95 protein-coding genes, 5 tRNA genes and 1 pseudogene (2 of these 101 cut by a window edge) are annotated in these 115,343 nt (G+C 70.3%); 73 read left to right on the forward strand and 28 right to left on the reverse strand.

Annotation, left to right across the window (positions count from 1 at the left end; translation table 11 throughout):
* Positions 1 to 2,065, forward strand: partial view of a beta-galactosidase gene (locus ACFRMN_RS20670; protein WP_383021525.1) — the 3' portion only. It extends 533 nt beyond the left edge of the window; only the last 2,065 of its 2,598 coding nucleotides appear in the window; its start codon lies off the left edge, out of view; it ends in the stop codon at positions 2,063 to 2,065.
* A 97-nt stretch (positions 2,066 to 2,162) separates the two neighbouring features.
* On the opposite strand, the gene ACFRMN_RS20675 is transcribed toward ACFRMN_RS20670, so the two are convergent.
* From ACFRMN_RS20675 to ACFRMN_RS20685, 3 genes are all read right to left on the reverse strand, one after another.
* Positions 2,163 to 3,770, reverse strand: a complete 1,608-nt coding sequence (locus ACFRMN_RS20675) for an N-acetylmuramoyl-L-alanine amidase (RefSeq protein WP_383021528.1) — start codon at positions 3,768 to 3,770, stop codon at positions 2,163 to 2,165.
* 252 nt (positions 3,771 to 4,022) lie between these two features.
* Positions 4,023 to 4,799: an alpha/beta fold hydrolase gene (locus tag ACFRMN_RS20680; protein ID WP_383021731.1), complete on the reverse strand. Its 777-nt coding sequence runs from the start codon at positions 4,797 to 4,799 to the stop codon at positions 4,023 to 4,025.
* Between the two features lie 64 nt (positions 4,800 to 4,863).
* The gene (locus ACFRMN_RS20685) at positions 4,864 to 5,241 is read right to left on the reverse strand and encodes a DUF427 domain-containing protein (protein WP_383021531.1); all 378 of its coding nucleotides are present in this window, start codon (positions 5,239 to 5,241) and stop codon (positions 4,864 to 4,866) included.
* Between the two features lie 115 nt (positions 5,242 to 5,356).
* On the opposite strand from ACFRMN_RS20685, the gene ACFRMN_RS20690 reads away from it, so the two are divergent.
* From ACFRMN_RS20690 to ACFRMN_RS20750, 13 genes are all read left to right on the forward strand, one after another.
* Complete coding sequence (locus tag ACFRMN_RS20690; RefSeq protein WP_383021534.1) at positions 5,357 to 5,896, forward strand: TIGR00730 family Rossman fold protein; 540 nt, start codon at positions 5,357 to 5,359, stop codon at positions 5,894 to 5,896.
* A gap of 29 nt (positions 5,897 to 5,925) precedes the next feature.
* Complete coding sequence (locus ACFRMN_RS20695) at positions 5,926 to 6,615, forward strand: SDR family oxidoreductase (RefSeq protein ID WP_383021537.1); 690 nt, start codon at positions 5,926 to 5,928, stop codon at positions 6,613 to 6,615.
* Entirely contained in the window at positions 6,612 to 7,676 is a 1,065-nt protein-coding gene (locus tag ACFRMN_RS20700) for a methionine synthase (protein ID WP_383021539.1), read from the forward strand. Before ACFRMN_RS20695 ends, ACFRMN_RS20700 begins: the two co-directional genes overlap by 4 nt.
* 8 nt (positions 7,677 to 7,684) lie before the next feature.
* A complete protein-coding gene (gene ligA / locus ACFRMN_RS20705; RefSeq protein ID WP_383021733.1) occupies positions 7,685 to 9,922 on the forward strand; it encodes an NAD-dependent DNA ligase LigA in 2,238 nt (745 codons plus the stop codon).
* Between the two features lie 262 nt (positions 9,923 to 10,184).
* A complete protein-coding gene (locus ACFRMN_RS20710) occupies positions 10,185 to 12,320 on the forward strand; it encodes a putative bifunctional diguanylate cyclase/phosphodiesterase (protein WP_383021542.1) in 2,136 nt (711 codons plus the stop codon).
* Positions 12,321 to 12,536: 216 nt separating this feature from the next.
* Positions 12,537 to 12,833: an Asp-tRNA(Asn)/Glu-tRNA(Gln) amidotransferase subunit GatC gene (gatC, locus tag ACFRMN_RS20715; RefSeq protein WP_010984178.1), complete on the forward strand. Its 297-nt coding sequence runs from the start codon at positions 12,537 to 12,539 to the stop codon at positions 12,831 to 12,833.
* 5 nt (positions 12,834 to 12,838) lie between these two features.
* The gene (gene gatA, locus ACFRMN_RS20720; RefSeq protein ID WP_383021545.1) at positions 12,839 to 14,350 is read left to right on the forward strand and encodes an Asp-tRNA(Asn)/Glu-tRNA(Gln) amidotransferase subunit GatA; all 1,512 of its coding nucleotides are present in this window, start codon (positions 12,839 to 12,841) and stop codon (positions 14,348 to 14,350) included.
* On the forward strand, positions 14,347 to 14,589 hold the full coding sequence (locus ACFRMN_RS20725) for a hypothetical protein (RefSeq protein ID WP_383021548.1): 243 nt from the start codon (positions 14,347 to 14,349) through the stop codon (positions 14,587 to 14,589). The genes gatA and ACFRMN_RS20725 overlap by 4 nt, the downstream gene beginning before the upstream one ends.
* A 98-nt stretch (positions 14,590 to 14,687) precedes the next feature.
* Positions 14,688 to 15,959 (forward strand): AAA family ATPase, encoded by a 1,272-nt coding sequence (locus ACFRMN_RS20730; protein WP_383021550.1) that lies wholly within the window; start codon positions 14,688 to 14,690, stop codon positions 15,957 to 15,959.
* Positions 15,956 to 16,597, forward strand: a complete 642-nt coding sequence (locus ACFRMN_RS20735; protein WP_383021553.1) for a hypothetical protein — start codon at positions 15,956 to 15,958, stop codon at positions 16,595 to 16,597. Before ACFRMN_RS20730 ends, ACFRMN_RS20735 begins: the two co-directional genes overlap by 4 nt.
* Positions 16,594 to 18,102: an Asp-tRNA(Asn)/Glu-tRNA(Gln) amidotransferase subunit GatB gene (gatB, locus tag ACFRMN_RS20740; protein WP_383021554.1), complete on the forward strand. Its 1,509-nt coding sequence runs from the start codon at positions 16,594 to 16,596 to the stop codon at positions 18,100 to 18,102. Before ACFRMN_RS20735 ends, gatB begins: the two co-directional genes overlap by 4 nt.
* Before the next feature lie 173 nt (positions 18,103 to 18,275).
* On the forward strand, positions 18,276 to 19,532 hold the full coding sequence (locus tag ACFRMN_RS20745; RefSeq protein ID WP_383021557.1) for an SLC13 family permease: 1,257 nt from the start codon (positions 18,276 to 18,278) through the stop codon (positions 19,530 to 19,532).
* A gap of 5 nt (positions 19,533 to 19,537) precedes the next feature.
* Positions 19,538 to 20,014, forward strand: a complete 477-nt coding sequence (locus tag ACFRMN_RS20750) for a universal stress protein (protein ID WP_383021560.1) — start codon at positions 19,538 to 19,540, stop codon at positions 20,012 to 20,014.
* Between the two features lie 143 nt (positions 20,015 to 20,157).
* Here ACFRMN_RS20750 and ACFRMN_RS20755 read toward each other — a convergent pair whose 3' ends face one another.
* Positions 20,158 to 20,763: a TetR/AcrR family transcriptional regulator gene (locus ACFRMN_RS20755; RefSeq protein ID WP_383021563.1), complete on the reverse strand. Its 606-nt coding sequence runs from the start codon at positions 20,761 to 20,763 to the stop codon at positions 20,158 to 20,160.
* Between the two features lie 118 nt (positions 20,764 to 20,881).
* On the opposite strand from ACFRMN_RS20755, the pseudogene ACFRMN_RS20760 reads away from it, so the two are divergent.
* The 7 genes and pseudogenes from ACFRMN_RS20760 to ACFRMN_RS20790 all read left to right on the forward strand — a co-directional run bounded on the left by ACFRMN_RS20760 (position 20,882) and on the right by ACFRMN_RS20790 (position 31,402).
* Positions 20,882 to 21,794: pseudogene (locus tag ACFRMN_RS20760) on the forward strand (alpha/beta fold hydrolase).
* Positions 21,795 to 22,045: 251 nt separating this feature from the next.
* Entirely contained in the window at positions 22,046 to 24,229 is a 2,184-nt protein-coding gene (locus ACFRMN_RS20765; RefSeq protein ID WP_383021565.1) for a phosphocholine-specific phospholipase C, read from the forward strand.
* A 118-nt stretch (positions 24,230 to 24,347) separates the two neighbouring features.
* A complete protein-coding gene (locus ACFRMN_RS20770) occupies positions 24,348 to 26,576 on the forward strand; it encodes an MMPL family transporter (protein ID WP_383021568.1) in 2,229 nt (742 codons plus the stop codon).
* A gap of 40 nt (positions 26,577 to 26,616) precedes the next feature.
* Positions 26,617 to 27,177, forward strand: coding sequence for a GNAT family N-acetyltransferase (locus ACFRMN_RS20775; RefSeq protein WP_383021571.1), 561 nt, complete (start codon positions 26,617 to 26,619; stop codon positions 27,175 to 27,177).
* 96 nt (positions 27,178 to 27,273) lie between these two features.
* Positions 27,274 to 27,912 (forward strand): hypothetical protein, encoded by a 639-nt coding sequence (locus tag ACFRMN_RS20780; RefSeq protein WP_383021574.1) that lies wholly within the window; start codon positions 27,274 to 27,276, stop codon positions 27,910 to 27,912.
* 206 nt (positions 27,913 to 28,118) lie between these two features.
* On the forward strand, positions 28,119 to 28,292 hold the full coding sequence (locus ACFRMN_RS20785) for a hypothetical protein (RefSeq protein ID WP_383021577.1): 174 nt from the start codon (positions 28,119 to 28,121) through the stop codon (positions 28,290 to 28,292).
* A 62-nt stretch (positions 28,293 to 28,354) separates the two neighbouring features.
* A complete protein-coding gene (locus ACFRMN_RS20790) occupies positions 28,355 to 31,402 on the forward strand; it encodes an AAA family ATPase (protein ID WP_383021579.1) in 3,048 nt (1,015 codons plus the stop codon).
* A gap of 83 nt (positions 31,403 to 31,485) precedes the next feature.
* On the opposite strand, the gene ACFRMN_RS20795 is transcribed toward ACFRMN_RS20790, so the two are convergent.
* Together ACFRMN_RS20795 and ACFRMN_RS20800 are read right to left on the reverse strand one after the other, a co-directional pair.
* Positions 31,486 to 32,631 carry a PQQ-dependent sugar dehydrogenase gene (locus ACFRMN_RS20795; protein ID WP_383021582.1) on the reverse strand — a complete coding sequence of 382 codons (1,146 nt, stop codon included), beginning with the start codon at positions 32,629 to 32,631 and terminating at the stop codon, positions 31,486 to 31,488.
* A 105-nt stretch (positions 32,632 to 32,736) separates the two neighbouring features.
* Entirely contained in the window at positions 32,737 to 33,732 is a 996-nt protein-coding gene (locus ACFRMN_RS20800; RefSeq protein ID WP_383021585.1) for an aldo/keto reductase, read from the reverse strand.
* A 72-nt stretch (positions 33,733 to 33,804) separates the two neighbouring features.
* Here ACFRMN_RS20800 and ACFRMN_RS20805 point away from each other — a divergent pair, with 72 nt between their 5' ends.
* The 6 genes from ACFRMN_RS20805 to serA all read left to right on the forward strand — a co-directional run bounded on the left by ACFRMN_RS20805 (position 33,805) and on the right by serA (position 43,634).
* Positions 33,805 to 34,743 (forward strand): 2-hydroxyacid dehydrogenase, encoded by a 939-nt coding sequence (locus tag ACFRMN_RS20805; RefSeq protein WP_383021588.1) that lies wholly within the window; start codon positions 33,805 to 33,807, stop codon positions 34,741 to 34,743.
* Positions 34,744 to 35,141: 398 nt separating this feature from the next.
* A complete protein-coding gene (locus ACFRMN_RS20810; RefSeq protein ID WP_383021736.1) occupies positions 35,142 to 37,979 on the forward strand; it encodes a putative bifunctional diguanylate cyclase/phosphodiesterase in 2,838 nt (945 codons plus the stop codon).
* 238 nt (positions 37,980 to 38,217) lie between these two features.
* A complete protein-coding gene (locus tag ACFRMN_RS20815) occupies positions 38,218 to 40,068 on the forward strand; it encodes an acetolactate synthase large subunit (RefSeq protein WP_383021591.1) in 1,851 nt (616 codons plus the stop codon).
* Between the two features lie 44 nt (positions 40,069 to 40,112).
* On the forward strand, positions 40,113 to 40,637 hold the full coding sequence (ilvN, locus tag ACFRMN_RS20820) for an acetolactate synthase small subunit (RefSeq protein ID WP_030351817.1): 525 nt from the start codon (positions 40,113 to 40,115) through the stop codon (positions 40,635 to 40,637).
* Between the two features lie 162 nt (positions 40,638 to 40,799).
* Positions 40,800 to 41,801 (forward strand): ketol-acid reductoisomerase, encoded by a 1,002-nt coding sequence (ilvC, locus tag ACFRMN_RS20825; RefSeq protein ID WP_383021594.1) that lies wholly within the window; start codon positions 40,800 to 40,802, stop codon positions 41,799 to 41,801.
* Positions 41,802 to 42,041: 240 nt separating this feature from the next.
* Complete coding sequence (serA, locus tag ACFRMN_RS20830) at positions 42,042 to 43,634, forward strand: phosphoglycerate dehydrogenase (RefSeq protein ID WP_383021597.1); 1,593 nt, start codon at positions 42,042 to 42,044, stop codon at positions 43,632 to 43,634.
* Positions 43,635 to 43,712: 78 nt separating this feature from the next.
* On the opposite strand, the gene ACFRMN_RS20835 is transcribed toward serA, so the two are convergent.
* Entirely contained in the window at positions 43,713 to 44,972 is a 1,260-nt protein-coding gene (locus ACFRMN_RS20835; RefSeq protein ID WP_383021599.1) for a PucR family transcriptional regulator, read from the reverse strand.
* A gap of 190 nt (positions 44,973 to 45,162) precedes the next feature.
* Here ACFRMN_RS20835 and ACFRMN_RS20840 point away from each other — a divergent pair, with 190 nt between their 5' ends.
* From ACFRMN_RS20840 to ACFRMN_RS20855, 4 genes are all read left to right on the forward strand, one after another.
* Complete coding sequence (locus ACFRMN_RS20840; protein ID WP_383021602.1) at positions 45,163 to 46,089, forward strand: proline dehydrogenase family protein; 927 nt, start codon at positions 45,163 to 45,165, stop codon at positions 46,087 to 46,089.
* Between the two features lie 56 nt (positions 46,090 to 46,145).
* On the forward strand, positions 46,146 to 47,777 hold the full coding sequence (gene pruA / locus ACFRMN_RS20845) for an L-glutamate gamma-semialdehyde dehydrogenase (RefSeq protein WP_383021605.1): 1,632 nt from the start codon (positions 46,146 to 46,148) through the stop codon (positions 47,775 to 47,777).
* 133 nt (positions 47,778 to 47,910) lie between these two features.
* On the forward strand, positions 47,911 to 48,471 hold the full coding sequence (locus tag ACFRMN_RS20850) for a GNAT family N-acetyltransferase (RefSeq protein ID WP_383021607.1): 561 nt from the start codon (positions 47,911 to 47,913) through the stop codon (positions 48,469 to 48,471).
* A gap of 298 nt (positions 48,472 to 48,769) precedes the next feature.
* Positions 48,770 to 48,901 (forward strand): hypothetical protein, encoded by a 132-nt coding sequence (locus tag ACFRMN_RS20855; protein ID WP_106979167.1) that lies wholly within the window; start codon positions 48,770 to 48,772, stop codon positions 48,899 to 48,901.
* 66 nt (positions 48,902 to 48,967) lie between these two features.
* On the opposite strand, the gene ACFRMN_RS20860 is transcribed toward ACFRMN_RS20855, so the two are convergent.
* Complete coding sequence (locus tag ACFRMN_RS20860) at positions 48,968 to 50,545, reverse strand: purple acid phosphatase family protein (protein ID WP_383021611.1); 1,578 nt, start codon at positions 50,543 to 50,545, stop codon at positions 48,968 to 48,970.
* Positions 50,546 to 50,673: 128 nt separating this feature from the next.
* Here ACFRMN_RS20860 and ACFRMN_RS20865 point away from each other — a divergent pair, with 128 nt between their 5' ends.
* The 3 genes from ACFRMN_RS20865 (at position 50,674) to cimA (ending at position 55,099) form a co-directional block, all read left to right on the forward strand.
* Entirely contained in the window at positions 50,674 to 51,723 is a 1,050-nt protein-coding gene (locus ACFRMN_RS20865) for a 3-isopropylmalate dehydrogenase (RefSeq protein WP_326610248.1), read from the forward strand.
* 225 nt (positions 51,724 to 51,948) lie between these two features.
* Positions 51,949 to 53,037: a branched-chain amino acid aminotransferase gene (locus ACFRMN_RS20870; protein WP_383021614.1), complete on the forward strand. Its 1,089-nt coding sequence runs from the start codon at positions 51,949 to 51,951 to the stop codon at positions 53,035 to 53,037.
* A gap of 445 nt (positions 53,038 to 53,482) precedes the next feature.
* Complete coding sequence (gene cimA, locus ACFRMN_RS20875) at positions 53,483 to 55,099, forward strand: citramalate synthase (RefSeq protein ID WP_383021616.1); 1,617 nt, start codon at positions 53,483 to 53,485, stop codon at positions 55,097 to 55,099.
* 41 nt (positions 55,100 to 55,140) lie between these two features.
* Here the strand turns inward: cimA and ACFRMN_RS20880 are convergent, their stop codons facing one another.
* Positions 55,141 to 57,027, reverse strand: a complete 1,887-nt coding sequence (locus ACFRMN_RS20880; RefSeq protein WP_383021619.1) for an RICIN domain-containing protein — start codon at positions 57,025 to 57,027, stop codon at positions 55,141 to 55,143.
* Between the two features lie 301 nt (positions 57,028 to 57,328).
* Between ACFRMN_RS20880 and ACFRMN_RS20885 the strand changes: the two genes are divergently transcribed.
* Positions 57,329 to 58,351, forward strand: coding sequence for a LacI family DNA-binding transcriptional regulator (locus tag ACFRMN_RS20885; RefSeq protein WP_383021621.1), 1,023 nt, complete (start codon positions 57,329 to 57,331; stop codon positions 58,349 to 58,351).
* Between the two features lie 69 nt (positions 58,352 to 58,420).
* On the forward strand, positions 58,421 to 59,809 hold the full coding sequence (locus tag ACFRMN_RS20890) for a hypothetical protein (RefSeq protein WP_383021624.1): 1,389 nt from the start codon (positions 58,421 to 58,423) through the stop codon (positions 59,807 to 59,809).
* A 37-nt stretch (positions 59,810 to 59,846) separates the two neighbouring features.
* Here the strand turns inward: ACFRMN_RS20890 and ACFRMN_RS20895 are convergent, their stop codons facing one another.
* Positions 59,847 to 60,479, reverse strand: coding sequence for a YceI family protein (locus ACFRMN_RS20895; RefSeq protein ID WP_383021627.1), 633 nt, complete (start codon positions 60,477 to 60,479; stop codon positions 59,847 to 59,849).
* A 251-nt stretch (positions 60,480 to 60,730) separates the two neighbouring features.
* Here ACFRMN_RS20895 and ACFRMN_RS20900 point away from each other — a divergent pair, with 251 nt between their 5' ends.
* The 4 genes from ACFRMN_RS20900 to ACFRMN_RS20915 all read left to right on the forward strand — a co-directional run bounded on the left by ACFRMN_RS20900 (position 60,731) and on the right by ACFRMN_RS20915 (position 65,896).
* Positions 60,731 to 61,240 (forward strand): hypothetical protein, encoded by a 510-nt coding sequence (locus ACFRMN_RS20900; RefSeq protein WP_383021630.1) that lies wholly within the window; start codon positions 60,731 to 60,733, stop codon positions 61,238 to 61,240.
* Positions 61,241 to 61,568: 328 nt separating this feature from the next.
* Entirely contained in the window at positions 61,569 to 63,911 is a 2,343-nt protein-coding gene (locus ACFRMN_RS20905; protein WP_383021739.1) for a polysaccharide lyase 8 family protein, read from the forward strand.
* Positions 63,912 to 64,062: 151 nt separating this feature from the next.
* Entirely contained in the window at positions 64,063 to 65,646 is a 1,584-nt protein-coding gene (locus tag ACFRMN_RS20910) for an acyl-CoA carboxylase subunit beta (RefSeq protein WP_383021633.1), read from the forward strand.
* 46 nt (positions 65,647 to 65,692) lie between these two features.
* The gene (locus tag ACFRMN_RS20915; RefSeq protein ID WP_383021635.1) at positions 65,693 to 65,896 is read left to right on the forward strand and encodes an acyl-CoA carboxylase subunit epsilon; all 204 of its coding nucleotides are present in this window, start codon (positions 65,693 to 65,695) and stop codon (positions 65,894 to 65,896) included.
* A gap of 90 nt (positions 65,897 to 65,986) precedes the next feature.
* Here ACFRMN_RS20915 and ACFRMN_RS20920 read toward each other — a convergent pair whose 3' ends face one another.
* From ACFRMN_RS20920 to ACFRMN_RS20955, 8 genes are all read right to left on the reverse strand, one after another.
* Positions 65,987 to 66,568 carry an ATP/GTP-binding protein gene (locus ACFRMN_RS20920; protein WP_031229389.1) on the reverse strand — a complete coding sequence of 194 codons (582 nt, stop codon included), beginning with the start codon at positions 66,566 to 66,568 and terminating at the stop codon, positions 65,987 to 65,989.
* Positions 66,549 to 67,148: a DUF742 domain-containing protein gene (locus ACFRMN_RS20925; RefSeq protein WP_383021638.1), complete on the reverse strand. Its 600-nt coding sequence runs from the start codon at positions 67,146 to 67,148 to the stop codon at positions 66,549 to 66,551. The genes ACFRMN_RS20920 and ACFRMN_RS20925 overlap by 20 nt, the downstream gene beginning before the upstream one ends.
* Before the next feature lie 102 nt (positions 67,149 to 67,250).
* Positions 67,251 to 67,664, reverse strand: a complete 414-nt coding sequence (locus ACFRMN_RS20930; RefSeq protein ID WP_010984131.1) for a roadblock/LC7 domain-containing protein — start codon at positions 67,662 to 67,664, stop codon at positions 67,251 to 67,253.
* Between the two features lie 10 nt (positions 67,665 to 67,674).
* The gene (locus ACFRMN_RS20935) at positions 67,675 to 71,031 is read right to left on the reverse strand and encodes a nitrate- and nitrite sensing domain-containing protein (protein ID WP_383021639.1); all 3,357 of its coding nucleotides are present in this window, start codon (positions 71,029 to 71,031) and stop codon (positions 67,675 to 67,677) included.
* 339 nt (positions 71,032 to 71,370) lie between these two features.
* Positions 71,371 to 71,952, reverse strand: coding sequence for an ATP/GTP-binding protein (locus tag ACFRMN_RS20940; RefSeq protein ID WP_189282429.1), 582 nt, complete (start codon positions 71,950 to 71,952; stop codon positions 71,371 to 71,373).
* The gene (locus tag ACFRMN_RS20945; protein ID WP_030351795.1) at positions 71,933 to 72,340 is read right to left on the reverse strand and encodes a DUF742 domain-containing protein; all 408 of its coding nucleotides are present in this window, start codon (positions 72,338 to 72,340) and stop codon (positions 71,933 to 71,935) included. The genes ACFRMN_RS20940 and ACFRMN_RS20945 overlap by 20 nt, the downstream gene beginning before the upstream one ends.
* Before the next feature lie 107 nt (positions 72,341 to 72,447).
* Complete coding sequence (locus ACFRMN_RS20950; RefSeq protein WP_030351794.1) at positions 72,448 to 72,861, reverse strand: roadblock/LC7 domain-containing protein; 414 nt, start codon at positions 72,859 to 72,861, stop codon at positions 72,448 to 72,450.
* A 9-nt stretch (positions 72,862 to 72,870) separates the two neighbouring features.
* Entirely contained in the window at positions 72,871 to 76,776 is a 3,906-nt protein-coding gene (locus ACFRMN_RS20955) for a nitrate- and nitrite sensing domain-containing protein (RefSeq protein WP_383021642.1), read from the reverse strand.
* Positions 76,777 to 77,353: 577 nt separating this feature from the next.
* On the opposite strand from ACFRMN_RS20955, the gene ACFRMN_RS20960 reads away from it, so the two are divergent.
* From ACFRMN_RS20960 to ACFRMN_RS21000, 9 genes are all read left to right on the forward strand, one after another.
* Positions 77,354 to 77,530, forward strand: a complete 177-nt coding sequence (locus tag ACFRMN_RS20960) for a hypothetical protein (RefSeq protein WP_383021644.1) — start codon at positions 77,354 to 77,356, stop codon at positions 77,528 to 77,530.
* 158 nt (positions 77,531 to 77,688) lie between these two features.
* Positions 77,689 to 78,474, forward strand: a complete 786-nt coding sequence (locus ACFRMN_RS20965) for a fumarylacetoacetate hydrolase family protein (protein ID WP_383021647.1) — start codon at positions 77,689 to 77,691, stop codon at positions 78,472 to 78,474.
* A complete protein-coding gene (gene gltX / locus ACFRMN_RS20970) occupies positions 78,467 to 79,939 on the forward strand; it encodes a glutamate--tRNA ligase (protein WP_383021650.1) in 1,473 nt (490 codons plus the stop codon). Before ACFRMN_RS20965 ends, gltX begins: the two co-directional genes overlap by 8 nt.
* 122 nt (positions 79,940 to 80,061) lie before the next feature.
* The gene (locus ACFRMN_RS20975; RefSeq protein ID WP_383021652.1) at positions 80,062 to 80,781 is read left to right on the forward strand and encodes an HAD family hydrolase; all 720 of its coding nucleotides are present in this window, start codon (positions 80,062 to 80,064) and stop codon (positions 80,779 to 80,781) included.
* A gap of 87 nt (positions 80,782 to 80,868) precedes the next feature.
* Positions 80,869 to 80,940: transfer RNA gene (locus ACFRMN_RS20980), tRNA-Gln, on the forward strand.
* A 20-nt stretch (positions 80,941 to 80,960) separates the two neighbouring features.
* A tRNA-Glu gene (locus tag ACFRMN_RS20985) sits at positions 80,961 to 81,033 on the forward strand.
* Between the two features lie 61 nt (positions 81,034 to 81,094).
* Positions 81,095 to 81,167, forward strand: a tRNA-Glu gene (locus tag ACFRMN_RS20990).
* A 17-nt stretch (positions 81,168 to 81,184) separates the two neighbouring features.
* Positions 81,185 to 81,256 (forward strand) — tRNA-Gln (locus tag ACFRMN_RS20995).
* Between the two features lie 16 nt (positions 81,257 to 81,272).
* A tRNA-Glu gene (locus tag ACFRMN_RS21000) sits at positions 81,273 to 81,345 on the forward strand.
* Positions 81,346 to 81,599: 254 nt separating this feature from the next.
* Here the strand turns inward: ACFRMN_RS21000 and ndgR are convergent.
* Complete coding sequence (gene ndgR, locus ACFRMN_RS21005; RefSeq protein WP_030351789.1) at positions 81,600 to 82,316, reverse strand: IclR family transcriptional regulator NdgR; 717 nt, start codon at positions 82,314 to 82,316, stop codon at positions 81,600 to 81,602.
* A 181-nt stretch (positions 82,317 to 82,497) separates the two neighbouring features.
* Between ndgR and leuC the strand changes: the two genes are divergently transcribed.
* The 4 genes from leuC (at position 82,498) to ACFRMN_RS21025 (ending at position 85,665) form a co-directional block, all read left to right on the forward strand.
* Entirely contained in the window at positions 82,498 to 83,937 is a 1,440-nt protein-coding gene (gene leuC / locus ACFRMN_RS21010) for a 3-isopropylmalate dehydratase large subunit (protein ID WP_383021655.1), read from the forward strand.
* Positions 83,938 to 83,939: 2 nt separating this feature from the next.
* A complete protein-coding gene (gene leuD, locus ACFRMN_RS21015) occupies positions 83,940 to 84,548 on the forward strand; it encodes a 3-isopropylmalate dehydratase small subunit (RefSeq protein WP_383021657.1) in 609 nt (202 codons plus the stop codon).
* Positions 84,549 to 84,652: 104 nt separating this feature from the next.
* Positions 84,653 to 84,880 carry a hypothetical protein gene (locus tag ACFRMN_RS21020; RefSeq protein WP_030351786.1) on the forward strand — a complete coding sequence of 76 codons (228 nt, stop codon included), beginning with the start codon at positions 84,653 to 84,655 and terminating at the stop codon, positions 84,878 to 84,880.
* A gap of 143 nt (positions 84,881 to 85,023) precedes the next feature.
* On the forward strand, positions 85,024 to 85,665 hold the full coding sequence (locus ACFRMN_RS21025) for an HU family DNA-binding protein (RefSeq protein ID WP_383021660.1): 642 nt from the start codon (positions 85,024 to 85,026) through the stop codon (positions 85,663 to 85,665).
* Positions 85,666 to 85,792: 127 nt separating this feature from the next.
* On the opposite strand, the gene ACFRMN_RS21030 is transcribed toward ACFRMN_RS21025, so the two are convergent.
* Positions 85,793 to 85,996, reverse strand: a complete 204-nt coding sequence (locus tag ACFRMN_RS21030) for a hypothetical protein (RefSeq protein ID WP_249953755.1) — start codon at positions 85,994 to 85,996, stop codon at positions 85,793 to 85,795.
* A gap of 43 nt (positions 85,997 to 86,039) precedes the next feature.
* Entirely contained in the window at positions 86,040 to 86,729 is a 690-nt protein-coding gene (gene cofC, locus ACFRMN_RS21035) for a 2-phospho-L-lactate guanylyltransferase (protein WP_383021663.1), read from the reverse strand.
* A 172-nt stretch (positions 86,730 to 86,901) separates the two neighbouring features.
* Here cofC and ACFRMN_RS21040 point away from each other — a divergent pair, with 172 nt between their 5' ends.
* The 3 genes from ACFRMN_RS21040 (at position 86,902) to ACFRMN_RS21050 (ending at position 89,919) form a co-directional block, all read left to right on the forward strand.
* Positions 86,902 to 87,648 carry a lysophospholipid acyltransferase family protein gene (locus ACFRMN_RS21040; RefSeq protein ID WP_383021666.1) on the forward strand — a complete coding sequence of 249 codons (747 nt, stop codon included), beginning with the start codon at positions 86,902 to 86,904 and terminating at the stop codon, positions 87,646 to 87,648.
* The gene (locus tag ACFRMN_RS21045) at positions 87,645 to 88,646 is read left to right on the forward strand and encodes an NAD(P)H-dependent glycerol-3-phosphate dehydrogenase (RefSeq protein ID WP_383021669.1); all 1,002 of its coding nucleotides are present in this window, start codon (positions 87,645 to 87,647) and stop codon (positions 88,644 to 88,646) included. Before ACFRMN_RS21040 ends, ACFRMN_RS21045 begins: the two co-directional genes overlap by 4 nt.
* A gap of 100 nt (positions 88,647 to 88,746) precedes the next feature.
* On the forward strand, positions 88,747 to 89,919 hold the full coding sequence (locus tag ACFRMN_RS21050) for a D-alanine--D-alanine ligase family protein (RefSeq protein WP_365911353.1): 1,173 nt from the start codon (positions 88,747 to 88,749) through the stop codon (positions 89,917 to 89,919).
* A 60-nt stretch (positions 89,920 to 89,979) separates the two neighbouring features.
* Here the strand turns inward: ACFRMN_RS21050 and ACFRMN_RS21055 are convergent, their stop codons facing one another.
* Positions 89,980 to 90,474: a DUF3515 domain-containing protein gene (locus ACFRMN_RS21055; RefSeq protein WP_383021742.1), complete on the reverse strand. Its 495-nt coding sequence runs from the start codon at positions 90,472 to 90,474 to the stop codon at positions 89,980 to 89,982.
* A gap of 26 nt (positions 90,475 to 90,500) precedes the next feature.
* Positions 90,501 to 90,734 carry an Lrp/AsnC family transcriptional regulator gene (locus ACFRMN_RS21060; protein WP_030351778.1) on the reverse strand — a complete coding sequence of 78 codons (234 nt, stop codon included), beginning with the start codon at positions 90,732 to 90,734 and terminating at the stop codon, positions 90,501 to 90,503.
* A 216-nt stretch (positions 90,735 to 90,950) separates the two neighbouring features.
* On the opposite strand from ACFRMN_RS21060, the gene ACFRMN_RS21065 reads away from it, so the two are divergent.
* Together ACFRMN_RS21065 and thiD are read left to right on the forward strand one after the other, a co-directional pair.
* Positions 90,951 to 91,922, forward strand: a complete 972-nt coding sequence (locus ACFRMN_RS21065) for a thiamine-phosphate kinase (protein ID WP_383021671.1) — start codon at positions 90,951 to 90,953, stop codon at positions 91,920 to 91,922.
* 10 nt (positions 91,923 to 91,932) lie between these two features.
* On the forward strand, positions 91,933 to 92,748 hold the full coding sequence (gene thiD, locus ACFRMN_RS21070; RefSeq protein WP_383021674.1) for a bifunctional hydroxymethylpyrimidine kinase/phosphomethylpyrimidine kinase: 816 nt from the start codon (positions 91,933 to 91,935) through the stop codon (positions 92,746 to 92,748).
* A 101-nt stretch (positions 92,749 to 92,849) separates the two neighbouring features.
* Here the strand turns inward: thiD and rpmB are convergent, their stop codons facing one another.
* On the reverse strand, positions 92,850 to 93,035 hold the full coding sequence (gene rpmB, locus ACFRMN_RS21075) for a 50S ribosomal protein L28 (protein ID WP_003957616.1): 186 nt from the start codon (positions 93,033 to 93,035) through the stop codon (positions 92,850 to 92,852).
* A 256-nt stretch (positions 93,036 to 93,291) separates the two neighbouring features.
* On the opposite strand from rpmB, the gene ACFRMN_RS21080 reads away from it, so the two are divergent.
* The 9 genes from ACFRMN_RS21080 (at position 93,292) to mutM (ending at position 102,584) form a co-directional block, all read left to right on the forward strand.
* On the forward strand, positions 93,292 to 94,938 hold the full coding sequence (locus tag ACFRMN_RS21080) for a DAK2 domain-containing protein (RefSeq protein ID WP_383021677.1): 1,647 nt from the start codon (positions 93,292 to 93,294) through the stop codon (positions 94,936 to 94,938).
* 25 nt (positions 94,939 to 94,963) lie between these two features.
* Positions 94,964 to 97,186, forward strand: coding sequence for an ATP-dependent DNA helicase RecG (gene recG / locus ACFRMN_RS21085; RefSeq protein ID WP_383021679.1), 2,223 nt, complete (start codon positions 94,964 to 94,966; stop codon positions 97,184 to 97,186).
* Between the two features lie 159 nt (positions 97,187 to 97,345).
* Positions 97,346 to 97,930, forward strand: a complete 585-nt coding sequence (rsmD, locus tag ACFRMN_RS21090; RefSeq protein WP_383021682.1) for a 16S rRNA (guanine(966)-N(2))-methyltransferase RsmD — start codon at positions 97,346 to 97,348, stop codon at positions 97,928 to 97,930.
* A gap of 26 nt (positions 97,931 to 97,956) precedes the next feature.
* Complete coding sequence (gene coaD, locus ACFRMN_RS21095) at positions 97,957 to 98,436, forward strand: pantetheine-phosphate adenylyltransferase (RefSeq protein WP_383021745.1); 480 nt, start codon at positions 97,957 to 97,959, stop codon at positions 98,434 to 98,436.
* A 98-nt stretch (positions 98,437 to 98,534) separates the two neighbouring features.
* A complete protein-coding gene (locus ACFRMN_RS21100) occupies positions 98,535 to 99,695 on the forward strand; it encodes an ATP synthase F0 subunit B (RefSeq protein ID WP_383021685.1) in 1,161 nt (386 codons plus the stop codon).
* A gap of 160 nt (positions 99,696 to 99,855) precedes the next feature.
* Complete coding sequence (locus ACFRMN_RS21105) at positions 99,856 to 100,563, forward strand: YceD family protein (protein WP_383021688.1); 708 nt, start codon at positions 99,856 to 99,858, stop codon at positions 100,561 to 100,563.
* Positions 100,564 to 100,565: 2 nt separating this feature from the next.
* Complete coding sequence (rpmF, locus tag ACFRMN_RS21110) at positions 100,566 to 100,739, forward strand: 50S ribosomal protein L32 (protein WP_003965982.1); 174 nt, start codon at positions 100,566 to 100,568, stop codon at positions 100,737 to 100,739.
* Positions 100,740 to 100,758: 19 nt separating this feature from the next.
* On the forward strand, positions 100,759 to 101,628 hold the full coding sequence (gene rnc / locus ACFRMN_RS21115; RefSeq protein WP_383021690.1) for a ribonuclease III: 870 nt from the start codon (positions 100,759 to 100,761) through the stop codon (positions 101,626 to 101,628).
* Positions 101,629 to 101,723: 95 nt separating this feature from the next.
* Positions 101,724 to 102,584, forward strand: a complete 861-nt coding sequence (mutM, locus tag ACFRMN_RS21120; protein WP_383021693.1) for a bifunctional DNA-formamidopyrimidine glycosylase/DNA-(apurinic or apyrimidinic site) lyase — start codon at positions 101,724 to 101,726, stop codon at positions 102,582 to 102,584.
* Here mutM and ACFRMN_RS21125 read toward each other — a convergent pair.
* Together ACFRMN_RS21125 and ACFRMN_RS21130 are read right to left on the reverse strand one after the other, a co-directional pair.
* Positions 102,557 to 102,925, reverse strand: a complete 369-nt coding sequence (locus ACFRMN_RS21125; protein ID WP_383021696.1) for a winged helix-turn-helix transcriptional regulator — start codon at positions 102,923 to 102,925, stop codon at positions 102,557 to 102,559. The genes mutM and ACFRMN_RS21125 overlap by 28 nt on opposite strands.
* Positions 102,926 to 103,007: 82 nt before the next feature.
* Complete coding sequence (locus tag ACFRMN_RS21130; protein ID WP_383021699.1) at positions 103,008 to 103,913, reverse strand: CAP domain-containing protein; 906 nt, start codon at positions 103,911 to 103,913, stop codon at positions 103,008 to 103,010.
* Positions 103,914 to 104,047: 134 nt separating this feature from the next.
* On the opposite strand from ACFRMN_RS21130, the gene ACFRMN_RS21135 reads away from it, so the two are divergent.
* The 4 genes from ACFRMN_RS21135 (at position 104,048) to ACFRMN_RS21150 (ending at position 110,336) form a co-directional block, all read left to right on the forward strand.
* Entirely contained in the window at positions 104,048 to 104,329 is a 282-nt protein-coding gene (locus ACFRMN_RS21135; RefSeq protein WP_383021702.1) for an acylphosphatase, read from the forward strand.
* 381 nt (positions 104,330 to 104,710) lie between these two features.
* Entirely contained in the window at positions 104,711 to 104,929 is a 219-nt protein-coding gene (locus ACFRMN_RS21140; RefSeq protein WP_030351764.1) for a hypothetical protein, read from the forward strand.
* Between the two features lie 199 nt (positions 104,930 to 105,128).
* Positions 105,129 to 108,779: a chromosome segregation protein SMC gene (smc, locus tag ACFRMN_RS21145; protein WP_383021704.1), complete on the forward strand. Its 3,651-nt coding sequence runs from the start codon at positions 105,129 to 105,131 to the stop codon at positions 108,777 to 108,779.
* A 138-nt stretch (positions 108,780 to 108,917) separates the two neighbouring features.
* The gene (locus tag ACFRMN_RS21150; RefSeq protein WP_383021707.1) at positions 108,918 to 110,336 is read left to right on the forward strand and encodes a sugar porter family MFS transporter; all 1,419 of its coding nucleotides are present in this window, start codon (positions 108,918 to 108,920) and stop codon (positions 110,334 to 110,336) included.
* Positions 110,337 to 110,406: 70 nt separating this feature from the next.
* Here the strand turns inward: ACFRMN_RS21150 and ACFRMN_RS21155 are convergent, their stop codons facing one another.
* Complete coding sequence (locus ACFRMN_RS21155) at positions 110,407 to 111,840, reverse strand: cytosine permease (protein ID WP_383021710.1); 1,434 nt, start codon at positions 111,838 to 111,840, stop codon at positions 110,407 to 110,409.
* 166 nt (positions 111,841 to 112,006) lie between these two features.
* Here ACFRMN_RS21155 and ftsY point away from each other — a divergent pair, with 166 nt between their 5' ends.
* Entirely contained in the window at positions 112,007 to 113,209 is a 1,203-nt protein-coding gene (gene ftsY, locus ACFRMN_RS21160) for a signal recognition particle-docking protein FtsY (protein WP_383021713.1), read from the forward strand.
* 373 nt (positions 113,210 to 113,582) lie between these two features.
* On the opposite strand, the gene ACFRMN_RS21165 is transcribed toward ftsY, so the two are convergent.
* Complete coding sequence (locus tag ACFRMN_RS21165) at positions 113,583 to 114,245, reverse strand: bifunctional DNA primase/polymerase (RefSeq protein WP_383021715.1); 663 nt, start codon at positions 114,243 to 114,245, stop codon at positions 113,583 to 113,585.
* Positions 114,246 to 114,673: 428 nt separating this feature from the next.
* Here ACFRMN_RS21165 and ACFRMN_RS21170 point away from each other — a divergent pair, with 428 nt between their 5' ends.
* Positions 114,674 to 115,343 carry the 5' portion of a hypothetical protein gene (locus tag ACFRMN_RS21170; RefSeq protein ID WP_383021718.1) on the forward strand. Its footprint extends 812 nt past the window's final position, so 670 of the gene's 1,482 nt are visible here — the first part of the coding sequence; it begins with the start codon at positions 114,674 to 114,676; its stop codon lies off the right edge, out of view.

Consider the following 115,343-nt stretch of genomic DNA (forward strand, 5'->3'; position numbering starts at 1 on the left):
CGCCACCACCCCCACCGTCGACTATCTCGCGCCCGCCTTCCTCCAGGAGGCGCGCCGCTGGTACGCGGGGGTGATGCCGGTGCTCGCGGAACGGCTGCGCGGCAGAGGCGGCCCCGTCGTCTCCGTGCAACTGGACAACGAGATCGGCATGCTGGCCTGGGTCAGCAACTCGCCCGATCTGACGGACCATCTGACGGCCGACTTCGACGGCTGGCTGCGCGAGGAGTACGGGGACGGTCTGGCGGACCGCTACCCGTTCGCCGGCGCGGACCCGGCCGGGCGGCGCAAGGCCATCCGCAACCCCGAGGACGCGTACGGCGCGGCCCTGATGCACGATCTGGGCCGGTTCATGCGGGGACGCTTCGCGCGGTACGTCACCGAGCTGCGCCGGGCCGCCGAGACGCACGGTGTCACGGGCGTCCCGTTCGTCATCAACATCCACGGCACCTCCGACAGCCGCGCCGAGCCGTTCCCCATCGGAATCAGCCAGCTGATGGAGACCTACGCGGGGGTCGAGGGGACGATCTCCGGCGCGGACTTCTATCTGGGTGATCTGACCTTGCGCAACGTCACCGACCTGTATCTGATCAATGCGTTCATGGACGCGGTCAACGACAAGGATCAACCCGTCACGGCGCTGGAGTTCGACGCGGGGCACGCCGACTACGGGCAGAACATGGACAGTCAGACCAGCCCGTCCGGCGTCGATCTGAAGACCCGGCTCTGTGTCGCACAGGGCGCGAAAATGATCAACTACTACCTGTTCGCGGGCGGGTTCAACCCGAAGCTCGACAAGCCGGCGGGCGACGGGAACGACCGCATCGGCATCACCGGCGAGCGGCACGGCTTCGCGGCACCGGTCGATCCGGAGGGCCGACCCGGGGTCAGCTACGCGGCCACGCGGCGTACGGTACGTGCCATGGGCGGGCCGGCCGAAGTGCTCGCGCCGATGCGGACGACCTACGACGACGTGGCGCTCGGGTTCGTACCCGATCACTATCTGACCGAATACCACCCGCCGAAGCTCGCATCGGTCCAGCGCGTGCTGGACGAAGCGGTGAACACGCGCGGCGCCGGTCCCCGGGGCTCGCTGGCCCGCGCGATGCTCCTCGGCGGCTTCCGCTACCGGAGCGTGAACCTCCAGGCGGGCGACCTCGATCCGGCGCGCGTACCGGTGCTCGCGCTGGCGACGGGCGAGCATCTGGGGGCGGAGCTCCAGCGCCGACTGGTCCGCTATCTCGAAGCGGGCGGGAAGCTGCTGCTGTCCGGCAGGCTCCCGGTCAAGGACATGGCCGACCGGCGGTGCACGGTGCTCGCGGAGGCGCTGGGGCTCACGGCCGGCGAAACGATGACGGACGCGAACCGCTTCTGGCTCTCGGTCACCGCCCACGGCTGGGCGGCGCCCCTCCCGGAAGTACGGCTCTCACGCGCCCAGTTGTGCGCGCCCGCGCGCGGTACGACGGTGCTGCGCGAGCTCTCCACGGGCAAGGGCTGCGGCTTCGACATCCCCGTGGGCCGGGGCCGGGCGGTGGTGATCACCACGGACTACCAGTGCGATCTGACCTTCTGGGGCCGCGCCTTCCGCGCGCTGGACGCCGCCCCCGCCCTCCGGCACAGCGCGACCGACCCGGGAGTCTTCCTGCTGACGACGGCGGACGGCGAGCGCGGACGGCTGCTGCACGCCTTCAACGTCTCCTCCGGCTACGGCCAGGACTTCACGGTCACCGAACACGGCAAACCCCTCTTCGGCGGGGAGAGGCTGCGTCTGCCCGGGCGTACGGCGGCGATGCTGCCGCTCGGACTCACGGCGGGTGGGCTCCGGATCGCGTACGCGACGGCGGAACTGACCGGCGTCGCCGATGGCCGGGCGACCTTCCGCGCGCTCGGCGCGCTCGGCGGGGATGGCGGTGACGGCGGGGAGCCGGTGGCCGGGGAGTCGGTGGTCGGGGAGTCCGTGGTCGCGGTGGAGGGCAGAGCGGTGTGCGACGGCGCGCGCGTGTCGACGGAGGGCGGGCGGACCGTCCTGCGCGTACGGCGCGCCGAGTTCACCGTCCGCCGCGCCTGACGCACCGCGCGGCCCCGGGGAAAGCCCGGGGCCGCGCGGTCGGAGCGGTCGGAGCGGTCGGCGCGGACGTCGCGGCCGGATTCGGGGGAGGCGGCGCCTACCGGCCCGCCTGAAGGGCCGACCACGTCGCGGGACCGGCGATGCCGTCTACGGTCAGACCACGGCCGCCCTGGTAGTCGCGGACGGCCTGCGTCGTGTTCGGCCCGAACTGGCCGTCGATGGACACGGTCCGGCCGAGGGCCGCCGTCAACGCGCGCTGAAGACGCTCCACTACGGCGCCCGTGCTTCCCTCCCGCACCACGGAGGCGGTCCCCGCGGCGAGCAGGGCCGTCCAGGTGCGGGCGCCGACGACGCCGTCCGAGGGCAGCCCGCGGCCGGTCTGGAAGGAGGTGACCGCGCTCGTGGTCCGGGTGCCGAAGACACCGTCCGCGGTGCCGGCGTCGTGGCCCTGCTGGTTCAGCAGGGTCTGAGCGGCCTTCACCTGGGCGCCGGTGGAACCGGAGCGCAGCGTGTCGTACGAGGGGAAGCCGAGCTGGACGCTTCCGCCGCCCCCGCCGCCGGTGCTGCCTCCCACCAGCTGCATGAAGTAGGTCCAGTTCCAGTTCGGTCCCGGATCGGTGTGGTCGTTGCCCGGCACCTCCGCGTGGCCGACTATGTGCGCCCGGTCCTTGGGTATGCCGTACCGGTCGCAGAGGTACTTGGTGAGGGCGGCCGACGACCGGTACATCGAGTCGGTGAACCAGCTCGGGTTGTCGACGAAGCCTTCGTGCTCGATCCCCAGGCTGGAGGAGTTGGCCGAGCGGGCGTGGTAGGCGGTGTCGCTGTCGCGGACCATCTGGGTGACGGCGCCGTCCGAGGAGCGGACCACGTAGTGCGAGCTGACCTGCGAGGACGGGTTCTGGAACCAGCTGATGGTCCCGGCGTACGAGCCCTGTGTGACATGCATGACCACGCTGGTGATCGACGCGGACCGGCCGGCCGCGTAATTGGCCGAGTTGGCCGGCACCCACGCCGCGTCCGGATAGTCCGGGGAGAGTGCGGCGCGACGCGGATCCGCGTCCGCGTACGGGCCGCGCTCGGGCTCGACGGCGCGGGGCCGTACGGTGACGCTCTCGCCACCCGCGACGTCCGCGTCGATGCCCCGCGCGAGGAGCGTGTAGACGGTGTCGGCGTAGAGCCGCGCGGTGCGGACGTCGCTCGCCCCGCCGTACCGCGCGACCACCGGGTACCACTCGTCGAGGCTGCCGCGCTCCGTGCTGTCCAGCCCCAGCCCGTCGGCGTAGGCGCGCAGTACGGCCGCGCCGCCGCGGATGTTCGCCGCCGTGTCCTCGCGCAGCTCGGTGCTCCGCTCGCCGGTCAGCTCGGCGGCCTTCTCCAGGGTGCGGTTCGTGGGGTTGCTCACCAGGTGCATCACCCCGTAGCCGTTGGCCTGGCTGGGTTCGCCCCGGTGCCCGTCGAGGTGTGTCTCGCCGTACCCGACGGCCACCAACAGGTCCCGGGGGACCTCGAATTCGGCCGCGGCCCGGGTGAAGGCCCGGCTCATGCCGTCCCGGTCCGACGGGGTGACGGGCGCGGGCGCGGCGCCCGCGGACTGGGCCGTGGCGAGGAGCACCGTGGTGACCAGGCCACCGAGTGCGGACAGCGCCGTTCTTTTCGACGGCGTTCTCCGCCACGGCCTGTTCCCCGGCGTCGATCGTCGGTACATGCTTCCTCCTGGCCGTTTCGCGGTCTCCGCCTGAGCGGATCCGTGGGGCGCGAGTGGGGGTCTACGCGAGTTGAACGCACTACTCCTATCGAGTGGTCATGCCCACGTCAAGTACCACCCGTCGGGTGGGCTACCCCAGTGACCCATTGGCCGGGAATCACGTTTTTGCCGGAAAGCCGCCGGTGAAAAGCCGCCGGCGAACAGCCGCCGGCCAGAAGCCTTGGAGACCGCGCGGATAGGCGGGGCGGCCTCTTACGCCGCGAAGAACTCCTCCAGGACCGGTGCCAGCACATGGGGCGCCACCTCATGCGTCTGACCCGTCAGCGTGCGGTGCCGGCCACGGGGGAGGGCCTGGGCCACCGCGCGGGCGGCGTCGCGCAGCGGCAGCGGGCTGGCGCCGCCGTCCACCACCATCGCGCGCGTCCTGATCGTCGCCAGCCGGTCGGCCGGGATGAGCCCCGGTCCCAGTACGGCGCTGTCGTACGCCAGGGTGTGCGCCAGCGCGGCCAGATCCGGCCACATCGGGGACTGGCGCAGGCGGGCGATCATCTCGGGCACCGTCCCCACCAGCGAGAGGAACAGCTCCACCGCCTCGCCACGCCGCCCACGCGCCAGCAGGTCCACGAGCCGATCGCGGTAGGCCCTGTTGCCCGGCAGCTCGGCCGGATCGGTGGCGTACGGGGGCTCGTACACGGCGAATTGGGTGATCGGCAGGCCCGCGGCCGTCGCCTCCAGGACCAGGGCGGCGCCCGAGGAAGCGCCGTACACGGACGCGCTCCCGCCCGCCACCTCAAGGAGCGCGGCCAGATCCTCGGTCTCCCGCTCCACGGCGTACGGACCGCTCTCGCCGCTGGCGCCGCGCCCGCGCCGGTCGTAGGTGATCACGCCGAAGCGCGGCGCGAGCAGCTTGGCCAGCGGGGCATCGGATTCGGCGGTGTTGAGCGCGCCCCCCACCAGAATCACCGGCGGGCCGTCCCCCGACCGCCGGTACGCGATCGGGGTGCCGTCCCCCGATGTCACCGTGCACACATTGTTCATACCGACTCAGACCGGCGTGCCCGGCGCAACTCATCGCTCGCGGAGGAAGTTTTTCTCAGGCCCCGACGACCTCCGTGTCCCCGACGACCTCCGTGTCGTAGAAGCAGAAGTGGTCCTTGATCCGTGCGACCTCGGCCTTGGGCGTGGGGTACGCCCAGACCAGATCCGGCGCGCCGGGCAGCGACCAGTACGAGGCGTCGCCCTTGAACGGGCAGTGGGTGGAGGTGTCGGAGGGCGTCAGCAGATCGGTGCGCACGTCCTCGGGCGGGAGGTAGTAGCGGACCGGAGAGCCGGTCTCGCGCAGGAGCAGCGGGCGCCGGCTCTCCGCGATGATCCGGCCGTCACGTACGACCCGTACATGCTCCGTGCCCTGTTCGATCGTGATGCGGTGTCCAGTGCCAGTGCCAGTGCCAGTGCCAGTGCCAGTGCTCATGGTGCTCCGCCCCTTCGCTGGTGCGGGTCATCACCCGCTCGGTCCCGCTGTTCGGTCCCTCCGTACCTTCAGCAACGATCCATGGCGCGCTCTTCCCGCCCGTACCGTTTACCTCATGAATATCTGTGTCTTCCTCTCCGCCGCCGATCTCCCCGAGCGCTACACCCGCCCCGCCCGAGAATTCGCCGAACTGATCGGCAAGGGCGGCCACACCCTCGTATGGGGCGGTTCCGACAGCGGACTGATGAAAGTGGTCGCCGACGGGGTGCAGGAGGCGGGCGGGCGACTCGTCGGAGTCTCCGTGGACTTCCTCAGCGAGGTGGCCCGCCCGAACGCCGACGAGATGGTGATCGCCAAGGACCTCGCCGAACGCAAGGCCCTGCTGCTCGCCAAGTCCGACGCGGTCGTGATCATGGTCGGTGGTGCGGGGACGCTGGACGAGGCCACCGAGATCCTGGAGCTCAAGAAGCACGCCCTGCACACCAAGCCCGTGGTGCTGCTCAACACGGCCGGCTTCTACGACGGACTCAAGCAGCAGTTCCGGCGGATGGACGAGGACGGCTTCCTGCCGCTTCCCCTCACCGACCTGGTGTTCTTCGCCGAGGACGGGGTGAGTGCGCTCGCCTATCTTGAGGAGTCCGCGGGCGTTCAGTGATCGGGGCGCGGTGATGCGACCATGACCGCATGGCTACCCATCTGATCACCGGTGCGGGCTCCGGCATCGGCGCCGCTGTCGCGCGCCGGCTGCACGAGCGCGGCGACGACCTGATTCTCTTCGCCCGTGACGCCGGCCGCGCCAAGGACCTCGGATCCGCCTTCCCCGGCGCCCGTACCCTCGTCGGCGACCTCGCCAACCCGGACCGGCTCTCCTGGGCGCTCGCTCAGCAGTCGCCGCCGGACCGGCTCGACTCGCTGCTGCACATCGCGGGCGTCGTCGACCTGGGGCCTGTCGGGGACCTGACCCCCAAGACCTGGCACCACCAGCTGAATGTGAACCTGGTCGCCCCCGCCGAGCTGACCCGGCTCCTGCTGCCCCAACTCCGGGTCTCCCACGGCCAGGTGATCTTCGTCAACTCGGGAGCCGGGCTCAGCGCGCACGCCGAGTGGGGGGCGTACGCCGCGTCCAAGCACGGCCTCAAGGCGCTCGCCGACGCGCTGCGCGAGGAGGAGCGGGCGAGCGGTCTGCGGGTGACCTCCGTCTATCCGGGCCGTACGGCGAGCCCCATGCAGGCCAAGGTCCACCAGCAGGAGGGCAAGGAGTACGACCCCGGCCGCTGGATCGACCCCGGGTCCGTGGCGACGACGATCCTCGCGGCGCTCGACCTGCCGCGCGACGCGCGGATCGACGACGTGACCGTACGGCCGGGCCGGTGAGCGCGCTGATGGACGACTCGCGGAACGAGCCTGTGACCGGGCCTGCGACCGGGCCTGTGGCCGAGCCGGCCAGGGCGGTCTGGGGAGCCGCCACGGGGATCGGTTCCCTGCCCGGCGGCGACGCCCGGGAGACCGCCAAGGCCGTCACCGGTAGCTTCGAGGACTTCCCGCATCTGCCCGAGCTGCCCGCACGCGGCCCCGGCGCCGACATGATCGGCCGCACGGCGGGGCTGCTCGTCGAGGTCTACGCGCGTGTGGAGCCCAGCGGCTGGCGGATCGGTGACCGGCCGGGCCGTGACACCAAACGGGCCTGGTCCTGGATGGGCGAGGACCTCGACGCGCTGGAGGAGTTCACCCAGGGGTACGAGGGCCCGCTCAAGGTCCAGGCCGTCGGGCCGTGGACGCTGGCCGCCTCGCTGGAGCTGCGCAACGGCGAGTCGGCGCTCGGCGACCCCGGAGCCTGCCGGGATCTGACCGGCTCGCTGGTGGAGGGGCTGACCGCGCATCTCGCGGAGGTACGGCGCCGGGTGCCCGGCGCCGTACCGGTGCTCCAGATCGACGAGCCGTCCCTCACCGCCGTACTGCGCGGACACGTCAGGACGGCCAGTGGCTACCGCACGCACCGCGCGGTGGACCGCCAGATCGTGGAGAGCGCGCTGCGCGAGGTGACCGCGCTCAGCGCCGGGACGGCGGTCGTGCACTCCTGCGCGCCCGACGTTCCGTTCGCCCTGCTGAGGCGGGCGGGCGCGGCGGCGGTCTCGTTCGATTTCGGTCTGCTCACCGAGCGTGACGAGGAGACCATCGGTGAGGCGGTCGAGGGCGGAACGAAACTCTTCGCCGGAATCGTCCCGGGCACCGACGGCCCGTTGTCAGACCCTGCCGGTAGCGTCATGGGTGTCAGGACGCTGTGGCGCAGGCTGGGGCTGAATCCGGGGACTCTCGCGGAGTCCGTGGTGCTCACCCCGTCGTGCGGGCTCGCGGGGGCCTCTCCCGCGTACGCGCGCGCCGCCATGGCGCACTGCGTCAGGGCCGCGAGATCCCTCGTGGACAACCCTGAGTGACGATCCGGATGACGGGTCATGGTGAACGGGAGGACGAAACGGTGGCTGGCGAACAGCGGACGGCGGTGCCCGCCGAGGCACGGGAGCGGCATGCCCAACTCGCCGAGCGGATCGAGGAGCACCGCTTCCGGTATTACGTGAAGGACCAGCCGGTCATCAGCGACGGCGAGTTCGACACACTGCTGCGGTCGCTGGAGGCGCTGGAGGAGGAGTATCCGGAGCTGCGCACGCCCGACTCGCCGACCCAGAAGGTCGCGGGGGCGTACGAGACGGACTTCACCGCGGTCCAGCACCGCGAGCGGATGCTCTCCCTGGACAACGCGTTCGACGACGAGGAGCTGGCGACCTGGGCCGACCGGGTCGCCAGGGATGTGGGCACGCCCGGCTTCCACTACCTGTGCGAGCTGAAGGTCGACGGGCTCGCGGTCAATCTCACCTATGAGCACGGCAGACTGACCCGCGCCGCCACCCGCGGCGACGGCCGTACGGGCGAGGACATCACGCCCAACGTCCGTACGATCGCCGAGATCCCGCACCGGCTGACGGGCGAGCGCGTGCCGGATCTGGTGGAGATCCGCGGCGAGGTGTACTTCCCGATGGAGGCGTTCCAGGAGCTGAACGCGCGTCTGGTGGCGGCCGGTGACAAGCCGTTCGCCAACCCGCGCAACGCGGCGGCGGGCTCACTGCGCCAGAAGGATCCCAAGATCACCGCGACGCGCCCGCTGCACATGGTGGTGCACGGCATCGGGGCCCGCGAGGGCTTCGACATCGACTGCCTCTCGCACGCGTACGACCTGCTGCGCGGGTGGGGGCTGCCGACCGCCCGGCACAACAAGGTGGTCGGATCGATCGGGGAGGTACGGGAGTTCATCGCGTACTTCGGCGAGCACCGCCACTCCGTGGAGCACGAGATCGACGGTGTGGTCGTCAAGCTCGACGAGATCCCCCTCCAGGGCCGGCTGGGCTCCACCTCGCGCGCCCCGCGCTGGGCGATCGCCTGGAAGTACGCGCCCGAGGAGGTCAACACCAAGCTGGTGAACATCCGGGTGGGTGTCGGCCGCACCGGGCGCGTCACGCCGTACGCGCAGGTCGAGCCGGTCACGGTCGCCGGGTCCGAGGTCGAGTTCGCCACACTGCACAACCAGGACGTGGTGAAGGCCAAGGGCGTCTGGATCGGTGACACGGTCGTGATCCGCAAGGCCGGCGATGTCATCCCGGAGATTCTCGGCCCGGTCATCGATCTGCGGCCCGAGGACGCGTACGAGTTCGAGATGCCGGCGGTGTGTCCCGAGTGCGGTACGGAGCTGCGGGCCATGAAGGAGGGCGATATCGACCTCCGCTGCCCCAACGCCCGCACCTGCCCGGCCCAGTTGCGCGAGCGGCTGTTCTATCTCGCCGGCCGTAAGTGCCTGGACATCGAGAACTTCGGTTATGTGGCCGCCGCCGCCCTGACCAGACCGCTGGAGCCGGACACACCGCCGTTGGTGGACGAGGGCGATCTCTTCGATCTGACGGTCGAACAGCTGCTGCCCATCAAGGCGTATGTCCTCGACCAGGACAGCGGGTTGCCCAAGCGCGACCCGAAGTCCGGTGAGGAGAAGGTCGTCACGGTCTTCGCCAATCAGGAGGGCGAGCCGAAGAAGAACGCCCTGGCGATGCTTCAGAACATCGCGGCGGCCAAGGAACGCCCACTGGCGCGGATCATCGCCGGGCTCTCCATCCGCCATGTCGGGCCGGTCGCCGCGGAGGCGCTGGCCAGGGAGTTCCGCTCGATCGACCGGATCGAGCAGGCCACGGAAAAGGAGCTGGCCGACGTCGACGGAGTGGGGGCGATCATCGCCACCTCCGTCAAGGAATGGTTCGAGGTCGACTGGCACCGCGAGATTCTGCGCAAGTGGCGGACTGCCGGGGTACGTATGGAGGAGGAGGGCACCGGCGAGGACGAGGCACCACGGCCGTTGGAGGGCCTGACGGTTGTCGTCACGGGCACGCTGGAGCGATACACGAGGGATGGCGCGAAAGAGGCGCTTCAAACCCGTGGCGCGAAGGTGACCGGGGCCGTCTCGAAGAAGACCGGCTTCGTGGTGGTCGGGGAGAACCCCGGTTCGAAGTACGACAAAGCGATGCAGCTGAAGGTTCCGGTCCTGGACGAACAGGCGTTCACCATCCTGCTCGAACAGGGTCCGGACGCGGCCAGGGAGGCCGCGATCAGGCCGGAAGAGGCATCGGCCACCCCCGAGGAGTAGCGCGACAATCCCCCGGAAAGCGGAGTCCAACGCCGTCTAATTCGGGCCGCAAAGCTCACCCGTTCGGCGCATACCAGATGGATACGGATGGGCAGGTCGCATTCGGGCAACAGCTGTAGAGCGCTGCCCGTCGGAGCGTTCCGCGGCCTACTGTTGAGAGGTGCGCCTGTCGTGAACGGCTGAGTGGTGTGATTCCGGCCGTGTGTGCATGACAACGTGACATCGCGTGGCATCGGCTTCGCCGGCTGTGAGAGGGACGGGAATGAAACCGACCGAGAGCGCCGCCCCGGTCTCACCCCCGCGCGGATTCGCGCGAATTGCGGGCCTTGCGGCCAGGACGCCCGCTCTTGTGGTGGGATTCGCCGTCGTCGTACTGGCGACGGGACTGTTCCATACGGTGCGCGACGGCCACGCGCTCTTCCCCGGTGGCACATCGGGATGGGCGCTGGCCGTGCTGACCGGCATCATCGTGGGCCATCTGGTTGCCCTCGGCCGGGACCGCTGGTGGGGCGGCACGGGCTCCGGCGCCGCCCTCACCCTGGCCGTCCTGCTGCTCTACGGCTGGGTGGCGGCCGGACTGGTCTCGCTGGCCGTCGTGGTGCTGGTCGGGGTGGCCCGCAGACACCGCTGGCGGCTGGGCGTCCTGCACGGCGCGGCGGACATGCTGGGAATCGGCGCCGCCGCGCTCGTCCTCGCGCTGTTCGGTGTGGTCCCCACCGTCGAGCACCCCTGGCAGCCGCTCGACTGGGGGTTCGCCAGCGTCGTGGAAATCGTGCTGGCCGCCGCCGCCCATCTCGTGGTCACCCGGATGCTGCTCTGGTACGCGCTCTCCCCGCAGAGCGGCGGGCTGCCGACCGTCGCCCGAACGGCCCTGTACCGGCAGGGTCTGGTCGCGGTCGCCCTGCTCGGTATCGCGCCGCTGATCTGTGTGGTCGCGGTGTCCCTGCCGGTCCTGCTGCCGCTCTTCGCGATCCCGCTGATCGCCCTCGACTCCACACTCTGGATCGCCCGGGCACGGGCCGAGGAGCAGCTGCGCGACCCGCTCACCAAACTGCCCAACCGGCAGTGGCTGCTGGAGCGCACCTGGTCGGCGCTGGAGGAGGCGGAGGGACTGGGCGCCAGGGCCGGACTGGTCCTGATCGACCTCGACCGCTTCCGTTCGGTCAATGACACGCTCGGTCATCTCGCGGGAGACCGGCTGCTGTTGCAGATAGCCGATCGGCTCCGGCTGGCCCTGCCACGCGGCGCCGAGGCCGCGCGGCTCGGCGGCGACGAGTTCGCGGTGCTGCTGCCGACCTGCGACTCCACGACCAGCGCCCAGCGGGTCGCCCGCCATCTGGTGGCCGAGCTGTCCTCGCCGCTGGACCTCGACGGGCTGACGCTCGTCCTGGAGGCGAGCGCCGGAGTCGCCGTCTATCCCGAGCACGCGATGGACGCCGAAGGGCTGCTGCGGCGCGCGGACGTCGCGATGTACCAGGCGAAGCGGGACCGTACGGGCGTGGAGGTCTACGAGTCCAAGCGGGACTCCAACACCCCGGACCGCCTCGGCCTGCTGGGCGATCTGCGCCGCGCGCTGGACGCGGGCGAGGTGGAGCTGCACTACCAGCCCAAGGTCCGGTTCGACGGCCAGGTCGCCGGGCTGGAGGCGCTGGTGCGCTGGGTGCACCCGGAGCGCGGCCGGGTCCCTCCCGACGACTTCATCGCGATCGCCGAGTCCTCCGGTCTGATGCCTCATCTCACCGAATACGTACTGGAGATGGCGCTCGCCCAGGTCGCCCGCTGGCGGTCCCAGGGCCTGATGGTGCCGGTGGCGGTCAATGTCTCCCCGCGAGACGTGCACACCCCCGGTTTCGCCGGCGCGGTGGCGGCGAGGCTGGCCCGGCACGGCGTACCGGCCGGCTCCCTCCAGCTGGAGATAACGGAACACGTCCTGCTGGAGGACCCCCAGCGGGCGGCCGACACCCTCGCGGGGCTGACCGGGCACGGTGTGAAGATGTCCCTCGACGACTTCGGCACGGGGTACTCCTCCCTGGTGCATCTGCGGCGGCTGCCGGTCAGCGAGCTGAAGATCGACCGCTCCTTCGTGGCCAGGCTCGCCGTCGACACCGAGGACGCGGAGATCGTCCGCTGCACGGTCGATCTGGCGCACTCACTGGGCCTGCTGGTCGTCGCGGAGGGCGTCGAGGACGACGAGACCTGGGAGCGGCTGCGGGATCTGGGCTGTGACGCGGTACAGGGCTGGCTGGTGGCCGCCGCGATGCCGCCGCACGAGGCGACGGCCTGGCTGCTGGCCAGGGGCGAGCGCGGCTGGCAGCGCCCGGCGGAGGTGGAGGCGGCGCGCGCCCGCCGGCTCGCCGTCGAGCGCGCCCGGGAGCAGTCGGGCCAGGTGGTCCAGTGACGGCTGCCGGGCCGGCCGCCCGCTGAGGAGAGCGGGCGAGGAGAGCGGGTGCGGTGAGGGCGGGCCGGGGGCCCTCGGGACGGGTTCCCGTGGCCTGCGGGACGGGGTTCCCGGGGCCCCTGAAACGGGGCGAGGGCAAACCGTTTCGTGGCCAGGGGGCCCGGCCCCATAGGATTGGGCCAAAACCAATCACACTCACCCCCTGAGGATCGCTGCATGCCTGGCATTACGCGCGAGGAGGTCGCCCACCTCGCCCGGCTGGCGCGTCTGGAGCTGAAGGCCGAAGAGCTCGATCACTTCGCCGGACAGCTCGACGACATCATCGGCGCGGTCGCCCGCGTATCCGAGGTAGCCGACCAAGACGTACCGCCGACCTCCCACCCGCTGCCGCTGACCAATGTCATGCGCGCGGACGAGGTCCGTCCTTCGCTCACCCCCGAGCAGGCGCTCTCCGGCGCCCCCGCCCAGGAGCAGCAGCGTTTCAAGGTGCCGCAGATCCTGGGGGAGGACTAACAGCCATGACGGACAACAGCAAGATCGAGAACTGCGTCAAGCTCACCGCCGCCGAGATCGCCGCGAAGATCGCCTCCGGCGAACTCACGGCCGTCGAGGTCACCGAGGCCCATCTCGCCAGGATCGAGGCCGTCGACGAGAAGGTCCACGCCTTCCTCCATGTCGACCGCGAGGGCGCGCTGGCCCAGGCCCGCGCCGTGGACGCGAAGCGGGCGGCGGGCGAGAAGCTCGGACCGCTGGCCGGTGTCCCGCTCGCGCTCAAGGACATCTTCACCACCGAGGGCGTGCCGACCACCGTCGGTTCCAAGATCCTCGAAGGCTGGATCCCGCCCTACGACGCGACGCTCACGAAGAAGCTCAAGGCGGCCGACGTCATCATCCTGGGCAAGACCAACATGGACGAGTTCGCCATGGGGTCCTCCACGGAGAACAGCGCGTACGGCCCCACCGGCAACCCCTGGGACCTGACCCGGGTGCCCGGCGGCTCCGGCGGCGGCTCGTCCGCCTCGCTCGCCTCGTACCAGGCGCCGCTGGCCATCGGCACGGACACCGGCGGCTCCATCCGCCAGCCCGCCGCGCTGACCGGCACGGTCGGCGTCAAGCCGACGTACGGCGTGGTCTCCCGCTACGGCATGGTCGCCTTCTCGTCCTCCCTCGACCAGGGCGGCCCCTGCGCCCGTACGGTCCTGGACGCCGCCCTGCTGCACGAGGCGATCGCCGGCCACGACCCGCTCGACTCGACCTCCATCGACGCCCCGGTCCCGCCGGTCGTCGAGGCGGCCCGCAACGGCTCGGTCGCCGGGATGCGCGTCGGGGTCGTCAAGCAGTTCCGCGGCGAGGGCTACCAGGCCGGTGTCGTCCAGCGCTTCGACGAGTCCGTCGAACTGCTCAAGGGGCTCGGCGCCGAGATCGTCGAGCTGGACTGCCCGTCCTTCGACCTCGGCCTCGCCGCGTACTACCTGATCGCGCCGTCCGAGTGCTCCTCGAACCTCGCCCGCTTCGACGCCATGCGCTACGGCCTGCGGGTCGGCGACGACGGTACGAGGTCCGCCGAGGACGTCACGGCCCTGACCCGTGAGGCCGGCTTCGGCGACGAGGTCAAGCGCCGCATCATGCTCGGTACGTACGCGCTCAGCTCCGGTTACTACGACGCGTACTACGGCTCGGCGCAGAAGGTCCGCACACTCATCACCCGGGACTTCGAGAAGGCGTTCGAACAGGTCGATGTGATCGTCTCCCCGACGACCCCGACCACCGCCTTCCCGATCGGCGAGCGCGCCGACGACCCGATGGCGATGTATCTCGCGGATCTGTGCACGATCCCGACCAACCTGGCCGGCAACGCCGCCATGTCGCTGCCCTGCGGCCTCGCACCGGAGGACGGCCTCCCGGTCGGACTGCAGATCATCGCCCCCGCCATGAAGGACGACCGGCTCTACAAGGTCGGTGCCGCCGTCGAGGCGGCCTTCGTGGAAAAGTGGGGCCACCCGCTGCTTGAGGAGGCTCCGTCACTATGACCAGTGCAATGAGCAAGGCCAAGGGCTTCAAGAAGTCCAAGGCCGGCACGTATCTGTCGATCGGGTCCAGCGCGTTCGGCGCGATCAGCGTCGTCAAGCAGGCCAGAACGGCTCGCAAGGACAATGACACGCTCCGGCTGGTCGACGCGGTCGTCTCCGCCGCCGCCATCGTCACAGGCGTCGCTCTGCTCCTGCGCGAGCTGAAGCGCCTGGGCGACGACGACGTTCTGCTGGGCTGACCGGCTGCCGGGGACCCGCTCAGGGCGGGCTCCCCGGCACCACACCGCGGCGTACCGCCGCCGCTGTTGTCACCGTTGCGACGGAAGGAGGTGACCCGGTGATCACCCGCATCGAGATCGACGGCTTCAAGTCGTTCGTCGGCTTCGCCCTGGACGTACGGCCCTGCACCGTGCTGATGGGCGTCAACGGCGCGGGCAAGTCGAACCTCCTGGACGCCCTGGACTTCGTCCGGCGCACGGTCACCATGGGTCTCCCGAGGGTCTTCGACGGCGATAATCCCCGGCTCGCGGCGCGGGATCTCTTTCATCACGCCGACGGGCCGCGCGGTGCCTACACGGCGTCCGAGCTGACCATCAAGATCGGCATGATCACGCCGGGCGTCCACGGGCCGCTCCCGCTGGTCGTACGGCTGGTGGTGGACCGCGAGGGCGAACCGTCAGGACCCGTGAGGGCCACGGTTCGCCGTGGGCGCAGCGGGGTGTGGGTGAGCAGCCTCGCACGCACGGACTGGATGGACCGCCTGGAGCTTCCGCAGCCGTTGCGCGCGGCTCTTCTCACCGCGAGGAAGTCGTTCGTGGAGAGCACCGGGATCGACTGGGTGTCTCTCAAGGACAAGGTGCCCTCCACCGAGGGGGCGACGGCGCTGCTCTCGCATCTCCTCCGCGAAATCGAGACCTGGGAGCGGATCGCGCTCGATCCTGCCGCCATGCGCAGGCCGTTCGGCGGTAGCGACGAGCTGACGCTCCTGCCGGACGGGAGCAATCTGGCGGCCGTGCTGGGGCGACTCGGTCCCGGGGAACTCCGCGACATGGAGGCCGATCTGGCCGCGCTGATCCCGGAGGCGTCCGGGATCAGGCCACTGTTCGACGACCGGCGCGGCGAGTACGACTTCGACGTACGGTTCCGGCACACCGGCTGGACGTCCCCGCCGATGCTGTCCGACGGCACGATGCGCGTCCTCGCACTGCTGGCCGCCTGGTACGACGACCGGCGGGCCGGACTGCTGGCCGTCGAGGAGATCGAGAACGGCCTGCATCCGACCCGGATCGCCGAGTTGGTGAGGCGGTTGCGCAGGGATGTGGACGACTTCCCCGGCCTCGCCGACCGGGCCACCCGGACGTACGGTTTCCGCCAACTGATCGCGACCACGCACTCTCCCGTGCTGCTCTCCGCCCTGCGCGACGACGTTTCGGGAAGCCTGGTCCTCCTGGAGCAGGCGTCGCACGTCGACCCGGCACGCACGGGCGTCTCGACCGTGACCCGAGCCCGTCCCGTTCGTACGCCCACGGCGGACGAGGAGCCGGGCGACACGGTCACGGCCGAGCAGGTGAAACGCCTGCTGGAGTCCATGGGGCAGGTGATCGCGTGAGCCGCGTACGCCTGCTCAGGTTCGGGCTGCTCGTCGAGGGTCCGAGCGATCTGCTCTTCCTCGAACGGCTGATCATCCGACAACTGGAGGAGACGCTGCACGCCAGGGCGCTGAAGGCCACCGAGGTGCTCACTCCCTGCGAGACGAGTCCGGTCTACAGCACAGCCGAGCCGAAGGCTCTCCTCCGGGCGGCCACGGAACTCGCCGACCGGTGCGACGTACTCTTCGTGCACCGGGACCACAAGGAGATTCCGGATGCCCAGGGGCTGCTGGAGGCGCTTTCCGCGCTGTCGAAGCGGGCGGCGGCGCCCGTGCTGCTCGGTCCCCGGATGATGACCGAATCGTGGGTACTGGCGGACCGGGCCGCGCTGACCCGGGTGCAGCCGGCCGCCGACCTGTCGGCGCATCCGCATCCACACCCCGCCGATGTGGAACAGGGAAACCCGGCGCCCGGCCATCCCGCTCACCCGAAGCGTGTGCTGGCGAACGTACTGAAGAAGGCACGGCGGTCCGACCCCGGCGATTACTTCGCCCGCCTCGCCGACGAAGTGGATCTCTCCGTACTCGGAAAGCTGTCCTCCTACCAGCGCTGGCTGGCCGACACCGATGAAGCATTGATGAGGAAGAAGTACCTGTGACCGTCACTGAACTCGTGCCGTACGAGGACGCCCTCGCGACGTACGACCCCGTCATGGGCCTGGAGGTCCATGTCGAGCTCGGCACCAGGACCAAGATGTTCTGCGGCTGCTCGACCGAGCTGGGCGCCCAGCCCAACTCGCAGACCTGCCCGACCTGTCTGGGCATGCCGGGCTCGCTCCCGGTCGTCAACGCGATCGGTGTCGAGTCGGCCGTCAAGATCGGCCTCGCGCTCAACTGCGAGATCGCCGAGTGGTGCCGCTTCGCCCGGAAGAACTACTTCTATCCGGACATGCCGAAGAACTTCCAGACCTCCCAGTACGACGAGCCGATCGCCTTCAACGGTTATCTGGACGTCCAGCTGGAGGACGGCGAGATCTTCCGCGTCGAGATCGAGCGCGCCCACATGGAGGAGGACACCGGCAAGTCGCTGCACGTCGGCGGCGCCACCGGCCGGATCCACGGCGCGTCCCACTCCCTGCTCGACTACAACCGCGCGGGCATCCCGCTCATCGAGATCGTCACCAAGCCCATCGAGGGCGCGGGTGAGCGCGCCCCCGAGGTCGCCAAGGCGTACGTCGCCGAGCTGCGCGAGCTGATCAAGGCGCTCGACGTCTCCGAGGCCCGGATGGAGATGGGCCAGATGCGGTGCGACGTGAACCTCTCGCTGCGCCCCCACGGGCGGGAGAAGTTCGGTACGCGCTCCGAGACGAAGAACGTCAACTCGCTGCGCAGCGTGGAGCGCGCGGCCCGCTACGAGATCCAGCGCCACGCCGCGGTGCTGAACTCCGGCGGCACGATCATCCAGGAGACCCGCCACTTCCACGAGGAGGACGGCTCCACCACCTCGGGACGGGTGAAGGAGGAGGCCGAGGACTACCGGTACTTCCCGGAGCCCGACCTCGTGCCCATCGCCCCGCCCCGTGACTGGGTCGAGGAGCTCAGGCAGGGGCTGCCCGAGCTGCCGCGGGTGCGGCGCAACCGGCTCCGCGAGGAGTGGGGAGTCTCCGAGCACGACATGCAGTCGATCCTGAACGCGGGGGCGATCGAGCCGATCGTCGCCACGATCGACGCGGGCGCCCCGGCCGACCAGGCCCGTAAGTGGTGGATGGGCGAGCTGGCCAGGAACGCCAACGAGTCGGGCCGCGCGCTGGACGAACTGCCCATCACCCCGGGGCAGGTCGCACGGGTCGCGGAGCTCGTCACCTCCGGCGATCTCAACGACAAGCTGGCCCGCCAGGTGCTGGAGGGCGTGCTCGCCGGCGAGGGCGACCCGGACACCGTCGTGGAGAAGCGCGGGCTCAAGGTCGTCTCCGACGAGGGCGCGCTCGGCGCGGCCGTGGACGAGGCCATCGCGGGCAACGCGGCCATCGCCGACAAGATCCGCGCGGGCAAGGTCGCCGCGGCGGGCGCGCTGGTCGGCGCGGTCATGAAGGCCACGCGCGGCCAGGCGGACGCGGCACGGGTACGTGAGCTGATCCTTGAGCGGCTCGCCCCGGCGGAATGACCGGGCGCGGCGCGGAGAATCCGGACGTCGAGGGCTGACGCCGGTTCGTATGGACGCCACTGGGGGCGGCGCACTCGTCGGGTGCGCCGCCCCCGCTCGTTCGTCACAGCACCGTTCACCGAAGCAGAGGCCGACCCTTCCCCCGTAAAAGCCCGTGAACCGTCTGAAGGCTTGTGAACTCCGTCCTCGCTGAGATCGTCTCCGTCGCGCTGCTGCTCGGCGTGCTGGCGTTCGCCGTCGTACGGCCGCGCGGACTGCCCGAGGCCGTCGCGGCCGTGCCCGCGGCGCTGCTGGTCATCGCTCTCGGTGCGGTCTCTCCCGAGGACGCCCGCGCGCAGACGTACACGCTGCTGCCCGTCGTCGTCTTCCTCGCGGCGGTGCTGGTGCTGGCTCAGCTCTGTGACGAGGAAGGCCTGTTCAGGGCGGCGGGCGAGCTGGTGGCGCGGTACTGCGGCGGTCGGCCGCGGCGGCTGCTCGGCGGGGTGTTCGCCGTCGCCGCCGTCATCACCGCCGTACTGAGCCTGGACGCCACGGTGGTGCTGCTCACCCCGGTCGTCTTCGCGACCGCCGCCCGGGTCGGTGCCCGGCCCCGGCCGCATGTCTACGCCTGTACGCATCTCGCGAACTCCGCGTCCCTGCTGCTGCCGGTCTCCAATCTCACCAATCTGCTGGCGTTCACGGCGAGCGGGCTGTCCTTCACCCGGTTCGCCGCGTTGATGGCGCTGCCGTGGCTGGCCGCGATCGCCGTCGAGTACGCCGTCTTCCGCCGCTTCTTCGCCGCCGATCTGGCCGCCGGGGCGCACCCGCCGAGCACGGACGAGCGGCGCGAGGTGCCGGTGTTCACGCTGGTGGTGCTGGGGCTGACGCTGGCCGGGTTCGTGGTCACCTCGTTCGTCGGGATCGAACCGCTGTGGGCGGCCGTCGCCGGTGCCGCCGTACTCGCGGCCCGCGCCCTGCGGCAGAAGCGGACGACCCTCACGGGGCTGGTCCGGGCCGCCTCCCCGCTGTTCTGTCTCTTCGTCCTCGCGCTCGGCGTGGTCGTCAAGGCGGTCGTCGACAACGGCCTGGACACCGGGATCAGCCGGCTGCTGCCGGACGGCTCGTCGCTCTCCTCGCTGCTGGCGATCGCGGCGATCGCCGCCGTACTGTCCAACCTGATCAACAACCTGCCGGCGATCCTGGCACTGCTGCCGGTCGTCGCGCCCGCGGGGCCGGGACCGGTGCTCGCCGCGCTGATCGGCGTCAACCTCGGGCCGAATCTCACGTATGTCGGTTCGCTCGCCACCCTGCTGTGGCGGCGCATCCTGCACGAGCACGACACGGAGCCCGCGCTGGGCCAGTTCACCCGGCTCGGTCTGCTGACCGTGCCCGCCACGCTCGTCGTCTCGACCGTGGCTCTGTGGGGGACGCTGCTACTGATCGGAGGCTGACCGCTGTGACCGTACCGCCGCCCGGTCCACCGAGGACCGTTCTCGTCTGGATCACCGAATCCACCTGGCCCGCCTGTGTCGACGCGGCGCGCGAACGCGCCCCGCACGACCACGTGGTGCTGCTCCATGTCAGTGACGACGAGATCGCCGCCGCCGCGCACCAGGCCTATACGGGGCTGCTCGGCCGTGGCCACCGGACCGACCGCGACCCCGGCGCCCGGCTCGAAGCCCTCTCGGGTACGGCCGCGGCCGACCTGCTGGAGGCCGCCGCGCACCGGCTCGGCCGGCCCTGCGAACTGCTCGACCACCACGGGCGCGTGGAGCACGAGGTCGTACGCGCGGCGGCCGGCGTGGCGCTGCTGATCTGCGCGCGCGACGGGGAGCGCGACCACCCGGGGCCGCACAGCCTGGGCCGGGCGACCCGGTTCGTGGTCGACCACGCGGAGTGCCCGGTGCTGCTGGTGTGGCCGTACGGGGAGTAGGGCGGCGGGGGCGGACGCCGGCGCGCCCGCCGGGCCCTGGCGTTTGGGTCCGGCTCTGGTGTTTGAGCACGGCCCTGGCGTTTGGGCACGGTCCTGGTGTTTGGGCCCGGCCCGGTCACTTCCGCAGGGCGGCAGTGGTCGGCTCACCCGCCCTGGAAGACGCGGTCCAAGTGGTGTTCCAAGACCGCCGTGGCCGACTCAGGACTGCGCTGCCCGACGAGGATGCCGGTGCCGAGTCCCGCGGACATGGCGAGCAGTCCGGCCGCCTCCAGTCGTGGGTCCACGCCGGGCCGGAGGAGTCCGGCCTCCCGTGCCTGACGGAGGAGTGCGGTCACGGTGTCCTCGGCGGCGTCGGGGTCCTTGTTGAAGGGCTGGGCGGCGAGTGCGGGGTCGTTGATGGACAGCGTGGCGTACGAGGTCAGCACGGAGTGGAACGTGCGGCTCTCCTCGTCCGCGGGCAGGGCCACCATCAGCAACGCCTCGATCGTGGCGCGCGGTCCGGGGCGTTCCCCGGTGGCCTTGAGCCGGGCGGTGACCCGCTCCCCGAACCTCTCCGTCAGATGCTGGAGCCCGAAGAGCAGCAGCTTCTCCTTGGTCTCGAAGTAGTACTGCACCAGCCGCAGTGACACGCCTGCCTCGGCCGCCACATCGCGCATTCCCACGGCATGCAGCCCATGCCTTCCGGCGACCCGGACGAGCGCCTCGGCGATCTCCGTACGGCGCTCCGCATGATCCACGCGCTTGGGCATCGGCCTGTTCTCCGCTCGTCGTTCCGCTGGTACGCCCCTGCCGGGACCCGTTGATGGTACAGCTGTACCATTTTCATGGTACGTTCGTACCGTAAAAATTCCGGACCCGGAGGTGCCTGTGCCCGAAACCGCTGCCCGTCCTCGCGCCGACGTCGGCCGCTACGTGAGCGAAGCCTGGCGTGACCGCTACTTCGCGGCCTGCGACGCCGTCTACGCCCTGGGCGCACCGGCGCTCGCGGAACAGGACGTGGAGACCTCCTTCGGCACCACGCACGTCTACCACTACGGCCCCACGGACCCCGCCGCCCGGTCACGCACCCCCGTCGTCCTGGTGCACGGGGCGAGCGCCTGCTCCGCCATCTGGTACCCGAACACCCCCGCGCTCAGCGCCGACCGCCCCGTCTACGCCATCGACACCCCCGGGTGACCCCGGACGCAGCGTGCAGCGCGCACCCATCCACCAGCCCGAACGGGCCGCGCAGTGGCTGGACGAGACGCTCGACGGGCTCGGCCTCGACCGCGTCCATCTCGTCGGCCTCTCGTACGGAGGCTGGCTCAGCGTGAACCAGGCGCACCGCGCACCCGGCCGACTCGCCTCGGTCACACTGCTCGACCCCGGCGGCCTGGAGAAGGTGGGCCTGCGCTTCTTCGTCTGGATCTTCGTCAGCCTGTTCGCGACCTCCGCTCCCAAGGCCCTCCGTCCACGACTGGCGGCCTGGCTGGAACAGCCGGTCCTCGTCCTGCCGGAGCTGCGCACCATGGTCAGGACAGCCGTCCGCGCCTACCGCGTACGCCGCCCGGCTCCCCTCCCCCTGACCGACGACGAACTGTCCACCATCCGCACCCCGCTCTACCTCGTGGTCGGCAAGCGCAGCCTGCTCCTGCACCCGCGGCGGCAAGTGGAGCGTGTGCCCCGCCTGATACCGGGAAGCCGGGCAGAGATCATCTCCGACACAGGTCACGCACCACAGATGGACCACGCGGACGAGATCAACCGCCGGATGCTGGAGTTCATGGACTCCGTCGACTGACGATCGCCGCCGATGAGACGGGACGCCCGCCTCGGGGAAGGGTGGCGGAACGGCCGACACGGTGTTCGCGGCTCGCGACTCCGGGGTCACGGTGGATGTCGGGTGGCCGGAGGGTGCCGCACGGCGGGCCCGAGCGTGCCGTACGGCGGGCCCGAGCGTGCGACACCGCTCCGGGCGCCCCCCTTCGACGTTCACTCCTCGGCCGTTGCCGGGTCTTCTCGCGGACACCGGGCTTCACTACCGTCGCCGCCATGTCTCCGGAGATATCGCGCAGAAGAATGCTCGCCCTCGGCACCGGCGCCCTGGGTACCGCGGCGGTGGGGTCCGTGCTGCCGCCGTCCCTGCAAGCCGCGCTGGCCGCCGAGCCGGCCGCCGGCGGGATGCGGGCGATCAAGCACGTGGTGATCCTCATGCAGGAGAACCGCTCCTTCGACCACTACTTCGGCACGCTGCGCGGCGTGCGGGGCTTCGGGGACCGTAACGCCGTCGAGCTGCCGTCCGGGAAGCCCGTCTTCGAGCAACCGGGGCCGCTGGGGACCGTTCTGCCCTTCCCCATCCGGGACGCGGCCGAGACACAGAAGAAGGACCTCCAGTACATCGGGGACCTGGACCACTCCTGGAACGGCGGGGCCGCGGCCTGGAACAACGGGTGGATGGACCGGTGGGTCTCCGCCAAGACCGCCGCCACCATGGCGTACTACGACCGCCACGACCTCCCGCTGCACTACGAGCTGGCGGACACGTTCACCATCTGCGACGCGTACCACTCCTCCGTCCACACGTCGACGAGCCCCAACCGCAACCACCTGTGGAGCGGCTGGACCGGCTTCGAGGCCGACGGGCGGCGGGCCGTGGGCAATGACGCGTACGACGAGGCCACCCACCCCGGCTATCCGTGGCCGACCTACGCCGAGCGGCTGGAGAAGGCCGGGCGGAGCTGGCAGACGTACACGGAGTGGGACAACTTCACCGACAACAACATCGAGTTCTTCACCACCTTCAAGGACATCGCCCGCAAGGCGCTCACCAAGGCGCGTGCGCTGCCGGGCCAGACGGGTGCGGCCGGCTTCACGTACATGGAGGCCTTCTACGCCGCCGTGCGCGACACCGAGGACGCCGCCGAGCGCGAGCGGCTGCTCGCCGCGCTGGACGAGGGCGTCGCCGCGCTGACCCGGCGCGAGCGCTCGCTCTTCGAGCGCGGGCTGCGGCGGGTCGAGAGCGGCACCCTGGCCGAGCGGTTCCGGGCCGATGTGGCCGCCGGGACGCTGCCCGAGGTGTCCTATCTGGTGCCGTCGGCGATCGACTCGGAGCACCCCGGCTCGTCGTCGCCGATCGCCAGCGCCACGCTCGTCTACAAGGTGCTCGACGCGCTCGGCGCGCACCCCGACGTCTGGCGGCACACCGTCGTACTGATCAACTACGACGAGAACGACGGCTTCTTCGACCACGTACCGCCGCCCGTGCCGCCCGCCGAGGGCCCCTCCGGCTCCGCCGAGCGCTGGCAGGGCCGGCCGGTCGGGCTCGGTGTGCGGGTGCCGCTGCTGGTCGTCTCGCCCTGGACCGTCGGCGGCTATGTCTGCTCGCAGGTCTTCGACCACACCTCCGTGGTCCGCTTCCTGGAGGAGTGGACCGGGGTGGACGAGCCCAACATCACCGCGTGGCGGCGCAATGTCACCGGCGATCTGACGTCCGCCTTCGACTTCCAGCGCGGCCGCGGGCTGCCGGAGGTCGAACAGCCGGGGGAGATCCCGCCGTTCACCGGCCGCTGGCGGCCCGTACCGCCCGCCGAGCAGCGGATGCCCGTACAGGAGAAGGGCGTACGCCCGGCCAGGCCGCTGCCGTACCAGACCGACGCGTACGGCCGGATCGAAGGGAAGGACGAGGGGCGGGTGTTCAAGGTCGCGCTCAGCAACACCGGGCGCGCGAGCGCGCACTTCGCGCTCTATCCGTACGCCGGCGAGTTCGCGATCCCGCAGCACCGCGATGTAAGGGGCACGGCGCAATGGACGGTACCCCTTACCGGACTGACCGGTGACGTGTACCGCTTCACGATCACCGGGCCGAACGGCTTCCGCCGTGAGTTCGCCGGACCGGTGGCCGGACACGGCGCGGAGGTCTCCTCGACCGTCGACCACCACGACCGCGATCTCCATCTCGAACTGCGCAACAGGGGCGATCGGCCCATCACGTTCACGCTGCGGCCCCTGGGCTATGTCGACGAGGCCGATCTGGACGGCTGGACCCGGCAGATCACGGTGAAGCCGGGCCGCGGCAGGACCGTCGTGCACTCGGCGGCGGACGCGCACGGCTGGTACGACATCGAGGTCACCACCGACGGCGGTATGGACACGGACGCCGACCCCGGTGCCGGGACCGGTTTCCGCCGCCGTCTGATGGGCCACATCGAGAACGGGCGGGTGAGCGTCTCCGGCTGAGGGGCCGGAGCCGCCCGGGTTCCCGTGCGCCACAGGTTGTGAGTAAACCCACCAAACGGACAATCGATCACTAATCGCTGCGACAGTGGATCTCCTACGAGTGACCCAGGGAGATCCGTTGGCAGCCATCGCGCGGTGGTGCATCAGGCACCGTCTCCTCGCCGTTCTCCTCTGGCTGCTCGCCCTCGGCGGTGTCTCGACCGCCGCGGGCGTGCTGGGGTCCTCGTACTCCAACGACTACGAGGCACCCGGCACCGAGTCGGGCCGCGCCGCCCAGCTCCTCAACGACGGTTTCCGGGGGCTCGGCGGCGACGACAACACCATCGTCTGGCACGCGGACCGCGCCCCAGGCGCCGGTCCGGGGTACGGCTCCGTCCGTACGCCCGATGTCCAGCAGCGCATGGGGGCGATGCTCGACAAGGTCGGCAAGCTGCCCGGCGTCTCCTCCGTCGCCGGCCCCTACGCGGCCGACGGCGCCGCACAGATCAGCGCGGACGGCCGGACCGCCTACGCGCGGATCACCTTCGCCCAGCCGACCGACGAGATCCCCGTGGCACAGGCCGAAGCGGTGGTCGACACCGCGAAGGCCGCCGCGGACGACGGACTGGACGTACAACTCGGCGGCAGCGCCGTCGCGCTCACCGAATCCACCACGGCGCACACCGCCGAGATCGTGGGCGTGGGCGTCGCCGCCGTCGTCCTCTTCCTCGCCTTCGGCTCGCTCGCCGCCAGTCTGCTGCCCCTGGCCACGGCGCTGGTCTCGGTCGGCACGGCGTACGCGGGCATCGCGCTGCTCGGCCATGTGATGACGGTCGCCGATTTCGCACCGATGCTCGGACTGCTGATCGGCCTCGGGGTCGGCATCGACTACGCGCTGTTCATCGTGACCCGGCACCGTACGGGCCTCAAACGTGGCCTGAGCGTCCACGAGGCGGCGGTCGACGCGGTCGCGACCACCGGCAGAGCCGTTGTCTTCGCCGGGGCCACGGTCTGTATCGCCCTGCTGGGCATGCTGATCCTGGGGCTGAGCTTCCTCAACGGTGTCGCGATCGCCGCCTCGCTCACGGTCGTCCTGACCGTCGGTGCGTCCGTGACCCTGCTGCCCGCCCTGCTCTCGTACATCGGTACGCGGGCGCTGAGCCGGCGCGAACGCGCGCGGCTCGCCGCGCACGGACCCGAGCCCGACCGGCCCACGACCTTCGCCGCCCGCTGGTCCCTCTTCGTCGAACGCCATCCCAAGCTGCTCGGCACCGTGGCCGCCGCCGTGATGCTGGTCCTCGCCCTGCCCACCTTCTCGCTGCATCTGGGCACCTCCGACCAGGGCAACAACCCGGCCTCCACCACCACTCGGCAGGCGTACGACCGGCTCGCGGAAGGGTTCGGCCCCGGCGTCAATGGCCCGTTGACGCTGGTCGCGCACATGGACGGCGCCGCCGACCGGCTCGCCATGGACCAACTGCCCAGCACGCTGCGTACGACGGAGGGCGTCGCCTCCGTCGGCCCGATCACGTTCAACGGCAGCGGCGACACGGCGGCGCTCACCGTCGTACCCGACTCGGCACCCCAGGCGAAGGACACCAGCGAGCTGGTCGACCGGCTGCGTACACATGTCCTTCCCGAGGCCGAGGCCGGTACCTCCCTGGACGTGCACGTCGGCGGGCTCACCGCGAGCTATGACGACTTCGCGGAGATCATCATCGGCAAACTGCCGCTCTTCGTCGGGGTCGTGATCACCCTCGGCTGTCTGCTCCTGCTGCTCGCCTTCCGGTCCGTGGGCATCCCGGTCAAGGCCGCGCTGATGAATGTGGCCGCCGTCGCCTCGTCGTTCGGGGTCGTCGTCGCGATCTTCCAGTGGGGGTGGGGGAGTGAGCTGCTGGGGCTCGGCAGCGCGGGCCCGATCGAGCCCTTCCTGCCCGTGATCATGGTCTCGGTGCTCTTCGGGCTCTCCATGGACTATCAGGTCTTCCTGGTCAGCCGGATGTACGAGGAGTGGCTGAAGACGGGGGACAACCGGCGGGCGGTCCGCGTCGGCCTCGCCGAGACCGGGCGGGTGATCAACTCCGCGGCGGTCATCATGATCTCGGTCTTCCTCGCGTTCGTCCTGAGCGGTGAGCGGGTCATCGCCATGTTCGGGATCGCGCTGGCGGCGGCGGTCGCGCTGGACGCCTTCGTCCTCCGTACGCTGCTGGTCCCGGCCTTGATGCATATGCTCGGCGGCGCCAACTGGTGGCTGCCGCGCCGGCTCGACCGCTGGCTGCCGCGGATCAGTATCGAAGCGCCGCAACGGCGCGGACATGCGAAGATCCCCGAGCCGCGCGAGACCGAGGACAGCGTGCTCGTGCGGTGAACACCCGTACAGCTACTCGCTCGCAGGCAGAAGGAGCCCCATGTTCGCGATACCCCTGGGTGACGGAGCGGAGCTGCGCCCGCTGGAACCATGGCGGGCCGAGGAATTCCTCGCCCATATGGACCGCGCCAGGGACCTGGTCGATGAACACATCAAGCTGGCCGCCGCCGTCACCGATCCCGCGTCGGCCCGCGCGCTGCTCACCTCGTACGCGGAGAAGCAGGCGGCCGACAGCGGACGGATCTACGGGATCTGGCTCGACTCCACCCTCGTCGGCGGCGTGCTCTTCCGCCTCTTCGACGCGACGACCGGCAACTGCGAGGTCGGCTGCTGGCTGGAGCCCGCCGCGACGGGGCGCGGTCTGGTCACACGCGCGGCCCGGGTACTGATCGACTGGGCGGTGGAGGAGCGCGGGATGCACCGCGTGGAGTGGCAGGTGTCGTCCGCCAACACCGCGAGCGTCAAGGTCGCGCGGCGGCTCGGCATGACACGGGACGGGGTGCTGCGGGAGAGCTATCCGCACCGCGGCGTACGGCAGGACACCGAGATCTGGTCGCTCCTGGCGTCCGAGTGGCGCGAGCGGGCGGGCACCGACGGCTGACCGCGGGGACCCTCGACCCGACTTCGAAACGTTCATTTCACCGCGAGTTTCGGCGTTCTCAGGAAGTTCTCAGACAGGGCCCCTAGCGTGCGCGATATGAACCCGACCCCCGAGACCGAGACCGCCGCTCAGACCACCGACCCGGAGACGGCCGAGACCGCCGCCTCCGGCGCCGAGGCGACGGCGGAGACCAAGACCGGCCCCAAGGCCGACCTCACGAAGGGGTCCGTCGCCGAGCCCGTCGACAAGGACGCCACCGCGGCCGAAGGCCATGACGACGACGCCGAGGACGACGAGGACGACGACCTGGACGGTGACGACGCCGCCGCGGCGAGCCGCCCGTCCGGTCTCGGCTCCGCGGCCGCCTCCATCGTCGCCGTCTGCCTCGGGATCGTCGCCCTCACCGGCACCTGGACGAGCCGCGTTCTCGCCGAGCGCCAGGGCCTGGTGGGACAGCTCAAGACCGGCCAGTCCAGCACCGCGGAGCAGCAGATCTCCGCGATCTACGCCGACGGCTGGCACGTCACCGCCGCGGTCAACGGCGCGGTGGCCCTGGTGGCGCTGCTCGTCGGAGCGATCGTGCTGGCCCTGCCGCAGCGCACCGGCTGGGTCCGCCCCTTCGCGCTGGCCGGAGCGATCCTCGGCTTCCTGGGGCTGCTGGTCTCCTTCGGCATGTACTTCGACCTCTTCGCGGCGCTCCCCACAGCCCCCGCCGCCCCTGCCCCCACCCCCTGAGCCCGCCCGCTTCCGGCGTTCCTTCCCCCGGTCTAAGGCCCGCACGGCGTCACAGCCGGGGCCTTAGGCCGTACGTACGTCCGCGCCCCTGTTTCTAAGGCACCGGGGCCCGTCAAGATGCGGCACTCTCCCGATGTGGCCGTACCCCCTGGGAGACGAAGGTAGAGGCATCACCAGACGCCAGACACCTTCACCAGGGGGACCCGATGTTCGAGTACGAACTTCACAAGATCAACGCGGCCGAGCTGATCCGCAGGGCCGACCAGCGGCGGCTCGTACGCGAGATCCGCACCGCCCGCCGGCAGGCGCGGCGAGCGTCCAAGCAAGCCCGGGAGGGGCGGGTGACCACCCCGCACGACCGGTTCACGCGCGCGGCGTGACGTGACGTGACGTGATGGCACTCCACTCGATAACCAGTGCCGCGCCGTCAGACCCCTGTGCGATGCTCGGGCGCGTGGAGACCAGGTCAGTCAGCCCCGTGTTCGTCGGCAGATCCGGCGAACTCACCGCCCTCACCCAAGCGCTCGCCCGCGCCACCGCGGGCGAGCCCCAGGCGCTGCTCATCGGTGGCGAGGCCGGGGTCGGCAAGACGCGGCTCATCGAGGAGCTGCACAAAGTGGCCTGCTCCGAGAAAGCCGTCGTGGCGGTCGGCGGATGCGTGGAAATAGGCGCGGACGGACTGCCGTTCGCGCCTTTCTCCACCGCGCTGCGTTCGCTGCGCCGTCAGCTGCCCGACGAGCTGAAGGCGGCGGCCGAGGGCCAGGAGGACGAACTGGCCCGGCTCCTGCCCGAGCTGGGGCAGTCGGACCGCGGCGCGCTCGGTGAGGACGGCACCGCCAGGCTCTTCGAGCTCACCGCGCGCCTGCTGGAGCGGCTGGCCGCCGACCGTACGGTCGTGATCGTCCTGGAGGATCTGCACTGGGCGGACGCCTCCACCCGCCATCTGCTCGCCTATCTCTTCCGCGCGCTGCGCCGCGGCCGGCTCGTCGTGCTCGCCACGTACCGCGCCGACGACATCCACCGCCGCCACCCGCTGCGCCCGCTCCTGGCCGAGCTGGACCGGCTGCGCTCCGTCCGCCGTATCGAGCTCTCGCGCTTCAACCGCGCCGAAGTACGGAGCCAGCTCACGGGCATCCTCGCGGCCGAACCGGACCCGCCCCTGCTGGAGCAGATCTTCGAACGCTCCGACGGCAACGCGTTCTTCGTGGAGGAGCTGGCCTGCTCCATCGGGACGGCGTGCGGCACCGGTCTGAGCGACTCCCTGCGCGATCTGCTGCTCGTCAGGGTCGAGGCGCTGCCCGAGGACGCCCAGCGGGTCGCCAGGATCGTCGCCGAGGGCGGCACGACCGTCGAATACCGGCTGCTGGCCGCCGTCGGACGGCTCGCGGAGGACGAGCTGATCGAGGCGCTGCGGGCCGCCGTCAGCGCCAATATCCTGCTGCCCACGGCCGACGGCGACGGCTACCGCTTCCGGCACTCGCTGGTGCGCGAGGCGGTCAGCGACGATCTGCTCCCGGGCGAGCGCTCCCGGATCAACCGCCGCTACGCCGAGGTGCTTGAGGCCGATCCCTCGCTCGTACGGGCCGACGAGCGCACCACCCGCCTCGCCAGCCACTGGTACCACGCGCATGACGCGGCCAAGGCCCTCCCCGCGGTGCTGAGCGCCGCCGTGGAGGCGCGCCGGCGCTACGCGTACTCCGAGCAACTGAGGCTGCTCGAACGGGCCATGGAGCTGTGGGACGACGCCCCCGAGGAGGTACGCGGCACCCTGCGGCCACCGGACGACGTCGAGGTCTATCCGCCGTGCGGCGGCGATCCGACATCCTCGCCGTTGCGCTATCTGGATCTGATGGCGGAGGTGACGGTCGCCGCCCGCTCCGGCGGTGAGCGCGAACGCGCCCTGGCCATCTCCAAGAAGGCCCTGCGGATCCTGGAGGGCGAGGACGGCGGGAAGGATCCGCTGCGCGCCGCCTGGTTCTGGATCCAGCGCTCCCGCCTGACGCAGGACCTCACACGGGGCGACGGCTGGCAGGAACTGGCCACCGCCCAGGAGCTGGTGCGCGGGATGCAACCGTCCGCCGTACACGCGGAAGTCCTCGCCATGGTCGCGAGCTGGGGCGCCCTGCACCAGCCGGGTCCCGACAGCCTGGCCGCCGCCGACCGGGCCGTGGAGTACGCCAGGCTGGTCGGCGCCGAGCTCACCGAACTGCACGCCCGCCTCACCCGCGGCTGGCTCACCGCCGACGCGGGCGGCGTCGAGGAGGGCATCGCCGAGCTGTACGACGCCCGTGACCGGGCCGTCGAGCTGGGCGCCGTCGGAATCCTGGGGCGGGCCAGTATCAATCTGCCGTCCACGCTGGAGAGCATGGGCCGCTCCGGGGAAGCGGTGGCCGCCGCCGAGCAGGGCATCGCCTTCAGCCATCAGCGAGGTCTCGCCGATACAGAGGCCTGGGTGCGGCACAACCTGGCCCACTCCCTCTTCTCCCTCGGACGCTGGACCGAGGCGGAAGCCGTCCTCGACGACACGGTGGAGCTCGCCCGGTCCCACAAGGCACGCGGTCTGGTCGCCGGACGCCGCGCCGAACTGGCGCTGGCCCGAGGTGATTTCGACGAGGCACAGCGCCAGGTGGAGCTGGCCCGGAGCTTCTTCGGCACCCATGACTTCCAGCCGCAGCACCTCATACCGCCGACCCGGCTCGCGATGCGCGTCGCCGCGCGGCGCGGCGCGCTGGCCGACGCCAGGGCCGAGTTCGAGCGGATCACCGAGCACGGCCTGCCGCCGGGCACCCGGCAGTACGCACTGCCGCTGCTGTGCGCGGCGGCCTCGATCGAGGCGGACGCCCGAGGGCTGCCGGACGCGGACGCCGGACGGGCGGCGATCCTTGCGGCCATACGCCTTCACGCCAAGCGGATGCCCACGCTCGTGCCTGTCTGGCACGCGTACGGCCTCATGCTGGAAGCGGAGCTGGCGCGGGCGGAGGGCACCATGGCGCCGGAGCTGTGGGCGCGCGCCGTCGCCGCCTTCGAAGTGACGGAACGGCCCTATGAACTGGCGCTCGTCCGGCAGCGATGGGCCGCCGCCCTGCTGGACCACCACGCCGACCGCGCCGACGCCGCGGACCTGCTCATCCTGGCTCACACCGCGGCCCGCGACCTCGGCGCGCGTCCGCTGACCGAGGAGATCGAATCGCTCGCCGGGCGGGCCCGGATCAGCCTCGCGCCGACGCCCGCCGAGGTCCGTACGGCCCGGGGCACCGACCCGGATCCCGACCCGGCCCGCGCGCTGGGTCTGACCCCCCGGGAACAGGACGTCCTGCGGCTGGTCGCCGCCGGTCACAGCAACCGAGGGATCGCCGAGGAGCTGTACATCTCGCCCAAGACGGCGAGCGTCCATGTCTCCAACATCCTGGCCAAGTTGGGTGTGTCGGGCCGTACGGAAGCGGCGGCGCTCTCGCACCGCCTGCGCCTTTTCCCGGATTCCGCGGTTTAGCAGCCGCACGGACAGGTGGGGCGGCGTCGCGTGCCGATGGGCGGCGCCCGGCGGCGCTGTTCACCACGCGCCGGCGCGTATCGCTACGCGACCTCCAGCAGGAGGATCCTGTCGTCCCCCGGCTTCGGTGTGCCCCGGCCATCCGTATTGCTGGTCATCAGCCACACCCTGTCGCCGCCCACCGAAAGCACCGTGCGCAGACGGCCGTACTCTCCCTTGAGGAACGCCTGAGGCGCGGCCGCGGCTTCCCGCCCCGCCAGGGGAATCCGCCACAGCCGCTCGCCCTGGAGCGCCGCCATCCAGATCGAGCCCTCCGCGTACGCGATACCGCTCGGCGACGACTCGTCCGTCCGCCACTGCTCGACCGGGTCGACAAAGCCCGGCTTACCGGCCTTTCCCTCCACATCGGGCCAGCCGTAATTCTTGCCCGGTTCGATGAGATTCAGCTCGTCCCAGGTTTTCTGGCCGAACTCCGAGGCCCACAGCCGCTTCTCGGAATCCCAGGCCAGTCCCTGCACATTGCGGTGGCCCAGGGAATAGACGACCGAATCCGCTTCCGGATTGCCGTGTACGGGCTGCCCGTCCGGAGTCATCCGGAGGATCTTTCCGGCCAGCGACTTCTTGTCCTGCGCGAGGCCCGTGTCACCGGTCTCGCCGGTGCCCGCGTAGAGCATCTTGTCCGGGCCGAAAGCGATCCGTCCGCCGTTGTGGACGGTGCCCTTCGGAATGCCGCGCAGCACGGTGTCGGGCGCCCCCAACTGCTGCCCCGCCGGCTTCTTCTCGTCGTAGATCATCCGCGCGATGCGATTGTCCGAGGCGGTCGTGAAATACGCGTACACCTGATGGTCCGAGGCGTACGAAGGAGAGAGCGCGATGCCCAGCAACCCGCCCTCGCCCGCCGGGGAGACCCCGGGCACCGAACCGATCACGGTCTTCTTCCCGGTCTCCGCGTCCACCCGGGTGATCGTCCCCTCGTCGCGCGCGGACACCAGCGCGTCGCCGTCCGGCAGCGCCGCCAGGCCCCAGGGCGAGGTGAGCCCTTCCGTCAGGGTGGACACCACCTTCACCGAGCCCTTGGCCGGCGCGGCCGACGGGCTCGGAGCCGCGGCCCCCGACGTCGCGGCGACCGGCGTCGTCGTGGCGCTCCGGCCGGGCTCGGGACCCGTACCGCCGCCGGAGGAGCATCCCGCCAACACGAGAAGGGCGACAGCGGTCCCTACGGCCGTCACTGCTGAACGTTGCACGGTTCGATCCCTTCGAAGGCTGCGATTTCCCTGAGCTCTACCGTTCCCAACGGTTCTCACACCGCCGCCGTTCGCGCACCGCGGCCACGCTCACTCCCATGACTCCCGCACCGGCGGCAGCTCCGCGATCTCGGCCAGATCCCGGACCGTCAGCGTCAGCCCCGCCGCCCGCGCGTTCTCCACCGCCCACCGCTCCCGCTTCGTCCCCGGCAGCGGCACCACATGCCGCCCGCTGCTCAGCACCCACGCCAGCGCCACCTGCGCCGGAGTCGCGCCGTGCCGCGCCGCGATCCGCCGCAACCCCACCACCAGCGGCTGGTTCGCGGCCATCATCTCCGCCGTGAACCGCGGATGCCGCGCCCGTACGTCGTCCGGCTCGAAACCCTGCCCCGGCGTGAGCGTGCCGGTCAGAAAGCCATTGCCCAGCGGCATCGCGGCCAGAAACCCGATACCGCGCGCCTCGCACCACGGCAGCAGCCGCTCCAGCGCCTCGGGCGACCAGACCGAGAGCTCCGCCTCCACCGCGCTCACCGGAAAGATCTGCTGCACCCGCTCCAGCTGGCGGATCGTCGACTCGTGCAGATGCGTCCCCGATCTGCGCCGGGACGCGCGCGCCCCCACCGCGCACAGCCCGAGCGCCCGCACCTTCCCCGCGGCCACCAGCTCCGCCATCGCGCCCCAGGTCTCCTCGACCGGTATCTCGGGATCCGCGCGGTGCAGCTGGTAGAGGTCGATCACATCGGTCTGGAGGCGCCGCAGCGAGGCGTCACAGGCCCGCCGCACATAGCTGGGGCGGCCGTTGGCGACGATGTGCTGATCACCGACGAGCAGCCCGCACTTGGTCGAGACGAAGACGTCCGCCCGCCGCTGCCCGAGCACCCGCCCCAGCAGCAGCTCATTGGTGAAGGGGCCGTACATATCGGCCGTGTCGAGCAGGCTCGTACCGGCGTCGAGCGCCGCGTGCACCGTACGGAGTGAACGGTCGCCGTGCTGCTGCGAGCCGGTGTAGGCCCAGTGCATCGGCATACAGCCGAGGCCGATCGCGCCCACTTCGAGCGCCGCCGCACCGATTGTCCTGCGCTCCAACGCCGTACCCCTCCTTGTGCCGCCCTCAAGCTAACCTCATCGCTCCGGCACCCATCGCATAGCCTCCTGACCATGACTTCAGACGTATGGCTCCCCTTGCGGGCCGACGGGATCGAGGGGCTTCCCGAAGGGCCGCGCTATCTCTTCTGGGACGGCGGCGAGGAGTACCCCGCCGACCCGGCCGACTGCGCCTTCTACGCCGTCCCGTACATGAAGGGGCCAAAGATCGCGATACGGCCGCTCGCCGCCATGACCTCCGTACGTGTCGTCCAGACCCTCTCGGCGGGCATTGACCATGTGGCCCCCGCCCTCGGCTCGCTTCCCGCCGGCGTACGCCTGTGCAACGCCAAGGGTGTCCACGAGGCCAGCACCGCCGAACTCACCCTGGCCCTGATCCTCGCCTCCCTGCGCGGCATCCCCGGCTTCGTCACCGGCCAGCAGCGGGAGGAGTGGCGCTCCGGCTTCTACCCGGCGCTCGCCGACAAGTCCGTACTGATCGTCGGGTACGGATCGATCGGCGCGGCCATCGAGGACCGGCTCGCGCCCTTCGAGTGCGCGCGGGTGGTGCGCGTCGCCCGCTCCGCCCGCACCACGGAGCGCGGCGCCGTCCGCGCGTTCACCGATCTTCCCGAACTGCTCCCCGACGCCGACGTGGTGATCCTCTCCACCCCGCTCACCGAGGGGACGAGGGGCCTGGCCGGAGCGGAGTTCCTGGCCCGGATGAAGGACGACGCGCTGCTGGTCAACGTCGCGCGCGGCGCCGTCGTCGACACCACGGCCCTGCTCGCCGAGACCGGGAGCGGACGGATCAGGGCCGCCCTGGACGTCACCGATCCGGAACCGCTGCCCGCCGGTCATCCGCTCTGGCACGCCCCGGGTGTCCTCATCAGTCCCCATGTCGGCGGCTCCACCTCGGCGTTCCTGCCGCGCGTGAAGCGGCTGCTGGCCGGCCAGCTCACCCTGTTCGCGGCCGGGGAGGAGCCGCGCAACCTCGTCCTCACCACCGGCTGACCCCGAACCCACCGGCTGACCCCCAGCCCGCCGGCTGACCCGAACCCACCGGCCGCCCCCGGGCCGAAGCACCCCGCGTCAAGATCCGGAAGGCACTCCCTGGCCACTCTCCGCAGCCGTCCGGACACCCTCGTGGCCGACAACGTTCCTGGTCGTCACGGAGAGTAGAAGAACTATGTCCCTGAGTGACGAGACTGGTGTATCGTCCCGATCTGGGGGCTGCGGCGCGCCTGGGGCGGCGCAGCGGAGCGATCAGAATGCGAGGGGGGCGACGGGGCGATGTACGGCCAATGGACGAACGATCCGACGCGGCAGGGGCGCCGGCGACGGCCTCCGGACATCCCGGTCAACACGCGGGTTCCTTCGGCGGTGACGGCGACACCCCCCGGGGTTCTCCGGTGAGCGCCGAGGGCGTACTCATCGGCAGGCGGGCGGTCTCGGGCAGCGGCTCGGGGCTGGTCGCGCAGCTCCTGCTCGCCCTGATCTGCGCGGGCTACGCGGCCGGCGCTGCGCTGGGCTGGGGCTCACCCGAACTGGCCCTGTTCATGGGTGACTTCGGGCTGAGTCTGGCCGCCGCGATCGCCGCGGTCTCCTGCTTCTTCTACGCGCGCGGCCACGGCAGCCGCTTCCGGCCCGCCTGGCTGCTGTTCTCGTTCTCCTCCGCGATGGCCGCCGGAGGGAACGCCGTCTGGGGCTGGTACGAAGTCATCCTCGACGAACCGGTGCCCAGCCCCTCACTCGCCGATCTCTTCTTCCTCTGCTTCGCGCCACCCGCCATCGTGGGGCTGCTCGTCCTCGCCAAGCGCCCGGTCAGCAGGGCCGGCTGGCTCTGTCTGGCGCTCGACTCCTGGCTGATCGGCGGCTCGCTGCTCACCCTCTCCTGGAGCCTCGCCCTCGCGCGCACGGCGCACTTCCAGGGCGAGAGCGTGACCCAGGCGGCGCTCTCCCTCGCCTATCCGCTGCTCGACATCGTGCTGGTCAGCATGGTGCTCGCGCTGCACTTCCGACGGGCCACGGGCAGCCGCTCCGCCGTCAACACCGCGATCGCCGCACTCGCCCTGACGGTACTGTGCGACGCCCTGTTCACCTCCCCGCTGCTGCGGGAGACCTATCGCTCGGGGCAGCTGCTGGACGCCGGCTGGTTCGCCGGCTCGCTGCTCCTCGCCTACGCGCCATGGGGCATGCGCCGTATCCCGGAGAGCCCGCCGCAGCCACGTCAGCCCCGTACCTCCAGCCGTCCGATCGCCGGCTCGCTCGCCGCGCTCACGCCCTATCTGGCCGCGGCCGTCTGCACGCTGGGCATCCTCTACAACGTGATCGAGGGCCGCCGGGTCGACCGGGTGGTGGTCCTCACCGGCTGCGCGGTCGTGCTCGCGCTGGTCGTACGGCAGGGCATCATGCTCGTCGACAACATCGCGCTCACCCATGAACTGGCCCAGAAGGAGAACCACTTCCGGTCCCTGGTCCAGGGCTCAAGCGATGTGATCATGATCGCCGCGCCCTCCGGCATACTCCGCTACGTCAGCCCCGCCGCCACGGGCGTGTACGGCCGGGAGGCGGAAGATCTCGTCGGCGCGGAACTGGCCTCGATCATCCACCCCGACGACCTCGGCCGGGTGGTCCACGAAGTACGGCGCTTCTTGGCCGCGCCGCCCTCCGAGGAACCCACCACCCGCATCGAGTGCCGCTTCCGATCAGGGACCGGCGACTGGCTCAACGTGGAGTCCACCGTCAACCGCCACCAGGGCGGGCTGATCTTCAACAGCCGGGACGTCACGGAACGGGTACGCCTCCAGGCGCAGCTCCAGCACAACGCCGAGCACGACCCGCTCACCGACCTGCCCAACCGCGCCCTGTTCACCGAGCGCGTACGACAAGCCCTCTCCGGCCGTCGTACGACCGATCCCGGCACGGCCGTGCTCTTCATCGACCTCGACGGCTTCAAGGGCGTCAACGACCGGCTGGGCCATCAGGTCGGGGACGAGCTGCTGATCCTCGCCGCCCACCGGCTCCAGGACTCCGTACGGGCCGGTGACACCGCGGCCAGACTCGGCGGCGACGAGTTCGCGGCCATCGTCCTCGGCGACGGGAACGACGACAGGACCGCCCGCGAGCGCCAGGTCCACGAGATCGCCGACCGGCTGCGCCTCAGGCTCTCGCAGCCGTATCGCATCGACGGCAACGATGTCCGGGTCGCCGCCTCCATCGGCATCGCCTTCGCGGAACCGGGCATAACCCCCACCGAACTCATGCGCAACGCGGACCTCGCCATGTACCGCGCCAAGGCCGCGGGCAAGAACCGCGTCGAGCTGTACGCACCCCAGATGCAGGCCGACGTCGTACGCAGGACCGAGCTGGCCACCCGGCTGCGCACCGCCCTGCACGACGGCGAATTCGCCCTGCTCCACCAGCCGGTGGTGCACCTCACCACCGGACGGGTCTCCGCCGTCGCCGCCCAGGCACGCTGGCGCTCCGCCCAGGGCATCCTGTTCACCCCCGCGGAGTTCCTGCGCGTCGCCGACGACAGCGACCGCACCGCGGAGCTCGGCCGCCGGCTGCTGGAAGAGGCCGTCTCCCAAGCCGCGGAACGGGCGAGAATCGGCCATACCGTGCCCGTCGCGGTACGGCTCCAGGCCCGCAGACTGCTCGACAAGTCCATGCCGCCCGGCTCCATCGAGACCCTGCTCACCCGCCATGGGCTGCCCTCGGGGGCCCTGATGATCGAGCTGTCCGACAGCGACCCGCGGGCCTCCCTCGACGAGCTGGAGCACCGGCTCGTCGCGCTGCGCCGGCTGGGGGTACGGATCGCCCTCGACGGCTTCGGCAGTGGCTACGCCGCGATCAGCGCCCTGCGCAGGCTCCCCGTGGACGTGGTGAAACTGGACCGCGCTCTGGTGGAGGGCATCGTGGAGTCCGCGCGGCTGCACAAGATCACGGCGGGGCTGCTGCGGATCGCCGGTGATCTGGGCATGCAGTCCGTGGCCGACGGGGTCGACGTCCCCGAGCAGGTCCTCGCGCTGCGCGCCATGGGGTGTACCCACGGCCAGGGGATGGCCTTCTCGGGACCGCTGGACGAGTACCGGCTGCGCCGCGCCCTGCTGGCCGGCACGTACCCCCTGCCGGGCGGCGCGGCCCTGCCCGTGCTGACCGGAAGCGCCCTGCCCGTACGGCCCTCCCGGCCCTCCCCGGGTGACCGGATTCCGCACCCTTCGATGCCCCTCGATCCGCTCAAATAGTGAGACTCCCGTCCCACCCGCTTGACAGCCATGGCGCGCCGGAGGGAGGGTCAGTGCCATGCGCACCCGAATTCTCGTACTTGGAAAGCGCGTCGGCTGAAGCAGAGTCCCGAACCGCTCTGCAGAACCACACCGACGCGCTCCCCTCGCCTGCCTCACGGCACGAGGGGTTTTTTGTTGCACCGGCACACCCCAAACCCTCGCAAAAACCCTCAGCCTCTTCGAGAAGAGAATGCCGATGACCGAGCAGGCCACCGGGGCCCACCATCCGCAGCCGCGGGCCCGTAACGGCGGACCGTCCCCCGCCTCCGTTGAGCACGTCACGGGCGCGCAGTCCCTCATCCGCTCTCTTGAGGAAGTGGGGGCCGACACCGTATTCGGCATCCCCGGCGGCGCCATCCTCCCCGCGTACGACCCGATGATGGACTCCACCCGGGTCCGCCACATCCTCGTCCGCCACGAGCAGGGCGCGGGCCACGCCGCCGAGGGCTACGCCCAGGCCACCGGCAAGGTGGGCGTCTGCATCGCCACCTCGGGCCCCGGCGCCACCAACCTGGTCACCCCGATCGCCGACGCGCACATGGACTCCGTGCCGATGGTCGCGATCACCGGCCAGGTGGCCAGCAAGGCCATCGGGACGGACGCCTTCCAGGAGGCGGACATCTGCGGCATCACCATGCCGATCACCAAGCACAACTTCCTGGTCACCAAGGCCGAGGACATCCCGCGCACCATCGCGGAGGCCTTCCACATCGCCTCCACCGGGCGCCCGGGACCGGTCCTGGTGGACATCGCCAAGGACGCGCTCCAGGCGGAGACGACCTTCAGCTGGCCGCCCACCCACGACCTGCCCGGCTACCGCCCGGTGACCAAGCCGCACGCCAAGCAGATCCGCGAGGCCGCCAAGCTGATCACGCAGGCCAGGCGCCCGGTGCTGTACGTCGGCGGCGGCGTCCTCAAGGCCGGCGCCACCGCCGAGCTGAAGGTCCTCGCCGAGCTCACCGGCGCCCCCGTCACCACCACCCTGATGGCGCTGGGCGCGTTCCCCGACAGCCACCCGCTGCACGTGGGAATGCCGGGCATGCACGGATCGGTCACCGCCGTCACCGCGCTGCAGAAGGCCGACCTGATCGTCGCCCTCGGAGCCCGTTTCGACGACCGCGTCACCGGCAAGCTGGACAGCTTCGCGCCGCACGCCAAGATCGTCCACGCCGATATCGACCCGGCCGAGATCGGCAAGAACCGCACCGCGGACGTGCCGATCGTCGGCGACGCCCGCGAGGTCCTGGCCGATCTGGTCCAGGCCGTCCAGTCCGAGCACACCGAGGGCCGCGTCGGCGACTACACCGCCTGGTGGCAGGACCTCAACCGCTGGCGCGAGACCTACCCCCTCGGCTACGACCAGCCCGCGGACGGCACCCTCTCGCCGCAGCAGGTCATCCAGCGCATCGGTCAGCTCGCCCCCGAGGACACCATCTACGCGGCGGGCGTCGGCCAGCACCAGATGTGGGCCGCGCACTTCATCGAGTACGAGAAGCCCGCCACCTGGCTGAACTCCGGCGGCGCCGGGACCATGGGATACGCCGTGCCGGCCGCCATGGGCGCCAAGGCGGGGCAGCCGGACCGCACGGTCTGGGCCATCGACGGCGACGGCTGCTTCCAGATGACCAACCAGGAACTCACCACCTGCGCGCTCAACAACATCCCGATCAAGGTCGCGATCATCAACAACGGCGCGCTGGGCATGGTCCGCCAGTGGCAGACCCTCTTCTACAACCAGCGTTACTCCAACACCGTGCTGCACTCCGGCCAGGACGTGGCCGACGGTCCCAGCGGCGGCACCCGCGTCCCGGACTTCGTCAAGCTGTCCGAGGCCATGGGCTGTGTCGCGATGCGCTGCGAGTCCCCGGACGAGCTGGACGCGGTGATCGCCAAGGCCAACGCCATCAACGACCGCCCCGTCGTGGTCGACTTCATCGTCCACGAGGACGCCCAGGTGTGGCCGATGGTCGCCGCGGGCACCTCCAACGACGAGGTCATGGCCGCTCTGGGCGTCCGCCCCGACTTCGGTGACGGCGCGGACGACTGAGCCGCGGAACGAGAGCCCGAGAGACCGAGAGAAGAGACCGACACATGACCAGGCACACGCTCTCCGTTCTGGTGGAGAACACCCCCGGCATCCTCGCCCGGATCGCCGCGCTGTTCTCCCGCCGCGGCTTCAACATCGACTCGCTCGCCGTCGGTGTCACCGAGCACCCCGACATCTCCCGCATCACCATCGTGGTCAATGTCGAGGAACTGCCCCTGGAGCAAGTGACGAAGCAGCTCAACAAGCTGGTGAACGTCCTGAAGATCGTCGAACTTGAGCCCGGCGCCGCGATCCAGCGCGAGCTCGTCCTGGTGAAGGTCCGCGCCGACAACGAGACCCGCTCCCAGATCGTCGAGATCGTCCAGCTGTTCCGCGCCAAGACCGTGGACGTCTCACCCGAGGCCGTCACGATCGAGGCCACCGGATCGAGCGACAAGCTCGACGCCATGCTGAAGATGCTGGAGCAGTACGGCATCAAGGAGCTGGTGCAGTCCGGCACGATCGCCATAGGGCGTGGCGCGCGGTCCATCACGGACCGCAGCCTGCGGGCGCTCGACCGCAGCGCGTAACCGCCGGCCCCCGTCCGTAACCACGCCCCCGTCATCCCCGGTCCGCTCGTATGGCGAGACCGGGACACCCGCGTCGACCGTCCCGCCGTACGGTGGGACGCGAGCCGCGGCATTCACGAAGCCGCCTGCACCCCAAGCAGCGCACACCAAGGAGAAGACCCAGTGGCCGAGCTGTTCTACGACGACGACGCCGACCTGTCCATCATCCAGAACCGCAAGGTCGCGGTCATCGGTTACGGCAGCCAGGGCCACGCCCACGCGCTGTCGCTCCGTGACTCGGGTGTCGACGTCCGGGTCGGTCTGCACGAGGGCTCCAAGTCCAAGGCCAAGGCCGAGGAGCAGGGCCTGCGCGTGGTGACGCCCGCCGAGGCCGCCGCCGAGGCCGACGTCATCATGATCCTGGTGCCGGACCCGGTCCAGGGCCAGGTCTACGAGGAGTCCATCAAGGACAACCTGAAGGACGGCGACGCGCTGTTCTTCGGCCACGGCCTCAACATCCGCTACGGCTTCATCAAGCCGCCGGCCAATGTCGATGTCGCGATGGTCGCCCCCAAGGGCCCCGGCCACCTGGTCCGCCGCCAGTACGAGGAGGGCCGCGGCGTGCCGTGCATCGCGGCCGTCGAGCAGGACTTCTCCGGCAGCGCCTTCGCGCTGGCCCTCTCGTACGCGAAGGGCATCGGCGGCACCCGCGCCGGCGTCATCAAGACGACCTTCACCGAGGAGACCGAGACCGACCTGTTCGGTGAGCAGGCCGTGCTCTGCGGCGGCACCGCCGCGCTGGTCAAGGCGGGCTTCGAGACGCTGACCGAGGCCGGCTACCAGCCGGAGATCGCGTACTTCGAGTGCCTTCACGAGCTGAAGCTGATCGTGGACCTGATGTACGAGGGCGGTCTGGAGAAGATGCGCTGGTCGGTCTCCGAGACCGCCGAGTGGGGCGACTACGTCAGCGGCCCGCGCGTCATCACCGACCAGACCAAGGTCGAGATGAAGAAGATCCTCGCCGAGATCCAGGACGGCACCTTCGCCAAGAACTGGATGGAGGAGTACCACGGCGGTCTGAAGAAGTACAACGAGTACAAGAAGGCCGACAGCGACAGCCTGCTCGCGACCACCGGCGCCGAGCTGCGCAAGCTCATGAGCTGGGTGGACAACGAGGACGCGTAACACCGCGCGCGGACGGCCCCGGCCAGGGATGAGCCGGGGCCGTCCGCACGGAACGCCGACGCCGGACCGCACGTACGGGTGATCCTTCCGCAGGGGCGGAAAACGGCCCGGTGACAGCACTAGACTGCTCAGCACATACGCGTCAGGCCCACAGCGTCGTGCGTCTTCCACGCGGCCAGAACCCTCCACCGCATGCGGCCGTCGGGACGGCCGTCCGCTATGGGACTTGTGAGGACTCACGTGAGCTCGAAACCTGTCGTACTCATCGCTGAAGAGCTTTCGCCCGCCACCGTCGACGCGCTCGGTCCGGACTTCGAGATCCGGCACTGCAACGGCGCCGACCGCGCGGAGCTGCTGCCCGCCATCGCCGACGTGGACGCGATCCTGGTCCGCTCCGCGACCAAGGTCGACGCGGAGGCCATCGCCGCCGCGGGCAAGCTGAGGGTGGTCGCCCGCGCCGGCGTCGGCCTCGACAACGTGGACGTCTCCGCCGCCACCAAGGCCGGCGTGATGGTCGTCAACGCGCCGACCTCGAACATCGTCACCGCCGCCGAGCTGGCCTGCGGTCTGCTGGTCGCCACCGCGCGCAATATCCCGCAGGCCAACACCGCCCTCAAGAACGGCGAGTGGAAGCGCTCGAAGTACACGGGCGTGGAGCTGAGCGAGAAGACGCTCGGCGTCGTCGGCCTCGGGCGCATCGGCGTGCTGGTCGCCCAGCGCATGTCCGCCTTCGGCATGAAGATCGTCGCGTACGACCCCTATGTGCAGCCGGCCCGCGCCGCGCAGATGGGCGTCAAGCTGCTGACGCTCGACGAGCTGCTTGAGGTGTCGGACTTCATCACCGTGCACCTGCCGAAGACCCCCGAGACGCTGGGGCTGATCGGCGACGAGGCGCTGCACAAGGTCAAGCCGACGGTGCGGATCGTCAACGCCGCGCGCGGCGGGATCGTGGACGAGGAAGCGCTCGCCTCCGCGCTCAAGGAGGGCCGGGTCGCCGGCGCCGGTCTGGACGTGTACTCCAAGGAGCCCTGCACGGACTCCCCGCTGTTCCAGTTCGACCAGGTCGTCTGCACCCCGCACCTCGGCGCGTCCACCGACGAGGCGCAGGAGAAGGCGGGCATCGCGGTCGCCAGGTCCGTACGGCTCGCGCTCGCGGGCGAGTTGGTGCCGGACGCGGTCAACGTCCAGGGCGGGGTCATCGCCGAGGACGTACGCCCGGGGCTGCCGCTCGCCGAGAAGCTCGGCCGGATCTTCACCGCCCTCGCGGGCGAGGTCGCGGTCCGGCTCGATGTCGAGGTGTACGGCGAGATCACCCAGCACGATGTGAAGGTGCTCGAACTGTCCGCGCTCAAGGGCGTGTTCGAGGATGTCGTCGCCGAGACCGTGTCGTATGTCAACGCCCCGCTGTTCGCGCAGGAGCGTGGCGTCGAGGTCAGGCTGACCACCTCCAGCGAGTCCCCGAACCACCGCAACGTGGTGACCGTGCGCGGCACGCTCTCCGGTGGCGAGGAGGTCTCGGTCTCCGGCACGCTGGCCGGGCCCAAGCACCTTCAGAAGATCGTCGCGATCGGTGAGTACGACGTGGAGCTGGCGCTGGCCGAGCACATGATCGTGCTGCGCTACGAGGACCGCCCCGGTGTGGTCGGCACGGTCGGCCGGATCCTCGGTGAGGCCGGGCTCAATATCGCGGGGATGCAGGTCTCGCGGGCGGAGGAGGGCGGCGAGGCGCTGGTCGTGCTCACCGTCGACGACAACGTACCGCCGGCCGTGCTGGCGGAGATCTCGGAGGAGATCGGCGCGGCCTCGGCGCGTTCGGTGGATCTGACCGACTAGGTCCTGTCCGACCGGATTGGGCCTGGGTCCTGTCCGGCCGGTCTTCGTGGAGTGGATCCGCGGGCGCCCGGCCCGTCGTCAGAGCCGGGTCGCCTTCAGAGCCATATGGAGAAGCAGCCGGTCCTCGCCGTCGTCCAGCTCCAGACCCGTCAGCTGCTCGATCCGGGAGAGCCGGTAGTACAGCGTCTGACGGTGGATGCCGAGAGCCGAGGCCGTGCGCCCCGCCTGGCCCGCATGGTCGAGGAACACCTCGGCGGTGTGGGCCAGTTCGGCGTGTACGGGGTCCAGCAGCGGCCGGATCACCGGGTCGGGCTCGGTGGGGAGCGCGGTCAGCAGACGGTACGCGCCGATCGACGTCCACCGCGCCACCGGGCCGAAACGGGGCTGGGCGACCGAGGCGCGGGCCGCCGACACCGCCTCCCGCCAGGCCGCGGGCAGCTCGGCCAGACCGCGGCGCGGCGCGCAGGAACCGGCGGCGGCCCCCGGGCCCGCCTCCTCGCGCAGCCGGGCGACGGCCGTGAGGACGGGCGCGAGCGCGTCCGGTGAGCGGAGCCGTACGAGCAGGGCGAGGGTGTCCGCCTCGCCCGAGCCGTTCGCGCCGATCGCCGAGCCATTCGCCGAGCCGGTCGGGCCGTTCGCCGGGCCAGTCTTCGTGCCCGCCGACGAGCCGTTCAGGCGCCCGTTCGCCGAGCCGCCCGCCCTCCGCCCCGCCCCGTAGGGCAGCGTGCACAACGCCGCGGTCCCCGGCACCGCCCGTATCCGTGGTTCCTCACCGCGCCAGGGCGCCACGCAGAGCACCACATGCGATCCGTCCGCGCTCGGCCCCAGCGCCGCCCGTAGCGCGTCCAGTGCCATGTCCCGCTGCCAGCCGGGCCCCGCCGTCAGTACGGCGCGCAGCTCGCGGGCCAGATCCGCGCCCGCCCGTACCTCGTCCGCGAGCAGATCGCCGATCCGCGAGGTCACCTCCATGGCCGCCGCGAGCCGGGACGCGCTCGGCCCCGGATCGGAGTCGTCGAGCAGCCAGACGTAACCGAGCACCGTGCCCCGGTGCCGTACGGGCAGACAGATCCGGCCACGGAAGACGCCCGCGTCCGGGGCCGCGGGGATCCGGACCGGTTCCGTCGCGCGGGTGATGCCGAAGCCCTCGAACCAGGCGCGGACCGCCGGGGTGGACTTCCTGGTCAGGATCGAACGCGTCCTGACCGGGTCCATGGCCGTGTCGTCCTCGCTGTCGTGCGCGCCGAAGGCGATCAGTCCGAAGTCCCGGTTCTCCAGCGTCGCGGGGACACCGAGCAGCGCCGAGATCTCGTCGACCAGCTCCTGATAATCGTCCTTCACTCGGACATTCTCCCACTGCTTTCAGACAGATGTCTGAGATCCCGGCCACGGATGCGTGACAGGTGTCGATGGCAGAGGATCGGCCCGATCTTTAGGTTTCACAGTGGTTCTCCTTGCTGCACTGAACTGATCGCTTCTGTTACGCGGATGTTCGGTTACGGCTCTTTCGATCTCACCGTGGAGGTGCCCCGTGCTGGGTCCCGTGATCCTTGCCGCGTCGCGGAGCGACAGAATGCGCCGTGTCGTCTCGGCCGCACCGGTCACCAAGCCCGTGGTGAACCGTTTCATCGCCGGTGAGTCGGTCGAGGAGACGGTCCCGGTGATCCAGAACATGGCCGGCCGCGGTCTGGAAGTCACCCTCGACGTCCTCGGCGAGGACATCACCGACCCGACCGAGGCGCTGGCCGCCCGGGACGCGTATCTGCGGCTGATCGAGGCCCTTGCCCCGCTGGAGCTGGGCGTCCGCGCCGAGATGTCCGTCAAGCTCTCCTCCTTCGGGCAGGCGCTGCCCGGCGGACACGACCTCGCGCTGAAGAACGTCACCGCCGTCGTCGAGGCCGCCGCCGAGATCGGCACCACGGTCACCCTCGACATGGAGGACCACACCACCATCGACTCGACGCTCGCCATCCACGGCGAGCTGCGCGAGCGCTTCCCACAGACCGGCGCGGTCGTCCAGTCGTACCTCTTCCGCACCGAGGAGGACTGCCGGGTCCTCGCCGAGTCCGGCTCGCGCGTGCGGCTCGTGAAGGGCGCCTACAAGGAGCCCGCGTCCGTCGCGTACCAGGACAAGAAAGAGGTCGACCGGGCGTACGTCCGCTGCCTCAAGATCCTGATGAACGGCGGCGGCTACCCGATGGTCGGCTCCCACGACCCGCGCGTCATCGCGATCGCCCAGAGCCTCGCCCGCCGCGCCGGACGTAAGCTCGATGAGTACGAGTTCCAGATGCTGTACGGCATCCGGGAGGCCGAGCAGGACCGGCTGGCCGCCGAGGGACACCGGATGCGTGTCTACATCGCGTACGGCACCGACTGGTACGGGTATTTCATGCGCCGCCTCGCCGAGCGCCCCGCCAACCTCGCGTTCTTCCTGCGTTCGCTGGTCAGCCGCGGCTGAGCCGCCGCCACCGAAACCGACCCCCCTGACCTACTGATGAAGGAGATTCGGCACCCATGGACGCTGTGACCCAGGTTCCCGCGCCGGTCAACGAGCCGGTGCACGGCTACGCCCCGGGCTCCCCGGAGCTGGCCCGTCTTGAGGTCAAGCTCAAGGAGCTGGCCGAGAACCCCGTCGACCTGCCGATGACGATCGGCGGCGTGAAGCGGATGGGCGGGGGCGAGCGCGTCGACGTCGTACAGCCGCACAACCACCGGGCCGTGCTCGGTACGTTCGCCGGCGCCACCCAGCAGGACGCGCGCGACGCGGTCGACGCGGCCCTGGCCGCCGCCCCGGGCTGGCGCGCCATGTCCTTCGACGACCGCGCCGCGATCATCCTGCGCGCCGCCGAACTGCTCGCGGGACCGTGGCGCGAGACGCTGGCCGCCGCGACCATGCTCGGCCAGTCGAAGACCGCCCAGCAGGCCGAGATCGACACCCCCTGCGAACTCGTCGACTTCTGGCGCTTCAACGTCAAGTACGCCCGTGACCTGCTCGCCGAGCAGCCGCCGGCCAACTCGCCCGGCGTCTGGAACCGGCTCGACCACCGGCCGCTCGAAGGCTTCGTCTACGCGATCACGCCGTTCAACTTCACGGCGATCGCGGGCAATCTGCCGACCGCGCCCGCGCTCATGGGCAATGTCGTGGTGTGGAAGCCGTCCCCGACGCAGACGCTCGCGGCCGTGCTGCTGATGGAGCTGCTGGAGGAGGCCGGCCTGCCCAAGGGCGTCATCAACCTGGTGACGGGCGACGGCCTCGCCGTCTCCGAGGTGGCCCTGAACCACCGCGACCTCGCGGGGATTCACTTCACCGGTTCGACCAGGACGTTCCAGCACCTGTGGAAGACCGTCGGCAACAACATCGAGACGTACCGCTCCTACCCGCGCATCGTCGGCGAGACCGGCGGCAAGGACTTCGTCGTCGCCCACCCGAGCGCCGACCGCGCGGTCCTCAAGACGGCGCTGACCCGGGGCTCCTTCGAGTACCAGGGCCAGAAGTGCTCCGCCTCCTCGCGCGCCTATGTCCCGGCGTCGATCTGGAACGACGGGTTCAAGGAGGAGTTCGCGGCCGAGGTCGACGGGATCGCCATGGGCGATGTCACCGATCTGTCGAACTTCATCGGAGCCGTCATCGACGAGCGCGCCTTCGCCAAGAACAAGGCCGCCATCGACCGTGCCGCCGCCGACCCGACGTGCACGATCGTCGCGGGCGGTACGTACGACGACTCCGTCGGCTACTTCGTCCGGCCGACCGTCATCGCCTGCACCGACCCCGAGAACGAGGTCTTCACGACCGAGTACTTCGGCCCGATCCTCGCGGTGCACGTCTACGACGACGCCGACTACGAGACCGTGCTCGCACAGATGGAGTCCGTCTCGGCGTACGCCCTGACCGGCTCGATCATCGCCGGTGACCGCGCCGCCGCGGCCGACGCGATGGAGAAGCTGCGCTACGCGGCGGGCAACTTCTACATCAACGACAAGTCGACGGGCGCCGTCGTCGGCCAGCAGCCCTTCGGCGGTGGCCGCGCGTCCGGTACCAACGACAAGGCGGGCGCACCGCAGAACCTGATGCGCTGGACGCTGACCCGCGCCATCAAGGAGACGCTGGTCCCGCCGACCGACTACCGCTACCCGCACATGGGCTGACGATCCCGCACACGGGGCAGGCCCTCAGGGGCACCGAGCCCCGCAGACTCCGCCCCCGTACCGGCCGCCCCCCTTGCCGGCACGGGGGCGGTTCCATATCCCGGAGCGCCGGCCTCCTGAGAGAGTGGCGCGTATGACGGAGACCCTGCGCACCGCCCACACCTATGAGCTCTCCCCGGCCGAACTCACCGAGATCCGCGCTCTGTTGGACGCCGCCTTCGAAGGCGGCTTCTCCGACGACGACTGGGACCACGGGCTCGGCGGTGTGCACGCCCTCGTAGTGGACACGGACGGCACGCTCCTCGCGCACGGCAGTGTGGTCCAGCGCCGGGTGCTGTACGACGGCCGCTCCTACCGCGTCGGCTACGTCGAGGCCGTGGCCGTACGGGCCGACCGGCGCGGGCGGGGTCTTGGCGGCCGGGTGATGGCCGCGCTGGAGCGGGTGATCGACGGCGCGTACGCCGCCGGGGCGCTCTCCGCCTCGGACGCCGGGGCGCCGCTCTACCGGGCGCGCGGCTGGCAGCCCTGGCCGCACCGGATCGAGGCGCTGGCGCCCGGGGGAGTGATACGGCTGCCGGAGGAGGAGGGCTCCACGTATCTGCGTCCGGCGGCGGGGCGGACCCTGCCGGGATCCGCGTCCTCCGGGGGCGTCGGTGCGCTGATCTTCGACTGGCGCGAGGGGGATGTGCTGTAGCCCCGCAGTCCGGTGGCCCCGTAGTCCGGTGGCCCTGTGGTCCACGAGGGATTTCCGCAGGTCGGGATGATCACCGTCTCAGATAGTAGGAAGTCCGAGTAATCGTGGAGACAGAGCGGTGATCCTCGCTTAGCTTGGAATGAGCCGAACGTCTCGCTCCATCGAGCGAATGGCGGTTGTTGGCACGCGCCCTCACGCAGGTAATCCCTGCCGCGTATGCCCCCGCCACTCCGGCCGTGCCCCCCCTTGGCGGTTCCGCACCGCCGCGTGGCTCAGCTATCTCAAGGAGTCGATCACCATGGCCGAGACGACTGTCCGCCGCCGTGTCCGTCACACCCCCCGCACCAGCGAATCCGACCGCAAGAACGCCGCCGCCGCCCTGCAGCGTGCTCTCGACCGCAGGGACAACGGCGGCTCGACCGGCCACTGAACCGCGCCGGCCCGGGACCGGCGCGGTTCGGCGGCCGAGGCGGGCTCAGCGCGTAATCGTGCGGGCTCAGCGCGCAATCGTGAAGTGGTCCACGCGCTCGCCGCTCTCGGCGAGCGCGGAGACCTTGAGCGCCGGGCGGTGCCCCGTCGTCACCTCGACGGCGAGGAACGAGAACCCGGTGTAGCGCACGCGCGACCACTCCACGGTCTCGGTGGCCTTGGCGCCGCCCTGCTCCCAGTGGTACGAGGGCACGCTGTCGACATCGGCGACATGGCCCTCGTAACTGTCCGGCACCGGGAAGTCGTACAGCGCCTTGCCCGCGCCGCCCGCCGTGACGTACACGATGCCGTCGCGCACCGAACTGACCGACTCGCCGACCGGCACCCGGCGCCCGACGGCGCCGCCGCGCAGCGCGTCGGTGCGCTCGTAGACATGGTTGTGGCCGTTGACGACCAGATCGACGCGGTGCTTGTCGAAGAGCGGCACCCACGCGTCGCGCACTCCGCCGTCCGAGGCGTGCGCGTTCGTGGTCGAGAAGGCGCAGTGGTGGAAGAACACCACGATGAAGTCGATGTCCTTGTGCGCGCGCAGCTCGCCGAGACGCCGGTCCAGCCAGCGGGTCTGGGCGCCGTCGGTGTAGCCGGTGTTGGCGCGGATCTCGTGGGAGACATCGTTCGCGTCCAGGGCGACCACGCCGACATTGCCGTACGTGAACGAGTAGACGCCCGGCGACTTCACCGGATCGAGTCCGCCGCCCGGCAGGGACCAGCGCGCGTTCTGGCCGCCGTAGCCGTCGGGGGAGTACCAGGCCTCCATGTCGTGGTTGCCGGTGGTCACCATCCACGGCACCCGCGAGGCCACCGACTCGGTCTGCGCCAGGAACTGGTCCCAGACCCGCGCGTCATAGGTGTCCGCGGGCAGCCCCTGGCCGCTGCTGTCCGCGTAGCAGATGTCCCCCGCGTGCAGATGGAAGACCGGGTTCTGGCCCAGGATCACCTGGTCGTTGGCGAGGGCGTCGTACGAGACGCCCTGGTCGCCGAAGGCGGTGAAGACGAACGGCTCGGCGCGCGCCGGGGCGGTGCGGAAGGTGCCGACCGTCCCCAGATTGCGCGCGTCCGCCGGGTCGAAGCCGTCGTGTCCCACGCCGTAGTAGTACGTGGTCCCGGGGCGCAGCCGCTCCAGCGAGACATGCAGGTAGTACTGGTCCACCGCGGGCAGCTTGGCCGACAGCGAGGGGGTGTGCAGCGACCGCACCTCCGCCTTGATCCGCCGGCTCAGGTCCCAGGGCTTCGGACCGATCCGGACGAAGGGGTTCTTCACCGCGAACGGCACCTGCCAGGAGACCGACATCATGGTCTTCGGGTCGGCGCCGAAGGCCAGATGCCGGCCGAACGGGGCCACCAGCGAACCGTCCACCCGGACGGCCGCCGACGACGGCAGGAAGGCGGGCGCGGTGACCGTGGCGGCGCCCGCGGTGACGGAGCTGGAGCCGAGCAGACCGGCGCCCGCCACCGTCCCGGCGGCGAGCGTGCCCGCGCGCAGGAGGCCGCGTCGGCCGATCTTCTCGCGCAGATACTCGTGCTGCTCCGGCATGGTCATTCGGGACGCGAGATGGTCGGGAATCCCGACGCGGGGAGTTTCCATGTGCCGACGGTGGCACCGGTGGGTGGCAAATGCATGTATCGCGGGCATACAGCTGACGACTGATTCGCAATGTGTCCACAGAATGGACACGCGATGTCATGCACTGGGACGGAGGGTAGGGTGCCTCCATGTCTCGCAGCCTCAATCTCGCAGTGATCCCCGGTGACGGCATCGGCCAGGAGGTCGTGGCCCAGGGCCTGAAGGTCCTGAGCGCGGTCCTTCCCCAGGATGTGAAGCTGGAGACCAAGGAGTACGACCTCGGCGCGAGCCGCTGGCACCGCACCGGGGAAACCCTCCCGGACGCGGAGCTGGAAGCCCTCAAGGGGCATGACGCGATCCTGCTCGGCGCGATCGGCGACCCGACCGTGCCGTCGGGCGTCCTGGAGCGCGGGCTGCTGCTCAAGCTGCGCTTCGCCTTCGACCACTACGTCAACCTGCGGCCGTCGAAGCTCTTCCCCAATACGGCCACGCCGCTGGCGGGCCGCCCGGACATCGACTTCGTCGTCGTCCGCGAGGGCACCGAGGGCCCGTACACCGGCAACGGAGGTTCGCTGCGCACGGGCACGCCCGCCGAGGTGGCCACCGAAGTGAGCCTCAATACGGCGTACGGCGTGGAGCGGGTCGTCCGTGACGCGTACGAGCGCGCCAACTCCCGTCCGCGCAAGAAGCTGACGCTGGTCCACAAGAACAACGTCCTCGTCTACGCCGGCCACATGTGGAAGAACATCTTCGACCGCGTGGGCCAGGAGTACCCCGACGTCGCCACCGACTATCTGCATGTCGACGCCGCGACGATCTTCTTCGTCACCCAGCCCGACCGCTTCGACGTGATCGTCACCGACAACCTCTTCGGTGACATCCTCACCGACCTGGCCGCCGCCGTGACCGGCGGAATCGGCCTGGCCGCGTCCGCGAACATCAATCCGGACCGTACGTTCCCGTCCATGTTCGAGCCGGTCCACGGGTCGGCGCCGGACATCGCGGGCCAGGGGAAGGCCGACCCCACGGCCACGATCCTCTCCGTCGCCCTGCTGCTGCGACACCTCGGGTTCGACGCCGAGGCCGTCCGGGTGGAGGAGGCCGTCGCGGCCGATCTCGCCGGGCGTGACGGTACGGCGGCCACCGCGCGTACGACCGACCAGATCGGCGACGCGCTCGCCGTACGAGTAGCGAGCTGACCCGTCGACTCCTCACAGCCGCCGGGTCTTCGAGCCCGGCGGCTGTTCTTTTGCGGCCACCGGGTGCCACCATCATCCAAGGGCCGCTTTCACCCCGTTTTCATGCGCCCGTCCCACCGCGCGATAATCGGCGTGGGCCGCGGCATGCGGGAATGCTCGGACGTCCTAGTAGCAGTAGCGGCGTGAACGCGGTCCGTCACATCAACCGGTGAAGGACGAGTATTCATGACCACGCCCACGATCGAACTCAAGCCCTCCTCGAACCCGCTGTCCGACGCGGAGCGCGAGGCGATCCTGGCCAACCCGGGGTTCGGCCGCCACTTCACCGACAACATGGTGACGATCCGGTGGACGGAGGGACGCGGCTGGCACGACGCCCAGCTCGTGCCGTACGGTCCCCTCTCGCTCGACCCGGCGAACATGACCCTGCACTACGCGCAGGAGATCTTCGAAGGGCTCAAGGCCTACCGCCGCCCCGACGGCTCGGTCGCCACCTTCCGGCCCGAGTCCAACGCCGAGCGCTTCCGGGTCTCCGCCCGCCGGCTCGCCATGCCGGAGCTACCCGTCGAGACCTTCATCGCCGCGTGCGACGCGCTGGTCCAGCAGGACAAGGGGTGGGTGCCCGCGCACGGCGGGGAGGCCTCCCTCTATCTGCGCCCGTTCATGATCGCCGCCGAGGTCGGGCTCGGCGTGCGGCCGGCGAACGAGTATCTGTTCCTGGTCATCGCCTCGCCCGCCGGCGCGTACTTCTCCGGCGGGGTGAAGCCGGTCTCGGTCTGGCTCTCGGAGGACTACGTCCGGGCGGTGCCGGGCGGCATCGGCTTCGCCAAGACCGGCGGCAACTACGCGGCGTCCCTGCTCGCCCAGGCGGAGGCGGCGGAGAAGGGCTGCGAGCAGGTGGTCTACCTGGACGCGGTGGAGCACCGCTGGGTCGAGGAACTGGGCGGGATGAATCTGTACTTCGTGTACGGCGACCGCATCGTCACCCCCGAGCTGACCGGCTCCCTGCTGGCGGGCGTGACCCGTGACTCGCTGCTGAGGCTCGCGGCCGACCTCGGCTACAGCTCCGAGGAGGGCCGGATCTCCAAGGAGGACTGGCGCCGGGACACCGAGAACGGCACGCTCACCGAGGTCTTCGCCTGCGGTACGGCCGCGGTGATCACCCCGGTCGGTGTGGTCAAGTCGGCAGGCGGCGAGTGGACCCAGTCGGGCGGCGAGCCGGGTGAGGTCACGATGAAGCTGCGCGAGGCCCTGCTGGCCATCCAGACGGGCCGGACGGCGGACACCCACGGCTGGATGCACGTGCTGGGCTGAGGGCCCCTGTCCTGAGAACGAGGCCGGCGGACGGCCGCGGAGGCCCGCGCCCGGAACGAACCCGGGAGCGGGCCTCCGCCGCGCCTCCGCCGCGCCTCCACGGGCCTCCGCCGCGTCCCCGTCGTACGTCCCGTGGCGCGCTTTCGTCACGCACCGCTCATCTGCCCCGACCGCATCGTGAGACAGGCCTTCCCCAGAGTCGCGGGCATGCGAAAATCGCCCTGTGCTTTCGTTCGCCATGATTATCGGCAGCAAACGCGCCGGTCCGCAGTGATCGCTTCGTACCACCATGTACGGCGCGGCCACCGTGCCTCAGACCCGCGCGTAGACCTCTCGCACCCGCGAGGGGTTTTTTCATTTTCCGGCCCCATCCTCGCCGGAGATGAGGCGAGCGATGATGGGGGCAAGTGGAGCCAGTCCTTCCACTCGACAGGAGCTACACACCATGACCACTGAGTCCACAGGGCCCACGGTGAAAGACGACAGTTTTCATGTCTTCGACACGACACTGCGCGACGGCGCCCAGCGTGAAGGCATCAATCTGACCGTCGCCGACAAACTGGCCATCGCGCGGTACCTGGACGACTTCGGCGTGAGCTTCATCGAGGGCGGCTGGCCCGGGGCCAACCCGCGCGACACCGAGTTCTTCGCGCGCGCCCAGCAGGAGATCGACTTCAAGAACGCCCAGCTCGTCGCCTTCGGTTCCACCCGCAGGCCGGGGGTCAGGGCAGCGGAGGACCCCCAGGTCAGGGCGCTGCTCGAATCCGGTGCCCCGGTGGTCACGCTGGTCGCCAAGTCGCATGACCGCCATGTCGAACTGGCGCTGCGCACCACCCTCGACGAGAACGTCGAGATGGTCCGCGACACCGTCTCCCATCTGCGCGAACAGGGCCGCCGCGTCTTTGTCGACTGCGAGCACTTCTTCGACGGCTACCGCGCCAACCCCGAGTACGCCAAGTCCGTCGTACGGGCCGCGACCGAAGCGGGCGCCGATGTCGTCGTCCTCTGTGACACCAACGGCGGCATGCTGCCCGCCCAGATCCACGCCGTCGTCGCCACCGTGCTCGCCGACACCGGCGCCCGGCTCGGTATCCACGCCCAGGACGACACCGGCTGCGCCGTCGCCAACACCCTCGCCGCCGTCGACGCGGGCGCCACCCATGTCCAGTGCACGGCCAACGGCTACGGCGAGCGCGTCGGCAACGCCAACCTCTTCCCGGTCGTCGCCGCGCTGGAGCTGAAGTACGACAAGCGTGTCCTGCCCGAGGGCGCGCTCGCCGAGATGACCCGGATCTCGCACGCCATCGCGGAGATCGTCAATCTCGCCCCCTCCACCCACCAGCCGTACGTCGGCGTCTCCGCCTTCGCGCACAAGGGCGGACTCCACGCCTCCGCGATCAAGGTCGACCCCGACCTGTACCAGCACATCGACCCCGAACGGGTCGGAAACACCATGCGGATGCTCGTCTCCGACATGGCGGGCCGCGCCTCCATCGAGCTGAAGGGCCGGGAGCTGGGCATCGACCTCAGCGGCGACCGCGATCTGGTCGGCCGGGTCGTGGGCCGGGTCAAGGAGCGCGAGCTCAAGGGGTACACCTACGAGGCGGCCGACGCGTCCTTCGAGCTGATGCTGCGCGAGGAGGTCGAGGGCGGGCCCCGCAACTACTTCCGTACGGAGTCCTGGCGCGCGATCGTCGAGGACCGGCCCGATGGTACGCACGCCAACGAGGCCACCGTGAAGCTGTGGGCCAAGGGCGAGCGGATCGTCGCCACCGCGGAGGGAAACGGCCCGGTCAACGCCCTGGACCGGGCCATGCGGGTCGGCCTGGAGCGGATCTATCCGCAGCTGGCCAAGCTGGAGCTGGTGGACTACAAGGTCCGCATCCTGGAAGGCAGGCACGGCACGGAGTCCACCACGCGCGTGCTGATCACCACCGGGGACGGGGTCGGCGACTGGTCCACGGTCGGGGTCGCCGAAAATGTGATCGCGGCCTCCTGGCAGGCACTGGAGGACGCGTATACGTACGGACTGCTGCGGGCCGGGGTCGAACCGGCGGAGTAGTCACCCACTCCGCGCGGTCCACCCCGGCCCCAGGACACGTCCTAGCTCTGGAGCCGCCACTTCTGGTTGGCGGCTCCGGTGCAGGTCCAGATCTGGGCGCGCGCGCCGTTGGCCGAGGAATTGTCCGTCACATCGAGGCACTTGTCCGCCGCGGTGTTGACGATGTCGCCGGTCCCGGCGTTGTACGTCCACTGCTGGGCGCCGCTCCCGTTGCAGTCGTACAACTGCACCTTGGCGCCGTTCGCCGTCGACGCCGACGTCACGTCCAGGCACTTGCCGAGGGTCCTGATCGTCGAGTCCGTGCCGACCGTCCAGCGCTGGGCCGTCGAGCCGTTGCAGTCGTAGAGCTGGACGGCCGTCCCATTGGCGCTCGCGCCGCCCGCCACGTCCAGGCACTTTCCGCCGAGCCCGGTGAAGGTGCCCGACGCGCCGGTGCCGCCGCCGGACTGGGTGCCGGACCAGGTGAAGGTCGCCGACGTCTTTCCGGGCAGGGAGTAGCTGAAGTTCTGCCCGCCCCAGTTGACCCGCAGCTCACGGGCCGCCGACGCGTCGTTGTACGCGATCAGCGCCTTGGAGCCGTCCGGGTTGCGCCAGGCCACATTGGGCACCGCGGTGCTGGCGGTGGAGGCGACGCGCTCCGCTCCGGGCTTCACGAACTTCGTGAGATGGCCCATCGTGTAGTACTCGATGGTGTAGTCGACCTGGCCGTGCCGGCCGTCACCGTTGTGGACCGTGATCAGCCCGTCGCAGGTGCCGCAGCCGCCGTTGTGCGGGCCGCGGTTCTGGTCCACCGCCAGCGACCACTTGGTCACCGACTTCGCCCAGTTACGGGTGTAGTCGATGATGTTCGACATGTCCTCGCGCTGCTGATTGGCGATCCAGGTGCCGCCCGAGTGCTCGGTCTGGAAGGCGTTCAGCTGCGGATACTGGTTGTGGACATCCGTCTGCTTCTGGACATTGCCGCCGTAGCCGTGCCAGGCGACGCCACCGAAGTTGGGGTGGTCGCGGACGGCCGCGTCGTTCACGGTCTCGGCGGCGTACGCGTCGTACGTGTCCCAGTTCCAGTCGTGCGCCAGCACCTTGGAGGGCAGCCCCGCGCTCCGGAGCTTGGGCAGCAGCTCGCTCTTGGTGAAGTACGCGAGACCCGAGCCGTTCCAGCTCATCGACGGATAACCGGCGCAGCAGGTCGGCTCGTTCTGCACCGAGACATAGTCGACCGGGATGCCCTGGTCGCGGTAGGCCTGGAGGTACTTCACGAAGTAGTCGGCGTACGTGCCGTAGTTCTCCGCCTTCAGCCAGCCGCCGTTGAGCTGGCCGTTGTCCTTCATCCAGGCCGGCGCCGTCCACGGCGAGGCCATGGTCGTCAGCGCCGGGTTGAGCTGCTTGGCCTGCTTGGTCAGCGGCAGCACATCGGCCAGATCGTGCGCGAGGGAGAACCGCGCGAGGGTGGGATCGGTCTGGCCCGCGGGAAGGTCGTTGTACGTGTAGCCGAAGCGCGCGAGGTCGGAACCGCCCATGGGGTTGCGGATGAAGGAGAGCCCGATGCCCTCGGTGGGGGAGAAGAGCTTCTTCATCGTGTCGTCACGGGTCGCCTGGGAGAGCGCGCCGCTGCCCTTCATCAGCCAGGCCGCGGTGTCCGTGAAGGAGGCGCCGCCGCCCGTGAAGGTCTGATAGCGGGTGCCCTCGTCGACACTGACGTTCGTACCGCTGCCGCCGTTGCCCGGCTGGAAGTTGACGGGCGTCTGCTGCTGGAGACCGCGGGTGACATGGCGTCCTCCGCTGTCGTCGGTGGTCGTCAGCCAGATATTGACCTGCTCGCCCGCGGCGTGGGCCGTACCGGCGGAGAGGCCGGTGAGTCCGGCGGTGGTCAGGGCGCCCGCGAGGAGCGCCCTCGTCAGCCGCCGCCCGATGCCAGTCGATCTCGACATAAGTCTGCTGCCCTTCATCGGCAGTGCTGTGGGGGGTGATGCCGTGCGGCGTGAGTGAACTGCCGTTACGAACCCCCGTCAAGAGGCCGCGTATTCACAAACTGAACGCTCAACACCCCTGTGTCGCCTCTGACCTGCGGTCGGACTGGTACGTAACAAAGGTGCGGACCAATCTCGGCGTGAAGTGTTGACGGCGGTCCGGCGTGCCGGTTAACTCACCGCCGAGCACCGGTACCGGTTCCGGGACCGGTACCGGCCTGTCGGGCCGCGACCGGTTCCCCACCTCTTCGGGGAGGCCACGATGCGTGTCACCATCGCCGATGTCGCCCGTGAGGCCGGCGTCAGCAAGACGACCGTGTCGCGGGTGATCAATACCAAAGGCGAAGTCGACCGGGGCACGGCCGCCCGCGTCCGGGCCGTGATCGCCCGGCTCGGCTACGTACCCAGCTCGGGCGCCGTCGGACTGGCGCGCGGCAGCAGTCATACGATCGGCATGCTGGTGCCCGCGCTGAGTTGGCCCTGGATGGGCGAGGTCCTTCAGGGGGTCGTGGACACCGTCGAGGCGGCCGGTTACGGCCTGCTGCTCTTCACCTGCAACCGCGGCCCCGAATCGGTGGAGCACTTCGTCACCCAGGTCTCGGCCCGCGCCTTCGACGGACTGCTCGTCGTGGAGCCGGAGAACACCCTCGACACCATCATCGGACTGCACCGCAAGGGGCTGCCCGTCGTACTGATCGATGACCGGGGCAGCCGCCCGGAGGGCTTTCCGTCCGTGGTGACCACCAACCACGAGGGTGGCGCCTCCGCGGCCCGTCATCTGCTGGCCGGCGGGCGGGGCAGACCGCTGGTGATCACCGGGCCCGCGCACTTCGGGTGCGTACGCGACCGGCTCAGGGGCTTCCGTGAGGTCCTGCCCACCGATCTCGTCGTGGTGGGGGACTTCACCGAGCTGTCGGGACGGCTCGCGGTGGAGAAACTCATCAACGGCAAGGTCCGCTTCGACTCCGTGTTCGCGCACAACGACATCAGCGCGGCCGGCGCGCTGCGGGCCCTGCGGGCGGCGGGGCGCAAGGTACCCGACGATGTCGCGGTGGTCGGCTTCGACGACATCCCACTGGCCCGGCACACGGAGCCACCGCTGACCACCGTCCGTCAGCCCACCCAGCAGATGGGCGAGACGGCGGCGCGGCTGCTGCTCGGACATCTCGCCGGGACGCCGTCCGGTGCCGCCGGGATGCCGTCCGGTGCCGCCGGGACGTTGTCCGGTCCCGACGGGCCGGTGGTCCTGCCCACCGAGATCATCGTCCGGGAGTCGGCGCCGTAGGACCTCGTTCCCGGTCCGTCCCTTCTTCGCCCGTCCGGTTTCGCCGTACTTCGGGTAGCGTCAATGTGTATGAGGACGAGGCTGATTTCCCTATGGTCCGGGCTGCTTCTCGCTTTCCTCGCCACGGCCTTCCTGGTGGCGCCGGGCGCGCAGGCGGCCACCAACCTGTCGACGGCCACCGACGCGCCGACGGCCACCGGCGCTCAGGCGGTGGGCGATGCCCTCAAGAAGAGTCCGGTCTATGTGGACCCACGCGCCGCGGGGCAGCTCTCGGCGTCCGAGGCCGAGGCCCTGGCGAAGAAGATCAAGGACGCGGACAAGCCGCTCTTCGTGGCGGTCCTGCCGGCGACCGCCGACTTCCCGGCCTCGTCCGTACTGAAGACGGTACGGGCCGAGACCGGCGTGACGGGGCTGTACGCCATCCGTCTGGGCGACGGATTCAACGCGGGTGCCGACGCCGCGGTGCTGACCGGCCGGGCCGTCAGCAATCTCACGGCCGCGGTCAAGGCGGGCGGCCCGGTCGACGCCGCGACCGAGCTGAACAACTTCGCCGACCAGGCCCTCCCGCAGATCCGGGGCCAGGCCCCGGCCTCCTGGGACTCGGGGTCGGGATCGGGCGGCGCCGGCGACTCGTCCACCGGGCTGATCGTGCTCGGCTCCGTGGTCGTGGTGGGCGGCGCGGGCGCGTACGCCGTGGCGCGCGCCAACCGCCGCAAGCGCGACGAGCGGACCCGCGAGGCGCTGGAGAAGCTGCGGGTCGTCGTGGACGAGGACATCACCGCGTTCGGCGAGGAGCTGGACCGGCTGGACTTCCACCCCGGCGAGCCCGGCGCCGACGACGCGATGCGCGCGGACTACGAACGCTCCCTGGACTCGTACGAGAAGGCCAAGTCCCTGATGGGCGCGGCGGAACGGCCCGAGGACGTACGCGGGGTGACGGAGGCGCTGGAGGACGGCCGGTTCACGCTGGCCACGCTGGCCGCCCGCAGGACGGGCGCCCCGCTCCCGGAGCGCCGTTCACCCTGCTTCTTCGATCCGCGGCACGGCCCTTCGGTGACGGACGCGGAGTGGGCGCCGCCCGCCGGTGTCCGGCGTACGGTCCCGGTCTGCGCGGCCGACGCCGCCCGGCTGGCGGACGGTACGGACCCGGGGACCCGTACGGTCGAGACCGAGCACGGCCGCCGCCCCTACTGGGAGGCGGGACCGGCGTACGGACCGTGGGCCGGCGGCTACTTCGGCGGCGGGCTGCTGCCGGGGCTGCTGGTGGGCACGATGCTCGGCTCCGTGATGGCGACCCCCGCCTATGCCGCGGACTTCGGCGGCGGTGACCCGTCCGGCTTCGGCGGCGGAGACTACTCGGGTTCGGACTTCGACCCGGGCGACTTCGGCGGCGGAGGCTTCGGCGGGGGAGGGGACTTCGGCGGGGGCGGCGGCTTCGACGGCGGCGGCGGGTTCTAGATCCCGCGCGGTCCTGTGGATCGCGGACCTGTCGATCTCAGGCCTTCTTGATGGCGGAGATGTCGAAGCTCAGCTTGACCTTGTCGCTGACCATCACACCGCCGGTCTCCAGCGCGGCGTTCCAGGTCAGGCCCCAGTCGGAGCGCAGGATCGTGGCGCTGCCCTCGAAACCGACGCGCTCGTTGCCGTACACGTCGGTGGCCGAGCCGTTGAACTCCAGGTCGATGGTGAGCGGCCGGGTGACGTCCTTGATGGAGAGGTCACCGGTCAGCCGGTAGGTCTCCGCGTCCAGCTGCTCGACGGCGGTGGAGCGGAAGGACATCTTCGGGAACGTCTCGGCGTCGAAGAAGTCGGCGCTGCGCAGATGACCGTCGCGGTCCGCGATCCCGGTGTCGACACTGGCGATCGCGACCTCGATCAGCGCCGAGGAGGCGGTCGGGTCCGTACCGTCCAGGCTCAGCGAGCCCTCGTGCTCCGTGAAGGTGCCCCGGACGTTGGTGACCATCGCGTGCCGGACGGTGAAGCTGATCGTGCTGTGCGCCGGGTCGATGGTGTATTCGCCGGTCAGCGCGGCGAGCGCCGGGTCCACCGTGGCGGTGGCGGTGGCGGTGGCCGTGGCGGCGGAGGTCGAGGTCTGAGCCGAGTCGTTCTTGCGGCCGAAGAGTCCCATGGTTGCTCCTGAGAGAGAGTGGTGGCGCGAGGTGGTTGTTTAACCTTCAACGACCATCACCATAGCCATGTCTGGTTCAGATTTCAACAATGTCACCCGATCGAGGCCAACTGAGCTCGTCGCCCTCTGGCGGACGCGCGTAGACATCGGGCACGATCTCCCTGTTCCACCTGCCCCACCGCCCCATTGGCCCCACCGCCCGTCGGCACCAATCGGCTCCACGGTCTTCAGCAGGAGAGGGAATCCCCCCAATGAAAATCCGCTCTGTTCTCAGCGCGCTCGCCCTCGTGCTCGGCGCGCTCTTCGCCCCCGGCTTCGGTGTCCTGAGCACGGCCACCGACGCCCAGGCCGCCACCAAGATCACCCACGCCACCGCCACCTCGATGTTCCGGTCGTCCGGGATCACGTGGTCCTCGTCCGGCGGCTGCTCCGACCGCAACAACCCGACCTGTACGTCGTTCGACCAGCTCAACCTGGACTCGGCCAAGGGGGCGCAGACCCTGAGAAGCGCCAGCGGCTGCGGTCTCAACATCACCGGCGGTACGGAGACCGGCCACGCGAGCGGCACGTACTCGCACTGGAACGGCTACAAGCTCGACTTCGGCAAGGCCACCTGCGTCACCAACTACGTCAAGAACACCTTCACGTACATCGGGGTGCGCGGTGACGGCGCTCCGCAGTGGCAGTCCGGCGCCGGCAACGTCTACGCCGACGAGGGCAACCACTGGGATGTGACGTTCTACAACTGCGGCGGCTGCTGACGCCGTTGGCGGTCCTCGGACAGGACGGTGCCCCGCTCTCCCGGCCATGGGAGAGCGGGGCACCGTTCTCGTGCGGGAGCCCCTGTGCGGGAGCCCCGCGCGGGAGCCTTCGTGCCGGGACCGGTTGTCCGCGTCAGGAACCGACCGACACCGTCCAGCGTCAAGAGTTGAGCCTGAGAGCGCTCTCTGAAATTCCGGGTCCTCACAACATGGCGGACATGGGCCGCTGTTGGGCGCGTCGGCACCGTTGAAAGCGTTCGAACGCGGTGCTAGACCAACGACCAGCCGGTCTACACCACTTCCGATCGCGGGGGTCTCCGTGTCGCTGCTGTCCGCCTGGTCCCGTCGTGCCTTTCTGACCGCCACCGGAGCGGGCGCACTCTCGCTCCCGCTCTCCCGCCCGGCCGCCGCCGGACAGCGCGCCGACGCCGACGAGTTCGAGGAACTGCGGCTGCGCTGGGTGGATCTCCAGCTCGGCACCGGCTACGACCCGGCCGTCGAGCCGTACGCCTCGCGGCTCGCGCGGACCGGTGAACTGGCCGCGCGCTTCCGGCGATCGATGGCGCCGGCCGCCGCCTCCCTCTGGCCGGACCGTCCCTTCGATCCACCCTCCGGAATCACCCAGAGCTACAGCCGGCTGTGGACCATGGCCCAGGCGTACGCCCAGCCGGGCACCGGCCTCACCGGCGACGCGGCGCTCCTCGCCGATGTCCTGCGCGGTCTCGGCCATCTCTCCGCCACCGTCTACCGCCCCGCGACCACTCCGTACGGCAACTGGTGGGAATGGCAGATCGGCTCGCCCCGGCTGCTCATGGATCTCGTGGCCGTCCTGTACGGCCACCTCACCGAGGAGCAGCGGGCCGCGGCCTGTGCCGCCGTCGACCACTTCATCCCCGACGCGCTGCTCGCCGACTACTCCGGCACCAGCACCGGCGCCAACCGGGTCGACCTCTGCCGCTCCGTCGCCCTGCGCGGGGTGCTCGGCCGGGCCCCGGCCAAGCTCGCCCTCGCCCGCGACGCGCTCTCGCCGGTCTTCCCGTATGTCACGAAGGGCGACGGCCTCTACGCCGACGGCTCCTTCGTCCAGCACACCTGGGTCGCCTACTCCGGTACGTACGGGCAGGTCATGCTGGACGGGCTCGGCCGGCTGTTCACTCTTCTCGCCGGGTCCACGTGGGCCGTCACCGATCCCCGTCGGCAGATCATCCTCGACAGCGTGGAGCACGCCTACGCCCCGCTGATCTACAACGGGCTGATGATGGACGGCGTCAACGGCCGGGCCATCAGCCGCGGTTATCTCATGAGCGACGACCAGGGGGTGCTGCGGAGCGATCACTTCCATGGCCAGGGGCTGATCGCGGCCATCCCCCTGCTCGCCGGCGGTGCCTCCCCGGCCGAGCGGGACCGGTGGACCGCTCTGGTCAAGGGGTGGATCGAGCGGGACACCGTCTCACCGATCCTCACCGCCCGCCAGTTCGACGTCGCCGATCTCGCCCGGCTGAGCGCCGTCGCCGCCTCGGCCGTCCCCGCCGCCCCCGAGCCGGTCGGCCATACCCTCTTCACGGCGATGGACCGCGCCGTGCACCGGCGGCCCGGCTGGGCCGCCGCGCTCTCCATGGCCTCGGACCGGATCACGTACTACGAGTGCGGCAACGGCGAGAATCCACGCGGCTGGCACACCGGCGCCGGAATGCTCTACTGGTGGGGCGCGGACCGGGGCAATGACCAGTACACCGACTGGTTCTGGCCCACGGTCGACCCGTACCGGCTGCCCGGCACGACGGTCTCCACCAAGCGGCTCGCCGACCGGGCCGGCGGCGAGTGGGGCGCCCCCAAACCGGCCGTACGGTGGGTCGGCGGCGCGACCGACGGGGAGTTCGCCGCCGTCGGCCAGCATCTCAAGGGTCTCGGTTCGACTCTCGAAGCCCGCAAGTCCTGGTTCTTCGCGGCCGACGCCGTCATCTGTCTGGGCGCCGGGATCAGCGCGACGGACGGGGTGCCCGCCGAGACAGTCGTGGACAACCGCAACCTCGGCGAGAACGGCGCCGACGTCTTCACGCTCGACGGCGGGCCACGCCCCCGCTGGGCCCATCTGGAAGGCCACGGCGGCTGGGTCTTCCCGGGCGGCGCCGGCGTACGCACGCTCACGGAGGCGCGCACCGGCGCCTGGAGCGATATCAACACCACCAGTTCCACCGAACGGCGTACCCGCCGCTATCGGACTCTCTGGCTGGACCACGGCATCGACCCGGTCGACGTCTCGTACGCCTATCTGCTGCTGCCCGGCGCCTCCCGGCGTACCGTGGCGGCCCGCGCCGCCGACCGCCACTGGCTCGGGATCCTCGCCAATACGGCGGCCCTCCAGGCGGTGGAGATCCGCTCACTCGGCTGTATCGCCGCGAACTTCTGGCAGCCGGGGACGGCGGGGCCGCTCACCGCGTCCGCTCCCGCGAGCGTGCTCGTCGTGGTGCGCGGCCGTACGGCGGTGCTCCTCGCGAGCGGCCCCGCCCGCGACGGGGAGCCGCTGGAGATCGTCTGGGACCGGCCGGTACGCCGGGTCACCGGCCGGGACCCGGCCGTCGAAGTGCTCGCGGCGGGCCGTAACCTACGGCTTCGGATCACCCCGGGAACAGCCGGCGCGAGTCATCGCTGTGAGTTTGCCGTGCGCTGACATCTAGGGGAATCCCACAAGAGCCGGGGGTAGCTTGCTGTTCAGGAACCCCGCATCGGGCCGGGTTCTGTCCAGGCCCACCAGGAATACCGCCACGAGACTGTGTGGAGTCGACGGCGCGATTCCTTGGTGCTCTTCGTAGGGTTGGGACATGACCGTAGTGGACGAGACGCCGGGTGAGCCCGTAGACGCCCGGGGCCGAGTGGCCGAATTGCACGCCCTGCGCGAGGAGGCCCGTCGAGGGCCGAGCGACCGGGCGACCGAGGCACAGCGCGCGAAGGGCAAGCTGACCGCTCGGGAGCGTATCGAGCTGCTGCTTGACGAGGGTTCGTTCAAGGAGGTCGAGCAGCTGCGCAGGCACCGTGCCAGCGGCTTCGGCCTGGAGGCCAGGAAGCCGTACACCGACGGTGTCATCACCGGCTGGGGCACGGTCGAGGGCCGTACGGTCTTCGTGTACGCGCACGACTTCAGGATCTTCGGCGGCGCCCTGGGCGAGGCCCACGCCACCAAGATCCACAAGATCATGGACATGGCCATCTCGGCCGGCGCGCCCCTGGTCTCGCTGAACGACGGCGCGGGCGCCCGGATCCAGGAGGGTGTCTCCGCGCTCGCCGGCTACGGCGGGATCTTCCAGCGCAACACCCGCGCCTCCGGCGTCATCCCGCAGATCAGCGTGATGCTCGGCCCGTGCGCGGGCGGCGCCGCCTACAGCCCGGCACTCACGGACTTCGTCTTCATGGTCCGTGAGACCTCGCAGATGTTCATCACGGGCCCCGATGTGGTCAAGGCCGTCACCGGTGAGGAGATCACCCAGAACGGCCTCGGCGGCGCCGATGTGCACGCCGAGACCTCGGGTGTCGCGCACTTCGCGTACGACGACGAGGAGACCTGCATCGCCGAGGTGCGCTACCTCCTGTCGATGCTTCCGCAGAACAACCGGGAGAACCCGCCCACGGTCGCCTCCGAGGACCCGGCGGACCGCCGCTCCGACGTGCTGCTCGATCTGGTCCCCGCGGACGGCAACCGCCCGTACGACATGCACAAGGTCATCGAGGAACTTGTCGACGAGGGCGACTTCCTGGAGATCCACGAGCGCTGGGCCCGTAACATCATCTGCGCCCTGGCGCGACTCGACGGTCAGGTCATCGGCATCGTCGCCAACCAGCCGCAGTCGCTCGCCGGGGTCCTGGACATCGAGGCATCGGAGAAAGCTGCGCGCTTTGTCCAGATGTGCGACGCTTTCAATATCCCCATTGTCACGCTGCTGGATGTCCCCGGCTTCCTGCCGGGCGTCGACCAGGAGCACGGCGGGATCATCCGGCACGGTGCCAAGCTCCTGTACGCCTACTGCAACGCCACCGTGCCAAGGATCTCCCTGATCCTGCGCAAGGCGTACGGAGGGGCCTACATCGTGATGGACTCCCAGTCCATCGGAGCCGACCTCACCTACGCCTGGCCGACCAACGAGATCGCGGTGATGGGCGCCGAAGGTGCCGCCAATGTCATCTTCCGCAAGCAGATCGCCGAGGCCGAGGACTCCGAGGCCATGCGAGCCCGCATGGTCAAGGAGTACAAGGCCGAGCTGATGCATCCCTACTACGCGGCGGAGCGCGGACTGGTCGACGACGTCATCGACCCGGCGGAGACCCGTGAGGTGCTCGCGAGCGCGCTCGCGATGCTCCGCACCAAGCACGCCGACCTGCCGTCCCGCAAGCACGGCAACCCCCCGCAGTAACCCTGCGGCCCGCGCCCTCCCGCCGAGAAGACGGAGACACGACTCCATGAGCGATCCCACGAACGAATCCCTGCTGCGCGTCGAGAAGGGCCAGGCCGGCCCCGAGGAGCTGGCCGCCATCACGGCGGTGCTGATGGCCCGCGCCGCCGCGCAACCCGAGACCCCGACCCACCGGGGCCGCTCCACCGCCGGCTGGCGCCGTCTGGAGCGCACGCCCGGCTTCCGCGCCCCGCACAGCTGGCAGGGCTGAGCACCCCCGTAGCACACGGCGCTGACACACGCCACCGACGAAGGCCCCCGCACTCTCACGAGTGCGGGGGCCTTCGTATGACTGCCACGGTTACCGGAGTCGGGCCATGAGGGCGTGTTCGACGAGGGTGATGAGTCCGCTTTTGGCGTCGGCGCGGTGGCGGGCGTCGGTGGTGATGATGGGGGTGTCGGGGCCGATCTGGAGTGCTTCGCGTACTTCGTCGGGGGTGTAGGGCTGGTGTCCGTCGAAGCCGTTGAGGGCGATGACGAAGGGGAGTCCTGAGTTTTCGAAGTAGTCGACGGCGGGGAAGCAGTCGGCGAGGCGGCGGGTGTCGACGAGGACGACGGCGCCGATGGCGCCGCGTACGAGGTCGTCCCACATGAACCAGAAGCGGTCCTGTCCGGGGGTGCCGAAGAGGTAGAGGATGAGGTCTTGGTCGAGGGTGATGCGGCCGAAGTCCATGGCCACGGTGGTGGTGGTCTTGTCTCCGGTGTGGGTGAGGTCGTCGATGCCCGCGGAGGCGCTGGTCATGACGGCTTCGGTACGCAGCGGGTTGATCTCCGAGACGGCGCCGACGAACGTGGTCTTGCCCACGCCGAAGCCGCCCGCCACCACGATCTTCGCGCTGGTGGTTGAGCGGGCTGCACCGCCGCTAGAGCTTGCGAAGTCCACTGAGCACCCTTTCGAGCAGTGTCACGTCTGGCTGGCCCCCGACGGCCTCGTCGCCGCCGGGCTGATGGATGGCGACAAGTCCCGCCTCCGCCAGGTCGGCTACGAGGATCCGGGCCACGCCGAGGGGGATGGAGAGGAGCGCCGAAATCTCGGCGACCGATTTGATCTCGAAACACAGTTGGCAGATCCGCTGATGCTCGGGCAACTGCCCGTGCAACTGGGACGGGTCTGCTGTCGTACTGACCAGCGCCTCGATGGCGAGCTGGTATCGCGGCCTGGTCCGGCCGCCGGTCATGGCGTACGGGCGCACCAACGGATTGTGTGTGCCCATGGGTTCTGGCTCCGGCGAGTGCCGCGGCTGCACCGGCTGGATGCGAGGCCGCCGCGGCTGCTCGTACGGCTGCTGCGGTGGGGGATAGGGCTGCTGTCGTGGTGCGCGTTGTGGTGGGCGCGCATCGTCCTTGCCCCCCTGGCCGACCTGGCTGCTCGGCGTGGAGGGAAAGTTGAAGCGGTTCCGGGCATGCTCACCCGGGGACCGCGGGCCATCGTCATAAGGATGTCCGCCTGGGGGTGTAGCCACGTTTCCTCCTCCGACTGCCGGTCGCCGGGCCCTATGTTGACGGACCTGTGGAATCCGCGCCACCGAACCTTAATGGTGCGGCGGCGGGCAGCGCACTGTCTGTCAGTTGAGCAGACTTCCCTGGAGCTCGGCGCGGAGGTCCGGGGTGAGGACCGTGCCCGCGCGGTCGACCAGCAGCGCCATCTCGTAGCCCACCAGGCCGATATCGGCCTCCGGGTGGGCGAGGACGGCCAGTGAGGAACCGTCCGAGATGGACATCAGGAAGAGGAAGCCGCGCTCCATCTCGACCACGGTCTGGTTGACGGCGCCCCCCTCGAAGATCCGGGAAGCCCCCGCGGTGAGCGAGGTCAGACCGGACGCCACGGCCGCGAGCTGATCGGCGCGGTCGCGGGGGAAACCTTCGGACATGGCCAGCAGGAGTCCGTCGGCGGAGACCACCACGGTGTGGGACACCCCAGGGGTGTTGTCCACAAAGTTGGTGATCAACCAGTTCAGATTCTGCGCCGCCTGGCTCATCGGGCTCACACTAACGCTCCTGGTTGTAGGTACTGCCCGGGCCGTGGCCCGGTCCGTTCGTGTCCGCTCCCGCGTTGCGTCCCCGCTGGACACCGCGTCGCAGGTTGCTCAACCTGCCACGAATGTCCTCAGGGGCGCGGGAAACCTGGGTACCGCTCTGCGGGGTCTGCTCCGCCGCTCCCTCGACCAGATTGGCCTTGGGTACGCGACGGGGGAGACCTGACGAGGTGACTCCGCCGGCTTTGGGCTCGCGCAGCTTCTCGGCCCGCTGCCAGCGGTCGTCGTTCGTGGAACGCCAGTCCTCGGAGCCGGCCGCCTCGCTCCGGCCGCTACCGCCGCCGTCGCCGCTCCCGCCACCGCTGACCGCGCTGTTGCCGTCGCCGTGCCCGTTGCTCAGCGCGTTGCCCTGGCCGTTGCTCAGCGCGTTGCTCTGGCCGCCGCTCCCGCCGCCGAGCGGCGGGGTCCCTGCCACCTGGCCGGTCCGGCCGGTCTGTCCTTCGTCCTGACCGGTGGGCCCCCACTCCTGCGGTTGCTGGTTGCTCCCCCGGCGCGGCAGGCCCGCATCCGTCAGCGCGTGGCTCGCGCTCGGGGAAGGGCCGGGACGGTCGAAGCCTACGCGTTCCCGGGCCTTCTCGGGAGCGCCCCCGGCAGATTCCGTTTCGGTCCGCGACTCGGGCTCGTAGGCAGCCGGGTAGCCGCTCTGAGCGGGCCACTCTTCCTGGTGGGGCTGTGCGCCGAAGGCGTTCTCATATGTTCCCTCGGGGCTCTGCGGAGGCTGGTACGACGCCTCCGGATAAGCCTGCTGCCCCTGGTACGCGTCGGGCGCGCGGTACTCCTCGTAGCCGCCGCTCCCGTACGCCGTCCCGCTCTCCTCCGGCCGCGCCGCGTAGCCGGGATCGTACGACCCCTGCTGAGGCGCGTACCGGCCGTCGACCTCCTCGCGGTACTGGCCGTCGACCTGGTCGGTGAAGAGCGGCCGCTGGGCGCCCTGCGCACCGCCCAGCGCGGCCCGCCGCTCGTCGCGCCGCAGCGTGCGGTTGACGGGGTCCAGCGTGCGGGAGTCGCCCGCCGCCGGCCGCTGCTCGTCGTAGCGGGAGTCGTCGAAGCCCAGTTCGGCGGCGGTCAGCATCGGAGCGGTCGGGAAGACCTGCTCCTCCAGCGGCGCCGCCGGCTGGTCGGGGATGATCTGCGAGACGGTGAAGTCGTCGGCCGCGGCCGGTTCGCCGCCACCGCCGCCGTGCGTGATCGCGTCGGGGAGCATGACCAGCGAGGTCGTTCCCGCCTGCTCGCCCGAGGGGCGCAACTGGACGCGGATACCGTGCCGGTCGGCGAGCCGGCCAACCACGAAGAGCCCCATCCGCTGGGAGACGGCGGCGTCCACGGTCGGCGGGTTGGCCAGCTTGTGGTTGATGTCCGCGAAGTCCTCGGCGGTCAGACCGATGCCCTTGTCGTGGATCTCGATCATCACGCGGCCGTCGGGCAGCCGGGTCGCGGTGACCCGTACCTTCGTCTGCGGCGAGGAGAACGTGGTGGCGTTCTCCAGCAGCTCGGCCAGCAGATGCACGAGGTCGGTCACGGACTGGCCGTGGATCTCGGTCTCGGGTACGCCGGACAGCTCGATGCGCTCGTACGACTCCACCTCGGAGGAGGCGGCGCGGAGCACGTCCACCAGCGGCACCGGCTGGTTCCAGCGGCGGCCCGGCTCCTCGCCCGCGAGGACGAGCAGATTCTCGCCGTTGCGCCGCATACGGGTCGCCAGATGGTCCAGCTTGAAGAGGTTCTCCAGCTGGTCCGGGTCGCCCTCGTTGTTCTCCAGATCGGAGATCAGCGACAACTGGCCCTCGATCAGCGACTGGTTGCGGCGCGAGAGGTTCGTGAAGATCGCGTTGACGTTGCCGCGGAGCATGGCCTGCTCGGCGGCGAGCCTGACCGCCTCGCGGTGGACCTGGTCGAAGGCGCGGGCGACCTCGCCGATCTCGTCGCGCGAATCGATCGGGATGGGCTGGACCCGGGTGTCGACCCGGCCGGGCTCGGCCCGGGAGAGCTGGTCGACCAGCATCGGCAGCCGCTGCTCGGCGATCCCGAACGCGGCGGTACGCAGCTCGCGCATCGAACGGCTCATCTGCCGGGCCATCATGCCCGCCAGGATGAACGCGGCCAGCAGCGCGAGGACCACGACGGCGCCGTTGATGACGGCGTCGTTCCTCGCGTTGTCCGAGATCTGCGCGGCGTCGGCGACGGCCTTGTCGACGAGATCCTTCTCGATCACCGTGTAGCCGTCGAACTTGGCGGTGGAGGCGGCCATCCAGGTCTCCGGCGTGACCCCACGCGCCGCGAGCCGCTCGGGGCTGTCCCCGGTGGCGATGGCGGCCACCATGCCGTCCAGGACCGAACCGTCCTTGCTCGGCGGCGCCTTGAAGTCCTGGCCGGCGGCCATGGCCTGCTGCTGCGCGGTGGCGAGCTCGCGCGCCCCGGCCGCCGCCTGCTCCCTCATCACGTCCTGGAGCCTGACGGTGTCCTCCGCGGTGCCGCCGGAGACATACTCGGCGACGGCGATGTCCTCCAGATACGCGTACGAGGAGAACGCGACCGTCTGGCCGTTCCTGACGTCGTCCTTCTGGCTCGGCCTGACCAGCAGATGCATCCCGATGGAGCGCTGGAGCGATTCGGCGGCCTTGGCGAGCTGGATCGCGTAGACGGTACGGCCGTAACTGGTGATGTTGCCGGTGCCGAGCCCCAGTTCGTTGGCGAACTCCATGAGGGAGTGCTGCACCAGCACATAGCCCTCCTCGGTCGCCACGGGTCCGCCGTTGTCGCCGTTCTTGTCCGGGGTCTCGACGCCCGCGGTGTACGCGGTCTTCCGGATGTTCTCCAGCTTGGGCTCTTCGCCGCGGAACAGGCTGAGACGGCGCTCCAGGCCCTGCTTCGCGGGCATGTCCCGCACCGCCACGTCGAACTTCCTCTTCGCGGCGTCCGTGGCCGCGTGGGCCTGGACGACGCTCTGGGCGTCGCGCTTGCTGGTCAGCAGGGGCTGCGCGGTGAGGTCGCGCTCATTGAGCAGTGCCTGGCCGTACTCCGCGGCGGCCCGTACGACGAGCGCCGTCTTCTCGGCGTCCTGTGCTTCCTGCCAGGTGTCTATGGACCCCTTGACCTGAAAGCCGCCCATCACGAGGCCGACCAGCACGGGGACGAGCAGAATGGCGTTCAGTCGCGTGGGTACGCGCCAGTTGCGCGGCGAGAACCGGCTGGAGCTGCCCGCCACGGGCGGAGAGCCGGTAGCGACCGCAGGCGGCACCGCTGCGCGCGGCGGCGGGGTGAAGTTGCCCCGCGCCTGCTGCTCCGCGGAGCTCGTCTTGCTTCGCCTCACTCGACCAACAACCTCTCGGCGTCGGCACCTACTTTTGTGCCGTGTTCTGTTCAGGGCCGTACTACTCGGGAGTTGTCGAATTCCAGCACGGGGAAGGGTCCCATTCCAAACAGCAGGAATCAGCCATTCCGAGTGGTACAAGCCTCACATAAAACGGGCATAAAGAGCGAGCCCCGTCAAAAGGCGGGGCTGATGTGAGCGCAGCGGCACCGGACGAGTGCGTCGGGTGTCCGGAGACCGTGAATTCTCTGTCGAAATGTTATGAACATGGAGGCGGGCCGTGTCGAAGGACATAGCCCGCCTCTCGCAACCTCTACGCCAACTACCGTATTCGGCCGTCTACTTGAGTCGGGCCATGAGGGCGTGTTCGACGAGGGTGATGAGTCCGCTTTTGGCGTCGGCGCGGTGGCGGGCGTCGGTGGTGATGATGGGGGTGTCGGGGCCGATCTGGAGTGCTTCGCGTACTTCGTCGGGGGTGTAGGGCTGGTGTCCGTCGAAGCCGTTGAGGGCGATGACGAAGGGGAGTCCTGAGTTTTCGAAGTAGTCGACGGCGGGGAAGCAGTCGGCGAGGCGGCGGGTGTCGACGAGGACGACGGCGCCGATGGCGCCGCGTACGAGGTCGTCCCACATGAACCAGAAGCGGTCCTGTCCGGGGGTGCCGAAGAGGTAGAGGATGAGGTCTTGGTCGAGGGTGATGCGGCCGAAGTCCATGGCCACGGTGGTGGTGGTCTTGTCTCCGGTGTGGGTGAGGTCGTCGATGCCCGCGGAGGCGCTGGTCATGACGGCTTCGGTACGCAGCGGGTTGATCTCCGAGACGGCGCCGACGAACGTGGTCTTGCCCACGCCGAAGCCGCCCGCCACCACGATCTTCGCGCTGGTGGTTGAGCGGGCCGCTCCGCCGCTAGAGCTTGCGAAGTCCACTGAGCACCCTTTCGAGCAGTGTCACATCCGGCGTGCCGCCGGCCTCTCCGTTACCCGGCTGATGGATCGCGACCATGCCCGCTTCCGCCAGGTCGGCCACGAGAATGCGCGCGACGCCCAGCGGCATCGTCAGCAGGGCCGACACCTCGGCCACCGACTTGACCTCACGGCACAGGTGGCAGATCCGCTGGTGCTCGGGGAGCAGGGTGGCGAGATGCGCCGGGTCTGCTGTCGTACTGACCAGCGCCTCGATGGCGAGCTGGTACCGCGGCCTGGTCCGGCCGCCGGTCATGGCGTACGGACGTACCAGCGGCTGATCGCCTTCAGGACCGTACGACGCGTCGACCGAGGCGCCGTACGGATCGTGAGAGGCGGGTGGCGGGGTCATGAATCCTCCGGGCGTGACAGCAGGATGTCTGCGTGCCGTCTGACTTGGCCGGTGGGGGGCCGGTTGGCGACCTGACGGTGATGGGGCTGGGGCAGTCCTCGGGAGCCTCAGTGCAACAGGCTTCCCTGGAGCTCAGCGCGCAGGTCCGGGGTGAGGACCGTACCGGCGCGGTCGACCAGGAGGGCCATTTCGTACCCCACCAGACCGATGTCGCACTCGGGGTGTGCGAGCACGGCCAGGGAGGAACCGTCGGAGACGGACATGAGGAAGAGGAAGCCGCGCTCCATCTCGACCACGGTCTGGTTGACCGGGCCGCCTTCGAAGATCCGGGAAGCCCCCGCGGTGAGCGAGGTCAGACCGGACGCCACGGCCGCGAGCTGATCGGCGCGGTCGCGGGGGAAGCCCTCGGACATGGCCAGCAGAAGTCCGTCGGCGGAGACCACGACCGTGTGGGACACCCCAGGGGTGTTGTCCACGAAGTTGGTGATCAACCAGTTCAGATTCTGCGCAGCCTGACTCATCGGACTCAACTAACGCTCCTGCTGGTGAGAGGTGCCGAGGTTGAAGCCGTTGTTCGCCGGGCCGGTGTTGCCCGCCTGACGACCTTGCTGGATACCCCGGCGGAGATTGGTCAGCCGGCCACGTACGTCGGCCGGCGCACGCGAGACCTGCGGACCGGCCTGGTTGTTCTGTTCCTGCGCGGTCCCCGGCACCAGATTGGCACGCGGGACCCGGCGGGGCAGACCGGAGGTGGTGATGCCGCCGGCCTGGGGCTTTTTGACCCGCTCGGCCTGGCGTACCAGCTCGTCGTTGGGCGATGTACGCCAGGAGGAAGTGACGCCGACGCCATGGGTGCCGGAACCGTTCGTGCCGGACGGCTGGAAACCGGAACCGTTCGTGCCGGACGGCTGGAAACCGGAGCCGTTGGTGCCGGACGGCTGGAAACCGGAGCCGTTGGTGCCCTGGCCGCCCGGCCCCGGACCGTTGACGGGCTCGCGCCGCGGCATCGGTTCGCGCTGCTGCGCGGGCGGTACGGGAGAGCGCTCGGCCGGACCGCGGTCCTGCGGCTGCTGTCCGCCGCCCTGCTGCGCGCCGTGGAACCAGTTGGTCTCCAGCGTGTCGTACAGCGGGGTACGGCCATCACCGGGACCGGCCGGGGGCAGCGCCTCCGGCTGTGGCTGCGGCGGCAGGCTCGGCGGGCGGTAGCCGCCCTCGGAACCGGGCGCCGGAGCCGGCGCCGGGGGCCTCGGGGCGTTGAAGCCCTGCTGCGGAGCGCCGTACTCGGACGGCGGGTACTGCGCCGAGGGGTACTCCGCCTGCGGGCGGAATTCGGAGTGCGCGTCCTGGCCCTGCGGGACGCCGTACTCCCCGGAGCCGTAGCCCGCCGGGGCCGGCGCGTTGAAGTCCGGACGGGGGAACGCGGCCGTGGACGCCACATCCCGCGGGCCACCGCGCTGCGCCGGATCCTGGTCGGGCCGGGGCCCGTTGAAGTCCGGCCGCTGGAACTCCGCCGTGGAACCCGGGCCCTGCCGCTCGGCCGTCGGCCTGGCGAACTGGCCCGTGGACTCGTGCTCCTCGTGGCCGCGCGGGGTGTCCAGCGAGGCGCGCGGCGGGACGGCCTGCTGCTCGCTGCCCCAACTCGTCGTCTGCGGGCGCTGGGGCTGAGGGTTGCCGCCGGGCAGTTCGGCGCGCGGTCCGCCGGGCGGCGGGAGCTGCCGGCCGCGGTCGGGGGCGCCGCCCTGCTGACCCTGCTGGAAGGCGTTCTGGGCGTGGCCGCTGAAGCCGTTCTGACCGCTCTGGCCGGCCCGGATCCCTTGGTCCTGCCCGCTGTTCGGGCCGCTCGGCGCGCCGGGACGGTCGTCCTTACGGCCCTGTCCCTGGCCCAGTCCTTGTCCCTGACCGCCCTGGCCGGGACCGCCGGGACCATTCTGGGGAGGCGCGCCGAAGGCGTTCTGGCTGAAGACACTGGGCTGACCGGACCCCTGACGCTGCGGATCCCGTGATCCACCGCCCTGGGAGCCGCCCTGCGCTCCGCCCTGAGCGCCGTCGCGGGACGGCAGCGCGGCGCGCGGGCCCGTACCGGCGCTCACCTGACCGCGCGGCGCACCCGCGCCGAGCAGCCCGCCGCCGGATCCGTTACTCACACCGGGGCGGCCGCCACCGGCGGTACCGGGAGCACCGGTCAACTGGCCGCCCGTACCGGCGGGAACCTGGCCCGCGCCGTTCTGGCCACCGGGACCGACGCCCGCGCCCGGCCGGCCCACCGGGCCCTTCTTGCCGCCGTGGGCGACGTCGACCGGCAGCATGACCAGCGCGGTCGTACCGCCCGAGTCGGAGGGGCGCAGCTGGATCCGGATGCCGTGACGCAGGGAGAGCCGGCCGACCACGAACAGACCCATGCGGCGCGAGACCGAGACATCCACGGTGGGCGGCGAGGCGAGCCGTTCGTTGATCGCCGCGAGGTCCTCGGGCGAGAGGCCGATACCGGTGTCGTGGATCTCGACGAGCACCCGCCCGTCGGGCAGCGCGTGACCGGTGACCCGGACCTTCGTCTGCGGGCTGGAGAACGACGTGGCGTTCTCCAGCAGCTCGGCGAGGAGGTGTACGAGGTCGTTGACGACCCGGCCCGCGACCTCGGTCGTGGGAACCGAGGCCAGTTCGATGCGCTCGTACTGCTCCACCTCGGAGGCGGCGGCACGGAGCACGTCGACCAGCGGGACGGGGCGGGTCCAGCGGCGGCCCGGCTCCTCGCCCGCGAGGACGAGAAGGTTCTCACCGTTACGGCGCATACGGGTCGCGAGGTGGTCGAGCTTGAACAGCGAGGAGAGCTGGTCCGGGTCGGCCTCGCGGGACTCCAGCTCGGAGATGAGGGACAGCTGGCGCTGGATGAGGCCCTGGCTGCGGCGCGAGAGGTTGGTGAACATCGCGTTGACGTTGCCTCGCAGGAGGGCCTGCTCGGCGGCGAGCCTGACCGCCTCGCGGTGCACGTCGTCGAAGGCCGCGGCGACCTTTCCGATCTCGTCCTTGGAGTGCACACCGACCGACTCGACCGAGGTGTCGACATCCTGCGGGTCCGAGTCGGAGAGCTGCTTGACCAGCTCGGGCAGCCGCTCCTGGGCGACCCGCGTCGCGGTGTCCTGGAGCCGGCGCAGCGAGCGGATCATGGAGCGGGCCACCACGAAGGCGCCGACCAGCGAGACCCCGAGCACCAGCAGGATCACGGCGGCGTTGATGATCGCGTCCTGCTGCGAACTGGCGCGCAGCTCGCGGGCCTTGCCCTCCATCTCGCCCAGCAGCGTGGCCTCGATGGTCTTCATCGCGTCGATCCGCGTAGACGCCTGGTCCGTCCAGTCCAGATACGAGCGGTTGGGCTGCGTCTGGAGCCCGTCGGAGGTGGCGAGGGCACGGTCCGCGTACTTCTCGGACGCCTGGATCTCCGGGTTGCCCTGGCCGTTGAGCGGAGCCATCAGCTCTTCGGCGTCGCCGCCCATCGACTCGTACAGCCGGCTGAAGGAGGTGAGGGCGTTCTTCTCCTTGGTCGCCGCGGCCAGACCGTAGAGACGGTCGTTCTCGGTGAGCTTGCCCTTGGTCTTCGGGTTGGCCGGCAGCGCGGCGGCGATGATCGCCCGCTGGATGGACGCGTACTCCTTGGCGGACGAGAACGCGGCCAGCGCGCGGGTCCGCTTGATCATGTCCGGGTTGCTGGTCGCCTGCGCCATGTCCTGCGAGAGGCTCAGCAGCGAGTCGATCAGTCCGCTGTACGCGTCGACCGTCAGCGAGTGCGCGTCGGACGTGTAGGCGCCCTCGCGGATTTCGCTGATCTTGTTGACCTGGGTGGCGATCTGGTTGACGTTGGAGCGGATGCTCTCCAGCGCCTGGTCACCGTCGGTGTTGCCGATGTCGACCGTGGCACCGAGGAACGCCTTCTTCGCGCGGTCGGTCGCCGTACGGCGGTCCTGGACCTTGAAGTCCTTGGGGTTGACGCCGTTGTTGAGCGGACCCGCCGACTCGTCACGCTCCAACTGGAGCGCGGCGGCCAGGCTGGTCGCCTCCTTGGTCATCTTGGTGAGCAGCTGCATGTGCTCCAGCTGCTGCATGTCGTTCAGCGACTCGTTGATCCGGAGTCCACCCAGGGTGGTGGCCGCGACCACGGGGAGGGTGAGCAGCGCCACCAGGCGCGTGCTGATGCGCCAGTTGCGCAGCGCTATTCGTGACCCCGCGTCAGTCGGTGCCGCCGCCTTGGGAGCTGACGGAGGCGTGGCCGGGGACCCGGCGCCGCCCGGAGTTGTCCCGGGGCGTCCGGCCCGGCCGCCGGTCTCGCCCGACGATGCCGGACCCGGGTTCTGGGTGTGCTGGGGCGAGGAGCCGCGGTCGGTTCCGCCACGGGACTCCTGCTCCGCCGCAGCGCTGCTATCCCTCTTGAAACGTCCCTGCACTAGCGTCGCAACCTCTGGACCAGGCGTCCCCCCGCGAACGGCGGGACGGTGTCGGCGTCGTGGGGCGCTGAGCGCTCCCCATGGTGGTCGTGAGTGACCGGCGCTTGCTCCCCTTCCCCACCGCCACTCGGCGCTGCGTTGCGCCCTTGCGCGCCGGTACTTGTAAACCCGCGGCGGTGGGGGGAATTCCAGCACAGTGCAGGATCTCCAACAAGGGCAGACGGGGGCCCTGTGACGTGAATGACACGGTGTGAGCGGCGCATCACAAGCCGTAGAAAGGGTTCGTGGAGGAAAGGGACTTTTATTGACGAGCCACTTACGGGTGGGGGGTGTCCCAGTCCTCATGATCAGGAGCGGAATGTAACGTTCAGTAACGCATTGTCCGTTTCTTCGATCATTGAACCCCGCCCGTAATGCGGGAAATGCCCGGCGAGTCGTGAGCAAACTCACATGGTGATCGCCGTTGGATGCCGGCCCCGGCGGGGAATCGGGTGTTTAGCCTGACGCTTTACAGGGATGGCATATCCGACAAGCGGCGCCCCGGCGCCCGTTCTACCGACAGGGTCTGACAGCAGAGATGAAGACGACGATGATCTTCCGCACCACCGCCAACCCCCGGCGCACCACGCTGGCGCACCTGAAGGACGCCGAGGAACTGGTCCCCGTCGAGCACCCGGAGCACCCTGTCGAGCTGCCGAACCGGACCGCCAACCCCCGCCGTACGACCCTCATGGACGCGCCGGTCGCCCAGTAGGTTCCCGCCGGGCCCGAATCCGGGTGATCCATTTCTGTCAGCCTCCTCACCCCCTCCCCGGCGTGGCTCGGGCGCGAGGGCGGCACCGCGTGCCGCCGCGCTAGCCTGGAGCGTCAGTCTCCAGACCAGCCAGCAAGAGTGAGGGGCGACAGCATCCCGTGCGCATCGCCAGATTCTCCATCGACGGCAATGTCGCCTTCGGCGCGGTCGAGGGCGACGCCAGCGGCGACCCCGCCGGCCTCGTCCTCGACATCATCAAGGGCATTCCGTACGCCGACTTCGAGCTCTCCGGCACCAAGGTCCCGCTGAGCAAGGTCCGCCTCCTGCCGCCCGTGATCGGCAACAAGATCCTTGGCATCGGCCGCAACTACGCCGATCACGCGGCCGAACTGGGCAACGCCGTACCGGAAGTCCCCGTCGTCTTCCTCAAGCCGACCACCGCGCTGATCGGCACCGGCGACGCCATCGAGTACCCCTCCTTCTCACAGGAGGTCCACTACGAGGCCGAACTCGCCGTCGTCATCGGCCGGATGTGCCGCGAGGTCCCGCGCGAGCGCGTGAAGGACGTCATCTTCGGCTACACCTGCGCCAACGACGTCACGGCCCGTGACGCCCAGCGCGCCGAGAACCAGTGGTCCCGCGCCAAGGGCTTCGACACCTCGTGCCCGCTCGGCCCCTGGGTGGAGACCGACCTCGACCCCTCCGACCTCACCCTCCAGTGCACGGTCAACGGCGAGCAGCGCCAACTGGGCCGGACGAGCGAGATGATCCGCTCGATCGAGGACGTGATCGTCCACATCTCCGAGGCCATGACGCTGCTCCCGGGCGACGTCATCCTCACGGGCACCCCCGCCGGGGTCGGCCCCCTCAGCGTCGGCGACGAGGTCGCCGTCACCATCGAAGGCATCGGCACTCTCACCAACAAGGTGATCAAGCGTGGCTAACGGACCCGTCCGTGTACGTTTCTGTCCCTCGCCGACCGGTAACCCCCATGTGGGACTGGTCCGCACCGCCCTGTTCAACTGGGCGTTCGCCCGCCACAGCGGCGGCACCATGGTCTTCCGCATCGAGGACACCGACGCGGCGCGCGACTCCGAGGAGTCGTACGCGCAGCTGCTCGACTCGATGCGCTGGCTGGGGCTCGACTGGGACGAGGGCCCCGAGATCGGCGGGCCGCACGCGCCGTACCGCCAGTCGCAGCGGATGGACATCTACCGCGACGCGGCCGGGAAGCTGCTCGCCGCGGGCCACGCGTACCACTGCTACTGCACCACCGAGGAGCTGGACGCGCGCCGCGAGGCGGCCCGTGCGGCCGGCCGGCCCTCGGGGTACGACGGCCACTGCCGTGATCTGACCGCGGAGCGGAAGGCGGCGTACGAGGCCGAGGGCCGGACCTCCATCGTCCGCTTCCGGATGCCCGACGAGCCGATCACCTTCACGGACCTGGTCCGCGGTGAGCTGACCTTCACCCCGGAGAACGTCCCGGACTACGGCATCGTGCGTGCCAACGGCGCCCCGCTCTACACGCTCGTCAACCCGGTCGACGACGCGCTGATGGAGATCACCCACGTCCTGCGCGGCGAGGACCTGCTCTCCTCCACCCCGCGCCAGGTCGCGCTCTACAAGGCGCTGATCGAGCTGGGCATCGCGAAGGAGATCCCGGCGTTCGGGCACCTCCCGTATGTCATGGGCGAGGGCAACAAGAAGCTCTCCAAGCGCGATCCGCAGGCGTCCCTCAACCTCTACCGCGAGCGCGGCTTCCTGCCCGAGGGGCTGCTCAACTACCTCTCGCTGCTCGGCTGGTCACTCGCCGCGGACCGCGACATCTTCTCGATGGAGGAGATGGTCGCCGCGTTCGACATCGCGGACGTCAACGCCAATCCGGCCCGCTTCGACCTGAAGAAGGCCGAGGCGATCAACGCCGACCACATCCGGCTGCTGGATGTGAAGACGTTCATCGAGGCGTGTGGTCCCTGGCTGAGGGCCCCGCACGCGCCCTGGGCGCCGGAGTCCTTCGACGCCACGGCCTTCGAGGCGCTGGCCCCGCTGGCGCAGACCCGCGTCACGGTGCTCTCGGACATCACCGCCAATGTCGACTTCCTCTTCCTCGACGCGCCCGTGGAGGACGAGGCGTCCTGGACGAAGGCGATGAAGCCGGGTGCGGACGCGCTGCTGGCCACGGCCCGTACGAAGATCGCCGAGGCGGAGTGGAACACCGAAGCGCTCAAGAACGCGGTGCTCGCGGCGGGCGAGGAGCACGGTCTCAAGCTGGGCAAGGCCCAGGCCCCGGTCCGCGTCGCGGTCACGGGCCGCACGGTGGGCCTGCCGCTCTTCGAGTCCCTGGAGATCCTGGGCCGCGAGCGCACCCTGTCACGGATCGACGCGGCGCTCGCGAAGCTGACGTCCTGAGGACAGGGGCAGGGACAGGGACAGGGACAGGGACAGGGAACAGGGACGGGTTCGGGTTCGGGCGCGGGGGGATCGCCCCAGAACCCCGCCCGGAGGAGCCGTCGCGGGGTACCGTCGGGGTTATGCCCCTACGTGCCGTCCTCTGGGACATCGACGACACCCTCTTCGACTACACCAGCGCGGACCGCGCCGGCATGCGGACTCATCTCGCCGCCGAGGGCCTGGCCGACCGATTTCCCACGGTCGACCGGGCCCTCGGGCGTTGGCGGGAGATCACCGATCTGAACTGGGAGCGGTTCGCCGCAGGAGAGACGGACTTCCCCGGGCAGCGGCGCGACCGCGTACGGATGTTCCTCGGGGCCGAGCTGAGCGACGCGGAGGCGGACGCCTGGTTCGAGCGGTACATCGTTCACTTCGAGTCCGCCTGGTCGCTGTTCCCCGACAGCCTCGCCGTGCTGGACGGGCTGGCCGCCGACTACCGGCAGGCCGTCCTGTCGAACTCCAGCTTCCGCAATCAGGACCGCAAGCTCCGTGTCCTGGGGGTACGGGACCACTTCGAGGCCGTGCTGTGCGCGGCCGAGCTGGGAGTCTCCAAGCCCGACGCCGCCGCCTTCCACGCCGCCTGTGCCGCGCTGGCGCTGGACCCCCGGGAGGTGGCCTACGTGGGCAACGAGCCGGACATCGACGCCGGCGGCGCGGTGGCCGCGGGGCTCGCCGGGGTCTGGCTGGACCGGGGCGGCATCGGCGGGCGTCCCGAGCTGGTGAGGATCACCGATCTCGGCCAGCTTCCCGGCCTGCTGCGCGGCGATACCCGTTTTGGAGCGCTGTCCGCGATCGGGTAATGTTCTTCCTGCGCCGCCCAAGAAGACCGAAAGGTCCGACCGGGAGACGCAAGCCAGACAAACCCCCGCATGGGGGTTCAGTTTTGGTGGGCTATGGTGTAATTGGCAGCACGACGGTTTCTGGTTCCGTTAGTCTAGGTTCGAGTCCTGGTAGCCCAGCGCAGATGTTTTTCTGCAACGCCCCCGTTGTGTAGCGGCCTAGCACGCTGCCCTCTCACGGCAGTAGCGCCGGTTCGAATCCGGTCGGGGGTACAGATCCTTCTCTCCGATGTCTTCGGGTCGCACCCGGATACGTCGATGCAGGATCGCTAGGGCCCCCGTTGTGTAGCGGCCTAGCACGCTGCCCTCTCACGGCAGTAGCGCCGGTTCGAATCCGGTCGGGGGTACTGGTCTAAACCACCAATGGGCTATGGTGTAATTGGCAACACGACGGTTTCTGGTTCCGTTGTTCTAGGTTCGAGTCCTGGTAGCCCAGCTGGACTTCGGTCCATGCCCCCGTTGTGTAGCGGCCTAGCACGCTGCCCTCTCACGGCAGTAGCGCCGGTTCGAATCCGGTCGGGGGTACATCGGCAGTACGAGAAGGCCCTTCCGTTCGCGGGAGGGCCTTTCCGCTGTCCATCGCCATCACCACCGCATGGTCAACCGCCGCCGCCGAAGCGCCTGTTGGTCCGGTGATACCGGCCCGGCCGCTGCGGCGCTGGAGCGGCCTGCCGGTGGAAGCGGGCAGTGGAACGTACATAGCGGTGGAACGTGCGTAACGGGGAGTGCGACGGGGGCGTACGGGAAGGGACGCGCCCCGGGGACGTGAGGGCGGCGGATCAGCCGCTGCGGCGCAGGGCCTCGCTCAGCCGGCCCGCCGCGTCTATCACGGCCTGGGCGTGCATCCGGCCCGGGTGCCTGGTGAGCCGCTCGATCGGTCCGGATACCGAGACCGCCGCGACCACGCGGTTGGAGGGCCCCCGTACCGGCGCGGAGACCGAGGCCACGCCCGGCTCGCGCTCACCGATCGACTGGGCCCAGCCCCTGCGCCGTACGCCCGACAGCGCCGTCGCCGTGAACCTGGCCCCCTGGAGACCGCGGTGCAGCCGCTCGGGCTCCTCCCAGGCCATCAGGATCTGCGCCGAGGAGCCCGCCTTCATCGTGAGAGTGGAGCCCACCGGCACCGTGTCCCGCAGTCCGGATAGCCGCTCCGCCGCCGCCACGCATATCCGCATGTCGCCCTGGCGTCGGTAGAGCTGCGCGCTCTCGCCGGTCATGTCCCGCAGATGTGTGAGTACGGGTCCGGCCGTGGCCAGCAGACGGTCCTCGCCGGCCGCGGCGGCCAGCTCGGCCAGCCGCGGGCCGAGAATGAACCGGCCCTGCATGTCCCTCGCCACCAGCCGGTGATGTTCCAGTGCCACGGCCAGTCTGTGTGCCGTGGGCCGTGCGAGCCCGGTCGCCGCGACCAGTCCGGCGAGGGTGGCCGGACCGGACTCCAGGGCGCTCAATACCAGAGCAGCCTTGTCGAGAACGCCGACGCCGCTAGAGTTGTCCATGAAACGATACTCGCGTCTCACTCTGTGAAACGCAAGTTCAATTTCCCAGGGAACTTGTCAACCTGTATGTACGGGCCCGCGGACCGACGGGTCTCCAGTCGACGTCCGACGCGTGGGGAACGGACGTGGGCCCACATATCTCTAGGAGCGCCGGCTGAGAGAGCCGGTCGGAGGGAAAGCGATGGGTAGGACACTCGCGGAGAAGGTCTGGGACGATCACGTCGTCCGGCGCGCAGAGGGCGAGCCCGACCTCCTCTTCATCGATCTGCACCTGCTGCACGAGGTGACCAGCCCCCAGGCGTTCGACGGTCTGCGTATGAGCGACCGGAAGGTCCGGCGGCTCGACCTCACCATCGCGACCGAGGACCACAACACCCCGACCCTCGACATCGACAAGCCCATCGCGGACCCGGTCTCCCGTGTGCAGTTGGAGACGCTGCGTAAGAACTGCGCCGACTTCGGCGTACGGCTGCACCCGCTCGGCGATGTCGAGCAGGGCGTCGTCCATGTCGTGGGGCCGCAGTTGGGGCTCACCCAGCCCGGCACCACCGTGGTCTGCGGCGACAGCCACACCTCCACCCACGGCGCCTTCGGCGCGCTGGCGTTCGGCATCGGCACCAGCCAGGTCGAGCATGTCCTGGCCACCCAGACGCTGCCGCTGGCCCGTCCCAAGACCATGGCGATCACGATCGAGGGCGAACTGCCCGCCGAGGTCACCGCCAAGGACCTGATCCTCGCGATCATCGCCAGGATCGGCACCGGCGGCGGCCAGGGCTACATCCTCGAATACCGGGGCTCCGCCATCGAGAAACTCTCGATGGAAGCGCGGATGACCATCTGCAACATGTCCATCGAAGCCGGCGCCAGGGCGGGCATGATCGCCCCCGACGAGACCACCTTCGAATATCTCAAGGGGCGCGACCACGCCCCCGAGGGCGCGGACTGGGACGCGGCGGTCGCCTACTGGGGGACCCTGCGCACCGACGACGACGCGGTCTTCGACGCCGAGGTCTTCATCGACGCCGCGGAACTGGCCCCGTTCGTCACCTGGGGCACCAACCCCGGCCAGGGAGCCCCGCTCTCCGCGAACGTCCCCGACCCGGCCTCGTATGAGGACGCCTCGGAGCGCCACGCCGCCGAAAAGGCCCTGGAATACATGGGGTTGACCGCCGGGCAGGCGCTGCGTGACATCAGGGTCGACACCGTCTTCGTAGGCTCCTGCACCAACGGCCGTATCGAGGACCTGCGCTCGGCGGCCTCGCTGCTCGACGGCCGCAAAGTCGCCGACGGCGTACGGATGCTGGTGGTACCCGGCTCGGTACGGGTCGCCCTCCAGGCCGTCGAAGAGGGCCTGGACAAGGTCTTCACCGCCGCGGGAGCGGAGTGGCGGCACGCGGGCTGCTCGATGTGTCTGGGCATGAACCCCGACCAACTCGCCCCCGGCGAGCGCTCCGCGTCCACCTCCAACCGCAACTTCGAGGGCCGGCAGGGCAAGGGAGGCCGTACCCACCTGGTCTCTCCCCAGGTAGCCGCCGCCACCGCCGTGCTGGGTCATCTGGCCTCGCCCGCCGATCTGTCCGACACCGATGCCGGCGCCCGTACGCCCGCTGGAGCGCGATAACCATGGAAGCCTTCACCACCCACACCGGCCGGGCCGTACCGCTGCGCCGCAGCAACGTGGACACCGACCAGATCATCCCGGCCCACTGGCTCAAGAAGGTCACCCGCGACGGCTTCGAGGACGGGCTCTTCGAGGCCTGGCGCAAGGACCCCGAGTTCGTCCTCAACCGTCCCGCGTACGCGGGGGCGACGGTGCTGGTCGCGGGACCGGACTTCGGTACCGGATCGTCCCGTGAACACGCCGTCTGGGCCCTGCAGAACTTCGGTTTCAAGGCCGTCATCTCCTCCCGGTTCGCCGATATCTTCCGCGGCAACTCGCTCAAGAACGGTCTGCTGACCGTGGTTCTGGAGCAGCCGGTCGTGGACGCCCTCTGGGCGATCGCGGAGAGCGAGCCCACGGCGGAGGTCGCCGTGGACCTGGAGCGGCGCCAGGTGCGGGCGACCTCCCCCGACGGAGCAACGCTGACGGCTGATTTCGAGCTTGACGAGAACGCCCGCTGGAGGTTGCTGAACGGGCTCGACGACATCAGCCTCACCCTTCAGAACGAAGCGGACATCGCCGCGTACGAGGCCGCGAGGCCGTCCTTCAAACCGCGTACAATTACCGCCTGAGCAGCGCTTTTCCCCTACTGCACCCCCTGCCTCCCGGCAGGGGGTGCAGTTGCTTGTTGAGCCCCCGTCGGGCGACAACTCGCCCCAGATGGCACAATCGGTGCATGGAACGCGACAGCCAACTCAAGCTCTACGGGTTAGTCGCCGAACAACTCAAAGAAGCGCACGCGAAGGTGCGTGCACTGCAAGTCCCGGATGGCGTACGGATGGCGCTCTCCCGGAAGCTGCTGGTCATCACGGCCGCGGCGAAACATGATCTCCCGGATGCGGCACGTCGTCTGGACCGCTTGATGAAGGACCTGGACGAGGGTCGATTTCCGGAAGGCGACTGACCTCCGCGGATCTCCGCCAGGTCGACTTCGTTGCGGCACTAGGGTGATTAGCCCGTTTCGTGTTTGATTTGCGGTATATATCTGCCTAACGTGCGAAAAAGCTTGAACACTTTCGTTCTGGCAATGTCTCCGAAGGGGAAGACGTGAACAAGGCGCAGCTCGTAGAAGCGATTGCGGACAAGGTCGGCGGTCGTCAGCAGGCCGCGGACGCGGTGGACGCGGTACTCGACGCGATCGTCCGCGCGGTGGTCGCCGGAGACCGGGTCTCGGTCACCGGATTCGGCTCGTTCGAGAAGGTCGACCGCCCGGCCCGTTACGCCCGTAACCCGCAGACCGGTGAGCGCGTCCGGGTCAAGAAGACCTCGGTGCCGCGGTTCCGCGCGGGGCAGGGCTTCAAGGACCTGGTCAGCGGCTCGAAGAAGCTCCCGAAGAACGATGTGGCCGTCAAGAAGGCACCCAAGGGCAGCCTCTCGGGCGGCGTTTCCGCCCGTACGACCGTGAAGGCCGCGGCCAAGAAGGCCACCGCCAAGACCGCGGCGGCCCGCAAGACCGTGGCCAAGAAGGTCACCGCGGCCAAGAAGACCGCCGCGAAGAAGACCTCGGCCAAGAAGGCCACCGCGAAGAAGGCCGCGCCGGCGAAGAAGACGGCCAAGACGGCCGCGGCCAAGAAGGCCACCGCGAACAAGACCGCGCCGGCCAAGAAGACGACCGCCAAGAAGGCCCCCGCGCGAAAGGCCACCGCGCGCACCACCACCGCGAAGAAGACCGCCGCCAGGAAGAAGTAGGCAGGAAGCGGCACAGGGCCACACGCGCCGGGCCGGGCTCCCCTCGGGGAGCCCGGCCCGCGGCGTTGTACGGGGCAGGCGTTGTGCGGGGTACGGGAGGTACGGGAGAGGCGCAGGCCGGGACGCGTCAGAGCGTCTGGAGCGTCACCAGCGTGATCCTGAGGGACGCGCCCTCGCCCTCGGTCTCGATCCGGACGCGCTGTCCGGGCCGCAGCAGCCGCAGCCCGCCGGCGTCGAAGGCGGCCGCGTCGAACTCCACCGGGGTGCCGTCGTCCAGCAGCACACTCCCGGCGCGGGTCTCGGAATCGTATGTGTACGAGGTCGCCTGCATAACCGCAGCGTAGCGGTCCTCCGCCGGCCCGCGGAGGCCGTCCTCAGCTCCCCGGCCGGGGCGTGGGCAGGGGGCCGCGCGGTGCGTACCCCCGGGCCGTGTACGGGCCCAGGCCCAGCGCCACCGCCGCCCGCAGATCATCGCCCGTGTCCACGTCCCGACGTACGGAATCGACCCCGGCCAGGACTATTTCCACCGCGCCCGAGGACAAATGCCGATGCCGGGAGGGACCGCCGAAAGCCGGATTCAATTCGGCACCCGGCGCGGCCGTCAGCAATGTCGTACCGATTTCCGCGGCGTCCGCGAGAAAGGCGCGCGGAAATGCGTCCGCGGCGGAGAGCACCCGCGCCAGTTCCGCGGGCCGCAGCGCCGGCAGATCCGCGTTGAGCGCGGCCACGGCCGCCCGTGGCCTGACCGCCCTGACGGCCCGCGCGCCATGCGCCAGCGCCGCGTTGAGACCGTTCGCCGGGGCGTCCGGCACGATGCGCGCCCCCAGCTCGGCCAGTTCCGCACTCGCCGTCGGGTCGTCCGTGACGACCACCACATCCCGGACGACGGGGCTGGCCAGCGCGGCAGCCACGGTGTCCTGCGCGAACGCCAGGGCGAGCCGCGGGCGCAGGGCGTCGCCCGCTGTCACCGCGAGCCTGCTCTTGGCCAGCCGGAGCGGTTTGAGGGGGATGACCAGAGACCAGCGGGCGGTCGGGTCGGTGTTCGTGGCGAACTCTCCGTCCATGCTGTAGCGGCCCAGGTGTATCCGCCCTCTATTGTGGCCCGGCACCGTCCCGGCCCACAGAGGTGGCCCCGGAGACGGGGCGTACGGTGTTCTCGACAGAGCAGAGGCCCGGGGCCACACTTGACCCCCGGCAGCCGGGCAGTGAGCCGGGTGAGAAGAGAAAGGTGTCCGAGTGTCCCGCCGCAGAATCGGCTTCTGGTACCGCCTGGCGGCGGCCATCGCGAAACCGCCGCTGATCGTGCTGCTCAAGCGGGACTGGAAGGGTGCGGAGCACATTCCGGCCGACGGCGGATTCATCACCGCGGTGAACCACAATTCGCATCTCGACCCGTTCGCCTACGCGCACTTCCAGTACAACACCGGCCGCGTTCCGCGCTTCCTCGCCAAGCACGGCCTATTCACCAAGGGATTCATCGGGGCCGTGATGCGCGGCACCGGCCAGATTCCCGTCTACCGCGAGACCAGCGACGCGCTGAGCGCCTTCCGCGCCGCCATCGACGCCGTCGAACGCGGTGAGTGCGTGGCCTTCTACCCCGAGGGCACCCTCACCCGCGACCCCGGCCTGTGGCCCATGACCGCCAAGACCGGCGTCGCCAGGGTCGCCCTGCAGACCAAGTGCCCGGTCATCCCCATCGCGCAGTGGGGCGCCAACCTGCTGCTGCCGCCGTACGCGAAGAAGCCGAACCTCCTCCCGCGCAAAACGCACCATGTGCTCGTCGGACCGCCCGTGGACCTGGCGCGCTACTACGGCAGGGACATCACCCCCGAATTGCTGCGCGAGGTCACCGAGGTCATCATGGCCGCGATCACGGAACTGCTCTCCGAACTGCGCGGGGAGCCGGTGCCCACGGCCGCGTACGACCATCGCAAGGCCAGGGCGGAACAGCGGCGCAAGGCCGCGGAAGAGGGGTCGAAGTGACGCGGGTCGCCGTCTTCGGAGCGGGTTCGTGGGGCACGGCGTTCGCCATGGTCCTCGCCGACGCGGGGTGCGAGGTGACGGTCTGGGGCCGCCGCCGGGAGGTCGTCGAGGCGATCAACACCACGCACACCAACCCGGACTACCTCCCCGGCTTCGAACTGCCCGTGGGCGTACGGGCCACCACCGACCCCGCGGAGGCCGCCCGCGGCGCCGAGTTCACGGTGCTCACCGTGCCCTCGCAGACGCTGCGCGGCAATCTCGCCGAGTGGGCGCCCGTACTGCCCGCCGACACCGTCCTCGTCTCGCTGATGAAGGGCGTCGAACTCGGCACGGCCAAGCGGATGAGCGAGGTGATCGAAGAGGTCGCCAAGGCACCGGCCGAGCGGGTCGCCGTGATCACCGGCCCCAACCTCGCCAAGGAGATCGCCGGACGGATGCCGGCCGCGGCCGTCGTCGCGTGCCGGGACGAGGATGTCGCGCGCCGCCTCCAGTCCGCCTGCCACACCCCGTACTTCCGCCCGTACACCAACACCGACGTCGTCGGCTGCGAACTCGGCGGCGCGGTCAAGAACGTCATCGGTCTCGCCGTCGGCATCGCCGACGGCATGGGCCTCGGCGACAACACCAAAGCCACCCTGATGACCCGGGGCCTCGCGGAGACCACCCGGCTCGGCCTCGCCATGGGCGCCGACCCGCACACCTTCTCCGGCCTCGCCGGCATGGGCGATCTGATCGCCACCTGCTCCTCGCCGCTCTCCCGCAACCACACCTTCGGCACCAACCTCGGCCGTGGGATGACCCTCCAGGAGACGATCGCGGTCACCAAGCAGACCGCGGAGGGCGTCAAATCCTGTGAGTCCGTGCTGGACCTCGCCCGCCGCCATGGCGTCGACATGCCTCTCACGGAGACGGTCGTGGACATCGTGCACAACGGCAAGCCGCCGCTCGTCGCGCTCAAGGAACTGATGTCGCGCAGCGCCAAGGCCGAGCGCGGCTGACTACGCGGCCGACCCCCGTTGCTGACTCCGGGCGACCGGCGCTGACTCGGCCGCGACCAACGCTGACTCGGCCGCTACCAACAGGTACGCTCATCGCGATATGAGCAGCGAGAACTCCCCCCAGAGCCCTGAGCAGCAGCTCCGCAAACCGCGCGTGGCCGTCGTCTTCGGCGGCCGGAGCTCCGAGCACGCCATTTCCGTGGTCACGGCCGGGGCCGTACTGCGGTCCATCGACCGGACGAAGTACGACGTCCTGCCCATCGGCATCACCACCGACGGCCGCTGGGCGCTCACCGCCGACGATCCCGAGCGGATGGCCATCGCCGACCGCGCGCTGCCGAGCGTCGACCAGATCGCCGAGTCGACCGACGGCGGCGTCGTACTCTCCGTCGACCCGGGCAACCGCGAGGTCGTCTACAGCGAGCCGGGTTCCGTACCCAAGGCGCTGGGCGAGGTCGATGTCGTCTTCCCCGTACTGCATGGCCCGTACGGAGAGGACGGCACCCTCCAGGGCCTGCTGGAACTCTCCGGTGTCCCCTACGTCGGCGCGGGCGTCCTCGCCTCCGCCGTCGGGCAGGACAAGGAATACATGAAGCGGGTGTTCACCTCCTTCGGGCTGCCCGTCGGCCCGTATCTGGTGATCCGCCCCCGCGAATGGGAGCAGGGCCCCGAAGGAGCCAAGGGCGCCGCCGCCCGCAAGAAGATCGTCGACTTCGCCGCCGAGCACGGCTGGCCGCTCTTCGTGAAGCCCGCCCGCGCCGGATCCTCCATGGGGATCACCAAGGTCGAGGACGCCTCGGGGCTGGACGAGGCGATCATCGAGGCCCAGCGCCACGACCCCAAGATCCTGGTGGAGTCGCTGCTGCGGGGCCGCGAGATCGAGTGCGGAGTGCTGGAGTTCGAGGACGGTCCCCGCGCCAGCGTGCCCGCGGAGATCCCGCCGGTCACGGCGCACGACTTCTACGACTTCGAGGCCAAGTACATCGACTCGGCCACCGGCCTGGTGCCCGCGCCCCTCACCGAGGAGCAGACGGCCGAGGTACAGCGGCTCGCCGTCGAGGCGTTCGAGGCCGCCTCCTGCGAGGGTCTGGTCCGCGCGGACTTCTTCCTCACCGAGGACGGCGAGTTCGTCATCAACGAGATCAACACGCTGCCGGGCTTCACGCCCATCTCGATGTTCCCGCGAATGTGGCAGGAGAGCGGCGTCGGTTATCCGGAGCTGATCGACCGGCTGATCCAGGCGGCGCTGCGCCGGCCGACCGGGCTGCGCTGACACCCGTACCGGACCTTCGTCAGGGGCCGCGCCGGGCACCTGCGGTCAGCGAGCCCCCGGTCACAGACTGGACGGGATCGTCTTCTTGACCGGCGCGGCCAGCTCGGCGAGCGGGGTGGAGTCATGGGTGAACCGTTTGTCCATGGTGACCTCCACATACGTCTTGCGGTACGTGGTGGTGAAGCGGGGCCCCGAGTCCCGTTCCTCCAGCATCCAGTTGACGCCGTTCGCCTCCACCGCGTCCGACTGGGCATCGTTCATCCCCTCGGGCCGGGGGACACCGCAGCGCAGTACGATCGCGGCGTCCCCCCACCCGGCGGTCAGTTCGGAAGACGGCTCGGGATCAGCCCGGCCGAGGTCGGAGACGGTCTTCGGCAGCTCCTTGTGGAGAGCCCGGCACAGCGCCGCCTCGTCCGAGGGCGGACTGGGAACCGCGACCGACATCGACGGGCCGGTGGAGGAACAGCCCGCCACCGCCGCCACCAGGACGACGGCGGACAGGCGGACGAGCGGACGGCCGGATAGCCTGCGGCGGGACGGCGGGCGACGGGAAATGGTCACCGGCCAAGGGTAGACGGGGGCTACAAGTGCACGACCGGGCAGGTCAGGGTGCGGGTGATGCCTTCCACTTGCTGGATTTTCGCGACCACCATGCGGCCCAGCTCATCGACGGTGTCCGCCTGAGCGCGCACGATCACGTCATAGGGACCGGTGACGTCCTCGGCCTGGATAACTCCCGGAATCTTGGCGATGGTCTCGGCGACGGTCGTCGCCTTGCCCACCTCGGTCTGGATAAGGATGTACGCCTGTACCACGGAACCTCCAGGGCGGCCACGAGGATCATGTGGGGGAAAGAGACGCCACGGTATCGCGTCGCCGAGTGCGGCGGGGAGACCCGGGTCCCGGGTGGCGCCCGCGGGGTGGCGTACGGAAGGCGAAGTTGACGCGACCGGCGCGACTCACGACGGTACCGACAGCAGTGAAGGACCGCGACCGCGCGTGCGGCCCGGCCATGAGAGAGGGGAGACTCGGTGAAGGGAACCGTGGGCGAGTTGGGGGAGTTCGGTCTCATCAGAGAACTCACCTCCCGGCTCACCACCACCCCGGCGGTCCGGCTCGGGCCGGGCGACGACGCCGCGGTCGTGGCCGCGCCCGACCGCAGGGTCGTGGCGAGTACGGACCTGTTGCTGGAGGGGCGGCACTTCCGCCGCGACTGGTCGACGGCCTACGACGTCGGCCGGAAGGCGGCCGCGCAGAACCTCGCCGATATCGCGGCGATGGGCGCGGTTCCCACCGCGCTGCTCCTCGGCCTGGTCGTCCCGGCCGAACTCCCGGTCACCTGGCCCACCGAGCTGATGGACGGCATTCGCGACGAGTGCCAGGTCGCGGGCGCGGCCGTGGTCGGCGGCGATGTCGTACGCGGCGACACGATCACCATCGCCATCACCGCGCTCGGCGATCTCCGTAACCACGAGCCGGTCACCCGGTCCGGCGCCCGGCCGGGCGATGTCATCGCCTACACCGGCTGGTTGGGCTGGTCGGCGGCCGGGCACGCGGTGCTCTCGCGCGGCTTCCGCTCGCCCCGCGCCTTTGTGGAGGCGCACCGCAGACCGGAACCGCCGTACCACGCGGGTCCCGCCGCGGCCGGGCTCGGTGCCACCGCCATGACCGACGTCAGTGACGGACTCGTCGCGGATCTGGGGCATATCGCGGAGGCCAGCAAGGTCCGTATCGATCTGCGCTCCGGTCTGATCGACATCCCCTCGCAGATGAACGACATCGGCCAGGCGGTCGGCATCGACCCGCTCCAGTGGGTGCTGACGGGCGGCGAGGATCACGCGATCGTCGCCACCTTCCCGCCGGACGCGAAGCTGCCGGCCCGCTGGAAGGTGATCGGTGAGGTCCTCAACCCGTCCGCGCTGCCGCAGGTGACGGTCGACGGGGCACCCTGGACGAGCAAGGCCGGCTGGGACCACTTCGGGGACATCGAGGACGCCCAGTAGATTCGGCACCATGCCGATACCTGAGTGTGTGACGCCACCGTCCGTGCCACCGCGCGTGCTCACCGTCGCCGGATCGGACTCCGGCGGCGGTGCGGGCGTCCAGGCGGATCTGAAGACCATGCTGGCGTTCGGTGTGCACGGCATGAGCGTGCTCACGGCGGTGACGGCGCAGAACTCCCTGGGCGTACACGGCGCCTGGGAGCTGCCGGCGGAGGCCGTACGCGCCCAGTACCGCGCGGTCGTCGACGACATCGGTGTCCAGGCGGTGAAGACCGGCATGCTCTCCTCCGCCGAACTGGTCGCGGCCGTCGCGGAACTGCTCGCCGGGACCGACGCCCCCGTGGTCGTCGACCCGGTCGGGGTCTCCAAGCACGGCGATCCGCTGCTGGCCGCCTCGGCGCTGGACGGCGTACGGACGAGACTGCTGCCGGTCGCGACCGTCGCCACCCCCAATCTGGACGAAGTGGCCCAGCTCACCGGCGTACGGGTGGAGGACGAGACGGGGCTGCGGCGCGCGGCCGGCGCCGTACTCGAATTCGGGCCGCGCTGGGCGCTGATCAAGGGCGGGCATCTGCCGGGGGACGCGGTGGATCTGCTGACCGACGGCGCCGAGGAACACTGGCTGCGCGCACCGCGCCACGACAACCGGCATACGCACGGCACGGGCTGCACCTACGCGTCGGCGATCGCCTCGGGCCTGGCCCGGGGGCAGGGTGTCGTGGCGGCGGTCCGTGCGGCCAAGGAGTATGTGACGGGCGCGATCGCGCACGGCTTCGCGCTGGGCGCGGGGATTGGCCCGGTGGATCACGGATGGCGCTTGCGCTGACGGCGCCGTTCCGAAGCCCTTCCCAGCACGGCAAAAAGCCGGCCCACCGAGGTGGACCGGCTTTTCAAGGCAACCGCAGGGGCTGCGCTACGACGCAGGCGTCAGCGCGAGACCTTGCCGGCCTTGATGCACGATGTGCAGACGTTGAGCCGCTTCGGCGTCCGACCGACCACGGCACGCACGCGCTGGATGTTCGGGTTCCAGCGACGGGACGTACGGCGGTGCGAGTGCGAAATGTTGTTGCCGAAGCCCGGCCCCTTGCCGCAGACGTCGCAGTTGGCAGCCACGGGTCACTCCAAAGACTTCAGATGCTCGTACAGAGAAATCCGGCGTGCCGGGAATCAGTGACTGATGTGGCGTTGCCGGGGGATTGGCCCGACTCTCATCGGGCAACCGCAGCAGCATACAACGCCTGCCTCGGTACAAGAAAACTACCATGACGCGCAGCGGCTCCGTTCCGTCAGGTTGGCCCGCCGTTCGCCTCCCGTCCCCGGGCTACCCTGCGTGCAGCCCGCATCCAGGCCGCTCAAGGAGGACCCTCAGGTGCCGCAGACCCTCGACGCAGCAGCGGTACGGAGCTGGTGCTCGCTGGCGCTGGAGGCCCTGGGCCGGGAGCGCGAGGAGATCGACGCGATCAATGTCTATCCGGTCGCGGACGGTGACACGGGCACCAATCTCTATCTGACCGTGGAGTCCGCGGCGCAGGCGGTCGAGGCCGTCTTCGCGGCCCATGAGACCGGTGCGTCCGAGCCCGCGCCCGCCGACGCCGTACGGGCCATGGCCCATGGCGCGCTGCTCGGTGCCCGGGGGAATTCCGGGACGATCCTGGCGCAGCTGCTGCGCGGGATGGCGGAGGTACTGGCGGACGCGGCGCCGGCGGATCCCGGGGGGGCCGGCGGGGCGCGGCTCGCACCGGCGCTGCGGCGGGCCGCCGATCTGGCCCGGGAGGCCGTCGCGCACCCCGTCGAGGGCACGATCCTCAGCGTGGCCTCCGCCGCGGCGGAGGCGGCGTACGCGGCGGAACAGAGCGGTGCGGTGGACGCGGGCGCCACCGCACGCGCGGCGTACGCGGGCGCACGCGCCGCGCTCGCCGCCACCCCCGACCAGCTGCCCGTGCTCGGACGCGCGGGTGTCGTCGACGCCGGCGGGCGCGGGCTGCTCGCAGTCCTGGGCGCCCTGGTGCGGTCCCTCACGGGCGAGACACCTGCCGCCTTCCCGATGAGCCACCGCCGGTACGAGGACCCGGCCGCGGTCGGGTCGGCGATCGAGTCCTGTGCCCCCGAGGGCGGACCCGCCTTCGAGGTGATCTATCTGCTGGAGGCGGACGACCGCGCCGTGGCCCGGCTCCGGGCCCGGCTCGACGGGCTGGGGGACTCCCTGGTCGTCGTCGGCGGCGACGGGCTGTGGAACGTACACATCCATGCCGACGACGCGGGCGCCGCCGTGGAGGCCGGGGTCGAGGCGGGACGCCCGTACCGCATCCGGATCACGCACTTCGGCGCCGCCGCCGAGGAGCCGCCCGAGCGGGTCCAGCGGGCCGTCGTCGCAGTGGTCCCGGGAGAAGGGCTCGCGGGGCTGTGCGCCGAGGCGGGCGCGACGACCGTGCTCGCGCGCCCCGGGGAGCCGCCCGCCAGCGGGGAGCTGGTCGAGGCGATCCGGCGGGCCCACGCGCGCGAGGTGGTGCTCCTGCCGAACGACGCGGCGCTGCGGCACACCGCCGCGGCCGCCGCCGAACAGGCCCGTACCGAGGGCGTACGGGTCGCCCTCATCCCGACCAGGGCCGCCGTCCAGGGCATCGCCGCCCTCGCCGTTCACCAGCCGGACCGCCGCTTCGACGAGGACGTGGTCGCCATGACCACCGCGGCCGGCGCCACCCGCTACGCCGAACTGGCCGTCGCCGAACGGCAGTCCTGGACCATGGCGGGTATCTGCCAGGCCGGGGACGTCCTCGGCCTGATCGACGGGGACGTGGCGGTGATCGGCGCCGATCTCACCGCCACCGCCGAGGCGGTGCTCTCCCGGATGCTGGCGGCCGGCGGCGAACTGGTGACGCTGGTACTCGGCGACGACGTGCCGGACGCGCTGGCCGACCGCCTGGAGATCTACGTACGGGACGGCCATCTGGCCGTCGACACCGTCGTCTACCGGGGCGGCCGGCAGTCCGTTCCGCTGCTCATCGGCGTGGAGTAGCCGCCTGTCAGTGGCTTGGTGTGCAATGGATCGCGTGTCCGCGCTGGATGAATCCCTCAAGAAGACGCTCGGCCCCGCCACCGCGAAGGTGATGGCCGAACACCTCGACCTGCACACGGTCGGCGATCTGCTGCACCACTACCCGAGGCGGTACGAGGAGCGCGGCCAGCTCACCAAGCTGGCCGATCTGCCGCTGGACGAGGACGTCACGGTGGTCGCGCAGGTCGCCGACTCCCGGATCCTGACGTTCAACCACGGCCGGGGCCAGCGTCTGGAGATCACGCTCACCGACGGCAGCGGCCGGCTCCAACTGGTCTTCTTCGGCAGGGGAATCCACAAGCCGCACAAGGAGCTCCCGCCGGGCAGCCGCGGGATGTTCGCGGGCAAGGTGTCCGTCTTCAACCGCAAGCTCCAGCTCGCGCACCCCACCTATGTGCCGCTGGGCAGGCCCACCGGCGACGACGAGTCCACGGAGGACACCGCGGAGGCCGTGGACGCCTTCGCGGGCAAGCTGATCCCGATCTATCCGGCCTGCAAGGGGCTGGAGTCCTGGAAGATCACCAAAGCGGTCGACGCGGTCCTGCCCAGAGCCGCGGAGGCCGTCGATCCGCTGCCGCCCGCGCTGCGCGAGGGCCGCGGCTTCTCCTCCCTGCCCGAGGCGCTGCTCAAGGTCCACCGGCCCGGGACCCGGGCCGACATCGAGACCGCCAGACAGCGGCTGAAGTGGGACGAGGCGTTCGTCCTCCAGGTCGCGCTGGCCCGGCGGCGGTACGCGGACGCGCAACTGCCCGCCGTGGCCCGCAGGCCCGTGCCCGACGGGCTGCTGGACGCCTTCGACGCCGACCTGCCCTTCACCCTCACCGACGGCCAGCGGAAGGTCACCGGCGAGATCTTCGCGGACCTCGCCACCGAACACCCCATGCACAGACTGCTCCAGGGCGAGGTCGGTTCGGGCAAGACGCTGGTCGCGCTCCGGGCGATGCTCGCGGTCGTCGACGCGGGCGGTCAGGCCGCCATGCTGGCGCCCACGGAGGTGCTGGCCCAGCAGCACCACCGTTCGATCACGGACATGATGGGCGACTTGGCCCAGGGAGGGATGCTCGGCGGCGCGGAGCACGGCACCAAGGTCGTCCTGCTCACCGGCTCCATGGGCATGGCCGCGCGGCGTCAGGCGCTGCTCGATCTGGTCACCGGCGAGGCCGGGATCGTGATCGGTACGCACGCGCTGATCGAGGACAAGGTGCGGTTCCACGACCTCGGACTGGTCGTGGTGGACGAGCAGCACCGCTTCGGAGTGGAGCAGCGCGACGCGCTCCGCTCCAAGGGCAAGCAGCCCCCGCATCTGCTGGTCATGACGGCCACGCCCATTCCCCGCACGGTCGCGATGACCGTCTTCGGCGATCTGGAGACCTCCGTCCTGGACCAGCTCCCGGCGGGCCGCTCACCGATCGCCAGCCATGTGGTCCCGGCCCAGGACAAGCCGCATTTCCTCGCCCGCGCCTGGGAACGGGTGCGGGAGGAGGTCGAAAAGGGACATCAGGCGTATGTCGTCTGCCCCCGGATCGGCGACGACGAGGAGGACGACAAGGCGAAGGGGAAAGCCAAGCCGTCCAAGGAGGACGAGGCCGAGAAACGGCCCCCGCTCGCGGTCGTGGAGGTAGCCGGACAGCTCACCGAGGGACCGCTCCGGGGGCTGCGCGTCGAGATCCTGCACGGACGGATGCAGCCGGACGACAAGGACGCCGTGATGCGCCGCTTCGCCGCCGGTGAGGTGGACGTGCTCGTCGCGACCACGGTCATCGAGGTCGGTGTGAACGTCCCCAACGCCACCGCCATGGTGATCATGGACGCGGACCGGTTCGGTGTCTCCCAGCTGCACCAGCTGCGCGGTCGCGTCGGCCGCGGCTCCGCCCCCGGCCTCTGTCTGCTGGTCACGGACATGCCCGAGGCGAGCCCGGCCAGGGCCCGGCTCGGCGCGGTCGCCGCCACGCTCGACGGCTTCGAGCTGTCCCGTATCGACCTCGAACAGCGCCGCGAGGGCGATGTCCTCGGCCAGGCCCAGTCCGGGGTGCGCTCCTCGCTGCGGATGCTCGCGGTCATCGAGGACGAGGAGATCATCGCCGCCGCCCGCGAGGAGGCCGCCGCGGTGGTCGCCGAGGACCCGGAGCTGACGGGCTCCCCGGAGCTGCGTACGGCGCTGGACGCCCTGCTGGACACGGAACGCGAGCAGTACCTCGACAAGGGCTGACCCGGCCGCAGCCGGCCATGGGCACCGGCCGGACCCGGCCATGGGCACCGGCCGGGCCCGCTCGGGACGTACGCCATATCGTGGGGTCAAAGCCATTCTCCGAGCCCCGCGCACATCCGTACACGACCGAACCCGAACCGAACCGAGGACCCGACTCCCATGACCCGCGTGATCGCCGGTGCCGCCGGCGGACGCCGTCTCGCCGTACCGCCGGGCACCGGCACCCGCCCCACCTCCGACCGGGCGCGTGAGGGCCTTTTCTCCAGCTGGGAGTCGCTTCTCGGCACCCTCGACGGCATCCGGATCGCCGACCTCTACGCGGGATCCGGCGCCGTGGGCCTGGAGGCGCTTTCCCGCGGCGCCGCCCACGCCCTGCTTGTCGAGGCGGACAGCCGCGCCGCCCGAACCGTCCGTGCGAACGTCACGACGCTCGGACTTCCCGGCGCGGAGGTCCGTACCGGCAAAGCGGAGCAGATCGTCACGGGACCGGTCCCCGACACCCCCTACGACCTGGTCTTCCTCGATCCGCCGTACGCCGTCACCGACGACGATCTTCGGGAGATACTGCTCACACTCCGCACGAGGGGGTGGCTCAGCGGCGATGCCGTCGCCACCGTGGAACGCAGCACCAGGGGTGGGGAATTCGACTGGCCGGAGGGTTTCGAGCCTTTGCGGTCCCGTCGCTACGGCGAGGGGACGCTTTGGTACGGTCGCGCCGCCTCTACGAGTGAAGACGCACCATGACCGGACCGGAGAGCGAGGGAATCAAGTTGCGCCGCGCCGTCTGTCCGGGGTCCTTCGACCCCATCACCAATGGACATCTCGACATCATCGCCCGGGCCTCCAAGCTGTACGACGTCGTGCATGTCGCGGTAATGATCAATCAGTCCAAGAAGGGGCTGTTCACGATCGAGGAACGGATCGATCTGATCCGCGAGGTCACCGCCGAATTCGGCAATGTGGAGGTCGAGGCCTTCCACGGACTGCTCGTCGACTTCTGCAAGCAGCGCGACATCCCGGCCATCGTCAAGGGCCTGCGCGCCGTCAGCGACTTCGACTACGAGTTGCAGATGGCCCAGATGAACAACGGGCTCTCCGGGGTCGAGACCCTGTTCGTCCCCACCAACCCCACCTACAGCTTCCTCTCCTCCTCCCTGGTCAAAGAGGTCGCGACCTGGGGCGGAGACGTCTCCCACCTGCTGCCCGCGGCCGTCCACTCGGCCCTGATGACCCGCCTCGGCGAGCGCTGAGGAACTGACGGTCCGTCATCCGGTGTCGGACGGGCTCGAACTGGCCGTACAGTCGTTGCGTCCGTCTCCAAACCAGCTGAGAGAGTGGCGAGCACACGGTGGACGTACAGAAGAAGCTCGACGAGATCGTCGACCTGGTGGGCAGCGCCCGCTCCATGCCCATGTCGGCGTCCTGCGTGGTGAACCGCGCCGAGCTGCTCGCGATGCTGGAAGAGGTACGGGAAGCGCTCCCGGGCTCGCTGGCCCAGGCCCAGGAGCTGATCGGCGGCCGGGAGCAGCTGGCCGAGCAGGCCCGCCAGGAGGCGGAGCGCATCATCGAGGCGGCGCACGCCCAGCGCTCCGGGCTGATCTCCGACACGGCGGTCGCCCGGCAGTCCCAGGAGGAGGCCGACCGCATCCTCGCGGAGGCGCGCAGGGACGCCGAGGAGATCCGAGCCGAGGCCGACGACTACGTCGACTCCAAGCTCGCCAACTTCGAGGTCGTCCTCACCAAGACCATCGGCTCCGTCGACCGGGGCCGCGAGAAGCTGCTCGGCCGCGCCACCGGCGGTGACGACGACGATGCCCCCGAGTACAGCGACGACCCGGGCACCCTGATCCGGCGGGCCGACGAGTACATCGACACCAAGTTCGGCGCCTTCGAGGCCGTCCTGTCCAAGACTCTCGAAGCGGTCGGCCGCGGCAGGCAGAAACTCCACGGCCGCACCGACTCGGACGATCTCGGCGCGCACATGGCCGCCCAGGACGCGGCGGGCCCGCAGGGGCGCACCAGCGACGCGGACTATCTGGCGGACCTCGCGGGGAGCCCCCGGGAAGGCGTCCAGGAGCCCGTGGCGGAGCGGCTGCCCCCGGTGCCGGTCCAGCAGCCCTACGCCGAGCCCGCGTACCCGCAGACGCCACCCCAGGCCCCGTCAGCGCCCCAGTACGCCGAGGCCGGCTACCAGGACCCCGCGTACGCCGCGGAGAGCGGCTACGGCGGCTACCAGCAGCAGGACGCGTACGGCTACCAGCAGGATCCGTACGCGTACCAGCAGCAGGGATACGGCCAGGACCAGAGCCACGGCCAGAGCCACGGCCAGGGCCAGGCGCAGGGGTACGACCCGAACTACGGCTGGCAGCAGCAGCCCGAGGTCCAGCCACAGCAGCAGCACGCGCTGCCCCCGGCCCACGAGCCGTCGAGCGCCCTCGACGAGACCAGCCTCTTCGACACCAGCATGATCGACATCGAGCAGCTGCGCCGGTACGAGCAAGGACGCTGAGGCCGCCGGCCCCGGTCAACCCCCGGGACGCCGGGACCGCGCGCCCGGACGGGGGCCGCCGGCCCGGCCTCCCGGTCCGGCCGCCCCCGAGGGGCCGGATTGGGCCTACGGCGGCCCGTCCAGTACCCTGGCTCTTCGGCCGCGTGTATGTCCGCGGCCCATGCCGCCCGCTCGCTTCCGCGACGGTGGCGGCCCCCCTCACGATCCGAAAGCGGGAAAAGCCCTGAACGCGCGCCTCGACCACCGCGACCCCCTCGTGTTCGACACACACGAGCTGGGGCGGCGTCCTGGTGCGCTCCAGAAGCTGACCCGCTCGGTACCCGCCCCCAAGGACTTCGGTATCGCGGGGGTGATCGGGACGCCCGAGGGCGTGCCCGTGGAGCTGACCCTCCGCCTCGAATCCGTCCTGGAGGGGGTGCTCGTCACGGGCACCGCCCGCGCGGCGGCCGAGGGGGAGTGCGTAAGGTGTCTGGAGCCGCTCAGCCAGGAAGTGGCGGCGGACTTCCAGGAGATGTTCTCGTACCACGACGCCGATGACCGGGGCCGCACCCGTGCGGAGCCGGCCGCCGACGCCGAGTACAGCGAGGACGACGACAGACTCTTCATCGAAGATGGCCTGTTCGACCTCGAACCGGTGCTGCGTGATGCGGTGGTGCTCGCACTGCCGATGCAGCCGGTGTGCCAGGAGACCTGTGCCGGTCTGTGTTCCACATGTGGGACCAGGCTGGACGAGAACCCGGACCACCACCACGACGCCGTCGACATCCGTTGGGCGGCACTGCAGGGACTCGCCGAGACCGTCAAGGACGGCGAGAAGGACAACATGGGCGGCGCCGAAGCGGGCGTCGACGAGAAGCAGGAGAAGTAGCCGTGGCTGTTCCGAAGCGGAAGATGTCGCGCAGCAACACGCGCCACCGCCGGTCGCAGTGGAAGGCTGCGGTCCCCACCCTGGTTTCGTGCGAGCGTTGCCAGGAGCCGAAGCTGCAGCACATCGCGTGCCCGAGCTGCGGCACCTACAACAAGCGCCAGGTCCTCGAGGTCTGAGCGGCTGGTGAGAGGCGCGATGTCTGAACTGTCCCATGCCAAGAAGCAGACAGACAATGTCAGCACAGCCTCGTCCCACACGCTTCTGGAAGGGCGGCTCGGGTATCAGCTCGAGACCGCCCTTCTGGTGCGTGCGCTGACCCATCGTTCGTACGCGTACGAGAACGGCGGTCTGCCCACCAACGAGCGACTTGAATTCCTCGGGGATTCGGTGCTCGGTCTGGTGGTCACGGACACGCTGTACCGCACCCACCCCGATCTGCCTGAAGGCCAGTTGGCCAAATTGCGGGCCGCGGTGGTCAATTCGCGTGCGCTTGCGGAAGTGGGCCGCGGCCTCGAACTCGGCTCCTTCATCCGGCTCGGCCGGGGCGAAGAGGGCACGGGCGGCCGGGACAAGGCGTCCATTCTTGCCGACACCCTTGAAGCGGTGATCGGCGCTGTCTATCTCGACAAGGGCCTCGACGCGGCGTCCGAGCTGGTGCACCGGCTCTTCGACCCGCTGATCGAGAAGTCCTCGAATCTCGGGGCCGGCCTGGACTGGAAAACCAGTCTCCAGGAGCTGACCGCGGCGGAGAGTCTCGGTGTGCCCGAGTATCTCGTCACGGAAACAGGCCCGGACCACGAGAAGACCTTCACCGCTGCCGCCCGCGTCGGTGGTGTCTCGTACGGCACCGGCACCGGCCGCAGCAAGAAGGAAGCGGAGCAGCAGGCGGCGGAGTCCGCCTGGCGGTCCATCCGGACCGCGGCGGATGAGCGCGAGGCGGCGGGGAAGACCGACGCCGACGGCGACGTTGACGTGGAGAACAGCGTCGACGCCAAGGCTGAAGAGGCCGCCGACACCTCTTCGGCTCCCTCGGAGCAGACTCCCGCGGACACCGCCAACGCCTGAGCGTCCGTGCTCTCTCCTTCCGGGTGCGCCCCTCGCGTCGTCGTACGGCATGGGGGGCGCACCCGTTCCGGTCCCTTCACCCCCAGGAGCGTCCCGTGCCCGAGCTGCCCGAGGTCGAAGTCGTCCGGCGTGGACTCGAACGCTGGGTCAGCGGCCGGACCGTCGCCGAGACCGAGGTGCTGCACCCGCGCGCGGTACGGCGGCACACCGCGGGCGGCGCGGATTTCGCGGCCCAGCTCAAGGGGCACACCATCGGTACGGCACGCCGGCGAGGCAAATACCTCTGGCTGCCCCTCGCCGACACGGACGCCTCGATCCTCGGCCACCTCGGGATGAGCGGCCAGCTGCTGGTCCAGCCGGAGAGCGCGCCCGACGAGAAGCACCTGCGCATCCGGATCCGCTTCGCCGACACCCTCGGGACCGAGCTGCGTTTCGTGGACCAGCGCACTTTCGGCGGGCTCTCGCTCCACGAGAACACCCCCGACGGACTGCCCGATGTCATCGCGCATATCGCCAGGGACCCGCTGGACCCCGCCTTCGACGACGACGCCTTCCTCACCGCGCTGAAGCTGCGCCGTACGACGGTCAAGCGCGCCCTGCTCGACCAGTCGCTGATCAGCGGCGTCGGCAATATCTACGCCGACGAGGCGTTGTGGCGCGGCCGCCTCCACTACGAACGCCTCACGGCCACCCTGCCCCGGCCCCGCGCCACGGAGCTGCTTGGTCATGTACGGGACGTGATGAACGCGGCCCTCGATGTCGGCGGCACCAGCTTCGACAGCCTGTACGTCAATGTGAACGGCGAATCGGGGTACTTCGACCGGTCGCTGGACGCGTACGGACGCGAGGACGAGCCATGCCGGCGCTGCGGGACGCCGATACGCAGACGGCCCTGGATGAACCGGTCCAGCTATTTCTGCCCGCGCTGTCAGAGGGCTCCGCGCGTCGCGTCGTAACGCTCGCGTGCCGAGATCACCTCGGGCATCCGCCCCTCCACCAGCTGGATCAGCCCGAGCAGCCGTTCGGTGACCTCACGGCCCAGGGGAGTCAGTTCGTAATCCACCCAGGGCGGATTGACCGGCCGCGCCTCGCGCAGCACCAGACCGTCCCGCTCCAGCGCGTGCAGGGTCTGGGAGAGCATCTTCTCGCTCACGCCGTCGACGCGCCGCCGCAGTTCGTTGAAGCGGAGGCGGCTCTCGTACAGGGCGCCGAGGGTCAGGGCGCCCCAGCGGCCCGTCACATGCTCCAGCGTGGTGCGCGAGGGGCACTGCCGGGAGAAGACATCGAAGGCGTCCATAGCGGTGACTTTACAACCGAAAGCACCACCCGACAGATAGCGCTTTCGTCCGGTAAGTGAATCTCTCGGGGGTGGGCCGGGCTCAGAAGCCGAAGTCCTGAGTCCACCACGGGCCGCCGGAGCCGGTGTGGACACCGACACCCAGCCGGGTGTAGTCGCAGTTCAATATGTTCGCGCGATGGCCCTCGCTGTTCATCCACGAGTCCATCACGGACTGGGCGCTGGCCTGCCCCCTGGCTATGTTCTCGCCGCCCAGATTCTTGACGCCCGCGTTGTCGGCGCGGTCCCAGGGCGTTTTGCCGTCCGGGTCCGTGTGGTCGAAGAACCCGCGCTCCGCCATGTCGTCACTGAAGTTCTGCGCCAGCCTGCCGAGCGAGGCATCGGCCCGCAGCGGGCTGCACCCCACCCTCGCGCGCTCCTTGTTGACCAGGGAGAGCACGGCCGCCTCGGAGGAACTGGAGCCGGGGGCCGCGGGTGCCTCCACGGCGCGCTCGGTGGTCTGCTCGGGCGCCGGGGCCTCGCTGGAGCGGGCCGGTATCTCGGCCTTCGGCCGCGGCGGGGCCGCGGCGGGCTTCGTCTCCTTCTCCGGCGTCGCGGCCGTCGACTCCTTCGTGTCCTTCGAAGGAGTGACGGACGGTTTCCGCGGAGTGGGTGACGCGGAAGCCGACGGCGACTGGGTCCGCTCGGCCGTGCGGCTCGGCGAGGCCGAGGCTTCCCGCGTCGGCTCGGCGGACGAGCCGCCCTGCTGCTGAAGCTCCGGAGCGCCCTCGGTACGTATCTGCCCGCCGTTGGCGCTGCCGCCGACCGTGAAGTGGTCGCCGCCGCCGGGCAGCAGACCCGAGGCGACGGCTACGGCTCCGACCGCCATGGCGGCGGACGCGCCCAGCAGGCCGGTACGTACAGGGGTGGCGATCCGCCTCTTCCGGCGCGCACCGTCCACGTGGTCCTCGACGGGCGGGGCGGCGGCTGAGCGGCGGTGGCGTCCCATGTGCCTTCCTCATGCTCTCGACGGCAACGTGTCCAGGTCTCACCCGTACGAGTGAGGCTATTGCGACGGGACTGTACGGCATGGTCTGCGGGGGCGCCGGGTGCGGGAAGCATTTGGCCGGTTAGCTTGCGTGCATGAAAGAAGACGTTCGAATGACGGCCTGGGTACGCGGAAGAGTGCAGGGAGTGGGCTTCCGCTGGTTTACCAGGGCAAACGCTCTGGAGATCGGCGGCCTCACCGGATTCGCCCTCAATCTGGACGACGGCAGGGTGCAGGTCGTCGCCGAGGGCCCACGTGAGAATTGCCACCGTCTGCTGGAATGGCTGCGCTCCGCCGACACACCCGGGCGTGTGGACGGAGTCACTGAGATCTGGGACACCCCGCGCGGCGGCTACGAGAGCTTCGCGATCCGCTGAGAGCGCCCCGTCCCGGGCGGCGCCGGGAGGCTCGGGGATGCCGATGGCACATGCACAAGTCGGCGGTGACCTGGTGGTTGCCAAGAACCGCCAGTCGTGCCAGGCTGCCCGAATAACGATGATCTCCACGCCCCGGGGGCCCCGTGGCAGAGCCGGGGCCGCACCCCTCGCGGGCGCCCGCCACCGGGCCGCCCGTCGGCACGGGCTGTGATCGTGTTGACCGTCAAACTTTTTGGTGAGAGTCTGGAATCCCCGCGCACCTTAGCTGTTTGGCAGTAAGAACCGCAGTGATGAACAAGCACTGCCAAGCACCGCGGGTGCGATTTCCCTCACGACCCACACCGCATCCGGTCGGTCACTCAGTGTGGAGGACCATTCATCATGGCAAAGGCGCTTCTCGGTTATGTCGGCGGTTCCGACCCGCGACTCCTCGCCGAGATGCGACGGCTCCAGCAGCGCGTCCAGGACCTCGAATCCGAACTCGTACGGATCCAGTCCGAGAACGACGTGCTGAACGCCGCCGTCGCACAGCACCCCGGAGAGTCGCTGCTCAATGGCATCGACATCGATGTACCCCAGGCGGAGCCGGCGCTCACCTGACAACAGCCCCCCTCGGGGTCGGGTGAGAAACACTCTCGCAAGATATGCAAGGGACGCTTCGGCGTCCCTTCTTTCTTTCCATCTTCCGCTGTACGAAGCATTGTTGGCGCTGCCACGCCATTCTTAACGTCTGATGTGCCCTGCACGTTCGGCGGTGAAACCGGCGAGGGACGATCGGAGCCGGGTAGAGTCCGGCGGCGTGCATCTCAAGGCCATGACCCTGCGCGGTTTCAAATCCTTCGCCTCCGCCACGACGCTGCGCTTCGAGCCGGGGATCACCTGTGTGGTGGGCCCGAACGGCTCGGGAAAGTCCAATGTCGTGGACGCGCTCTCCTGGGTCATGGGCGAGCAGGGGGCGAAGTCGCTGCGCGGCGGCAAGATGGAGGACGTGATCTTCGCCGGGACGACCGGGCGACCGCCGCTCGGCCGCGCGGAGGTCTCGCTGACCATCGACAACTCCGACGGTGCGCTGCCCATCGACTACGCGGAAGTCACCATTACGCGGATCATGTTCCGCAACGGGGGCAGCGAATACCAGCTCAATGGCGATACCTGCCGCCTTCTCGATATCCAGGAACTCCTGTCCGACAGCGGTATCGGCCGCGAGATGCATGTCATCGTCGGCCAGGGCCAGCTCGACTCCGTACTGCACGCGGACCCCATGGGACGCCGGGCGTTCATCGAAGAGGCCGCCGGAGTGCTCAAACACCGCAAGCGCAAGGAGAAGGCGCTGCGGAAGCTGGACTCGATGCAGGCGAACCTGGCCCGCGTCCAGGACCTCACCGACGAGCTGCGCCGCCAGCTCAAACCCCTCGGACGGCAGGCGGCGGTCGCCCGGCGGGCCGCCGTCATACAGGCCGATCTGCGCGACGCGCGGCTGCGGCTGCTCGCCGACGACCTGGTCAGGCTGCGCGACGCGCTCCGTACGGAGATCGCCGACGAGGCCGAACTGAAGCAGCGCAAGGAATCCACCGAGGACCGGCTCAAGGCCGCGCTGACCCGGGAAGCCGAGCTGGAGGACGAGGTACGACGGCTGGCGCCGCGCCTCCAGCGGGCCCAGCAGACCTGGTACGAACTGTCCCAGCTGGCCGAGCGGGTACGGGGCACGGTCTCGCTGGCCGACGCGCGGGTGAAGAGCGCGACCGCGGCCCCCACCGACGAAACGCGTGGCCGTGACCCCGAGGACATGGAGCGCGAGGCCGCCCGGATCCGGGAGCAGGAGGCGGAGCTGGAAGCCGCGCTGGAGGCGGCCGAGCACGCCCGCGAGGACACGGTCGCGCACCGCGCCGAGCTGGAACGTCAACTGGCCGCCGAGGAACGCCGGCTCAAGGACGCCGCCCGCGCGATCGCCGACCGCCGAGAGGGCCTGGCCCGGCTGCACGGCCAGGCCGACGCCGCCCGAGGCCGGGCGGCGTCGGCCCAGGCGGAGATCGGCCGCCTGGCCGCGTCCCGTGACGAGGCGCGCGAGCGCGCGGTTGCCGCCCAGGAGGAGTACGAACAGCTCAAGGCCGAGGTGGACGGCCTGGACGCCGAGGACCATGAACTGGGCGAACGCTACGACAGCGCCCGCGCCGCCCTGTCCGCGGCGGAGGCCGCGCTGACGGCGGCGCGCGAGGCCGCCACCACGGCGGAGCGCGAACGAGCGGCCCTCGCGGCCCGCCACGAGGCACTTGCCCTCGGCCTGCGCCGCAAGGACGGCACCGGCGCGCTGCTCGCCGCCCGCGACAGCCTCTCCGGCCTGCTCGGCCCGGCCGCCGAACTGCTCACCGTCACCCCCGGGTACGAGATCCCGGTGGCCGCGGCGCTCGGCGCCGCCGCGGACGCGATCGCCGTCGCCGATCCGACGACCGCGGCCGAGGCCATCCGGCTGCTGCGCGAGCGGGACGCGGGCCGGGCGGCCCTGCTGCTGGCCGGCCCCCCGGGTGAGGACGAGCCCGGCCCGCCGGCCCATTCCGGGGCGGCCCCCGGCGTGCCCGGCCAGACGGCGGCGGAGGGACGCGGTACGGACGCCGTCGACCGTTCCGTACGTACCGCGGTTTCCGCCGGAGCCGTGCCGCGTGTCATCGACCTGGTGAGCGGACCCGCCGAGCTGCTGGGCGCCGTACGGCGGCTCGTACGGGACACGGTGGTCGTCGGGTCGCTGGAGGACGCAGAGGACCTGGTCGCCAGGCGGCCCGCGCTCACCGCCGTGACCGCCGAGGGTGATGTGCTCGGGGCGCACTTCGCGCACGGCGGCTCGGCGGGCGCGCCGAGCCTGCTTGAGGTACAGGCCTCCGTCGACGAGGCCGCCGCCGACCTCGCGGAGCTGGCCGTACGGTGCGAGGAACTGGCCGGCGCACAGGACCGGGCCACCGAGCGGCGGGCCGAGTGCGCCGCGCTGGTGGAGGAGTTGGGGGAGCGGCGCCGGGCCGCGGACCGGGAGAAGTCCGCCGTGTCCGGACGGTTGGGACGGCTCTCCGGGCAGGCCCGCGCGGCCGCCGGCGAGGCCGAGCGTACGGCCGCGGCCGCCGGCAAGGCCCAGGAGGCGCTGGAGCGCGCCACCGCCGAGGCGGAAGAGCTCGCGGAACGGCTGCTGGTCGCGGAGGAGGCCCCGGTCCAGGAGGAGCCGGACACCTCCGTACGGGACCGGCTCGCCGCCGACGGCGCCAACGCCCGGCAGACCGAGATGGAGGCCCGGCTCCAGGTCCGTACCCATGAGGAGCGGGTGAAGGGGCTCGCAGGACGGGCCGACGCTCTCGACCGGGGAGCGCGTGCCGAGCGCGAGGCGCGGGCGCGCGCGGAACAGCGCCGGGCGCGACTGCGCCACGAGGCCCAGGTGGCCGGGGCCGTGGCGGCCGGCGCCCGGCAGCTGCTGGCCCATGTGGAGGTGTCGGTCGTACGGGCCGAGGCCGAGCGCGTCGCCGCCGAGGCCGCCAAGGCCGAGCGCGAACGGGAGCTGGCCGCCGAGCGCAACCAGGGCCGCGATCTCAAGGCCGAGCTGGACAAGCTCACCGACTCCGTGCACCGCGGTGAGGTACTGGGCGCCGAGAAGCGGATGCGGATCGAGCAACTGGAGGCCAAAGCCCTGGAGGAGCTGGGCGTGGAGCCGGCCGGGCTGATCGCCGAGTACGGCCCCGATCAGCTCGTACCGCCGTCCCCGCCCGCGGAGGGCGAGGAGCTGCCCGAGGACCCGGCGGATCCGCGCAACCAGCAGAAGCCGTACGTGCGAGCCGAGCAGGAGAAGCGGCTCAAGGCGGCCGAACGGGCGCATCAGCAGCTCGGAAAGGTGAATCCGCTCGCCCTGGAGGAGTTCGCGGCGCTGGAGGAACGCCATAAGTTCCTCTCCGAGCAGCTCGAAGACCTGAAGAAGACCCGGGCGGATCTGCTGCTCGTGGTGAAGGAGGTCGACGAACGCGTCGAGCAGGTCTTCACCGAGGCGTACCGGGACACTGCGGAACAGTTCGAGGGGGTCTTCTCACGGCTCTTCCCGGGCGGCGAGGGGCGGCTCATCCTCACCGACCCCGAGAACATGCTCACCACGGGGGTGGACGTGGAGGCCAGGCCGCCGGGCAAGAAGGTCAAGCGGCTGTCGTTGCTCTCCGGCGGCGAACGGTCCCTGACGGCGGTGGCGTTGCTGGTGTCGATCTTCAAGGCGCGGCCGAGCCCGTTCTATGTGATGGACGAGGTCGAGGCGGCGCTCGACGACACCAATCTCCAGCGGCTGATCCGCATCATGCAGGAGCTCCAGGAGAGCTCCCAGCTGATCGTGATCACGCATCAGAAGCGGACGATGGAGGTCGCCGACGCGCTGTACGGGGTCTCCATGCAGGGCGACGGGGTCTCCAAGGTCATCAGCCAGCGGCTGCGCTGACCCCGTATCACCTCCCGCTCGCGTCTCGCTCGCGCCGGGCAGGCGTACAAGTGGTGGCCGGGGGTGAGCTGTGACCCACTGGAAGGGCTCGCCCACCCCACGTCCGGCAACGGCAGCCGGGCGGCACCAGGAGCACATGTGACCAGCACAGCGCGGGTACCGCCGTCCGGAGGCCACGCGGCCCCACCGGAGCACCTCGGCCATGTCATCTTCATCACGGCCGCGGCCGCGATGGGCGGCTTCCTCTTCGGCTACGACAGCTCGGTGATCAACGGCGCCGTCGAAGCCATCAGGAGCAGATACGACATCGGCGCGGCGGCCCTCGCGCAGGTCATCGCCATCGCCCTGATCGGCTGTGCGATCGGTGCCGCCACGGCGGGCCGGATCGCCGACCGGATCGGCCGTATCCGCTGCATGCGGATCTCCGCGGCCCTCTTCACCGTCAGCGCCGTCGGCTCCGCGCTGCCGTTCGACATCTACGACCTGGCGTTCTGGCGGATCATCGGCGGCTTCGCCATCGGCATGGCGTCGGTGATCGGCCCCGCGTACATCGCAGAGGTCTCCCCGGCCGCCTACCGGGGCCGGCTCGGGTCCTTCCAGCAGGCCGCGATCGTCGTCGGTATCGCCATCTCCCAGCTGGTGAACTTCGGCATCCTCCAGCTCGCCGACGGAGACCAGCGCGGCAAGCTGCTGGGGCTGGAGGCGTGGCAGTGGATGCTCGGGGTGATGGTCGTCCCGGCGCTGCTGTACGGTCTGCTCTCCCTCGCGATCCCCGAGTCACCGCGCTATCTGATCTCCGTGGGCCGGGTGGACCGCGCCAGGAAGGTGCTCGCGGAGGTCGAGAACAAGGACGTCGATCTGGACGCCCGGGTCGCCGAGATCGACCACGCCATGCGCCGTGAGCACAAGTCGACCTTCAAGGACCTGAAGGGCAGCCGCTTCTCCTTCCTGCCCATCGTGTGGGTCGGCATCGGACTGTCGATGTTCCAGCAGCTCGTCGGCATCAATGTCGCCTTCTACTACTCGGCGACGCTCTGGCAGTCGGTCGGCATCAACCCGTCCAGCTCGTTCTTCTACTCGTTCACCACGTCGATCGTGAACATCATCGGCACCGTGATCGCGGTGGTCCTGGTGGACAGGGTCGGCCGCAAGCCCCTCGCGCTCGTCGGCTCGTCGGGCATGGCCATCGCGCTGGCTTTCGAGGCGTGGGCGTTCTCCGCGCCCCTGGTGAACGGCAGACTGCCGAGCACGCAGGGGACCGTCGCCCTGGTCGCGGCCCATGTATTCGTTCTCTTCTTCGCGCTGTCCTGGGGCGTCATCGTCTGGGTCTTCCTCGGCGAGATGTTCCCGAACAGGATCCGTGCCGCCGCGCTCGGTGTGGCGGCCTCGGCACAGTGGATCGCCAACTGGGTCATCACCGCGAGCTTTCCGAGCCTCGCCGAGTGGAACCTCTCGGGCACGTATGTCATCTACGCCTGCTTCGCCGTGCTCTCGATTCCGTTCGTGCTGCTGTTCGTGAAGGAGACGAAGGGCAAGACGCTGGAAGAGATGGGCTAGGGCGTGTTGCGAAAGTAGCGCCGTCCGCCCGCAGGGCGTCGCGAGCCAGGCGGGACTTTCGCAACACGCCCTAGACAGGAAGGTGCTGTTCCTCGGCCCGTACGGCGGCCGGGGCCGTGGCCCGTTCGCGCGGCAGGACCGCGTAGAGAGCCGCCGCCACGACGGTCGTGATCACCCAGCCCAGACCGTTCTCGCCGGGCCACGTTTCGGCGAACGGGCCCGAGAACCAGTCCACCCCGGTGAACAGCAGCCCCACCACCAGCGCCGTGCCCCAGGCGGCCGTCGCCGACCGGGCGAAGCCGCCCCGGTACCAGTAGGCGCTGGTCCGTGTGGTGTCCATCAGCGCCGCGCCGTCGTACGTACGCCGCCGCAGCATGTCCACCCCGAAGACGCCGATCCACGCCGAGAACGCCACCGCGAGCAGTGTCAGGAACGAGATGAACGAGCCGATGAAGCTGGTGGCCACCACCATCAGCAGGAAACCGAGGATCAGGCTGATCACCGCGTTCACACTGACCGCCCAGGTGCGCGGCACCCTGATGCCCAGGGTCTGCGCGGTGAAGCCCGCCGAGTACATCGACATCGAGTTGATCAGCAACATTCCGACCAGCGCGATCAGCAGATACGGCACCGAGATCCAGGCGGGCAGCAGCTCGCCGATGAACGACACCGGGTCCTGCGCCGTGGCCAGATCCGGGGTGCCGACCGCCATCACCGCACCCATCAGCACCATCGGCAGCACCACGATCCCCGCGCCGCCGATGGTCGAGCCGACCATCGCCCGGCCGGAGGCGGACCGGGGCAGATAACGCGTGAAGTCCGGGCCCGAGGGCACCCAGCTGATCCCGCCCGCCGCGATGGTCCCGATGCCCGCGATCATCATCGCCGTCGACCCCGCGGGCTGGTCGAAGACCGCCGACCAGTCCGTATGGGCCACCAGATACACCAGCACCAGCACGCTGAAAGCACCGAAGAGATAGGTCGACCAGGTACCGCACACCCGCAGCGCGCTGATGCCGAGGCCAGAGACCAGGAAGGTGCAGGCCACGAAGAGCAGCAGAGTGATCACGATCAGCGGAGTGTTGCGCTTGACGTCGAAGAGCAAGTCGAGAACCGTCAGCACGGCATAGGCGCCGGTGACCGCGTTGATCGTCTCCCAGCCCCAGCGGGCGACCCAGATCAGCGTGCCGGGGAAGAGGTTCCCCCGCTGGCCGAAGACAGCCCGGGAGAGCGCCATACCCGGGGAGCCGCCGCGCTTCCCGGCGAGGGAGACCAGCCCCACGATGCCGTACGACACGACGGGCGCCGCGACGGCGACGGTCAGCACCTGCCAGAAGTTCAGACCGTTGAAGACGATCAGACCGGCGCCCATCGTGAGCAGCAGCACGCTGATGTTCGCGGCCACCCAGGTGGGGAAGAGTTGGCGGACATGGCCGGTGCGTTCGTCATCGGGGACGGGTTCCAGACCGCGGGTCTCTATCGCGCCTTCGGGGGCGTGGGGCATGAAGAGGCTCCGTACAGAGGGGGGGGCTCCAGAGAGGGGAGTCCGGGCGAACCCAGAACCCCCAGCATCGTACGTTCAGTGCAAAAGGTCCAAATCGTAGCGAGGATCTTCGTGTGATCCTCTGAAGCCAGGGCCGGTCCCGGCCGTGGCTGATACTGGGAGCGTTATGGAAATCGTCATCCTTGTTGTAGTCATCGCCCTGGTCGCGGTCGGCCTGATCAGCGGGCTCGTGGTCGGCAGCCGCAAGAAGAAGAAGCTGCCGCCCGAGGCGCCGTCGAGCACGCCGACCCTCACAGCTCCCCCTGCCGAGCCGCATGTCGGCGACGAGGCGGAGGCACCGCGCGACGAGCCGCGCCGCACGGTCGAGGAGGTCGGCCTCCCGGACGGCACGCAGACGCCGGTCGCCGTCGAGGCGGAGGCGCCCGCGCCCGCGATCGAGATCCCCGAGCCGTCCGCCGGCCGGCTGATCCGGCTGCGCGCCAGGCTCGCCCGCTCGCAGAACTCCCTCGGCAAGGGACTGCTCACGCTGCTCTCGCGCGAGCACCTCGACGAGGAGACCTGGGAGGAGATCGAGGAGACCCTCCTCATCGCGGACGTCGGTGTCGCACCGACCCAGGAACTGGTCGAGCGGCTGCGTGAGCGGGTACGCGTACTCGGCACGCGGACGCCGGAGGAACTGCGCGCGCTGCTCAAGGAAGAGCTGGTCCACCTCCTCGGCACGGACTTCGACCGCGCGGTGAAGACCGAGAGCGGCCTCGACACCCCGGCCGTCGTGATGGTCGTCGGCGTCAACGGCACCGGCAAGACCACGACCACCGGCAAGCTGGCACGCGTACTGATCGCGGACGGCCGCTCGGTCGTACTGGGCGCGGCCGACACGTTCCGCGCCGCCGCCGCCGATCAGCTCCAGACCTGGGGCGAGCGGGTCGGCGCGCGTACGGTACGCGGCCCCGAGGGCGGCGACCCGGCGTCGATCGCCTTCGACGCGGTCAAGGAGGGCATCGCGGAGGGCGCGGACGTCGTCCTCATCGACACGGCGGGCCGGCTGCACACCAAGACCGGGCTGATGGACGAGCTGGGCAAGGTCAAGCGGGTCGTGGAGAAGCACGGTCCGCTGGACGAGGTACTGCTGGTCCTGGACGCCACGACGGGTCAGAACGGGCTGGTGCAGGCACGGGTGTTCGCGGAGGTCGTGGACATCACGGGCATCGTCCTCACGAAGCTGGACGGCACGGCCAAGGGGGGCATCGTGATCGCGGTGCAGCGGGAGCTGGGTGTACCGGTGAAGCTGGTGGGTCTGGGCGAGGGCCCGGACGACTTGGCCCCGTTCGAACCCGAGGCGTTCGTGAACGCACTTATTGGGGACTAGGGGGCGTTTCGGCGGGGGCCGGTTTCCGGGTGCGGCGCGCCTCCGGCGGGTGTGCCGTCCGGCGGGGGTGCGGGTGCGTTGGTCCGGTGCCGGGGGCCGGGGCCTGCGGAGGTGCGCGTCCGGACTGCGCTGCGATGGATTTGCGACTCCGTCGCGTGGTCACCGCGCTTCGCGCGTGCTGCGACGCTTTACGTCCGGACACGCACCTCCTCCGACCCCGACCCCCTCCCGCCGCAGGCCCCGCAGTCGTGCGCGACCCCAGACGCTCAGCCGAGGCGGCGGCTGGTGGCGACCCGCCGAAGGGCGGGGGTCGGGCGGCGTAGGAGGCGCGTGTCCGGACAACCGCACCCCCGCCGCCGGACGGCGACACCCGTCAGGCCAGACGGTGGCAGATGTACGCCAGCGTGCCCAGGAGCAGCCGTGCCGGTGGGGGTTCCGCCGCCGTCTCCAGGGACGGCGGTCGCAGCCACCGCACCGGCCCCAGGCCCGCCACCTCCGACGGCGGCGCCATCACATACGCTCCCGGTCCCAGACCGTGCAGGTCCAGGTCCGCGTCGTCCCAGCCCATCCGGTACAGCAGCTCCGGCAGCTCCGCCGCCGCGCCAGGCGCCACCAGGAAGTGGGCGCGGCCCGCGGGCGTCGCCATGACCGGGCCGAGCGGGAGCCCCATCCGTTCCAGCCGTACGAGAGCCCGGCTCCCCGCCGGTTCCGCCACGTCGATGATGTCGAAGCCGCGGCCCACCGGCAGCAGCACCGCCGCGCCAGGCACCTCCGACCACACCTTGGTGACGTCGTCGAGGGTGGCGCCCGCCGACACCTCGGGGCTGAACGCCAGCGGATGGGCGCCCGGCGACGCGCAGCCGGGCTCGGCGCAGGAGCACTGCCCGCCCGAGGCCCGCGCCGCGGGAACCGCGCCGGGAACGACGTCCCAGCCCCACAGGCCCGTGTACTCCGCCACCGCGGTGCACTCAGTGGTGCGGCCGCGGCGGCGCGAGCCGGACCGCATCTCCCGGATGCCGCCGATCGTGAAGCCCATGCCCCCTCCAACGGGTCGAACTCGCCGGTGGTTACGTCTCGCAGTGTGCCCGTGACACTCCGTCGTCATCGGGGCGGTCGAGGCGGCGCGAAGTGGCATTGGGGGTAGTGGGACCGGATTCGCGCGCCCCGGCGTGCGGCGTTTCGGCCCGCTCCGATCGAAGTGCGTCAAGTCAATCGCGCCCCGCCGTGAGCGAGTTCATTCGAAGGGGTGGCGAATGGTGGCGATTGTGGAATCACCCTCGCTGAGGCAGTGATCGTAGGATTACTTTCAGTACGCGAACCCGGGGTAAGACACTCCCGTGGGTATGCCAAGGGCAACTCGGTTTCCTGTTCGAAGGGGGGCGACGGGCGGACAGGCACCTCGTGCTCACGGCATTCTGATAGCGGTTCGCGCGACAAGTGGCTTCAGCGGATGGGGGCGTTCCAGTGGGCGGCAGCGGCGCAGGCGGTACGAATACCGGCAAGCGCCCGAATGGGCAGCTCGGTTCGTGGTTCCTGCGCAGTGGCTGGTCGAAGGGCGAACTGGCGCGTCAGGTCAACCGCAGGGCACGCCAGATGGGCGCGCATCACATCAGCACCGACACCTCGCGGGTGCGCCGCTGGCTCGACGGCGAGCAGCCGCGCGAGCCGATCCCGCGCATCCTCGCCGAGCTGTTCTCCGAGCGCTTCGGCGCCGTCGTGGCCGTGGAGGAGCTCGGGCTGCGCTCCGCGCATCAGTCGCCCTCGGTGTCCGGGGTCGATCTGCCCTGGGCGGGCCCCCAGACCGTCGCGCTGATCAGCGAGTTCTCCCGCAGTGATCTGATGCTGGCGCGGCGCGGCTTCCTCGGCACCTCGCTGGCGCTGGCCGCGGGGCCCGCGCTGGTGGAGCCCATGCAGCGCTGGCTGGTGCCCACATCGGCGGGCGGCCAGGAGCAGCCCGACGACGAGCCCGTCGCCACCCCGTCCCGCGCCAACCGGCTCTCCGGCCCCGAGCTGGATCTGCTGGAGTCGACCACCGCGATGTTCCGGCTCTGGGACGCGCAGTGCGGCGGCGGACTCCGGCGGAAGGCCGTCGTCGGCCAACTCCACGAGGTCACCGATCTGCTCCAGGAGCCTC

This window comes from Streptomyces sp. NPDC056835 (assembly GCF_042789485.1).
GTDB lineage: Bacteria > Actinomycetota > Actinomycetes > Streptomycetales > Streptomycetaceae > Streptomyces.

Excerpts from the sequence above, each read along its gene's own strand:
- ACFRMN_RS20675 (WP_383021528.1), bottom strand. The coding sequence starts at position 3,770 with ATGTACCGACGATCGACGCCGGGGAACAGGCCGTGGCGGAGAACGCCG.
- ACFRMN_RS20685 (WP_383021531.1), bottom strand. The coding sequence starts at position 5,241 with ATGAGCACTGGCACTGGCACTGGCACTGGCACTGGCACTGGACACCGC.
- ACFRMN_RS20690 (WP_383021534.1), top strand. The coding sequence starts at position 5,357 with ATGAATATCTGTGTCTTCCTCTCCGCCGCCGATCTCCCCGAGCGCTAC.
- ACFRMN_RS20695 (WP_383021537.1), top strand. The coding sequence starts at position 5,926 with ATGGCTACCCATCTGATCACCGGTGCGGGCTCCGGCATCGGCGCCGCT.
- ligA (WP_383021733.1), top strand. The coding sequence starts at position 7,685 with ATGACGGGTCATGGTGAACGGGAGGACGAAACGGTGGCTGGCGAACAG.
- ACFRMN_RS20710 (WP_383021542.1), top strand. The coding sequence starts at position 10,185 with ATGAAACCGACCGAGAGCGCCGCCCCGGTCTCACCCCCGCGCGGATTC.
- gatC (WP_010984178.1), top strand. The coding sequence starts at position 12,537 with ATGCCTGGCATTACGCGCGAGGAGGTCGCCCACCTCGCCCGGCTGGCG.
- gatA (WP_383021545.1), top strand. The coding sequence starts at position 12,839 with ATGACGGACAACAGCAAGATCGAGAACTGCGTCAAGCTCACCGCCGCC.
- ACFRMN_RS20725 (WP_383021548.1), top strand. The coding sequence starts at position 14,347 with ATGACCAGTGCAATGAGCAAGGCCAAGGGCTTCAAGAAGTCCAAGGCC.
- ACFRMN_RS20755 (WP_383021563.1), bottom strand. The coding sequence starts at position 20,763 with ATGCCCAAGCGCGTGGATCATGCGGAGCGCCGTACGGAGATCGCCGAG.
- ACFRMN_RS20765 (WP_383021565.1), top strand. The coding sequence starts at position 22,046 with ATGTCTCCGGAGATATCGCGCAGAAGAATGCTCGCCCTCGGCACCGGC.
- ACFRMN_RS20775 (WP_383021571.1), top strand. The coding sequence starts at position 26,617 with ATGTTCGCGATACCCCTGGGTGACGGAGCGGAGCTGCGCCCGCTGGAA.
- ACFRMN_RS20780 (WP_383021574.1), top strand. The coding sequence starts at position 27,274 with ATGAACCCGACCCCCGAGACCGAGACCGCCGCTCAGACCACCGACCCG.
- ACFRMN_RS20785 (WP_383021577.1), top strand. The coding sequence starts at position 28,119 with ATGTTCGAGTACGAACTTCACAAGATCAACGCGGCCGAGCTGATCCGC.
- ACFRMN_RS20790 (WP_383021579.1), top strand. The coding sequence starts at position 28,355 with ATGCTCGGGCGCGTGGAGACCAGGTCAGTCAGCCCCGTGTTCGTCGGC.
- ACFRMN_RS20805 (WP_383021588.1), top strand. The coding sequence starts at position 33,805 with ATGACTTCAGACGTATGGCTCCCCTTGCGGGCCGACGGGATCGAGGGG.
- ACFRMN_RS20815 (WP_383021591.1), top strand. The coding sequence starts at position 38,218 with ATGACCGAGCAGGCCACCGGGGCCCACCATCCGCAGCCGCGGGCCCGT.
- ilvN (WP_030351817.1), top strand. The coding sequence starts at position 40,113 with ATGACCAGGCACACGCTCTCCGTTCTGGTGGAGAACACCCCCGGCATC.
- pruA (WP_383021605.1), top strand. The coding sequence starts at position 46,146 with ATGGACGCTGTGACCCAGGTTCCCGCGCCGGTCAACGAGCCGGTGCAC.
- ACFRMN_RS20850 (WP_383021607.1), top strand. The coding sequence starts at position 47,911 with ATGACGGAGACCCTGCGCACCGCCCACACCTATGAGCTCTCCCCGGCC.
- ACFRMN_RS20855 (WP_106979167.1), top strand. The coding sequence starts at position 48,770 with ATGGCCGAGACGACTGTCCGCCGCCGTGTCCGTCACACCCCCCGCACC.
- ACFRMN_RS20860 (WP_383021611.1), bottom strand. The coding sequence starts at position 50,545 with ATGGAAACTCCCCGCGTCGGGATTCCCGACCATCTCGCGTCCCGAATG.
- ACFRMN_RS20865 (WP_326610248.1), top strand. The coding sequence starts at position 50,674 with ATGTCTCGCAGCCTCAATCTCGCAGTGATCCCCGGTGACGGCATCGGC.
- ACFRMN_RS20870 (WP_383021614.1), top strand. The coding sequence starts at position 51,949 with ATGACCACGCCCACGATCGAACTCAAGCCCTCCTCGAACCCGCTGTCC.
- cimA (WP_383021616.1), top strand. The coding sequence starts at position 53,483 with ATGACCACTGAGTCCACAGGGCCCACGGTGAAAGACGACAGTTTTCAT.
- ACFRMN_RS20880 (WP_383021619.1), bottom strand. The coding sequence starts at position 57,027 with ATGTCGAGATCGACTGGCATCGGGCGGCGGCTGACGAGGGCGCTCCTC.
- ACFRMN_RS20885 (WP_383021621.1), top strand. The coding sequence starts at position 57,329 with ATGCGTGTCACCATCGCCGATGTCGCCCGTGAGGCCGGCGTCAGCAAG.
- ACFRMN_RS20890 (WP_383021624.1), top strand. The coding sequence starts at position 58,421 with ATGAGGACGAGGCTGATTTCCCTATGGTCCGGGCTGCTTCTCGCTTTC.
- ACFRMN_RS20895 (WP_383021627.1), bottom strand. The coding sequence starts at position 60,479 with ATGGGACTCTTCGGCCGCAAGAACGACTCGGCTCAGACCTCGACCTCC.
- ACFRMN_RS20900 (WP_383021630.1), top strand. The coding sequence starts at position 60,731 with ATGAAAATCCGCTCTGTTCTCAGCGCGCTCGCCCTCGTGCTCGGCGCG.
- ACFRMN_RS20910 (WP_383021633.1), top strand. The coding sequence starts at position 64,063 with ATGACCGTAGTGGACGAGACGCCGGGTGAGCCCGTAGACGCCCGGGGC.
- ACFRMN_RS20915 (WP_383021635.1), top strand. The coding sequence starts at position 65,693 with ATGAGCGATCCCACGAACGAATCCCTGCTGCGCGTCGAGAAGGGCCAG.
- ACFRMN_RS20930 (WP_010984131.1), bottom strand. The coding sequence starts at position 67,664 with ATGAGCCAGGCGGCGCAGAATCTGAACTGGTTGATCACCAACTTTGTG.
- ACFRMN_RS20945 (WP_030351795.1), bottom strand. The coding sequence starts at position 72,340 with ATGACCCCGCCACCCGCCTCTCACGATCCGTACGGCGCCTCGGTCGAC.
- ACFRMN_RS20950 (WP_030351794.1), bottom strand. The coding sequence starts at position 72,861 with ATGAGTCAGGCTGCGCAGAATCTGAACTGGTTGATCACCAACTTCGTG.
- ACFRMN_RS20960 (WP_383021644.1), top strand. The coding sequence starts at position 77,354 with ATGAAGACGACGATGATCTTCCGCACCACCGCCAACCCCCGGCGCACC.
- ACFRMN_RS20975 (WP_383021652.1), top strand. The coding sequence starts at position 80,062 with ATGCCCCTACGTGCCGTCCTCTGGGACATCGACGACACCCTCTTCGAC.
- ndgR (WP_030351789.1), bottom strand. The coding sequence starts at position 82,316 with ATGGACAACTCTAGCGGCGTCGGCGTTCTCGACAAGGCTGCTCTGGTA.
- leuC (WP_383021655.1), top strand. The coding sequence starts at position 82,498 with ATGGGTAGGACACTCGCGGAGAAGGTCTGGGACGATCACGTCGTCCGG.
- leuD (WP_383021657.1), top strand. The coding sequence starts at position 83,940 with ATGGAAGCCTTCACCACCCACACCGGCCGGGCCGTACCGCTGCGCCGC.
- ACFRMN_RS21020 (WP_030351786.1), top strand. The coding sequence starts at position 84,653 with ATGGAACGCGACAGCCAACTCAAGCTCTACGGGTTAGTCGCCGAACAA.
- ACFRMN_RS21030 (WP_249953755.1), bottom strand. The coding sequence starts at position 85,996 with ATGCAGGCGACCTCGTACACATACGATTCCGAGACCCGCGCCGGGAGT.
- cofC (WP_383021663.1), bottom strand. The coding sequence starts at position 86,729 with ATGGACGGAGAGTTCGCCACGAACACCGACCCGACCGCCCGCTGGTCT.
- ACFRMN_RS21050 (WP_365911353.1), top strand. The coding sequence starts at position 88,747 with ATGAGCAGCGAGAACTCCCCCCAGAGCCCTGAGCAGCAGCTCCGCAAA.
- thiD (WP_383021674.1), top strand. The coding sequence starts at position 91,933 with ATGCCGATACCTGAGTGTGTGACGCCACCGTCCGTGCCACCGCGCGTG.
- recG (WP_383021679.1), top strand. The coding sequence starts at position 94,964 with ATGGATCGCGTGTCCGCGCTGGATGAATCCCTCAAGAAGACGCTCGGC.
- rsmD (WP_383021682.1), top strand. The coding sequence starts at position 97,346 with ATGACCCGCGTGATCGCCGGTGCCGCCGGCGGACGCCGTCTCGCCGTA.
- ACFRMN_RS21105 (WP_383021688.1), top strand. The coding sequence starts at position 99,856 with ATGCCGCCCGCTCGCTTCCGCGACGGTGGCGGCCCCCCTCACGATCCG.
- rnc (WP_383021690.1), top strand. The coding sequence starts at position 100,759 with ATGTCTGAACTGTCCCATGCCAAGAAGCAGACAGACAATGTCAGCACA.
- ACFRMN_RS21125 (WP_383021696.1), bottom strand. The coding sequence starts at position 102,925 with ATGGACGCCTTCGATGTCTTCTCCCGGCAGTGCCCCTCGCGCACCACG.
- ACFRMN_RS21130 (WP_383021699.1), bottom strand. The coding sequence starts at position 103,913 with ATGGGACGCCACCGCCGCTCAGCCGCCGCCCCGCCCGTCGAGGACCAC.
- ACFRMN_RS21135 (WP_383021702.1), top strand. The coding sequence starts at position 104,048 with ATGAAAGAAGACGTTCGAATGACGGCCTGGGTACGCGGAAGAGTGCAG.
- ACFRMN_RS21140 (WP_030351764.1), top strand. The coding sequence starts at position 104,711 with ATGGCAAAGGCGCTTCTCGGTTATGTCGGCGGTTCCGACCCGCGACTC.
- ACFRMN_RS21155 (WP_383021710.1), bottom strand. The coding sequence starts at position 111,840 with ATGCCCCACGCCCCCGAAGGCGCGATAGAGACCCGCGGTCTGGAACCC.
- ftsY (WP_383021713.1), top strand. The coding sequence starts at position 112,007 with ATGGAAATCGTCATCCTTGTTGTAGTCATCGCCCTGGTCGCGGTCGGC.
- ACFRMN_RS21165 (WP_383021715.1), bottom strand. The coding sequence starts at position 114,245 with ATGGGCTTCACGATCGGCGGCATCCGGGAGATGCGGTCCGGCTCGCGC.